The 115,343-nt window shown below is 40.9% G+C and carries 88 protein-coding genes, 9 tRNA genes and 7 rRNA genes (1 of these 104 running past the window's edge); 40 read left to right on the top strand and 64 right to left on the bottom strand.

Translation table 11 applies throughout. The annotated features are described in order from the left end of the window. From HWV02_RS00520 to HWV02_RS00505, 4 genes are all read right to left on the bottom strand, one after another. Positions 1–754, bottom strand: a 16S ribosomal RNA gene (locus tag HWV02_RS00520) (it extends 791 nt beyond the left edge of the window). A gap of 289 nt (positions 755–1,043) precedes the next feature. Further along, a 5S ribosomal RNA gene (gene rrf / locus HWV02_RS00515) occupies positions 1,044–1,159 on the bottom strand. Between the two features lie 141 nt (positions 1,160–1,300). Further along, positions 1,301–4,191: ribosomal RNA gene (locus tag HWV02_RS00510) — 23S ribosomal RNA — on the bottom strand. Between the two features lie 291 nt (positions 4,192–4,482). Further along, a 16S ribosomal RNA gene (locus tag HWV02_RS00505) occupies positions 4,483–6,027 on the bottom strand. Together the 16S, 23S and 5S rRNA genes form the textbook arrangement of a ribosomal RNA operon. A gap of 489 nt (positions 6,028–6,516) precedes the next feature. On the opposite strand from HWV02_RS00505, the gene HWV02_RS00500 reads away from it, so the two are divergent. Further along, complete coding sequence (locus HWV02_RS00500) at positions 6,517–7,059, top strand: gamma carbonic anhydrase family protein (RefSeq protein ID WP_211678042.1); 543 nt, start codon at positions 6,517–6,519, stop codon at positions 7,057–7,059. 79 nt (positions 7,060–7,138) lie between these two features. Here the strand turns inward: HWV02_RS00500 and aroE are convergent, their stop codons facing one another. From aroE to HWV02_RS00465, 7 genes are all read right to left on the bottom strand, one after another. Next, on the bottom strand, positions 7,139–7,951 hold the full coding sequence (gene aroE, locus HWV02_RS00495) for a shikimate dehydrogenase (RefSeq protein WP_211689449.1): 813 nt from the start codon (positions 7,949–7,951) through the stop codon (positions 7,139–7,141). A 98-nt stretch (positions 7,952–8,049) separates the two neighbouring features. Continuing rightward, entirely contained in the window at positions 8,050–8,637 is a 588-nt protein-coding gene (locus tag HWV02_RS00490; protein WP_211689447.1) for an L-threonylcarbamoyladenylate synthase, read from the bottom strand. 77 nt (positions 8,638–8,714) lie between these two features. Continuing rightward, positions 8,715–9,224 (bottom strand): 5-(carboxyamino)imidazole ribonucleotide mutase, encoded by a 510-nt coding sequence (gene purE, locus HWV02_RS00485; protein WP_211673616.1) that lies wholly within the window; start codon positions 9,222–9,224, stop codon positions 8,715–8,717. Between the two features lie 60 nt (positions 9,225–9,284). Continuing rightward, positions 9,285–9,854 (bottom strand): type I DNA topoisomerase, encoded by a 570-nt coding sequence (locus tag HWV02_RS00480; protein WP_211678039.1) that lies wholly within the window; start codon positions 9,852–9,854, stop codon positions 9,285–9,287. Between the two features lie 106 nt (positions 9,855–9,960). Further along, complete coding sequence (locus HWV02_RS00475) at positions 9,961–10,437, bottom strand: DUF494 family protein (RefSeq protein ID WP_211678038.1); 477 nt, start codon at positions 10,435–10,437, stop codon at positions 9,961–9,963. After that, complete coding sequence (gene dprA, locus HWV02_RS00470) at positions 10,437–11,543, bottom strand: DNA-processing protein DprA (RefSeq protein WP_211689445.1); 1,107 nt, start codon at positions 11,541–11,543, stop codon at positions 10,437–10,439. The genes HWV02_RS00475 and dprA overlap by 1 nt, the downstream gene beginning before the upstream one ends. 8 nt (positions 11,544–11,551) lie before the next feature. Then, positions 11,552–12,643 (bottom strand): LysM peptidoglycan-binding domain-containing protein, encoded by a 1,092-nt coding sequence (locus HWV02_RS00465; protein WP_211678036.1) that lies wholly within the window; start codon positions 12,641–12,643, stop codon positions 11,552–11,554. A 105-nt stretch (positions 12,644–12,748) separates the two neighbouring features. Here HWV02_RS00465 and def point away from each other — a divergent pair, with 105 nt between their 5' ends. The 5 genes from def (at position 12,749) to HWV02_RS00440 (ending at position 18,556) form a co-directional block, all read left to right on the top strand. Then, positions 12,749–13,252, top strand: coding sequence for a peptide deformylase (def, locus tag HWV02_RS00460; protein WP_211689444.1), 504 nt, complete (start codon positions 12,749–12,751; stop codon positions 13,250–13,252). A gap of 22 nt (positions 13,253–13,274) precedes the next feature. Next, positions 13,275–14,228, top strand: a complete 954-nt coding sequence (fmt, locus tag HWV02_RS00455; protein ID WP_211689442.1) for a methionyl-tRNA formyltransferase — start codon at positions 13,275–13,277, stop codon at positions 14,226–14,228. 51 nt (positions 14,229–14,279) lie between these two features. After that, positions 14,280–15,575: a 16S rRNA (cytosine(967)-C(5))-methyltransferase RsmB gene (gene rsmB / locus HWV02_RS00450; protein ID WP_211689439.1), complete on the top strand. Its 1,296-nt coding sequence runs from the start codon at positions 14,280–14,282 to the stop codon at positions 15,573–15,575. Positions 15,576–15,713: 138 nt separating this feature from the next. Next, positions 15,714–17,090 carry a Trk system potassium transporter TrkA gene (gene trkA, locus HWV02_RS00445; protein ID WP_211673608.1) on the top strand — a complete coding sequence of 459 codons (1,377 nt, stop codon included), beginning with the start codon at positions 15,714–15,716 and terminating at the stop codon, positions 17,088–17,090. A gap of 20 nt (positions 17,091–17,110) precedes the next feature. After that, positions 17,111–18,556 (top strand): TrkH family potassium uptake protein, encoded by a 1,446-nt coding sequence (locus tag HWV02_RS00440; protein WP_211673607.1) that lies wholly within the window; start codon positions 17,111–17,113, stop codon positions 18,554–18,556. Positions 18,557–18,576: 20 nt separating this feature from the next. Here HWV02_RS00440 and rmuC read toward each other — a convergent pair whose 3' ends face one another. Together rmuC and HWV02_RS00430 are read right to left on the bottom strand one after the other, a co-directional pair. Beyond that, entirely contained in the window at positions 18,577–19,935 is a 1,359-nt protein-coding gene (gene rmuC / locus HWV02_RS00435; RefSeq protein ID WP_211678031.1) for a DNA recombination protein RmuC, read from the bottom strand. A gap of 8 nt (positions 19,936–19,943) precedes the next feature. Beyond that, positions 19,944–20,180, bottom strand: coding sequence for a hypothetical protein (locus HWV02_RS00430; protein ID WP_211673605.1), 237 nt, complete (start codon positions 20,178–20,180; stop codon positions 19,944–19,946). 287 nt (positions 20,181–20,467) lie between these two features. Between HWV02_RS00430 and HWV02_RS00425 the strand changes: the two genes are divergently transcribed. Then, on the top strand, positions 20,468–20,848 hold the full coding sequence (locus HWV02_RS00425) for a TraR/DksA C4-type zinc finger protein (protein WP_211678030.1): 381 nt from the start codon (positions 20,468–20,470) through the stop codon (positions 20,846–20,848). Between the two features lie 152 nt (positions 20,849–21,000). Continuing rightward, complete coding sequence (locus tag HWV02_RS00420; RefSeq protein ID WP_211678029.1) at positions 21,001–21,498, top strand: CreA family protein; 498 nt, start codon at positions 21,001–21,003, stop codon at positions 21,496–21,498. A gap of 70 nt (positions 21,499–21,568) precedes the next feature. On the opposite strand, the gene HWV02_RS00415 is transcribed toward HWV02_RS00420, so the two are convergent. After that, on the bottom strand, positions 21,569–22,288 hold the full coding sequence (locus HWV02_RS00415; protein ID WP_211689437.1) for a hypothetical protein: 720 nt from the start codon (positions 22,286–22,288) through the stop codon (positions 21,569–21,571). A 163-nt stretch (positions 22,289–22,451) separates the two neighbouring features. Continuing rightward, positions 22,452–22,691 (bottom strand): hypothetical protein, encoded by a 240-nt coding sequence (locus HWV02_RS00410; RefSeq protein WP_211678027.1) that lies wholly within the window; start codon positions 22,689–22,691, stop codon positions 22,452–22,454. A 315-nt stretch (positions 22,692–23,006) separates the two neighbouring features. Here HWV02_RS00410 and HWV02_RS00405 point away from each other — a divergent pair, with 315 nt between their 5' ends. Continuing rightward, complete coding sequence (locus HWV02_RS00405; RefSeq protein ID WP_211689435.1) at positions 23,007–23,366, top strand: HDOD domain-containing protein; 360 nt, start codon at positions 23,007–23,009, stop codon at positions 23,364–23,366. Between the two features lie 49 nt (positions 23,367–23,415). Here the strand turns inward: HWV02_RS00405 and HWV02_RS00400 are convergent. From HWV02_RS00400 to HWV02_RS00375, 6 genes are all read right to left on the bottom strand, one after another. Continuing rightward, positions 23,416–23,492: transfer RNA gene (locus HWV02_RS00400), tRNA-Pro, on the bottom strand. A 4-nt stretch (positions 23,493–23,496) separates the two neighbouring features. Further along, positions 23,497–23,581: transfer RNA gene (locus HWV02_RS00395), tRNA-Leu, on the bottom strand. Positions 23,582–23,660: 79 nt separating this feature from the next. Then, a tRNA-His gene (locus tag HWV02_RS00390) sits at positions 23,661–23,736 on the bottom strand. A 5-nt stretch (positions 23,737–23,741) separates the two neighbouring features. Further along, a tRNA-Pro gene (locus HWV02_RS00385) sits at positions 23,742–23,818 on the bottom strand. A 211-nt stretch (positions 23,819–24,029) separates the two neighbouring features. Then, positions 24,030–24,105: transfer RNA gene (locus tag HWV02_RS00380), tRNA-His, on the bottom strand. Between the two features lie 40 nt (positions 24,106–24,145). Further along, positions 24,146–24,222: transfer RNA gene (locus tag HWV02_RS00375), tRNA-Arg, on the bottom strand. 261 nt (positions 24,223–24,483) lie between these two features. Here HWV02_RS00375 and HWV02_RS00370 point away from each other — a divergent pair. Both HWV02_RS00370 and HWV02_RS00365 read left to right on the top strand, forming a co-directional pair. Further along, a complete protein-coding gene (locus HWV02_RS00370; RefSeq protein WP_211689433.1) occupies positions 24,484–24,903 on the top strand; it encodes a cytochrome c5 family protein in 420 nt (139 codons plus the stop codon). A gap of 174 nt (positions 24,904–25,077) precedes the next feature. Beyond that, the gene (locus HWV02_RS00365) at positions 25,078–26,412 is read left to right on the top strand and encodes a GGDEF domain-containing phosphodiesterase (RefSeq protein ID WP_211689432.1); all 1,335 of its coding nucleotides are present in this window, start codon (positions 25,078–25,080) and stop codon (positions 26,410–26,412) included. A 29-nt stretch (positions 26,413–26,441) separates the two neighbouring features. On the opposite strand, the gene rep is transcribed toward HWV02_RS00365, so the two are convergent. From rep to rpmB, 3 genes are all read right to left on the bottom strand, one after another. Then, the gene (gene rep, locus HWV02_RS00360; RefSeq protein WP_211678023.1) at positions 26,442–28,457 is read right to left on the bottom strand and encodes a DNA helicase Rep; all 2,016 of its coding nucleotides are present in this window, start codon (positions 28,455–28,457) and stop codon (positions 26,442–26,444) included. Positions 28,458–28,581: 124 nt separating this feature from the next. Next, positions 28,582–28,737 carry a 50S ribosomal protein L33 gene (gene rpmG, locus HWV02_RS00355; RefSeq protein WP_045108636.1) on the bottom strand — a complete coding sequence of 52 codons (156 nt, stop codon included), beginning with the start codon at positions 28,735–28,737 and terminating at the stop codon, positions 28,582–28,584. An 11-nt stretch (positions 28,738–28,748) separates the two neighbouring features. Further along, positions 28,749–28,985 carry a 50S ribosomal protein L28 gene (rpmB, locus tag HWV02_RS00350; RefSeq protein WP_006030956.1) on the bottom strand — a complete coding sequence of 79 codons (237 nt, stop codon included), beginning with the start codon at positions 28,983–28,985 and terminating at the stop codon, positions 28,749–28,751. A 348-nt stretch (positions 28,986–29,333) separates the two neighbouring features. On the opposite strand from rpmB, the gene HWV02_RS00345 reads away from it, so the two are divergent. Further along, entirely contained in the window at positions 29,334–30,554 is a 1,221-nt protein-coding gene (locus HWV02_RS00345) for a cysteine desulfurase (RefSeq protein WP_211689430.1), read from the top strand. 68 nt (positions 30,555–30,622) lie between these two features. Next, entirely contained in the window at positions 30,623–31,048 is a 426-nt protein-coding gene (gene csdE, locus HWV02_RS00340; RefSeq protein ID WP_211689428.1) for a cysteine desulfurase sulfur acceptor subunit CsdE, read from the top strand. A 59-nt stretch (positions 31,049–31,107) separates the two neighbouring features. Here csdE and HWV02_RS00335 read toward each other — a convergent pair whose 3' ends face one another. Continuing rightward, positions 31,108–32,319, bottom strand: coding sequence for an acetyl-CoA C-acetyltransferase (locus HWV02_RS00335; RefSeq protein WP_211678020.1), 1,212 nt, complete (start codon positions 32,317–32,319; stop codon positions 31,108–31,110). A 287-nt stretch (positions 32,320–32,606) separates the two neighbouring features. Further along, complete coding sequence (tcdA, locus tag HWV02_RS00330; RefSeq protein WP_211689426.1) at positions 32,607–33,395, bottom strand: tRNA cyclic N6-threonylcarbamoyladenosine(37) synthase TcdA; 789 nt, start codon at positions 33,393–33,395, stop codon at positions 32,607–32,609. Positions 33,396–34,013: 618 nt separating this feature from the next. Between tcdA and HWV02_RS00325 the strand changes: the two genes are divergently transcribed. From HWV02_RS00325 to HWV02_RS00285, 9 genes are all read left to right on the top strand, one after another. Continuing rightward, positions 34,014–35,459, top strand: coding sequence for a YfcC family protein (locus tag HWV02_RS00325; RefSeq protein WP_211689424.1), 1,446 nt, complete (start codon positions 34,014–34,016; stop codon positions 35,457–35,459). A gap of 780 nt (positions 35,460–36,239) precedes the next feature. Then, complete coding sequence (arcA, locus tag HWV02_RS00320) at positions 36,240–37,460, top strand: arginine deiminase (RefSeq protein WP_211689422.1); 1,221 nt, start codon at positions 36,240–36,242, stop codon at positions 37,458–37,460. 27 nt (positions 37,461–37,487) lie between these two features. After that, entirely contained in the window at positions 37,488–38,399 is a 912-nt protein-coding gene (arcC, locus tag HWV02_RS00315; RefSeq protein ID WP_211689420.1) for a carbamate kinase, read from the top strand. An 80-nt stretch (positions 38,400–38,479) separates the two neighbouring features. After that, complete coding sequence (gene argF, locus HWV02_RS00310) at positions 38,480–39,484, top strand: ornithine carbamoyltransferase (RefSeq protein ID WP_211689417.1); 1,005 nt, start codon at positions 38,480–38,482, stop codon at positions 39,482–39,484. A 307-nt stretch (positions 39,485–39,791) separates the two neighbouring features. Next, positions 39,792–40,721, top strand: a complete 930-nt coding sequence (gene pyrB / locus HWV02_RS00305; RefSeq protein WP_211689415.1) for an aspartate carbamoyltransferase — start codon at positions 39,792–39,794, stop codon at positions 40,719–40,721. A 15-nt stretch (positions 40,722–40,736) separates the two neighbouring features. Then, positions 40,737–41,201, top strand: a complete 465-nt coding sequence (pyrI, locus tag HWV02_RS00300; RefSeq protein ID WP_211689414.1) for an aspartate carbamoyltransferase regulatory subunit — start codon at positions 40,737–40,739, stop codon at positions 41,199–41,201. A gap of 153 nt (positions 41,202–41,354) precedes the next feature. Further along, a complete protein-coding gene (locus HWV02_RS00295) occupies positions 41,355–41,834 on the top strand; it encodes an arginine repressor (protein WP_211689412.1) in 480 nt (159 codons plus the stop codon). 99 nt (positions 41,835–41,933) lie between these two features. Continuing rightward, on the top strand, positions 41,934–42,683 hold the full coding sequence (locus HWV02_RS00290) for a glutathione S-transferase N-terminal domain-containing protein (RefSeq protein ID WP_211673585.1): 750 nt from the start codon (positions 41,934–41,936) through the stop codon (positions 42,681–42,683). Positions 42,684–43,322: 639 nt separating this feature from the next. After that, positions 43,323–44,561: a RidA family protein gene (locus HWV02_RS00285; RefSeq protein WP_211689410.1), complete on the top strand. Its 1,239-nt coding sequence runs from the start codon at positions 43,323–43,325 to the stop codon at positions 44,559–44,561. A 267-nt stretch (positions 44,562–44,828) separates the two neighbouring features. Here the strand turns inward: HWV02_RS00285 and ilvC are convergent, their stop codons facing one another. Beyond that, on the bottom strand, positions 44,829–46,304 hold the full coding sequence (gene ilvC / locus HWV02_RS00280; protein ID WP_211678017.1) for a ketol-acid reductoisomerase: 1,476 nt from the start codon (positions 46,302–46,304) through the stop codon (positions 44,829–44,831). A gap of 352 nt (positions 46,305–46,656) precedes the next feature. Between ilvC and ilvY the strand changes: the two genes are divergently transcribed. The 3 genes from ilvY to HWV02_RS00265 all read left to right on the top strand — a co-directional run bounded on the left by ilvY (position 46,657) and on the right by HWV02_RS00265 (position 48,557). Further along, on the top strand, positions 46,657–47,535 hold the full coding sequence (gene ilvY / locus HWV02_RS00275) for an HTH-type transcriptional activator IlvY (RefSeq protein ID WP_211678016.1): 879 nt from the start codon (positions 46,657–46,659) through the stop codon (positions 47,533–47,535). 89 nt (positions 47,536–47,624) lie between these two features. Continuing rightward, the gene (locus HWV02_RS00270) at positions 47,625–48,236 is read left to right on the top strand and encodes a VC2662 family protein (RefSeq protein WP_211689408.1); all 612 of its coding nucleotides are present in this window, start codon (positions 47,625–47,627) and stop codon (positions 48,234–48,236) included. A gap of 84 nt (positions 48,237–48,320) precedes the next feature. After that, entirely contained in the window at positions 48,321–48,557 is a 237-nt protein-coding gene (locus HWV02_RS00265; RefSeq protein ID WP_067050897.1) for an accessory factor UbiK family protein, read from the top strand. 96 nt (positions 48,558–48,653) lie between these two features. Here the strand turns inward: HWV02_RS00265 and HWV02_RS00260 are convergent, their stop codons facing one another. From HWV02_RS00260 to ilvG, 11 genes are all read right to left on the bottom strand, one after another. Beyond that, on the bottom strand, positions 48,654–49,730 hold the full coding sequence (locus HWV02_RS00260) for a potassium channel family protein (protein ID WP_211678014.1): 1,077 nt from the start codon (positions 49,728–49,730) through the stop codon (positions 48,654–48,656). Positions 49,731–49,736: 6 nt separating this feature from the next. After that, positions 49,737–50,603: an alpha/beta fold hydrolase gene (locus HWV02_RS00255; protein ID WP_211678013.1), complete on the bottom strand. Its 867-nt coding sequence runs from the start codon at positions 50,601–50,603 to the stop codon at positions 49,737–49,739. A 151-nt stretch (positions 50,604–50,754) separates the two neighbouring features. Continuing rightward, entirely contained in the window at positions 50,755–51,597 is an 843-nt protein-coding gene (locus HWV02_RS00250; protein WP_211673578.1) for a 23S rRNA (adenine(2030)-N(6))-methyltransferase RlmJ, read from the bottom strand. Between the two features lie 333 nt (positions 51,598–51,930). Next, a complete protein-coding gene (gene ilvA, locus HWV02_RS00245) occupies positions 51,931–53,496 on the bottom strand; it encodes a threonine ammonia-lyase, biosynthetic (protein ID WP_211678012.1) in 1,566 nt (521 codons plus the stop codon). Positions 53,497–53,659: 163 nt separating this feature from the next. Beyond that, complete coding sequence (locus HWV02_RS00240; RefSeq protein ID WP_211678011.1) at positions 53,660–54,943, bottom strand: dicarboxylate/amino acid:cation symporter; 1,284 nt, start codon at positions 54,941–54,943, stop codon at positions 53,660–53,662. Between the two features lie 497 nt (positions 54,944–55,440). Next, positions 55,441–56,439 (bottom strand): glucosaminidase domain-containing protein, encoded by a 999-nt coding sequence (locus tag HWV02_RS00235; RefSeq protein ID WP_211689406.1) that lies wholly within the window; start codon positions 56,437–56,439, stop codon positions 55,441–55,443. Positions 56,440–56,501: 62 nt separating this feature from the next. Next, positions 56,502–57,617 carry an alanine dehydrogenase gene (gene ald, locus HWV02_RS00230; protein WP_211689404.1) on the bottom strand — a complete coding sequence of 372 codons (1,116 nt, stop codon included), beginning with the start codon at positions 57,615–57,617 and terminating at the stop codon, positions 56,502–56,504. A gap of 281 nt (positions 57,618–57,898) precedes the next feature. Next, a complete protein-coding gene (ilvD, locus tag HWV02_RS00225; protein WP_211689403.1) occupies positions 57,899–59,746 on the bottom strand; it encodes a dihydroxy-acid dehydratase in 1,848 nt (615 codons plus the stop codon). A 142-nt stretch (positions 59,747–59,888) separates the two neighbouring features. Next, complete coding sequence (locus HWV02_RS00220; RefSeq protein ID WP_211678007.1) at positions 59,889–60,818, bottom strand: branched-chain amino acid transaminase; 930 nt, start codon at positions 60,816–60,818, stop codon at positions 59,889–59,891. 130 nt (positions 60,819–60,948) lie between these two features. Continuing rightward, positions 60,949–61,206: an acetolactate synthase 2 small subunit gene (gene ilvM / locus HWV02_RS00215; RefSeq protein ID WP_304610879.1), complete on the bottom strand. Its 258-nt coding sequence runs from the start codon at positions 61,204–61,206 to the stop codon at positions 60,949–60,951. Beyond that, the gene (ilvG, locus tag HWV02_RS00210; RefSeq protein ID WP_211678006.1) at positions 61,193–62,851 is read right to left on the bottom strand and encodes an acetolactate synthase 2 catalytic subunit; all 1,659 of its coding nucleotides are present in this window, start codon (positions 62,849–62,851) and stop codon (positions 61,193–61,195) included. The genes ilvM and ilvG overlap by 14 nt, the downstream gene beginning before the upstream one ends. Positions 62,852–63,349: 498 nt before the next feature. Between ilvG and HWV02_RS00205 the strand changes: the two genes are divergently transcribed. The 3 genes from HWV02_RS00205 (at position 63,350) to HWV02_RS00195 (ending at position 67,976) form a co-directional block, all read left to right on the top strand. Further along, positions 63,350–64,867: a YifB family Mg chelatase-like AAA ATPase gene (locus HWV02_RS00205; protein ID WP_211678005.1), complete on the top strand. Its 1,518-nt coding sequence runs from the start codon at positions 63,350–63,352 to the stop codon at positions 64,865–64,867. 73 nt (positions 64,868–64,940) lie between these two features. After that, entirely contained in the window at positions 64,941–65,843 is a 903-nt protein-coding gene (locus HWV02_RS00200) for an acyltransferase (RefSeq protein ID WP_211678004.1), read from the top strand. A 471-nt stretch (positions 65,844–66,314) separates the two neighbouring features. Next, positions 66,315–67,976, top strand: coding sequence for an AMP-binding protein (locus tag HWV02_RS00195; RefSeq protein ID WP_211689401.1), 1,662 nt, complete (start codon positions 66,315–66,317; stop codon positions 67,974–67,976). Between the two features lie 71 nt (positions 67,977–68,047). On the opposite strand, the gene HWV02_RS00190 is transcribed toward HWV02_RS00195, so the two are convergent. The 16 genes from HWV02_RS00190 to HWV02_RS00115 all read right to left on the bottom strand — a co-directional run bounded on the left by HWV02_RS00190 (position 68,048) and on the right by HWV02_RS00115 (position 86,568). Continuing rightward, a complete protein-coding gene (locus HWV02_RS00190; RefSeq protein ID WP_211678002.1) occupies positions 68,048–68,671 on the bottom strand; it encodes a thiol:disulfide interchange protein DsbA/DsbL in 624 nt (207 codons plus the stop codon). Between the two features lie 57 nt (positions 68,672–68,728). Further along, positions 68,729–69,718, bottom strand: a complete 990-nt coding sequence (locus HWV02_RS00185; RefSeq protein WP_211689399.1) for a serine/threonine protein kinase — start codon at positions 69,716–69,718, stop codon at positions 68,729–68,731. Between the two features lie 159 nt (positions 69,719–69,877). Continuing rightward, positions 69,878–71,284 carry a cytochrome c oxidase accessory protein CcoG gene (gene ccoG / locus HWV02_RS00180; RefSeq protein WP_211689397.1) on the bottom strand — a complete coding sequence of 469 codons (1,407 nt, stop codon included), beginning with the start codon at positions 71,282–71,284 and terminating at the stop codon, positions 69,878–69,880. A gap of 299 nt (positions 71,285–71,583) precedes the next feature. Further along, the gene (locus HWV02_RS00175) at positions 71,584–73,011 is read right to left on the bottom strand and encodes a PLP-dependent aminotransferase family protein (protein WP_211689395.1); all 1,428 of its coding nucleotides are present in this window, start codon (positions 73,009–73,011) and stop codon (positions 71,584–71,586) included. A 158-nt stretch (positions 73,012–73,169) separates the two neighbouring features. Further along, positions 73,170–75,323, bottom strand: a complete 2,154-nt coding sequence (locus HWV02_RS00170) for an FAD-dependent oxidoreductase (protein WP_211689394.1) — start codon at positions 75,321–75,323, stop codon at positions 73,170–73,172. Between the two features lie 182 nt (positions 75,324–75,505). Continuing rightward, positions 75,506–76,219, bottom strand: coding sequence for a metallophosphoesterase (locus HWV02_RS00165; protein ID WP_211689392.1), 714 nt, complete (start codon positions 76,217–76,219; stop codon positions 75,506–75,508). Positions 76,220–76,774: 555 nt separating this feature from the next. Further along, positions 76,775–77,374: a Yip1 family protein gene (locus tag HWV02_RS00160; RefSeq protein ID WP_211689390.1), complete on the bottom strand. Its 600-nt coding sequence runs from the start codon at positions 77,372–77,374 to the stop codon at positions 76,775–76,777. Between the two features lie 790 nt (positions 77,375–78,164). Continuing rightward, positions 78,165–78,241: transfer RNA gene (locus HWV02_RS00155), tRNA-Asp, on the bottom strand. A 40-nt stretch (positions 78,242–78,281) separates the two neighbouring features. Further along, a 5S ribosomal RNA gene (gene rrf / locus HWV02_RS00150) occupies positions 78,282–78,397 on the bottom strand. 140 nt (positions 78,398–78,537) lie between these two features. Beyond that, positions 78,538–81,428: ribosomal RNA gene (locus HWV02_RS00145) — 23S ribosomal RNA — on the bottom strand. Positions 81,429–81,648: 220 nt separating this feature from the next. Beyond that, positions 81,649–81,724 (bottom strand) — tRNA-Ala (locus HWV02_RS00140). A 24-nt stretch (positions 81,725–81,748) separates the two neighbouring features. Next, positions 81,749–81,825: transfer RNA gene (locus HWV02_RS00135), tRNA-Ile, on the bottom strand. A 77-nt stretch (positions 81,826–81,902) separates the two neighbouring features. Continuing rightward, positions 81,903–83,447: ribosomal RNA gene (locus HWV02_RS00130) — 16S ribosomal RNA — on the bottom strand. Between the two features lie 491 nt (positions 83,448–83,938). Beyond that, the gene (gene hemG / locus HWV02_RS00125; RefSeq protein WP_211677995.1) at positions 83,939–84,454 is read right to left on the bottom strand and encodes a menaquinone-dependent protoporphyrinogen IX dehydrogenase; all 516 of its coding nucleotides are present in this window, start codon (positions 84,452–84,454) and stop codon (positions 83,939–83,941) included. 14 nt (positions 84,455–84,468) lie between these two features. Then, positions 84,469–85,926 (bottom strand): TrkH family potassium uptake protein, encoded by a 1,458-nt coding sequence (locus HWV02_RS00120; RefSeq protein ID WP_211677994.1) that lies wholly within the window; start codon positions 85,924–85,926, stop codon positions 84,469–84,471. 21 nt (positions 85,927–85,947) lie between these two features. Then, the gene (locus HWV02_RS00115) at positions 85,948–86,568 is read right to left on the bottom strand and encodes a YigZ family protein (protein WP_211689388.1); all 621 of its coding nucleotides are present in this window, start codon (positions 86,566–86,568) and stop codon (positions 85,948–85,950) included. A gap of 495 nt (positions 86,569–87,063) precedes the next feature. Between HWV02_RS00115 and fadB the strand changes: the two genes are divergently transcribed. The 6 genes from fadB (at position 87,064) to yccS (ending at position 96,212) form a co-directional block, all read left to right on the top strand. Further along, positions 87,064–89,208, top strand: a complete 2,145-nt coding sequence (fadB, locus tag HWV02_RS00110; RefSeq protein WP_211689387.1) for a fatty acid oxidation complex subunit alpha FadB — start codon at positions 87,064–87,066, stop codon at positions 89,206–89,208. Between the two features lie 21 nt (positions 89,209–89,229). Next, on the top strand, positions 89,230–90,399 hold the full coding sequence (gene fadA / locus HWV02_RS00105) for an acetyl-CoA C-acyltransferase FadA (RefSeq protein ID WP_211677992.1): 1,170 nt from the start codon (positions 89,230–89,232) through the stop codon (positions 90,397–90,399). A gap of 152 nt (positions 90,400–90,551) precedes the next feature. Beyond that, positions 90,552–91,265, top strand: a complete 714-nt coding sequence (locus HWV02_RS00100; protein ID WP_211677991.1) for a response regulator — start codon at positions 90,552–90,554, stop codon at positions 91,263–91,265. Continuing rightward, complete coding sequence (locus HWV02_RS00095; protein WP_211689385.1) at positions 91,255–92,718, top strand: ATP-binding protein; 1,464 nt, start codon at positions 91,255–91,257, stop codon at positions 92,716–92,718. The genes HWV02_RS00100 and HWV02_RS00095 overlap by 11 nt, the downstream gene beginning before the upstream one ends. Positions 92,719–92,720: 2 nt before the next feature. Next, the gene (locus HWV02_RS00090; protein WP_211677989.1) at positions 92,721–93,989 is read left to right on the top strand and encodes an ABC transporter substrate-binding protein; all 1,269 of its coding nucleotides are present in this window, start codon (positions 92,721–92,723) and stop codon (positions 93,987–93,989) included. A gap of 45 nt (positions 93,990–94,034) precedes the next feature. After that, positions 94,035–96,212, top strand: coding sequence for a YccS family putative transporter (gene yccS, locus HWV02_RS00085; protein WP_211689383.1), 2,178 nt, complete (start codon positions 94,035–94,037; stop codon positions 96,210–96,212). A 5-nt stretch (positions 96,213–96,217) separates the two neighbouring features. On the opposite strand, the gene HWV02_RS00080 is transcribed toward yccS, so the two are convergent. Continuing rightward, positions 96,218–98,068, bottom strand: a complete 1,851-nt coding sequence (locus HWV02_RS00080; RefSeq protein WP_211677987.1) for a beta-ketoacyl synthase — start codon at positions 98,066–98,068, stop codon at positions 96,218–96,220. 191 nt (positions 98,069–98,259) lie between these two features. On the opposite strand from HWV02_RS00080, the gene HWV02_RS00075 reads away from it, so the two are divergent. Both HWV02_RS00075 and HWV02_RS00070 read left to right on the top strand, forming a co-directional pair. After that, a complete protein-coding gene (locus tag HWV02_RS00075) occupies positions 98,260–99,237 on the top strand; it encodes a GlxA family transcriptional regulator (RefSeq protein WP_211677986.1) in 978 nt (325 codons plus the stop codon). 64 nt (positions 99,238–99,301) lie between these two features. Further along, on the top strand, positions 99,302–99,496 hold the full coding sequence (locus tag HWV02_RS00070; RefSeq protein ID WP_211677985.1) for a (2Fe-2S)-binding protein: 195 nt from the start codon (positions 99,302–99,304) through the stop codon (positions 99,494–99,496). On the opposite strand, the gene bfr (HWV02_RS00065) is transcribed toward HWV02_RS00070, so the two are convergent. The 3 genes from bfr (HWV02_RS00065) to HWV02_RS00055 all read right to left on the bottom strand — a co-directional run bounded on the left by bfr (HWV02_RS00065) (position 99,493) and on the right by HWV02_RS00055 (position 100,797). Next, a complete protein-coding gene (gene bfr / locus HWV02_RS00065) occupies positions 99,493–99,960 on the bottom strand; it encodes a bacterioferritin (protein WP_045112324.1) in 468 nt (155 codons plus the stop codon). The genes HWV02_RS00070 and bfr (HWV02_RS00065) overlap by 4 nt on opposite strands. Positions 99,961–100,000: 40 nt before the next feature. Next, positions 100,001–100,474, bottom strand: a complete 474-nt coding sequence (gene bfr, locus HWV02_RS00060) for a bacterioferritin (RefSeq protein ID WP_211679924.1) — start codon at positions 100,472–100,474, stop codon at positions 100,001–100,003. Between the two features lie 119 nt (positions 100,475–100,593). After that, positions 100,594–100,797: a hypothetical protein gene (locus tag HWV02_RS00055; protein ID WP_211673541.1), complete on the bottom strand. Its 204-nt coding sequence runs from the start codon at positions 100,795–100,797 to the stop codon at positions 100,594–100,596. A gap of 153 nt (positions 100,798–100,950) precedes the next feature. Between HWV02_RS00055 and tusA the strand changes: the two genes are divergently transcribed. The 3 genes from tusA to glyS all read left to right on the top strand — a co-directional run bounded on the left by tusA (position 100,951) and on the right by glyS (position 104,396). Continuing rightward, positions 100,951–101,199 (top strand): sulfurtransferase TusA, encoded by a 249-nt coding sequence (tusA, locus tag HWV02_RS00050; protein ID WP_211673540.1) that lies wholly within the window; start codon positions 100,951–100,953, stop codon positions 101,197–101,199. A gap of 204 nt (positions 101,200–101,403) precedes the next feature. Next, entirely contained in the window at positions 101,404–102,315 is a 912-nt protein-coding gene (gene glyQ, locus HWV02_RS00045) for a glycine--tRNA ligase subunit alpha (protein ID WP_045112710.1), read from the top strand. Between the two features lie 8 nt (positions 102,316–102,323). Beyond that, a complete protein-coding gene (gene glyS / locus HWV02_RS00040) occupies positions 102,324–104,396 on the top strand; it encodes a glycine--tRNA ligase subunit beta (RefSeq protein ID WP_211677984.1) in 2,073 nt (690 codons plus the stop codon). Between the two features lie 148 nt (positions 104,397–104,544). Here glyS and HWV02_RS00035 read toward each other — a convergent pair whose 3' ends face one another. Beyond that, a complete protein-coding gene (locus HWV02_RS00035) occupies positions 104,545–105,954 on the bottom strand; it encodes a hypothetical protein (RefSeq protein ID WP_211677983.1) in 1,410 nt (469 codons plus the stop codon). 5 nt (positions 105,955–105,959) lie between these two features. Then, positions 105,960–107,579 carry an AAA family ATPase gene (locus HWV02_RS00030; RefSeq protein ID WP_211689381.1) on the bottom strand — a complete coding sequence of 540 codons (1,620 nt, stop codon included), beginning with the start codon at positions 107,577–107,579 and terminating at the stop codon, positions 105,960–105,962. A gap of 334 nt (positions 107,580–107,913) precedes the next feature. Here HWV02_RS00030 and HWV02_RS00025 point away from each other — a divergent pair, with 334 nt between their 5' ends. Then, complete coding sequence (locus HWV02_RS00025; RefSeq protein ID WP_211689380.1) at positions 107,914–109,191, top strand: valine--pyruvate transaminase; 1,278 nt, start codon at positions 107,914–107,916, stop codon at positions 109,189–109,191. Between the two features lie 120 nt (positions 109,192–109,311). Here HWV02_RS00025 and gyrB read toward each other — a convergent pair whose 3' ends face one another. The 4 genes from gyrB to dnaA are packed head-to-tail and all read right to left on the bottom strand — an operon-like array spanning position 109,312 to position 115,343. Then, entirely contained in the window at positions 109,312–111,729 is a 2,418-nt protein-coding gene (gene gyrB, locus HWV02_RS00020; RefSeq protein WP_211677980.1) for a DNA topoisomerase (ATP-hydrolyzing) subunit B, read from the bottom strand. Between the two features lie 23 nt (positions 111,730–111,752). Next, positions 111,753–112,838 (bottom strand): DNA replication/repair protein RecF, encoded by a 1,086-nt coding sequence (recF, locus tag HWV02_RS00015; RefSeq protein WP_211689378.1) that lies wholly within the window; start codon positions 112,836–112,838, stop codon positions 111,753–111,755. A gap of 6 nt (positions 112,839–112,844) precedes the next feature. Next, positions 112,845–113,945, bottom strand: coding sequence for a DNA polymerase III subunit beta (gene dnaN / locus HWV02_RS00010; protein WP_211677978.1), 1,101 nt, complete (start codon positions 113,943–113,945; stop codon positions 112,845–112,847). A gap of 15 nt (positions 113,946–113,960) precedes the next feature. Further along, complete coding sequence (gene dnaA / locus HWV02_RS00005; RefSeq protein ID WP_045112335.1) at positions 113,961–115,343, bottom strand: chromosomal replication initiator protein DnaA; 1,383 nt, start codon at positions 115,341–115,343, stop codon at positions 113,961–113,963.

Below are 115,343 nucleotides of genomic sequence, written 5' to 3'. Positions count from 1 at the left end.
CAGTTACTTGCCAGGTGGCCGCCTTCGCCACTGGTATTCCTTCAGATCTCTACGCATTTCACCGCTACACCTGAAATTCTACCACCCTCTCAAGAACTCTAGTTTGCCAGTTCGAAATGCAGTTCCCAGGTTGAGCCCGGGGCTTTCACATCTCGCTTAACAAACCGCCTGCATGCGCTTTACGCCCAGTAATTCCGATTAACGCTTGCACCCTCCGTATTACCGCGGCTGCTGGCACGGAGTTAGCCGGTGCTTCTTCTGCGAGTAACGTCACAGCAGTAGAGTATTAATCTACTGCCTTTCCTCCTCGCTGAAAGTACTTTACAACCCTAAGGCCTTCTTCATACACGCGGTATGGCTGCATCAGGGTTTCCCCCATTGTGCAATATTCCCCACTGCTGCCTCCCGTAGGAGTCTGGACCGTGTCTCAGTTCCAGTGTGGCTGATCATCCTCTCAGACCAGCTAGGGATCGTCGCCTTGGTGAGCTCTTACCTCACCAACAAGCTAATCCCACTTGGGCTCATCTAGTCGCGAGAGCTTTCAAGAAGAGGCCCCCTTTCACCCGTAGGTCGTATGCGGTATTAGCAGTCGTTTCCAACTGTTGTCCCCCTCGACTAGGCAGATTCCCAAGCATTACTCACCCGTCCGCCGCTCGACGCCAGAATAGCAAGCTATTCTTCGTTTCCGCTCGACTTGCATGTGTTAAGCCTACCGCCAGCGTTCAATCTGAGCCATGATCAAACTCTTCAATTAAAAGTTTTTTGACTAATCAACGATGTTGATTAAGTCGGCTCAATGAATTCTGTACTTCAACAACAAACCGAGGTTTGTTGTTTATAAAACCAAATCTTTCGATTTAATTTAATGTTCACAATTACATTGATATAATTTTTGGTCATTATATCTCTGCAAGTGCTCACACAGATTGCTTGAATAAATTGTTAAAGAGCATTGGCGTGTTAAACACGGCAATTTTCAAATATCACTCAAGGAGTGTTATCTGAAAATTGCTGTAACTATCGTTACAACAATTTAATTTGGCGCTTGGCGATGCCCTACTCTCACATGGGGAAGCCCCACACTACCATCGGCGTTATTACGTTTCACTACTGAGTTCGGAATGGGATCAGGTGGTACCGCAACACTATGGTCACCAAGCAAATTTGGTTTGCTTTCAAGTTGTATCTTTAAAATCTGAAAAGCTATAAATAAAGAAGTCTTTAAAACCTATCTTTCGATAAATAGTAGTGTTCAATCAATTCTTAAGTCGATATTTCAATTAATCATACTTTAATTTGTATGGTTAAGCCTCACGGGTAATTAGTACAAGTTAGCTCAATGCCTCACAGCACTTACACACCTTGCCTATCAACGTTGTAGTCTCCAACGGCCCTTCAGGGGACTTAAAGTCCCAGTGAGAACTCATCTCGAGGCCTGCTTCCCGCTTAGATGCTTTCAGCGGTTATCAGTTCCGAACTTAGCTACCGGGCAATGCTATTGGCATAACAACCCGAACACCAGTGGTTCGTCCACTCCGGTCCTCTCGTACTAGGAGCAGCTCCTCTCAATTCTCAAACGCCCACGGCAGATAGGGACCGAACTGTCTCACGACGTTCTAAACCCAGCTCGCGTACCACTTTAAATGGCGAACAGCCATACCCTTGGGACCAACTTCAGCCCCAGGATGTGATGAGCCGACATCGAGGTGCCAAACACCGCCGTCGATATGAACTCTTGGGCGGTATCAGCCTGTTATCCCCGGAGTACCTTTTATCCGTTGAGCGATGGCCCTTCCATTCAGAACCACCGGATCACTAAGACCTACTTTCGTACCTGCTCGACGTGTCTGTCTCGCAGTTAAGCTGGCTTATGCCTTTGCACTAACCACATGATGTCCAACCATGTTTAGCCAACCTTCGTGCTCCTCCGTTACTCTTTGGGAGGAGACCGCCCCAGTCAAACTACCCACCAGACACTGTCCGCAACCCCGATAAGGGGCCTACGTTAGAACATCAAACGTACAAGGGTGGTATTTCAAGGTTGACTCCACATCATCTAGCGACAATGCTTCAACGTCTCCCACCTATCCTACACATGTAGGTTCAATGTTCAGTGCCAAGCTATAGTAAAGGTTCACGGGGTCTTTCCGTCTAGCCGCGGGTACACTGCATCTTAACAGCGATTTCAATTTCACTGAGTCTCGGGTGGAGACAGCGTGGCCATCATTACGCCATTCGTGCAGGTCGGAACTTACCCGACAAGGAATTTCGCTACCTTAGGACCGTTATAGTTACGGCCGCCGTTTACCGGGGCTTCGATCATGAGCTTCGACCTAAGTCTAACCCAATCAATTAACCTTCCGGCACCGGGCAGGCGTCACACCGTATACGTCATCTTTCGATTTTGCACAGTGCTGTGTTTTTAATAAACAGTTGCAGCCACCATTTCTCTGCGACCGACAATAGCTTACGGAGCAAGTCCTTCACCATCATCGGCGTACCTTCTCCCGAAGTTACGGTACCATTTTGCCTAGTTCCTTCACCCGAGTTCTCTCAAGCGCCTTAGTATTCTCTACCTAACCACCTGTGTCGGTTTGGGGTACGATTCTCTTATATCTGAAGCTTAGAGGTTTTTCCTGGAAGCCGGGTATCAACTACTTCATCTCCGTAGAGACTCGTCATCAGCTCTCAGCCTAATGTGCGCCCGGATTTACCTAAGCACACAGCCTACAACCTTAAACATGGACAACCATCGCCATGCTAGCCTAACCTTCTCCGTCACCCCATCGCAATATAAGTGAGTACAGGAATATTAACCTGTTTCCCATCGACTACGCCTTTCGGCCTCGCCTTAGGGGTCGACTCACCCTGCCCCGATTAACGTTGGACAGGAACCCTTGGTCTTTCGGCGTGGAGGTTTTTCACCCCCATTATCGTTACTCATGTCAACATTCGCACTTCTGATACCTCCAGCAAGCTTCTCAACTCACCTTCGACGGCTTACAGAACGCTCCTCTACCATGCAAGAACAAGTCTTGCATCCGTAGCTTCGGTGGTATGTTTAGCCCCGTTAAATCTTCCGCGCAGACCGACTCGACCAGTGAGCTATTACGCTTTCTTTAAAAGATGGCTGCTTCTAAGCCAACTTCCTGGCTGTCTGAGCCTTTCCACATCGTTTCCCACTTAACATACACTTTGGGACCTTAGCTGACGGTCTGGGTTGTTTCCCTTTCCACGACGGACGTTAGCACCCGCCGTGTGTCTCCCGCGATTGAACTTATTGGTATTCGGAGTTTGCAAAGGGTTGGTAAGTCGGGATGACCCCCTAGCCTTAACAGTGCTCTACCCCCAATAGTTAGACGCGAGGCGCTACCTAAATAGCTTTCGAGGAGAACCAGCTATCTCCCGGTTTGATTGGCCTTTCACCCCCAGCCACAAGTCATCCGCTAATTTTTCAACATTAGTCGGTTCGGTCCTCCAGTTGATGTTACTCAACCTTCAACCTGCCCATGGCTAGATCACCGGGTTTCGGGTCTAATCCCAGCAACTATTCGCGCAGTTAACACTCGGTTTCCCTACGGCTCCGCTATTCGCTTAACCTTGCTACTGAAATTAAGTCGTTGACCCATTATACAAAAGGTACGCAGTCACAGAACAAGTCTGCTCCCACTGCTTGTACGTATACGGTTTCAGGTTCTATTTCACTCCCCTCACAGGGGTTCTTTTCGCCTTTCCCTCACGGTACTGGTTCACTATCGGTCAGTCAGTAGTATTTAGCCTTGGAAGATGGTCCTCCCATATTCAAACAGCATATCACGTGTGCCGTCCTACTCGATTTCACAGTAAGGTCGTTTTCATGTACGGGACTATCACCCTGTATCGTGAAACTTTCCAGAATCTTCCACTAACTTCCAAACTGCTTAAGGGCTAGACCCCGTTCGCTCGCCGCTACTAAGGGTATCTCTATTGATTTCTTTTCCTCGGGGTACTTAGATGTTTCAGTTCTCCCGGTTCGCTTCGTAACGCTATGTATTCACGTTACGATACTCTACAAAGTAGAGTGGGTTCCCCCATTCGGAAATCTGTGGATTAACGCTTTTTATCAACTCCCCACAGCTTAACGCAGATTAACACGTCCTTCATCGCCTCTGACTGCCTAGGCATCCACCGTATACGCTTAGTCACTTAACCATACAATCTAAAGTCGACCGTACAATTGAAATAACTAGGTATTATCTAGTTTTTTTCGCCTCAAGAATACTCAAGAACACTATATTGTTATTACCGAAGTAATAACGTGTTTTAAGAACTTCTTTATTTATTCAGCTTTCCAAATTTTTAAAGAGCAATTTGCTAAAAAGCAAAGATAAACAAGCGATTGCTTATCTTTGCTTACTAGCGTCTTACTATTAGTAAGACATACTATTCAACTTTCTATTCAAGCAATTTGTGTGGGCACTTACAAAAATTAACAACTTTACGTAAGGAGGTGATCCAGCCCCAGGTTCCCCTAGGGCTACCTTGTTACGACTTCACCCCAGTCATGAACCACACCGTGGTCATCGCCCTCCCGAAGGTTAAGCTAATGACTTCTGGTGCAGCCCACTCCCATGGTGTGACGGGCGGTGTGTACAAGGCCCGGGAACGTATTCACCGTGACATTCTGATTCACGATTACTAGCGATTCCGACTTCATGGGGTCGAGTTGCAGACCCCAATCCGGACTACGACGCACTTTATGGGATTCGCTTACCATTGCTGGTTTGCAGCCCTTTGTATGCGCCATTGTAGCACGTGTGTAGCCCTACTCGTAAGGGCCATGATGACTTGACGTCGTCCCCACCTTCCTCCGGTTTATCACCGGCAGTCTCCTTAGAGTTCCCACCATTACGTGCTGGCAAATAAGGATAAGGGTTGCGCTCGTTGCGGGACTTAACCCAACATTTCACAACACGAGCTGACGACAGCCATGCAGCACCTGTCTCATAGTTCCCGAAGGCACCAATTCATCTCTGAAAAGTTCTATGGATGTCAAGAGTAGGTAAGGTTCTTCGCGTTGCATCGAATTAAACCACATGCTCCACCGCTTGTGCGGGCCCCCGTCAATTCATTTGAGTTTTAACCTTGCGGCCGTACTCCCCAGGCGGTCTACTTAATGCGTTAGCTTAAGAGCCCAGTTCTCAAGGAACCAAACTCCGAGTAGACATCGTTTACGGCGTGGACTACCGGGGTATCTAATCCCGTTTGCTACCCACGCTTTCGCATCTGAGCGTCAGTTACTTGCCAGGTGGCCGCCTTCGCCACTGGTATTCCTTCAGATCTCTACGCATTTCACCGCTACACCTGAAATTCTACCACCCTCTCAAGAACTCTAGTTTGCCAGTTCGAAATGCAGTTCCCAGGTTGAGCCCGGGGCTTTCACATCTCGCTTAACAAACCGCCTGCATGCGCTTTACGCCCAGTAATTCCGATTAACGCTTGCACCCTCCGTATTACCGCGGCTGCTGGCACGGAGTTAGCCGGTGCTTCTTCTGCGAGTAACGTCACAGCAGTAGAGTATTAATCTACTGCCTTTCCTCCTCGCTGAAAGTACTTTACAACCCTAAGGCCTTCTTCATACACGCGGTATGGCTGCATCAGGGTTTCCCCCATTGTGCAATATTCCCCACTGCTGCCTCCCGTAGGAGTCTGGACCGTGTCTCAGTTCCAGTGTGGCTGATCATCCTCTCAGACCAGCTAGGGATCGTCGCCTTGGTGAGCTCTTACCTCACCAACAAGCTAATCCCACTTGGGCTCATCTAGTCGCGAGAGCTTTCAAGAAGAGGCCCCCTTTCACCCGTAGGTCGTATGCGGTATTAGCAGTCGTTTCCAACTGTTGTCCCCCTCGACTAGGCAGATTCCCAAGCATTACTCACCCGTCCGCCGCTCGACGCCAGAATAGCAAGCTATTCTTCGTTTCCGCTCGACTTGCATGTGTTAAGCCTACCGCCAGCGTTCAATCTGAGCCATGATCAAACTCTTCAATTAAAAGTTTTTGACTAATCAACGATGTTGATTAAGTCGGCTCAATGAATTCTGTACTTCAACAACAAACCGAGGTTTGTTGTTTATAAAACCAAATCTTTCGATTTAATTTAATGTTCACAATTACATTGATATAATTTTTGGTCATTATATCTCTGCAAGTGCTCACACAGATTGCTTGAATAAATTGTTAAAGAGCATTGACCTTGACGCCTTGCGTCGTAGTCAGGCTGCGTATTCTACGCAAACCAGATTTGAAGTCAAGCACATATTTATGCTTTATTCAGGACGTTTAAAAAGTAATCAAAGTTAATTTATAAACACCTTACTGAACGACTGTTGCCGTGTCAGTGAGGCGCTATTATAGGGATTTAACGTTTACAGGCAAGTGATTTCTAAAAATAATATAGCGCTATCTAGCTTGGTTGTTTACTATGCTATTTGAGTATTTGACTAACATTAATAACTATAAATGACTATATAGGGACAACAATGAGCACTTCACTTCGAGAGTACCAAGGAATATCACCACAATTAGCAGGCTCTGTGTATATAGATAAGTCAGCAGTCTTAATCGGAGATATAAAGATTGGTGAACACGCAAGCATATGGCCACTTGTTGCAGCACGCGGTGACGTAAACAAAATATCTATTGGCGCCCGTACCAATGTACAAGATGGTTGCATATTACATGTTACTCGGAAAAGTCTAGTAAACCCAGATGGTATCCCACTGCTTATTGGTGAAGATGTTACCGTCGGTCATAAAGCACTATTACACGCTTGCACCATTGGTGATCGTGTATTAATCGGAATGGGTGCTATAGTCCTTGATGGCGCTATAATTGAAGATGACGTCATGATTGGTGCAGGAACTTTAGTTCCACCAAGAAAAACATTAGCAAGTGGTTATCTTTATATCGGCAGTCCAGCGAAACAGGCAAGAAAATTAACGGATGATGAGATCGCGTTCTTGAAACTATCCGCTGATAACTACGTACTGCTAAAAAATGAGTATATAGAAGATAGCCAGTAATCAGATTCGAAAAACAGCCCAAATTTATAAAGTACTACTTATACCCTCTAACTTAACCTAGAGGGTAACAGAATTAATTTTATTTAATCGTTTTTCTTAAGACTTCAAGTACTGGCGACATAGATGGGGTGATGCCTCGCCAAACTTTAAAGCTTTCAGCCGCTTGTCCAACCAACATTCCTAGCCCATCAATAGCAAGTTCAGCGCCTTGTTCCATCGCCCATAAATTGAATGCCGTAGCCTCCACTTTATACATCATGTCATAACAAATAGTTTTTTTATCAACTAAAGCTGGCGAAATTGCAGGAACTAAACCCGACAAACTTGCCGAAGTCGAGTTAATAATAAGATCAAAGCGACCACTTAATGCAGTATAACTACATGCTCTAATATCGCCCTTATCATTAAATAATGTTGCTAACTGTTGCGCTTTGATATCTGTGCGATTAGCAATAACCAGTTCTTGTATGCCTTGTTCTAATAATGGACCAATTACGCCACGCGCAGCACCACCGGCACCCAATAATAAAACCCGCTTATTAGCTAGTATCGTATATTGCAATAAATCGTGTACCAGACCAAATCCATCCGTATTATCACCAATTACCCGACCATCGTCAGTAAGTACCAAGGTGTTCACTGCACCAGCAAGTTGCGCTCGTGGTGTTAATTCCTGAGCAAATGAAAATGCCTCTTCTTTAAAAGGGACGGTGATATTACAACCCTTTCCTCCCTGAGAAAAAAAATCATTCATCGCCATGACAAAACCATTAATAGGGGCTTCAATAGCTTGATACCTTAGATCTTGTCCAGTTTGCTGAGCAAATAAGCTGTGGATCATAGGTGATTTACTGTGGTTTATTGGATTACCAAATACGGCATAACGGTCCATACTGCACAACTCCTGTGATGAGGTAGATAAAGGAAAAAACCTAGTAAACAACGATTTGAGTATATCAGTCAATAGAAGTTGTCAGAATAGAATATTGATTAACGGTAGGTTTTACCCGTAACCGCATCTCTGATCGTTGTTGGTTGTGCAAGTTCGCCAACCGCTTCGTCAACAATCGCGCCAAGTAATGGCCCAAGTTGGCAAGTAACTTCAGCAGCAGTCACGCAAGGCGTAAGTCCCGTTAAGTTAGCACTTGTTGAGGTAATTGGGCTGCCAAAAGCAAGGCATAATGCCTGTACAGTCGGATGGGCAGAAACACGTACTGCAATACTATCAAACTGTCCTGTTAACCATTTAGGTACTTGTGCTTTAGCTGGCATAACCCAAGTCACAGGACCTGGCCAGGTTTGATTTATGAGATTTATTTGCACTGTAGACAATGCTGTAAAATCAACATAATCATTTAATTGCGCTAAATTTGCTGCAATTAAGATTAAACCTTTTTCAACAGGGCGTTGTTTGATGGATAGTAAGCATTGAACCGCTTTTTCACTCATTGGATCACAACCTAAGCCAAAAACAGCTTCTGTTGGATAAGCAATAACTTGCTGATTGTGTAACGCAGTAACCGCGTTGCTAATGGCTGTTGAATTATTCACAGTAATATATCTATTATTAATAGTCATAAATAAAAATGGTAGCTTACGCTACCATTTCTTACTCTATAACGACAGTGATAAGCTTAGTTTCTTACTAATTACAGCTATAGTGCTTTTAATTTAGCTTGTAATGCTTCGTCTTTAGCAATGATGCTTGCAGCATTAGCTTGACGCTCAGCTTTAACTTTAGCCGCCATTTCAGGGTTACCAATTGCAAGCATTTGCGCAGCAAGATAACCCGCATTTTTAGCACCCGCACTACCGATTGCTACAGAAGCAACAGGTACACCGCCAGGCATTTGCACTGTTGATAATAATGCATCCATACCTTGTAACGGGCCCGCATCAATTGGCACACCAATAACAGGGTGTGTAGTGATACCAGCAACCGCACCCGCTAAATGCGCAGCTAGACCTGCAGCACAAATAAATACAGCACAACCACGGCTTTCAGCATCGGTCACATATTGATGTGTCGCTGCTGGCGTACGGTGAGCAGAAGTTACTTTCACTTCGTACTGAATTTCAAATGATTTTAGTACATTCAGTGTCGCCTGCATGACAGGTAAGTCTGAATCTGAGCCCATTAATACTGCAACAAATGGTGTAGACATAATTATTCCCTTTCCGTATGAGTTATTTTTAATCGTTTAAATTAATCGATAGTGTTGTCACTATTCTAATAAAGCACGCTTATAGCCACAGCTTTTCTGCGGACAAATAAGTTGTTTTCCATTACTGGTTTTTTTTTCAACTAAAATTGCCCAATGACACTCGGGGCAAGTTTCTGAAATTGGTTTGAAATTAATAATGTATTTACACTTAGGATATTTATTACAAGAATAAAATATTTTTCCGAAACGTGATTTTTTCTGCATCAAATCACCCGACTTACACTGCGGACAACATATACCAGTTTCGTCTGGCGTTTCTGTTTTAGACATGTAACTGCAAGTGGGAAATTGGGTACAACCAATAAAAAAGCCATAACGGCCACGTTTCAATACGAGTTCATGCTGACACTCAGGGCATTCGGAACCAACCAACACTTTGTCATCTTCGAAATGTGATTGATTTGATAGCGGGCGTGAATACTCACAAGTAGGATAATTATTGCAACCTAAAAATGGCCCTGATTTGGCATTTTTAATACTTAACTCAGCACCACATTGCGGGCACGTCTCGTACTCTTTTTCCAAGGCATGTTCATGAACTGTAAATAGTTTGTCGTCATTTTTAGACATTTGAACAATTTTTAAGTAAATAATTGATGGGCGGATTTTATCAAAATTGACATTTTATGCCAGTAATTAATATAATTTAAATCACCCAGTCACTGATTATCGAGTTTTAATGCAGGTAATTATGCGCTTTAGCCTGTACTAATTCTTCCATCTGTAAATATGCTGCTTCACCGTTTGGCACATTAAATAATACCATTAAGATAACCCATTTAATGTCCTCAAGATCCAAATTGGTATTCTCAAGTTCAATTAAACGTGCGATGGCCATTTCTCTAGTTTCAATATTAAGCACGTCAATATGCTCTAAAAATAATAAGAAACCACGGCACTCGGTGTTTATATAAAGTTGCTCGGCCTCTGTATAAATCCGCATTGAACTCACACTCGAAACTTGCAGATGAGTTTGAACCCCACCATTTCGTAATTCGACTAAGTTTTCAATCCATGTAATTGCTTTATGAATTTCAGCTTCAGCAAAACCAACCTTAATTAACTCACCGAGTAAGTCATCTCGATCAACTAAGAACTCAGATTCATTTTGTTCATAAAAGTTTTCGAAAAGATAAATAAGTATATCTAGCATTAGCCCCTCCGTTGCGATCTCACATAACCACCGGGCACAACACACACCCAATTATCAAGTTCCAGTTCAATTAAACTCGTTAATACTTGGCTAACAGGTTGTTGGCTGTGCTCAGCAATAATATCTGCTGTCGTTACTTCATAACCGACACTATCTAAGATAATTTGATTTGGCAATGAAACAGTCTCAGGAACGGCACTGAATAGGTCTGTTTGCTCAGAATTCGTACTTACATTTATATATGTGAGTTCATCGGTAATATCACTAATTTGAGTAATTAGTTTTGCCCCTTGTTGGATCAAATAATGACAACCTGCAGCCATCGGATTATCAATCGCGCCAGGCAAGGCAAAGACTTCACGGCCTTGCTCTACGGCATAACGAGCCGAAATTAATGATCCGCTGTTTAATACAGCCTCAATGACCACAACACCAAGTGAGAGGCCACTAACAATGCGATTACGGCGGGGAAAGTGTTCCGGTCTCGCTTGAGTAAAAGGGCTAAACTCAGAAACTAACGCCCCCTGTTCCCTAATCTGTTGTGCTAATTGCTGATGACGCTTAGGATAAATATTGGCTAACCCAGAGCCTAAAACGGCAATAGTATGCCCTTTCGCTGCTAATACACTACGATGACATTCACTATCAACACCAATCGCAAGACCACTCGTAACCACTAATCCTTCTTGCACTAATTCGACTGAAAAACTGTGTGCATGCCGCTTGCCATAATAACTTGGATCTCGAGTACCAACCATGGCGATTTGTGGTTTCGATAATAACTCAACATTACCTTCTACATACAAAAGTAAGGGTGGAGAACCAATATTTTTTAATGTCAGTGGATAATCACTTGAGGTAATAGGGATAAGATAACGCTCAGGTTGATCCGCAAGCCAATTTAAGGTGCTCTCAATAGCCTGCCAATCGGGGTTTAGAATGCTCTGTTGCTGCGCTGTATCCAAACCAAGTGATTGTAGATACAGAGCAGAACCAGTAAATAATCTAGTTAACGATGTTTTTTTCAATAACCTTAGCGCCCTACTACCGCCAATTTTGGGGACGTCGTATAGTGCTAACCAATATTTATCTTGCTCATTAACCATTATTTATCTCATAAGTTGCTTACCTTATCATTCAGTTTAATCACTTGTGAGCTATGTGTAATAAGTGCAAGGCTGACTTTGTCGTAAACTTTGAACACCATCATTTCTCCGATCCGTTCATCTGGGAGCTGTAACTCATTTTTGTCAGAAAAAAGTTTATCATATTGATTAACTTGATCGTCATAATTAAAGTCAAGGTCTTGTTCACGACGAATTATAGTCTTACCGCGTTTTAATACCGCAAAAACATCACCAGCACCGACACTATCACGCCAACCTCGATTAATGATCACCACATCGTTTTTACCAATAGTACTGTATTTTTCATCCGCAGCGACAATGACACCATCACTCGCTAATTGAAAATTACGCGGTTGAAAATATACAGGTAAGCGATCTTGCTCAGGCATAGGGAGTAATCGGTCACCTTTACGTGCCTCTTTCGCGCTTTTTAAAATTGATAATTTCGCTGGAATCGTTTCCGTTCCAGTATTCACAACGCGAGCAATGGCTATAAACTCCACTTCATTACCCAATTTTTCATTCGTAACAGGGTCGATATAAATACGACCTCGACGATAAACACCATATTGACCCGGTTTTAAAGAACTGGATGCAAAAATACTATGACCAACAATGAATGTCGTATTCCCGTCATTATTACCTAAGATCACAGGGGCATGTTTTAATCTTTCATCCGCTGCGACATAATCACGACTTAAAAAAGAATTGATCAATTTTAACGGTATAGTCGGTATTGCTCGACTGCCTTTTAATTCAGGTCGCGCTTTAGGAGAAACTTTTAAGATACGCTTGCGCATATGATTACGCACTAAACGAGGTTCGCCATCAACAAAGATTAATTGTAGTTTATCGCCGGGATAGATAAGATGCGGATCATCTAAAGCAGGATTAGCATCCCATAATTGTGGCCACCGCCACGGGCTTTGCAAATATTTGCTCGAAATATCCCAAAGCGTATCACCTTCTTTGACGATGTATTCAGTGGGGTATTGGTTTTTTAAGTTTAAGCTATCAGCATGCGCTAAAAAGGGTAAAATAGCAGCTAAAGCAAAGATCAAACGACGTTTTATGGACATATCCTTTCCTAATTGTTGTTTGAACGCTTATATTTATAGTGATTATTGTAACGTTTTACGTCAAAATTAAGCGTTATTTGAATCCATTCAAAATAAGAAAGTACCATGGCTATATTAGAAGTTTTACATTTTCCTGATGATCGATTAAAAAAAATTGCTCAACCTGTGCAGGAAATCACATCAGCGACACAAATCATCATCGATGACATGCTCGAAACCATGTATGCCGAAGAAGGTATTGGTTTAGCCGCTGTACAAGTTAATATTTTACAACGTATTGTCGTTATCGATGTGTCAGGAACACGCGATGAGCCTCTAATCCTTATCAATCCAGTCCTCACCAACAAATTCGGTGAGACAGGTATTGAAGAAGGCTGCCTATCGGTACCAGAATCACGCGCTTTTGTGCCACGCGCAGAAAGTGTAACAGTGACAGCATTAGACCGTGATGGTGATGAGCTTACACTAGAAGCCCATGATTTATTAGCCATTTGTTTACAGCACGAAGTGGATCACCTAAACGGTAAACTCTTTATTGACTACCTATCACCGCTAAAACAGCAAAGAATTCGGAAAAAGCTCGAAAAGCTAGCTCGTAAAGATAAATAAGAATACAAAATAGGAATTAACCTTGACCAAACCATTACGCATTATTTTTGCCGGCACCCCTGATTTTGCCGCAAAACACCTCTCTGCATTACTAAATTCAGAGCATGAAGTGATCGCGGTATATAGCCAGCCAGATCGCCCCGCAGGTCGCGGAAAAAAATTAAAACCAAGTGACGTAAAACAACTCGCAGTTAGCCATGATATTCCTGTTTATCAGCCTGTTAGTTTACGAAATGAAGAAGCACAACAAGAATTGGCAGCCTTAAACGCCGATTTGATGGTCGTGGTTGCTTACGGTTTGATCCTGCCACAAGTCGCGTTAGATACACCGCGCTTAGGCTGTATCAATGTGCATGGTTCACTATTACCAAGATGGCGTGGAGCGGCACCAATCCAACGTGCAATCTGGGCCGGAGATGCTGAGACGGGCGTCACTATCATGCAAATGGATATCGGTTTAGATACGGGTGCCATGCTACACAAAGTAACTTGCCCAATCACGGATGATGAAACCAGTGCCAGCTTATATGACAAACTTGCCGAGCTTGGCCCACAAGGTCTATTGGAAACATTAACGCAGATAAGTAACAATATCGCGGTAGCTGAAGTCCAAGATGATGAACAAGCAAACTATGCAGCTAAACTTAGCAAAGAAGAAGCAAACATCGACTGGACACAATCAGCTGTTGCTATCGAACGTCAAATCCGCGCATTTAATCCTTGGCCTGTGAGTTACACACAAATTGCCGAGCAAAATGTGAAAGTTTGGCAAGCAAATGCGAGTGAAGATGTGACGGACGCACAGCCTGGCACGGTTCTAACCGCAACAAAACAAGGCATTCAAGTGGCAACAGGGAATGGCATATTAACATTATTAAACCTTCAACTTGCAGGCAAAAAAGCCATGCCAGTTCAAGATATACTAAATGCTCGTAAAGAGTGGTTTACTGTTGGTCAATTACTAAATTCTATTTAATACCTATGACCGCTTAATAGTATTAAGCGGTTTTACCTCGGATACATATATATGAAAACCAGAGCTAGCGCTGCAAAAGTACTTTACCAAGTTGTTGATAGAGGTCAGTCATTGACGACAGCCTTACCAATTGCTCAGCAATTATTACCAGCCAAGGATCGTGCTTTACTACAGGAGATCTGTTACGGCGTATTGCGCTGGTTACCACGTCTTGAATTTATTAGTCGCCAACTAATGAGCAAACCATTAACGGGTAAACAAAGACCCGTGCATTTCTTAATTCTGGTTGGCTTATATCAATTAAAATTCATGCGTATTCCAGCACATGCTGCAGTAGCTGAAACCGTAAACGCAATTAAGGTATTAAAATCACATAAACTCAGTGGTCTGGTGAACGCTATTTTACGTAATTACCAACGCCAACAAGATGATCTAGAAAGCCAAGCTGACGGTAATGACGCGTGTAAATTCGGTCACCCAGGCTGGTTAATAAAACGCATTAAAGCCGCTTATCCAGAGCAATGGCAAGATGTATTAATGGCCAACAATGAACGTCCGCCAATGTGGATACGAGTTAATCAGCAACATCATAATCAAGCTGATTATCAAACATTGTTAGCAGCAGACGACATCACCGCAGATATCGTAGATAGTGCGGATTCAGCATTACGTTTAGAGAAGCCGACTGATGTTTACAAACTAGCTGGTTTTGCAGAAGGTCATAGCTCTGTTCAAGATGGCGCAGCGCAATTTGCGGCGCAATTCTTAGACGCACAACCAGGCGAATTAATTCTTGATGCTTGTGCTGCGCCAGGTGGTAAAACAGCACACATTTTAGAACGTCAACCAGCCCTAAAGCACCTTGTCGCTGTCGATTTTGATGCAACACGCTTAGCTAGAGTTCAAGAAAACTTAACTCGTATGCAATTAGAAGCAGAGCTTATCCATGGCGATGCAAGCAAACCTGAGGATTGGTGGCAGGGTGATAAGTTTGATCGCATTTTATTAGATGCACCTTGTAGTGCAACGGGCGTCATTCGTCGTCATCCCGATATCAAATGGTTACGTCGTGATAGCGACATTGCACCATTAGCCCAATTACAGTCTGAAATTTTAGATGCCATGTGGCAGCAACTTAAACCTGGCGGCACATTATTATATGCAACCTGCTCTATTCTACCGGCAGAAAACAGCGAACAAATCAGTTCATTTGTTGATCGAACTCCGGATGCAACGCTGATCCCATTAACAGCCGACAGCGACAATCAAGCATCAAGCTGGCAGATCCTACCCAATACCCAAGGCATGGATGGCTTTTTCTACGCGAAGTTACAAAAAAAAGCATAGCTGAATAGTCTCTATAGCCAACTGATTAATTAGTATCACTTGGCTATAAACCATTGGCGTTATTCAACTTTAGCTTAAACAAGCGTAGAATAGCATTATCAAAACAGATCACGACAATTTTATTTGGTGCGAGGTTAAATGAAAATTATCATTATCGGTGCAGGCCAGGTCGGCGGCACGCTGGCTGAAAACTTAGTAGGTGAGAATAATGACATTACTATTATCGACCGCGATGGCGACAGCTTAAGAAACTTACAAGATAAATTTGACCTGCGCGTTGTTGAAGGCCACGGCGCCAATCCAGACGTACTACGTGAAGCTGGCGCACAAGATGCAGATATGTTGGTGGCAGTGACCAACAATGATGAAACCAATATGATCGCTTGTCAGATTGCTTACACCATGTTCAATACCCCAAATAAAATAGCTCGGATCAGAAATGAATCCTATCTTAATAACAAAGAGACCCTGTTTAATAATGGCGCGATTGCAGTGGACCATTTGATCGCACCAGAGCAGCTAGTGACCGACTATATTAAACGCCTCATCGATTATCCGGGGGCATTACAGGTCGTTAACTTTGCCAATAACAAAGTGGGTCTCGTGGCAGTAAAAGCCTACTATGGCGGTCCATTAGTCGGTAATGCGTTAGCGGCATTACGTGAACATATGCCCAATGTGGAAGCCCGCGTTGCTGCTATCTTCCGCCAAGGCAAACCGATCCGCCCACTGGGAACAACGATTATTGAAGCCGATGACGAAGTATTTTTTGTTTCTGCAAGTAATAATATTCGCGCCGTGATGAGTGAATTGCAAAAACTGGAGAAACCGTATCGCCGTATTATTATTGCCGGTGGTGGTAATATTGGCGCTGCATTAGCGGGTCGTTTAGAGCGTGATTACTCAGTCAAATTGATTGAGCGTAATATCACCCGTGCCGAAAAACTATCAGAAATGCTTAATAATACCATCGTATTCTGCGGTGATGCCTCCGATCAGGAACTGCTCAGTGAAGAACACATTGACCAAACAGACGTATTTATCGCGGTCACCAATGATGACGAAGCCAATATCATGTCTGCCATGTTAGCCAAACGGATGGGTGCGAAAAAAGCCATGGTGCTGATCCAGCGCGGTGCTTATGTGGACCTAGTGCAGGGCGGCACTATCGATATTGCCATTTCACCACAACAGGCCACTATCTCTGCGTTATTAACTCATGTTCGTCGTGCTGATATCGCCAATGTCTACTCATTGCGCCGTGGTGCCGCAGAGGCGATTGAAGCTATAGCCCATGGTGATAAATTAACATCGCGCGTTGTCGGTCGAACTGTAGGGAGTTTAAAACTACCAACAGGTACCACCATTGGTGCAATTGTACGTAATGACGCAGTCCTAATTGCTCATGATAACACCGTGATTGAACAAGATGATCACGTAGTGATGTTCCTAGTTGATAAAAAGTTCATCCCTGATGTAGAGAAACTTTTTCAACCCAGTCCATTCTTCTTATAACATGCAAAGAAACTTGTTTAATGGTTAACTTCAAACCCGTATTGTTCATGGCAAGTGTGGTGTTACGCGCGCTTGCTTTATTTATGATTGCACCTTTGGTACTGGCTTTGTCTACCGATGGCCATGGCGCGCCTGAATTTTTCAAATCTATTATTATCACCACCATAGCATCCGGTTTATTCTGGCATAAAGGCCGCTCAAACGTTTTCCGTCTTGGTATACGTGAAATGTTTTTACTGACCACGTGTGTGTGGATAATAGCCTCCGCATTTGCCGCCCTGCCGCTCATGTTGATCCAACATATTAGCTATACCGATGCCTATTTCGAAACCATGTCAGGTATTACCACCACAGGTTCAACCGTACTCTCAAATTTAGATACAACGGCACACAGTGTGTTGCTATGGCGCTCGATTCTACAGTGGTTAGGTGGCGTAGGTTTCGTGGTTATGGGGGTAGCAGTCCTACCTTACTTAAACGTCGGTGGTATGCGCCTATTCCAAACAGAGTCATCTGACTGGTCTGATAAAAACACCACCAAAACCCAGCATACAGCGGCTTACGTTATGTATGTCTATTTAAGCTTAACCATACTTTGTTATTTTGGTTACTTAGCTGCTGACATGACGAGTTTTGAAGCCCTCAATCATGCAATGACAACCCTATCGACAGGCGGCTACTCGACCTCAGATCAATCAATGGCACACTTCTCGAACGCAGCGCAATGGAATGGTACCTTCTTTATGTTTTTAGGGGGGTTACCATTTTTACTCTTGATCAGTGCAATTCATCGTCGCGATATCAAAGTACTTATCAATGATGCGCAGATTATCGGTTTTGGAAAGCTAATACTCGTAATGACAATAATGATGTCGTTATACCTGTGGCAAAAAGATGTTTTTGATCTGACCGACGCGATCAGAATTAGTATGTTTAACATAGTATCAATAGTAACATCGACTGGTTTTGGTTTAACAGATTTCGGCACATGGGGTGAATTTACAACTGTCTTGTTTGCAGGTTTGATGTTTACTGGTGCTTGTTCTGGCTCAACATCTGGTGGGATAAAAATATTTCGATTTCAAATCGCCTTCACCTTATTCCGTAAGCAGATGTCACAATTAGTCCACCCATCAGGGGTATTTAGACAGCACTACAATGGACGTAATGTAAATGATGTTATTGTACGATCTGTGGTTGCTTTTGGTAGTGCATTTATTGCTACAGTTTCGATACTGGCAGCCATACTCAGCATAATAGGTTTAGACCCGATCACCAGTATTACCGGTGCAATCACCGCTGTGGCTAATGTGGGTCCAGGATTGGGCCCTGTCATTGGCCCATCAGGTAACTTTGCTAGTTTACCTGATACCGCAAAATGGGCGCTTAGCTTAGGCATGTTGATGGGGCGATTAGAGATTATGACAGTATTAGTGCTCGTAACCCCTGCATTTTGGAAAAGTTAAAGTATAAGAGTGCTAACTGATTATTCTAATAAGTTAGCACTGCTTTTCTCAATTAACTCAACAGGTAATGGTTTTTTAACTTCGACGCCCAGCTCTACAAACTGCTGCGCTTGTTTAATTAAATTGCCCTTACCTGAACTTAAACGTTTCATCGCTGAATCATAACTATCTTGTGCTTTATCTAACGCTGTTCCCATGTCTTGCATATCGTGACTAAATAAACGCAGTTTTTCATAGATCCTACCAGCACGCTCTGCGATTAATTGTGCATTCTGGTTCTGACGTTCGTAACGCCATAAATTATCAATGGTACGTAATGCAACTAACAAATTGGTTGGACTCACTAACATGATATTATTATCCAGTGCATACTTCATTAAACTTGGGTCAGCTTCTAATGCCGCTATAAATGCCGGTTCTACCGCCACAAACATCAGTACATAATCTAACGTTTTTAAGCCTTGTAACAAGTGGTAATCTTTACGCCCAAGTTCACGAATATGCCCACGAATAGAGGTTACATGCTCCTGTAACGCTTGTTTACGTGTCACTTCATCGTCAGCATTAAAGTAACGCTCGTAAGCCGTTAATGACACCTTAGAATCAACCACAACATCTTTATCTTGTGGTAAATGAACAATCACATCAGGTTGAAAGCGTTTGCCATGCTCATTATTCAAGCTTACCTGAACATCATATTCATGCCCTTCCCGTAAGCCAGATTCAGATAAGATCCGCGCTAAGATAACTTCGCCCCAATTACCTTGCTGTTTGTTGTCCCCTTTCAGGGCTTTAGTTAAATTAGCCGTTTCGCTAGACATCAATTGATAAACTTGCTGCAAACGAGCAACCTCAGATTGTAAGCTGTGGCGCTCTTTCGCTTCGTTAGAGTAAACATCTTGCACTTGCTGTTTAAATCCTTCGAGCTGCGTTTTTAATGGCGCTAAAAGCAATTCCACACTAGACTTGTTTAGTTCTTTGAAATTGTCGGTTTTACTATCAAAAATTTTATTTGCGAGGTTTTCGAACTGCTGTTGTAAGCGTTGTTCAGATTGTGCTTGCAGTGCCAGTTTTTCTTCGCTAGCCTGGCGTTCAGCCTGTAAACGAATGTCACTTTCACGTAATCGTGACATTAATTTAATTAACTGGTTGTTTTGCGATTCTAATTTTAATTTATTAGCATCATGCTCTTTCTGCAATTGGTCATTAGCATAATTAACGTTATCTAATTGTTGTTCTAATAACTCAACTTCATGATTTAAAGTTTGCATCGATAAGTTGGCTTGCTGAGTTTTACGAATTGCAACTAAGCCAAAAATAATCGCGATACAGCTAACGACAATATACGGAAATATGGATAACAGAGAATCAAAAGTCATAAGATACATTAACTACGAAAAAAAGAGCTGTGTGACAAGGCGCGATCAAAATAAAACCATACTGCAAGGCAGCCAAGGTAAATAAAGAAAATGATCCATTTATGATAATTAACACCGCTGTCAATGGTGGTAAATGGTACATCACCAATCACACTGTATAACCAAAGAGTCAGCGGAAATAATGCGAAAACCAAAAGTTTCCACATGATCTTTAACGTCGGACGGTGTACAGTTATCGCTTTCATTAACATAGTCCTAAATATCAGCGTAAATAATACTGAAAAGAGATGATGATGTTAGCCTAACCTGCTCAAGATTAAAACTAATCCATTAAGGTTAATCATAATCAGTGCACATTTCATCAAAATAATACGGATTAATTCATTATCCCCCTTGAAACGAGAAAAAATACCCCAACTTGTAATTTTCAGTTATTTTTTGTCAAAATAGGGTTAATAACTCTATATCACGGACAATTAAAATGTCTATTATGCTAATTAATTATAATCCGAATACGAAATAGGTAATATATATGAGCGATTTTATGAATGAAGGCCAAGTTGCCTATTTCAAAGAAAAACTAGAAACAGAGAAACAAGAGATTTTATCTCGAATTGAAAACCAATCAACTAACGTCGTCATCTCTGATAGTAATGAAATGGCTGATGAGATTGATCGTGCGGCAATGGAAGAAGCACATCGCCTCGAATTAAACCGGATTGACCACGATAAATTACACATAAAGATAATAATTAAGGCTCTACGTCTTATCGACAGTGGCGATTATGGTTATTGTAGTAACTGTGGTGATGAAATATCGATTAGACGCTTACAAGCACGTCCTGAATCACAGCTATGCTTAGAGTGTCAGTCAACGAAAGAATTTACTGATCACAACTTATACCGTCGTTAATCCTAAACCCAATCGAATAATCAACTCTGGTCGTTATCAATAAAATGATCACAGATGGAAAGCAATAATAAACCAATGTTATTGCTTTCCTCATTTATCGTTCCGTATTAATCTGTAATCTCTTTCACCCAAACCGCCATAGGAATACAGCGATGTTAAAGCTATTGCCAGTCAATTTTAAAAGAATCAGTTTATTGTCACTACTTGTCACCAGTGTTGCATTAAGCGGTTGTAGTGATGATGAATCAGGTAAAATCAGTCTGGGTTTATTCACAACTAAAGATATTAAAATCAACACATTTGTAGATCCAAAGATACCAGGCGTCACTTGTCATGTTAGCCATATTGAAGCTAATTTGGATTTTTCTGATCCGTCAGATATGGGAATCGCATGTCGCCAAACAGGTGAAATTACAGCGGCAATGCTAGCAACCATTGATATCTCAAAAAGCGGCGAAGTGATCTTTAAGCAATCAAAGAGTATCTTATTTAAATCACTCAAGATCCGTCGTATTTATGATGCTGATAGCCAAAGTCTATTGTATGTCTCGTACTCAACAAAAGAGATTAATGGTAGCTACAAGCATTCATTATCCACCGTACCACTGTGGGCAACCAAAGCGTGGCAACAGCCAACGACTCTTAAATAACAACCAAATTAAAAACAATAAAGCCACTGTTGTCAGTGGCTTTATTCGTCAGTAGGATAATGCGCAAGAGCTAAAATGCAGTTATAACGCCCATCCCGATCACTTCAGAAAATAGCAACAATACCGTTGTCAGCGACACTAAATTAGGTGTGTACTCCTGTTTTGTATAGAGCGGAATAGTCCAAATAGCTAACGCCAATAATAAAATAACAGCTCGGTAAATGACGAACTCTTGGATCACCGTCATCTGACTTGAATCGGCATTAAGCCCTGCAACGATCAATAACCCAAGCATCAGTAGTACACTACTCGCGATACCAACAACGGGTAAAATAACATTAAATGCTTGTAATCGATGTTTTGCACGTAATAAGATCACATGCGCAAATACAGCACCAAGTAACACGGCTTCTAACAGTAATAACGGCTGCTGCTGTTGCCACAGTACTAATAACCCAGTAATGACAGCAAGTGCAATTGGTAATCGTAACCAAGTACTTGGAATTGCACGTTTACCTTCTAAGCGAGACTGAATTAAATTTTGTATAATACCGATAAATACCGCAATGCCACCAACAACCAAAGTCGGCGCTGTCGCATACTCTTCAATGCCTGTCATTAACCCAAGCGCTAATACAGCCCAAATTGAGATCATATTTTCAGTAATACGCTTACGCTGGCCAGGACACACTTCACCTTTTACTAATACTAATGCTAGGAAACAAGCTGCCGCTATTGGCATCATTACAATGATTGGATAAATTTGTTGGTAGAAACTGATTTCAGTCACGCGAAAACCCTTAGTCAATACTAAATTCAAGTAAGTTAGGTGCGAGAGTATATCAGTGTCACCTCAAGGTGGTAATCAATAATTAAATGAAAATGCTATTTTGCGAAGGTAATAAAAAACAAAAAAAAGCCCATCACTAAAGAATGGGCTTCACCTGCTTATTTTAGAATTTTTTACCATGTTCTTGCTCTGAAATTAATGGTTCAACACCTAATATACGAGAGAGCAGATCGACTTCATTCAAACTCTCATCACTAAGTTGTACATTCACTAGCAGTGATTCAAATCGACTCTGCTGTAATACTTCCGAAATTCCCGTCATACCACCGGCTGTTTTCAATAACGATGAAATAACCGTATTCGCCCCAGTTTCCCTTTTTTCTATATCTAGTTTCCCATCCATAACTCCCCCTCATAGCTCCCTAACTATCCCTGATTTCTATCCCTTAGAAATATCTTCCAGTCATATAAAACCACATTCACTTACTCAGGGAAATAACCAAATAGTGAGTTTGAGAGGTAAAACGGATAAATGACCAAGTGTCCTATCAGGGCTGAAAATAAATCTGAACTCTGCGCTAATAATATATATTATATTAATTCTTTAGTATTAACTTGATTCTAATCATCGCTATATATCCAAAATCACAATGACAGGGAGTCACAGTGTGAACGTCGAATATTTATTTTCGAAACTGAAACAGCCAGCAGAATCGCAATGGATCCAGTTATCACAGCAAGAGTATTAAAGATGGCAAACTCTGCCACTTACTCCCGTGGTCAGCATGTCGAATCAATAGAACAAGCAGCGATCAAACTCGGTCTCAATAAGTTAGGTTCATTAGTCATCGCTAGCAAAATCCACTTGGATCAAGAAATCGTTTTTACGTGCAGTTTAATGCATAACATTGGGGAGTTGCTGATCCAAAGTGCATTACCAGAAGAAGCAGGTCTAACCGATCTCAGTCAAGCACAGATGATCATACACCGCTTTCCAGAAATGTTACTAACGCAACTCCAAGCGGTACAGCAGCAAGGTAACGAATTGACAGAATTATTAATGCAGGACGTAGCGTAGAGTTTCAGAAACGAAAAAAGCCTGCTCATTGAGCAGGCTTTTCGAATAGTGGTCGGTGATAGAGGATTCGAACCTCTGACCCCCTGGTCCCAAACCAGGTGCGCTACCAAGCTGCGCTAATCACCGAACATGGTGCGGAAGGAGAGACTTGAACTCTCACACCTTGCGATACTAGAACCTAAATCTAGCGCGTCTACCAATTCCGCCACTTCCGCACAATTTTTCTACTTGCTAGCAGGTAACTCTAACAAGGGTGATAACTCAATTCTAAAAGAATATCTATGTTATCGAATATGGGGCGACTGAAGGGATTTGAACCCTCGACAACCGGAATCACAATCCGGGGCTCTACCAACTGAGCTACAACCGCCATAGTGGTCGGTGATAGAGGATTCGAACCTCTGACCCCCTGGTCCCAAACCAGGTGCGCTACCAAGCTGCGCTAATCACCGAACATGCTCATTAGAATGCATCATTCTTAACAAGTGTGCGCATTATAGATATTGTGTGTAAGTCTGCAAGTCTTTTTAACCAAAAAACGATTTTTTTATCATTTTCAATTAAATCGGAATAAAAACAAACAGCGCCAGTGCAAAAAACAATCAGAACAAATTAATTAACTTACTGAACTGTATTTACCTGTGCATGTTCAATTAAATGCAATGGGGCGACTGATGGGATTTGAACCCACGACAACCGGAATCACAATCCGGGGCTCTACCAACTGAGCTACAACCGCCATTAACCATTTAATTGCACAACCACTATAATAACTATAATGGTGCGTCCGAGAGGAGTCGAACCTCTGACCTCACCCTCCGGAGGGGCGCGCTCTATCCAACTGAGCTACGGACGCATGAGCAATATACTACGTCCAACGGCGAACCTCGTCTAGGCAAATCAGTTAATTCAACATGAATATGTTGCATAATTACAACGCCTGTATCTTTTATAACCAACTAAAAGCCCTATCGAACTGAGGAAAATGCAACAAACACTGTTACAACTATTTAACCTAAGGCTTGGTAAGGATATAATGATTCGCAGTAGTAGGGATTTATTATAACAAAAGTCAACCATAGACTGACAATACCATTATTAGGGAGCTAAAAAGAGCATGTATAAATTACGAAATATTCTAATCACTTTATCAGCATCATTGCTATTTGCATTTACCGTAAGCGCAAGTCACAACTCTGCGGAATCAGTTGCAGAAAGAATTGCCCCTGTAGGTCAAGTATACTTACCAGGTGAACTGGCCCCAGTCGTTGCGAAAAGCACTACACCTGCAGAGCCACGCTCAGGTGAACAAATTTATACAACTACTTGTAGCATGTGTCACGGCAGTGGCCTTGCTGGTGCTCCGATTAAAGGTAATGCGGATCAATGGGGACCTCGAATTGCAAAAGGTAAAGACACGCTTTATCGCCATGCAGTCGAAGGCTTAAATGGCGTAATGCCTCCACGTGGTACTTGTGCAACGTGTTCTGATGACGAATTACAAGCTGCCGTTGATTACATGATCCAAGGCCTGTAACACAAAAGATAAATAACGTTATAACAACAGGATGACCTTAAGTCTCCGATTATAACCAAGTCGCTCTTCGATAAAGCCACTCATTTTTTAGTGGCTTTTTTTTGACCCTCAGTTATCCACTGCTAGACTTTATCACTATAAGACTTAGTTTTTTCGTTATTAAAGACCATTAGGATGCCGACTGTGAACAAGGATCGTCTATCAAACCAGCACCAGCCAAGCAGCGCCAAACTTATCGATCTCGCACTATCACGTTCATTACGGACACAGCGAGCCTTATTTTTAACACAGCTAAAATCAGCCTCACAACAACTGCAACAAACCCAACAAAATTTTGTATTATTACTGATTAAAATTGATAACATCGCCGATGTAGAGCAAAATTTTGGTAGTGAACTCAGTAATAAACTCATTACAATCATTCGTCACCACTTACAATTATTAACCTCCAGTAACGACTGCTTGGTTAACTTACAAGGCGATGAGTTTGCCTTGTTAAAAACGGATATAGTCGATGCGGATAGCGCTATCAGTCTCGCTAAAAAGATCCAATCACAGTTCCGCTTTAGCTTTCAGGTAAGTAACTATAAAATTCTCTGCAGCTGCAGTATTGGAATTAGTTTACAGCAGGCCACCCACTCTGTGAGTCAGGTATTGAAAGACGCGGATATCGCTCTGAAAATGGCTCAGCAGCAAGGTCTAGGTCAATACCATCTATCGAAAGCCTTACCCGTACCAGCTGAAAATACCTTGGCTATATTGCAACAAGAAAAGCTCACTCGCGCTATTATTAACAATGATATTCTGCCGTATTACCAACCTATTATTCAGCTTAACAGTAATCAATTAGTCGGCTTTGAAGTCATTGCCCATTGGCATGAAGAACATCACGACAACAGTTTTATTTCTTTCGCCGAACGTACCGATATTATTATCACCCTTGATTTACACATTATGTATCAAGCCTGCTTACAATTAAAAAAGTGGCATGATTCGAATCCTAATAATCAACAAATCATGTTGGCGATGAACTTATCCGTCAAACATCTCATTCTTGAAGGCGCTGTTGAACATTTAATTTTTATTATTCAACAACAACAGATCCCGCCACATCGTTTAGTATTTGAATTCAGAGAACATGAGTTTATGGCTCACAATGAATTTGCCATACGTGCGTTAGAAAAATTACGCCAAATAGGGGTGCAAGTAGGATTGGATAACTTTTGTACAGGCTTTAGTTCTTTGAATGAATTTTTCAAATATCCGATCGACTTTGTAAAAATAGACAGCAGTTTTACCAATCGTATGCTGATGTCTAAAAAAGATCTGTCGTTGATTCGCGTAATTAGAGATATTAGCCACGATATGGGCTTTAAAGTCATTGTTGAAGGAATTAGCAATCCTCAGCAGCATGCTAAATTAATCGAGCTTGGCTGTGAGTTTGGTCAAGGCAGTTATATTGCTCAGCCAATGGACTATACGCAGGTCGAACGCTTATTAGAACTCTAATAAGCGTTATTTTATTTATACTTTGTCAGCTACTTGTTAAAAAGGGCTCTTAAGTTTGCAACACCACGTTTGCCTTTCTCTTGCTTTTCAACGGGAGAGTCAGGTTTTTTACGTAGGTCCCATTCCAGATCATCTTGTGGCAATTCAAGCAAGAAGCGACTTGGCTCGGGTTTTACTACTTCACCAAATTGACGACGCTCTTTGCATAACATCATGAACAATACTTTTTGTGCTCGAGTGATCCCCACATAGGCTAAACGACGTTCTTCTTCAACATTTGGATCGTCATCAATGGAACTTTGATGCGGTAAAATCCCCTCTTCCATGCCGACCATGAATACATAAGGATACTCCAGCCCTTTCGAAGCATGGTAAGTCATTAGCTGTACTTGATCGGAGTCATCTTCTTCTTCATTGCGCTCGAGCATGTCACGTAACGTTAAGCGGGTAACCACTTGTGCCAACGTCATCTCTTCATCGAGATCATCCCCTTTGAGCATTTCTGTAACCCAACGATATAACTCTGACACGTTCTTCATTCGCATTTCAGCGGCTTTAGCGCTAGGACTGGTCTCATACAACCAGTCTTCATAATGTATATCACGCACCATATCACGCACAGCATCGATACTATCACTACGCTGTTCTTGATCCGCTAACTCAACTAGCCAACGGGTAAAGCCACGAACGGCAAGTAAACCACGTCCAGTGAGGGTTTGTTCTAAGCCCATTTCAAAGCTGGCAGCAAACAAACTGATATTACGCATGTTGGCATAATTACCTAACTTTTCTAATGTTGTCGGACCAATCTCACGACGTGGTACATTCACCACACGTAAAAACGCATTATCATCATCAGGGTTCACTAACAAACGCAGATAAGCCATCATGTCTTTGATTTCAGCACGTGAGAAAAATGATGTACCGCCGCTGATTTTATACGGTATACGGTTGGTCATTAAGGCTTTTTCAAATAACCGTGATTGATGGTTACCACGGTATAATATCGCATAATCTTTATATTCACTGCGTGCCATAAATTTATGTGCTAATAGTTCTGATACGACTTTTTCCGCTTCATGCTCTTCATTTTTGGTCGTGAACACTTTAATCGGATCGCCATACCCAAGTTCACTGAATAAGCGCTTATTAAACTCATGCGGATTGTTATCAATTAAAATATTTGCGGCTTTAAGAATACGTTGCGTCGAGCGATAGTTTTGCTCTAGCTTTACCACTTTCAAACCAGGAAAATCTTTTTGCAATAACGTGAGGTTTTCAGGACGCGCACCACGCCACGAATAGATAGACTGATCATCGTCACCTACAACGGTGAATTTAGCACGCTGGCCTACAATTAGTTTCACCAACTCATATTGACTGGTATTGGTATCTTGATACTCATCCACTAATAAATAGCGGATCTTATTTTGCCAGCGTTCGCGTACTTCGTCGTTTAGTCGTAACAACAAGGTTGGCATCATGATTAGGTCATCAAAATCCAAGGCGTTATACGCTTTCATATGGCGCATATAATCGTCATAGCACTGGGCAAATAATTTATCTTGGGGCATTTGCGCACGGGCAGTTGCTTGTGGCGGTAATACCAACTCATTTTTCCAATTCGAAATAGCGCTACGTAATTGGTCGATAAGCTCTTTATCTTCTTCGAGCGTCTCTTGAGTAAGCTCTTTTAGTAAGGCGAGCTGGTCTTGATCATCAAACAGTGTGAATGCTTGTTTAATACCTAAACTTTTATATTCTTTACGAATAATATTTAAACCTAAGGTATGGAACGTCGATACCATTAAGCCTTTTGCTTCTTTTTTACCCAATGTTTGAGCAATACGCTCTTTCATCTCACGCGCCGCTTTGTTGGTAAAAGTTACCGCAGCAATATTCTTGGCCTGATAACTGCAATTTTGCACTAGGTGAGCAATTTTGGTGGTAATAACACGTGTTTTACCACTGCCTGCACCAGCGAGTACTAGGCAAGGGCCGGAAATATATTTAACAGCTTCATCCTGACGGGGATTCATTTTCATAGCGACAACACCAGACTAAAACATTAAGAAAAGAAGTAGAGATTAGATTGTAGCAAAATTAACATAAAAAAATGCCAGTTATAAATAACTGGCATTTTTTATACATTGAATACGCAATCAAGAATTACTTGATTTTGCCTTCTTTGTACATAACGTGCTTACGAATAACTGGATCAAATTTTTTGATTTCCATTTTTTCAGGCATGTTTTTTTTGTTTTTATCAGTGGTATAGAAGTGACCAGTACCAGCTGATGAATTCAGACGAATTTTATCGCGCATAATATAGCTCCTTAAACCTTCTCACCACGGGCACGCATTTCAGCAAGAACTGAATCGATACCCTTTTTATCAATAATACGCATACCTTTACAAGTAAGACGTAATTTTACAAAGCGGTTTTCGCTCTCAACCCAAAAACGGTGTGTATGTAGGTTTGGCAAGAAACGGCGACGAGTGCGGTTTTTTGCGTGAGAAACGTTGTTACCAACAGCTGGTTTTTTACCAGTAACTTGGCATACTTTTGACATAGTGTGCTCCAATAACTTCAAATATAAGTGTCTACATAGTCGCATTTGAAGCTACTAGGTATACTTTTAATGCTCGGTTTATACAGTAAACTCAGACATAAATCAATAATAGTGCAAAATATCACCACCTTTAAACACACAAAGGCAGTGCTAAAAACAAGCGCTAACGGTTACTTTTCGAGCTCAAATGGAGTAAAACAGTTTAAAACACAAAAAATAGGCCAAAAAAAAGCAATAAAAATTAAATTATAATAATTGCAAAAAGTATTTCAATTCGCCTAAATGTACAAATGCGAAACCCTTTTTTTCAGGTTATAATCTCCACTCCTTGATAGTGAGTTTACACCAATGCTTAACGATATAGAATTAACCGATCTTAGACAACAGTTTCCCGTATTATCCCAACAAGTTAATGATCACCCATTAATTTACTTAGATAATGCAGCGACAAGTCAAAAGCCCTTGTGTGTTCTCGAGGCGATTAATACCTATTATCGAGACATTAACGCAAATGTACATCGCGCTTCACATGCACTCAGCGCGCAAGCAACATCCGCGTATGAAAATGCCCGTGATATATGCGCACAATTTATTAATGCAAATAGCAGTAAAGAAATCATTTGGACCCGTGGCACTACAGAATCGATCAACTTAATCGCGAGCTGCTTAACAACAGAATTTCAAGCTGGGGATGAGATTATCATTTCAACCCTAGAGCACCACGCTAATATTGTGCCTTGGCAGATGCTAGCACAGCGTACAGGGGCGATTCTTAAAGTCATTCCTCTATTGCCGTCAACAGATATCGATATGCAGGCTTATAAGTTGTTATTAAGCGATAAAACCAAACTTGTTGCCGTTAGCCATGTATCTAATGCGATTGGCACAGTTAATCCTATTGAAGAGATCATTGCTTTAGCCAAACAAACTAACGCAAAGGTATTAATCGATGGTGCCCAAGCTATTTCACATTGGGAGGTAGACGTACAAGCTCTCGGTTGTGATTTTTATGTATTCTCTGGGCATAAAATGTATGGCCCCACCGGTATCGGCGTGCTCTGGGGTAAAGAAACTTTGCTTAATCAGCTGCCGCCTTGGCAAGGCGGTGGTGAAATGATTAAAGCCGTCAGCTTTGAACATACAACTTATAACGAATTGCCGTTTAAGTTTGAAGCGGGTACACCGAATATTGCCGGAACAATCAGCCTTGCGCGCGCCATGATTTTTCTAAAGAGTTACGATCGACAAACGCTGGCAGATCACGAAGCTGAACTACTAGCCTACACCACGGCGCAGCTCGAAAAAATGCCACGCATTAAGATTATCGGTTCACCTCAACATCGTGCAGGTGGCATCAGCTTCACTATGAGAGACGCCCATAATGGTGATGTGGGTATGCTGTTAGATTTACAAGGCATAGCAGTGCGTACCGGTCATCACTGTGCACAACCTTTAATGCAGAGCCTTAACTTATCCGGTACCATTCGTGTGTCACTCGCCATTTATAACACAAAAGCAGAAATAGACTTCTTCATTACAGCATTAAATGAATTGCAAGATTTACTCTAATATCAATAAATAAAAAATTAACTTTATCCCGCGAGACTTTATGTCTGGTTGGTAATACAGGAATGATCATGACCGATTTCTCGTCGAGCCCATTTGGTAACGAAATTACCAGTAGCGATGTAATGACTTTATTAACCGCGAAAAATGGCTGGCAAAATAAATACCGCCAATTAATTTTGCTCGGTAATAAAATCCCAGCGTTGACTGATGACTATAAAGTAACAAAAAATCAAATTAAAGGCTGTGAAAGTCAGGCTTGGTTAGCGTTTAGTTGTGACAATGATGAACGACTATGGTTTGGTCTGGATTCAGATGCGCGTATTGTTAAAGGTTTAATGGCGGCATTATTAGCAGCCGTTAATGGTAAAACGCGCGTTGAAATCGCAGCATTTAATATTGATGACTATTTTGCTCAGCTTGGTTTTATGCAACAACTTAGCCCTTCTCGTGGCAATGGTTTAAAAGCGGTGATCGCAGCGATCCAAGCCGCCTAATAAACGAGAATATAAGTGGTGTATTGATTAACGCCACTTATATATCAACTGATGTCCTACTATTTCTGCAGGTTTTTAACAATCAACGCAGTTCCCATGCCCCCACCAATACACAGTGATGCCAAACCGTAATCTACCCCACGTTTTTTCATCTCATGTAATAACGTCACAGTAATACGACTACCGGAAGCCCCCAGAGGATGACCTAAAGCAATCGCGCCACCATTCACATTGGTTTTATCAGCAAACCAGTCCATATCAACATTATGCTCTTGAGTCAGATTAGTCATTACCCCTAATGCTTGTGCAGCAAAGGCTTCGTTTAACTCTAATAATTCTATCTGCTCTAATGACATATCAGCACGTTTTAGCGCTTGCTCAATCGCAGGAACCGGGCCTAGCCCCATAACTTGTGGATCAATACCACCTTGACCATAAGCGATTAACTCTGCCATTGGCTCTAAATCGTATTTTTCTACCGCCGCTTCAGAGGCTAAAATAATAGCTGCAGCACCATCATTAATACCAGATGCATTAGCCGCCGTCACCGAGCCATCCGCTTTAAATGCAGGACGTAGTTTAGCTAAACCTTCGACACTGGTATTCTCTTTTGGATACTCATCAGTTGCAAAACTTTGCGTTTGACGGCGCACTTTTACTTCAACTGGTACAATTTCGTCAGCGAAACGTTCTGCTGTAATTGCAGCGATTGCTTTATGTTGACTGCCGACTGCAAACGTATCTTGTTGTTCACGGGTTAAACCAAATTGGTCAACTATATTTTCTGCCGTCATACCCATATGGTAATTGTTAAATACATCAGTCAAACCATCATTAATCATTGCATCAACCATGGTCATGTTACCCATTTTAGAGCCAAAACGTGTTTTCGATGGCATCAAATAAGGAATGTTAGACATACTTTCCATCCCAGCAGCAACCACGATGTCCGCATCTCCGGCTTTAATATGTGCCGCGCCGTCCATAATCGTTTTCATGCCACTACCACAGATCATGTTTAACGTATAAGCAGGTACAGTTGCAGGAATACCCGCTTGCATTGCCGCTTGACGACCAGGGCCCATGCCTTGTCCAGCACTAATCACATTACCAACAATGACTTCATCAACGCGCTCAGGATCCACCTTTGCTGCTGCTAATGCGCCTTTGATCGCCGTTGCGCCTAATGTAGCGGCATCAACACTCGCTAAGCTGCCGCCGAAACTACCAAGGGCTGTACGTTTTGCTGCAACGATAAATACTTTACTCATACCTTGTTTCCTTACTTGATGTGATCAGTTTAATTTTTCAAACATATGTTTGAATACTATCACAAGTTATTAACATAACCGAATTTAGCGCAGATCAAATCAAAGTAGATGGATGACAATAAAGGGGATTATCGGAAGCTGTAGAATTGAATATGAAAATGAGAAAAAGAGCGTGCTGATTTTAATAAGCAAAACCAGTTAACACTATCTGTATTAACTGGTTTAAGTCACCTTAAGCTCATAATTCAACGCATAATAGCGTTAATAAAATAAACTAAATGAGCGTGTTAGACGTTCGCTTTCTCTGCTAATTTTTTCAATACACGTGAAGCGGCAACCAAACCAAAGCTTGCAGTCACAGCTGTTGAAGCACCAAAACCACTTGAACAATCCATGCCCGTTACGCCATCTGCAAAATTCTTAGTCATGCATACTTCCCCATCAGAACTGGGGTAAATGAGTTGCTCCGTAGAAAACACACATTCAATACCAAATTTACGTTTGGTATTTTTAGTGAAGTTATGTAAACGACGCAAGTCAGAACGTACTTTTGCAGCTAATGGATCTTGATACGTTTTAGCTAAGTCAGTCACTTGGATTTGCGTTGGATCGATTTGCCCACCTGCCGCACCAATAGTTATACATTTGATTTTGTTTCGTTTGCAATACGCTAAGAGCGCCGATTTTGAACGTACGCTATCAATCGCGTCAATCACATAATCATAGTCTGTACTCAGGTGTTCACCAATATTATCGGTACTAACAAAATCATCGATAAGATTAACCATACAATCCGGATTGATGGCATGAATACGCGCCGCCATCACATCAATCTTTTGCTGGCCGATAGTGTCTTTTAATGCATGAATTTGACGGTTAGTATTGGTTACGCAAATGTCGTCCATATCAATCAGCGTGATCTTACCGATACCCGAACGCGCTAACGCTTCTGCCGCCCAAGAACCCACACCACCAATACCAATCACACACACATGTGCTTGATTAAAAAACTGCAGTGCTTTTAGTCCATATAAACGTGCAATACCACCAAAACGATTGTCATATTCGGCCGACATACCCTACCCCAAATCAAGCAAAAAACGCATTATACCGATAACAACAGTTAACTACAAAAGGGATAAAACGTTTGATGTAAATCAACTTACATTGAGATTAGTCATTATTAGCGGATGCATATTTAATTGCATAAAATGAGCAAGTAAATGCCAATTAATACACTGACAGTGAATGCTTAGCTAAAAAAAGCGCATAATAAAACCACAGCTAATAAAGGGGGGGATTCTCAAGCCTTTTCGTTACAGGCTTAACTCATTATAAAATAAAACTTCGCCTCCCCCCGCTGCATTTTTCACCCATGACATAATTTTTCAATAATTGAATGAAAATATTCAAAAGAAAAACAACACAATTAAAACCAATGGCTTATGCAATATCCACGACCTTTAAAATGTGATCCCTGAGTAATTATGCAAACCCAAACTGCATTATTATTTTAGCTAAATTATCGGCCTTAAATTTGGATTAATAATAATGAACATATCATATTTGATTTATAGATACCGTCTATCTCCCACATCCTTATTCCACTTTCTATGATATAAAAATTCCAATTTTAATTGCTAAAAATTTAATGTTGTACCCAATATTGGTATAACAAATAGCGAGGATAAAAGATGACAACATCAGCTTTAGATAAAGAAAAAAAAGGCTTTTTTGCTAATTTAACATTCCCATCTGCTTATACGATTCTATTTGTACTTATTGCTTTTGTAGCCCTAATGACTTGGATTGTGCCTGCAGGCCAATACGATCGAGTCATGAATGATGACATAGGTAAAGAAGTACCAATAACAGGTACATACCATACTGTTGATAATAATCCACAAGGATTTATAGACGTCGTTCTTGCACCTATCGATGGTTTTTACGATCACAACACCTATGCTGCTGCGGCAATTGATGTCTCTCTTTTCATTCTTATTATTGGTGGTTTTCTTGGGCTTGTAACAAAAACAGGCGCAATAGATGCCGGTATTGAGCGGGTAACTACACGCTTAAATGGTCGTGAAGAATTGATGATCCCGATTCTAATGGCGCTGTTTGCTGCTGGCGGAACGATTTACGGTATGGCAGAAGAGTCATTACCATTTTACTCACTGATCGTCCCCGTCATGCTTGCAGCTCGGTTTGATTCGGTGGTAGGCGCCGCAACCGTACTACTAGGCGCAGGTATTGGTGTAATCGGTTCGACCATTAATCCATTTGCAACAGTGATCGCATCTAATACTGCCGGTATTCCGTTTACTGATGGCATATTTTTACGTATCGCTACCTTAGCTATCGGTTGGATAATCTGCGTAATCTACGTCATGCGTTATGCTAAGAAGATCAAAGCAGATCCATCAAAATCGATTATGTTCGATAAGCATCAGGAGCATATGGTCCATTTTTTAGGAAATAAATCAGATGAGAAATTAGAATTTACCACAACGCGTAAACTCATTCTAACTATCTTCGTCGCTTCTTTTGCAATCATGATTTATGGTGTTGCAGTGGCGGGTTGGTGGATGGCTGAAATTTCAGGTCTATTCTTAGTCGCAGCCATTATCACAGGTCTCGTCGCTAGAATGAGTGAAGAAGAACTCACATCAAGTTTCATTGATGGGGCTCGCGATCTACTTGGTGTAGCACTCATTGTTGGTATTGCTCGTGGGATCGTAGTGATCATGGACCGAGGTATGATCACTGATACTATTCTCAATTCAGCTGAAATGGCGATCTCTGGTTTATCTGGTATTGTCTTTATCAATGTCATGTATTGGATTGAAGTATTACTTTCATTCTTAGTACCATCGACATCTGGATTAGCTGTTTTAACTATGCCTATTATGTCTCCATTAGCTGATTTTGCTTCTGTTAGTCGAGATCTAGTTGTAACAGCGTTCCAATCAGCCGCAGGTATTGTAAACTTAATTACCCCGACCTCTGCAGTTGTTATGGGTGGTCTTGCGATCGCCAAAGTACCTTATATTCGTTGGTTAAAATGGGTAGCACCGCTCATCGCTATACTCACTATTTTAGTAATGACTATGCTCAGCGTAGGCGTCATCCTATCTTAATTTAAAGTTAAATTTGCATCATTAATGATTAAAATACCTTTCCTATCTCAAGGAAGGGTATTTTTTTACCTATATCCCCGTGAGCTATAGCGCCCCTTAATACTTTGTAATTCAGTTATCACGGCACCTGCCCTTGCCGTTAATAGCCTCATATCTTATATTTTAATTTCACAAATCCACTATAGATTTAAAAGCCAATATTGGCTGCATTAAGCTTAAGCAATCCCACAAATATTCATGTTGAACATACAAAATAAGACTCACTTTACACTTCAAATTACACGCAATGATCGACCTTAATAGCGCAAAGCAGCAGAGAATATAGCGTTATTATAAAAACGATGAAAACAGCAAGATCTAAAGCAATAATAACCCCAAATAAAAACATGATCTGACTAGCAAATTAACAACGAAAAACCGCCTACCCATTTAGATATATAATCACTACGACTGCATAAATTTTAACGATTAAAATAGCCCTTTAAAATCCCCCAAAAACAAGAATGAGTAAATACTTTAAAATCAAAAACTTAATACACAAAGTCGACAAAAAAACTGCTTAGCATAATAACAGCAGGATCCTACATGCATAACAAAACACTTTTAAATCAATTGGTTACATATGATTAACAACTTAAGAACGTGACCAAGATCGAAGATTGACAGAACCTATATCGTATACTGCACACATCAACTTAAAGCATTAAATAGCAACAATAAAAATTTTAACTTTCACATAATGAATAGTATTTCATAAACGCTTTAGCGAAGGATAAGATTATGAGTAAATTATATGTAGGTTCTGAAATCGGTCAATTACGTCGCGTTCTAGTTCACCGTCCAAGACGCTCACTAAGCCACTTAACACCATCTAACTGCCACGACTTATTATTTGATGATGTGCTAGCTGTAGAGCGTGCAGGTAAAGAGCATGATGCGTTTACAAAAACATTGCGTGAACAAGGGGTAGAAGTTTTACTTCTAACTGACCTTCTTGCTGATACATTAGCAATTCCAGAAGCTAAAGAGTGGCTATTAACGAGTCAAGTATCTGATCACCGCTTAGGGGCGACATTTGCTAATGACGTACGCTGCTACCTAGGTGACTTACCAAACATCGACCTTGCTAAAATCTTAACTGGTGGTTTGTCTTACGCTGAAATGCCAATGAAATCATCTTCTATGATGCAAGGCATACACGCTCCAACAGACTTCATCATTGAACCACTACCAAATCACTTATTTACTCGTGATACGTCTTGCTGGGTATATGGTGGCGTTTCTATTAACCCAATGGCTAAAGCAGCTCGTCAACGTGAAACTAACCACGTTCGGGCAATCTACCGCTGGCACCCAATCTTCGCTGGTGCAGATTTCGTTAAGTACTACGGCCATGAAGAAAAAATGTACGACAACTCTACAATCGAAGGCGGCGACGTACTCGTTATTGGTAAAGGCTCGGTACTTATTGGTATGTCTGAGCGTACAACCCCACAAGGTGTTGAACAGCTAGCATCAGGCCTATTTAAGCATGGTCAAGCAAAACAAGTTATTGCTATGCAGCTCCCTAAGCACCGTTCTTGTATGCACTTAGATACAGTAATGACACACCTGCGTGAAGATACTTTCTCTGTTTATCCTGAAGTTATAAGTAAAGACGTACAGTGCTGGAGCCTAACAGGTGATGAGTCTGGCGCAGTTAACGTGAAAGAAGAAGGTTACTTCGTTACAGCAATCGAAAAAGCACTAGGTGTAAGCAAGCTAAACCTAATCACAACTGGCGGTGACAGTTTCACTGCAGAACGTGAACAATGGAATGATGCCAACAACGTGCTAACCGTGAAACCTGGTGTCGTCATTGGTTACGAAGGTAACTCTCACACTAACGAAAAATACGACAAAGCAGGTATTACAGTTCTACCGATTCCAGGTGATGAACTCGGCCGTGGTCGCGGTGGTGCTCGCTGCATGAGTTGCCCAATTGAACGTGACGGTATCTAACAATTTAATTCATTGAGATAAATCATTATGACTAAAAAAACTGTTGTTGTGGCATTAGGTGGGAACGCTTTATTACGTCGTGGCGAGCCATTAGAAGCTAAGATTCAACGTCAAAACATAGCAACGGCTGCCAAAGCCATTGCTGAAATAGCCAAAGAATATAATGTTGTACTCGTACATGGTAACGGCCCTCAAGTTGGTTTACTGGCACTACAAGGGTTGGAATATAAAGCTGTAAACCCTTATCCACTTGATGTTTTAGGCTCTGAAACTCAAGGTATGATTGGCTACATTTTAATGCAGGAACTTAAAAATATACTGCCTGAACAGAATGTATCTTGCTTACTCACACAGATGAGCGTTGATCCCAATGATCCAGCATTTGAAGATCCAACAAAGCCGATTGGTCCAGTTTATGCCGAAAAAGAAGCGCGTGAATTAGCTGAAAAACATAACTGGATTATCAAGCCAGACGGAGAATATTTCCGCCGCGTAGTACCAAGCCCACAGCCGGCAGGCATTATTGAAAATGATGCAATTACGGCTTTAATTCAACAACAACATTTGGTCATCTGTACTGGCGGCGGAGGTATTCCAGTAAGAAATGAAAATGGTAAATTGATCGGTGTAGAAGCCGTTATCGATAAAGATATGTCAGCAGCTTATCTCGCCAGACAACTCAAAGCAGACGCGTTGTTGATTCTAACGGATGCGGATGCTGTATTTATTGATTGGGGCAAACCAACCCAAACAGCGCTACGTTCAACAACCCCCTTTGAACTAGCACAACATAGCTTTGATGCTGGCTCTATGGGACCAAAAATTGAGGCCTCTTGTGAGTTCATTAAACAAGGTGGCAAGTTTGTCGGAATCGGTGCTTTAGATGCGGGCTTACGCATCTTGAAAGGCGACGCTGGTACCAACATAACGGCAGATTAATTCGTTTCAATATATCAAGAAATTCGCGGCTACATAACCTACGCAGTAGCCGTCAACCTAATTATCAAAAGGATAACATTATGTCTTTCAATCTACGTAACCGTAACTTCTTAAAATTACTTGATTTCACGCCACGCGAAATCCAGCACATGCTTGAATTATCTGCAGAATTGAAAAAAGCGAAATATAACGGCTATGAGCAACCGCGCTTAACAGGGAAAAACATTGCACTTATTTTCGAAAAAAGCTCAACCCGTACACGCTGTGCTTTCGAAGTTGCCGCACACGATCAAGGCGCTCAAGTAACTTACCTCGGTCCTTCAGGTTCACAAATCGGCCATAAAGAATCAATGAAAGATACAGCGCGTGTTTTAGGCCGCATGTACGATGGCATTGAATACCGTGGTTTTGGTCAAGAAATCGTTGAAGAACTTGGTGCTCACGCTGGCGTACCAGTATGGAATGGCTTAACAACTGAATTCCATCCGACCCAAATTCTAGCTGACTTCTTAACAATGCAAGAGCACGCTCTAGGCAAGCAGTTACATGAAGTTGCTTTCGCTTATCTGGGTGATGCGCAAAATAACATGGGTAATTCATTATTAGTGGGCGCCGCTAAAATGGGTATGGATATTCGTCTTGTGGCACCAGAAGCATTTTGGCCTAATGCAGAACTTGTCGCTAAATGCCGCGAAATAGCAGCAGAAACAGGCGGTAAAATCACTTTAACTGAAGATGTTCAAGAAGGTGTGCAAGGTTGTGATTTCCTTTATACCGATGTTTGGGTATCTATGGGTGAATCAAAAGACGCTTGGGATGAACGTGTAAAAATGATGACTCCTTATCAAATCAACATGGACATGATCAAAAAAACCGGCAACCCGCATGTGAAATTTATGCATTGCTTACCAGCCTTCCACAATGATGAAACAACTGTCGGTGCCGAAGTAGCTGAGAAATACAATATGAAAGGACTTGAAGTTACTGAAGAAGTTTTTGAATCAAAACATTCTATTGTTTTTGATGAAGCAGAAAACCGTATGCATACAATCAAAGCTGTAATGGTTGCAACGCTAGGTCAATAATTAAATTATTAATCATTTAAATTATTAACCATTAAAATCAAAAGTATGTATGCAATAGCATACATGCTTTAACACTACATAATTATATCTGCTAATTCGTAATACAGATGTACTGAATATTTTAGGAAGCAAAATATGACATCATTATTTAGTATAAATTTATCCCTCAATAAGCATCACTCACGATTAATTTTATTATGTAATGATTAAAAAAAGTCTTCTTTTATAGAGGACTTTTTTTTACTTGTTTTTTACAACAATAGGTACTTACTTTTATAGTAAGTATCGATATAAGGACGGAGATACCATGAACAATACCTTGTTTAGAAAACATATCATTTCTATACCAGAACTAAATAGATATGATCTAGAACTAATTGTGGATACTGCAAAAAAGCTAAAAATAGACCCCAATCCAACATTACTAAAGAATAAAGTAGTTGCGAGTTGCTTCTTTGAACCATCAACACGAACGCGTTTGTCATTTGAAACAGCCGTGCAGCGATTAGGCGGCACGATCGTTGGTTTTGACAATGCTGGCAATACCTCATTAGCGAAGAAAGGCGAAACATTGGCTGACTCAGTACAGGTTATCGCATCCTATGTAGACGCTTTTATCATGCGCCACCCACAAGAAGGTGCAGCACGCTTAGCATCTGAGTTTTCTAATAACGCGCCAGTGATTAATGGTGGTGACGGGTCTAACCAGCATCCAACCCAAACCTTGCTCGACTTATTCAGTATCTATGAAACACAAGGCACCCTAGATAACCTAAATATAGCCTTTGTTGGTGATCTAAAATACGGCAGAACCGTGCATTCACTTACTCAAGCGCTGGCGAAATTTAATAACACCAAACTGTTCTTTATCTCACCCGATATTTTAGCCATGCCTGATTATCTGTTACAAGAATTACGCGATGCTGGTATCGAGTACAGCTTACATAGCGACATTGAAGATGTGGTAGATGATCTTGATGTGCTGTATATGACTCGAGTGCAAAAAGAACGCTTTGACGAATCAGAATATGCGCACATGAAAGCAGCCTTCATCCTTACTGCCGATATGTTAAAAAATGCACGAGATAACCTTAAAGTGCTGCATCCTTTACCGCGTATTGACGAGATCACAGTCGACGTAGACAAAACCAAACACGCTTACTACTTTCAGCAAGCTGAAAATGGTGTTTATGCCCGCGAGGCGCTACTTGCTCTTGTCCTTAACGAACAGTTTTAATTGGGAGATAACCAGATGATTAAAGAACACCAGTTACAAGTTGAAGCGATTAAAAATGGCTCTGTCATTGACCATATCCCTGCTAATTTAGGTATTAAAATATTAAAACTATTTAACCTAAAAGATACAAATCAAAGGGTTACCATCGGTCTAAATTTACCATCATCAGCACTTGGTCATAAAGATTTAATTAAAATAGAAAATGTATTTCTCAATGAGGATCAAGCCAACCAGTTAGCATTATATGCCCCCCATGCGACAGTAAACCAAATCGAAAACTATGAAGTTTCAAAAAAATTGAAGCTAGCTTTACCTCATGAAATCGCTGCTGTGTTTGCTTGTCCAAATAGTAATTGTATTACCCATAATGAACCCGTAGATAGCCACTTTGCTGTTGTGGAAACTCAAGAGACTGTACGATTAAAATGTAAGTATTGTGAGAAAGTATTTTCACGTAAAATTATGACTGAATGTAATTAAAAGCATCTCGATTATAATCCTGTAAAAGAAGATTTATACGGGATTATTTACTGAACAAATACTATATATCCCACATAACACTAAGAACTTAATAGACTTAACACAAAAAAGAGTATCTAATTGTGGGTATAAAATAAATCCATCGAGGTATGAATGAATAATACTGAACAATCTACCGCCTGTCATTGTGACATAACCGATGCATGTAAAAACCTACTTAAAATAGAACGATTTCATACTCAAGATAATATTCGCCAACGACTAATTAGACTTGGTTATCAACATATTAATCAATCGACAGTATCAAGAATGTTATCGCGATTAAATGTAATAAAAGTGACTGATGCTTATGGTAAAAAAATATACCGCTTACCCTCGGAAGGAAAATCTCAACATACTGATGTATCGGTCTCAACCAAGATTGAATTTATCACACATAACCAATTGGTTGTCGTTATAAAAACACCTCCAGGTTGTGCTCAACTCATTGCTCGTGTACTTGACCTGAATCCACACCCAGAAATATTAGGCTCGGTAGCCGGTAACGATATGGTCATGGTAGCACCTAAAAGTATCCACAGAATCGAAAACTGTGAGAACGTTGTTAAACTACTCCTTGACCAACCAAACTAATTATCTTTATTTATTAGATTATTAACTCCTGTGATTAATCTAATAGATCTTTCTAAAAATAGTACCTAAACTGATTATTTAGCTGAACGGATTTACGCTATGTTTGATCTACTGACTTCTACTCTGGCTTCACAAACCCGCTTATGGGCGGGTACCAAAGCGGCAAAAACCACGATTAATGAACAAGATCCGTTAATCATGTATGACAACGAAGCCGACCCACTTTGTCGCTTAGTACGTGAAGCTATTTCAGAATTAAATCTTGATGTACTTATTATTCCCTGCCCCAAAGGCGGAGAGCGTCACAAGCAACAGCTACAAGAAATGTACAGCACAGATAAAATTCCATTCTTGATTGATAAGAACACCCAGATCATCTTAAACTCTGCGTCTGAGATCATCAGTTATTTATACAAGCATTATGCGAATAGCAGCGCACCGATTAGGTTACGCGCGAATATTTTTAATTATGCCAGCTCAACCAGTGCATCGCTGATCCGTTGCAACGCAGGTAATACTAAAAAGCCAGCATTGGAACCAATCGATCCATTGGTATTATACAGTTTTGAAAGTAGCCCTTATTCACGTCCTGTTCGTGAGACGTTATGTGAATTAGAACTGCCGTATTTATTGGTTAATTTAGGTAAACAACAATTTGGCGAACTCGGCCCTGCAACAAGACGCTTAAACCTAGGTGAATACAGCCCGTTACCAGAAACTAAGCGCAGTGCATTTTTTGCCGAACACGGCACAGTACAGGTCCCTTTCTTAAAAGATCCCAATACCGATGTGGATATGTTTGAGTCAAAAGCAATTGTGAAATACCTCATGAAGACTTACGCCATTTAGGCAGTTCTAAACCACGCGTTAGCATGTATCGTAATTGATATACATGCTAACGACCCACAACAGCAGATCAAACACAGATAATTCCCCCGCTTTAAGCCCAACATGTCACATCTCATTTTCAATATTAAAGTTCATCTTCAGTTATGTGCTCTTTCTGAATAAGTAAATAAGTGAATACCAGTCATTTATCCATTTCTTCATACCGTGAAAGATAAGCACTCGATCTTAGTATTAACTGGCGAATTTATCGCTTTCCAGCGCCCCCGCAGACAAATAACTTCGCGCCTAAAAATATGATCAAGTTAGCAAATTATCAAAAATAACAACCCACTACTTTATGTATAGGTAAGCAATTAACCTGCATAATATTTAGCAAGTTAAATCATCTACCTAACAACAACAATTTTTTATAAAATCAAATTTAATAGAATCAATTATTTACAAAAAATCACTATTTTAAAATTGTTAGAAACCCATAACAAAAATAGAACCATGCATAACAAAACACTTTTAAATCAACCAGATACAAGAATCAAAATAATTCACTTTGTGATTAAGTTCAAAGATTGTTCATCCCTATTACGTATACTCGAGCCAACAACATCAAACCATACTCGTATCAAATAGGATAAATATCATATGAATAACATCATCATAAAAGCGTCACGAAACACTGAAACGGCACCACAAAATACACTATCAACACAGACTGTCGCTTTTTCGCATTACAATAATATTTCAGCGCAATTACCACTAGATCCTAACACCGGTGAAATTGTCGTGGGTAATATAAAAGATCAGATAAAGCAGTGCTTAACGAATATTAAAGCAATCATAGAAAGTACTGACCATGTGATGGATGATGTAATTAAGCTCACGATCTTCCTGAAAAACATCTCAGATATGGACGCTGTAGACGAAGTTTATGCAACATTCTTCCAAAGCTACCTTCCGACACGGACGACGGTAGCCGTTGCGGCTTTACCGATGAATGATGCTTTAGTACAAATTGAAGCGCTGATTTCCAACGGTGAAGGTACTGCGCCACAAGCTCCTTGCGATCTTATAAAACTAGCAAGAAATACTGAAAATGCGCCAATAAGTGCGACCTCTACACAAACTGTCGCTTTTTCTCATTACAACAATATTTCATCTCAGTTACCTATCGATGTAAAGACCGGTGAATTGGTAGCAGGTGGTATAAAAGAGCAGGCATCACAGTGCTTAAACAACATCAAAGCCATTTTAGAAAGCATTAACCATGATATGAGAGATATAGTTAAAACCACTATATTCCTTAAAAACATCGCAGATGTTGAAGCTGTAAACGAAGTTTGTGCCAAGTTTTTCCCAAGCTATGTTCCTGCACGAACAGTCGTTAACGCTTCCGCTTTACCTATGGACGCTTTGATACAAATTGATACATCAGTATCACACGGAGATGGTACCCCACCACAACGTCCTGAAGACACTCGTTTGCTAGTTATAGAAGCAAGCAACACAGAAAATGCACCTAAAATGCCATTTTCACACACAGTCGCGTTTTCTCATTACAATCATGTTGCAGGTCAATTGCCTTTAGATCCAAAAACCAATTCAATGGTAACTGAAGATGTGAAAGCGCAGGCTGCGCAATGCTTAAACAACATTAAAGCAATTCTAGAAAGTATTGACCACGTTATGGACGATGTCGTTAAAGTTAATATCCAACTTAAAAATATCGCAGACATTGATGCTGTAAATGAAATTTACACAGTATTCTTTAACAACCATCTTCCAGCAAGAACAGTAATTGGCGTTACAGCTATCCCTATGGATGCTTTGGTACAAATTGATGCCGTTGTTTCTAACGCTGAAAGTACACCACCACAAGCATAGCAGGCATTAATTATCGCTGAATAATTCTTCAATTACGATAAATTGAATTCAGCTTACAAAGATAGAGTCAGTTTTTATTATTGGCTTAAGGTGAGAGTCAGGAAAGGATTCTAGATTCATCTTTTATCTCAAGTTAATGTATCACCAAGTCTACGTAGTGAATATCAAGCCCCTGTAATCATCTAAAATTTAACCACAAAAAAGCCCGGTAAACATAATCATGCTTACTGGGCTATATCAACTAAACCTTGATACTTATATCAGGTATTAGCCAACAATTTTCTTCATGTCTGACATGTAACCACGCAATTTCTTACCGATAGCTTCTACAGGGTGATTACGAATTTCGTCGTTAACTTCGATTAAACGCGCATTATCGACGCCATTTGATTCAGCAGAAAATGCAGAACCCATTAGTTCAGTTGGTAATGAATTTACGTACTCACGTAGTTGTGGTCCAGCTTCGTGAGCAAACAGGTAACAACCATATTCAGCTGTATCTGAAATAACAACGTTCATTTCATATAAACGCTTACGGGCAATTGTGTTCGCAATTAGCGGCGTTTCATGTAGTGATTCATAGTATGCAGACTCATCAACGATACCTGATGCGACCATGCTTTCAAACGCAAGTTCAACACCCGTTTTAATCATAGCAACGAATAATGTACCGTTGTCGAAGAACTCTTGCTCGTCAATCACGATGTCTGATTCAGGGTAATTCTCAAAGGCAGTTTCGCCAGTCTCTTTACGCCATTTAAGTAGGTTCACATCATCGTTTTTCCAGTCAGTCATCATCGTTGATGAGAAGTGACCCGTAATGATGTCATCCATGTGCTTTTCGAATAATGGGCGAAGTGTTGTTTTCATTTCTTCAGCCATATCGAATGCTTTAAGTTTTGCAGGGTTCGATAGGCGATCCATCATGTTAGTGATACCGCCATACTTAAGTGCTTCAGTGATGGTTTCCCAACCGAACTGAATTAGTTTACCTGCGTATGCTGGTGATTTACCGTCAGCAACCATTTTGTCAAACGCAAGAATTGCCCCAGTTTGTAACATACCACATAGGATAGTTTGCTCACCCATCAGGTCAGATTTAACTTCAGCAACAAACGAAGACTCAAGTACTCCCGCGCGATCGCCACCCGTTGCAGAAGCGTATGCTTTTGCAATTGCTAGGCCATTGCCTTTAGGATCATTTTCAGGGTGAACAGCGATCAGTGTCGGTACACCGAAACCACGTTTGTATTCTTCACGAACTTCAGAACCAGGGCACTTAGGCGCAACCATTACTACAGTAATGTCTTCACGTACTTGCATACCTTCTTCAACGATATTGAAACCGTGAGAATAAGACAGCGTTGAACCTTGCTTCATTAGCGGCATGATAGTTTCAACTACATTTGAATGCTGCTTATCAGGTGTAAGGTTAAGAACTAGGTCTGCTTGTGGAATTAAATTCTCATAAGTATCAACAACGAAACCATTTTCTGATGCATTTAAGAATGACTGACGTTTTTCTGTAATCGCCGCAGCACGTAATGCATAAGAAATGTTAAGACCCGAGTCACGCATGTTTAGACCTTGGTTTAGGCCTTGTGCACCACAACCCACAATAACAATTGACCAGTCTTTAATGAAGTTACAACCGTCAGCAAACTCACTGCGATCCATAAAACGACATTTACCAAGTTGCTCTAACTGCTGGCGTAAGTTTAAAGTGTTAAAATAGTTAGCCATGTTGCTCTCCATGAGAATTTTGTAATTTGAATGCGCTATCACCACTCCAGTGATGCTCTACCACTCACTATATGCTAAGTTACACATTGCTGGAAATGATATATTTACAATATAGTGTTGCAATAAACGCAACATTCGCATTTATATACAAGATCGCCGTTCGAACGCGGTGTTAAAACAAAGAAAATACCAAACCAGTAAAATTTAAACCCGACTATAAATATAAATACAGAGTTTTAGACTAAATCATTCCATTATAATTAATTACAATGTCTTACACTTAAACTCATTATTATCATTAATGATTACACACAGAAAGTAACAATTAAGCCCACTAAGAATAAGGTGAAATATGGATATTCGTTCACTACAACTTTTTTTACATTTAGCGGCCACTTTACACTTCGGGAAAACGGCAGAAGCGATGCATGTCAGTACATCAACACTGACCCGCACCATGCAGCGTTTAGAAGAAGCGGTTGGCAGCCAAATATTCGCCCGAGATAATCGCTCAGTTGCATTAACCGAAAGTGGGAAACGACTACAAAGCTTCGCCCAACAAACCCTCGAAAACTGGACTCAACTGAAAGCAGACCTGAATAATCACAGCGGCGAACTTGATGGTGAGCTTACAATTTTCTGCTCAGTGACCGCAGCCTATAGTCATTTACCACCAATTCTCGATAAATTCCGCTTATTGCACCCCAATGTTGAACTAAAACTGATTACCGGAGATGCTGCGATGGGCATGCAGCTGGTTGATGAAGAAAAAATTGATATTGCCATTGCTGCACATCCAGACCAAATATCGAATCGATTAAAATTTGTCGAGATTGCAAAAGTACCCCTTTCAATCATTACCCCGGTGATTTCCTGCCAAGTTCAACAGCAAATTATGCAAGATAATATTAATTGGAATGCCGTGCCTTTTATCTTACCTGAGCACGGCCCTGCACGTAAACGAATTGATAAATGGTTTAAACAAATGAAAATTAAGCCGAGTATTTATGCCACGGTTGCGGGTCATGAAGCCATTGTTAGTATGGTCGCATTAGGACTTGGGGTCGGTATTGCCCCCGCAGTTGTGGTTGATAACAGTCCCGTCAGAGACCGTGTATTAACCTTTGAAAACAGTAATACAATCGATCCATTCGATCTCGGTTTATGCTGCCAGCGAAAACGCTTTGACGAACCTTCGATTGAAGCCTTTTTTAGTATGATTAATCATTGATTTGTCATAAATTATTATTAAGAATAACAATAGCGTTCCGTTATAATAGGAATCTACTCTTCTCTCATCATTGTTACTATGGAGTTTTCATGGGTTTCAAAAAAATAGGCATGGCAATACTAGTCGCTTTAAGTCTAAGCCAAACAGCGGTCGCCAATGAGGTGCCAGCACAATTTTCCACGGTCGGCCTCAATGCACCAAAGAGTCAGGATGTTAATGGTTTCCGTTTTTCATTATTCCATGGTCAAACAGAAAAAGTACAAGGCTTTGATATGGCTGTATTAGGTTTATCTGAAGTCGATAAACTCGAGGGCATAAGTTTTAATTTATTGCTTGGCGCAAGTAAAGTAAACGAGGAATTTTCAGGAGCATCATTTGGTTTATTTAACTGGCATCTAGGTCAAGATACCGGTTTTAACATGGCACTTGTGAATAATACCAGCCATGTGAAAGGCGTCAATTTAGCCATGGTTAATTTATCAAAAACAGTGGCAGGCGCCAATATAGGCTTAATTAACTATAGCGACCGGTTATCTCTTGTTGATTTTGGTGTGATGAATTATGCGAAAACGACTAAGTTTCAATTTGGTCTGTTCAACGTAACAGAAAACTTACAAGGTTTACAGATTGGTTTATTAAACTATGCTGAAAATGGGGTGGTAAAAATATTACCCCTGATCAATTTTAAGCGATCATTTTAGGTCGATTAATCGATAATTAAAATGCTAGACTACCATCAAACGAAATTAACGAATAGTTAAACTCACTCCGTAATTAGGTGCCGTATGATCAAGCCACAAAAATTAGAAGAAATAGCGAAACAAATACATGACTCACTACCAACGGGTGTAAAATCGTTAGGTACCGAAGTAGAAAAGAAGATCCATCAAGTATTGCAATCACAACTAAACAAGCTTGATCTAGTTAACCGTGAAGAGTTTGAAGTACAAACCAAAGTACTATTGCGTACGCGTGAAAAATTAGCAGCACTAGAAGCTCGTTTAACAGAACTAGAAAAATAGTACTTAGGCCTGATACTGTTAACTATGATCATTGTTAACAGTATCAGGCACGAACTAAAATTCCGTTATAGCTCACTTTTAGTTCTCCATACCTGCCTACTTATCTATTTTCAGCAATAATACATCGACCCAATTTATCTCGTGCTTACGGATCCGTTCATTGGCGATATAATGTAATACCTGTCCACACCGAAGCTGTGTATCCATGGCCGGATTTAATTTAAACCCAGTGCCTTTTTCATCGTCAGCAATTGCCATCAACGTCATACTATATTTCTCTCGCAGAGGCTGAAAGACATCACCGACCGTCATTTCCGGCGCATCCTCTAATGTTAAGCAATATAATGTTGCTTCATCAAGCGTAGAAAACAATTGTTCATGGACAATACTGGCACCGGGCGATTGCATCGTTCGTACTAAAATTTCGGCATGGCGTGAACTTGCACATTCGACATTGGGACAATGTGCACGCAGCAGATCAGCTTTACTTTCCTCATGAAAATAAGCACTGATATGCGCCTGTTTTGAGGCATGTGATGAAGCACTTAATGCCATCGATAGCGTCATTTCATCATTTTCACCATCAACAATAATAGAACTCGCCTGTGCGATCGCAATACGCACTAATTCATCATGATCGGTGAAAGATTCTAGTTTGGCAAACTCCACATCCAGCAGTTGTGGAAACGGATGGTTCATATCACGCTCTACACACAAAATTATCTTGCGTTTATACCGCTTTTTATCGGCAAGAATCAGATCTAAAATCCGTTTAGTGCGATGCGCACGCCAGCCTAAAATTAAAATATGGTCGCTATAAGTACTAAAATCTTTTTTTCCGTTCATACCTTTCCTTGCTAGTGTCACTATTGCTTGCGTGGTTTTACCAATCGCGGCACCAAAAATTAATAACCCAAAAGGGATCTGTACCAAAGCGACAACAAGTTGGCCATGTGCAGTCGTCGGTGATAAATCACCAAAACCAACAGTGCTAATCACCACGACGGTGTAATAGAAAAATGTCAGCGGTTCAATTAACGTGCTTTCATCCGCTAACCATAACAATCCCCATACAACAGCTAAATAACTACAAAAAATAAAAAATAGATTCGCCCAACGCAGTTCAGCAGTGAGCTTGCGTAACGCTAGGCTAATTAATCTAGATATATACATATTGACCTAATGCTTATTAATGGCTAAGTGCTGGCGAATAAGCTCAGCCGTTTTCAACGGTTGCTCTAACGGGAACAAATGCCCACCGTCCATTTCAACCAGTTTAATATGTGGCTGCTTACGCAATAATCGAGCGACGGTTTCTGTCGATAACGTATCAGAATCACGTCCCCTAATCACCACGGTATCGGTCGTTAAATGTTTAATGCTCGACCAAACCCAAGGTACTGTCTGATAAATAGAGGCTTCCCACTCACGACTATAGCTCAGTTTAAACCCGTCGTCGGTTTCGTACAAACCTTCGGCCATGTAATCAGCTAATACACTGTCAGAAATATCTTTAAAACCACGCACTTTACGGTGAAAATCGAAACCTTCCTGAATATTAACAAACGTATTCGGTCGTCTTAATGTTTTTTCGACCAGTGGTAATCTTTTACGTAAGCAGTAAGGTAAATGACGCATAACCCAAATCATGTGGGGTGCAAGAATAACCGGGTCAAGGAGAATCAGTTGTTTGACTTTTTCAGGTTCGCGTACCGCACAAATGATACTAATCAAACCACCCATCGAATGGCCGACTAAGGTAATAGGCTCAGGTTGCGCAGCAACAAAACGGCAAGCGTCATCGATCATTAATCGCCAATTATCAAAATCATCCGGAATCGGTAATGGCCATAACGGGCGCTGGTAAACGGCGCTGACTTTATATTCACCGGTAAGTGGTTGTAACATTTGTTGATACATAGCGGGCGGAAAACCATTGGCATGAAAAAATACCAAATGCTCTCCTTCCCCACCTATATATTTAGAAGGTAATCCTTCAGCGACAAAGCCCTGTGCTGATAATTTTTCTGCGATCCATTGCTTCATAATCTACCTATTGTACATGTGAGACTAATTCTTTGTATTTATTTTATAACCCTTTAAATTTCAAACTAGATGAATAAACACTGTCTAAGTAATTCTTACGTCAGTTAGAATTACGATATCCTTCGATACCGTAATTCTATATTACATTTACTTATTCTGGAACTAACCATTCAAGGCGGAAAAATGCGTTTTTATCTTGCGCTAATTCTTCCGTTAGCCAAGGCAGTAACTCTTCCATTTGAGCAACCAATTTCCACGGTGGATTAATGACAACCATACCTGTACCAGTCATACCACGTTCTTCAGTATCACCTTTTACGCATAATTCGATCACTAAAATCTTTTTAATGCCAGTGCCAACAAAGTCTCGCATAAGCCGATCAATAGTGCGACGTTCAATAACTGGATACCAAAGTGCATAAGTGCCTGTTGCAAAACGGCGGTAAGTCTGTGCGATCTCCTGCACTACCTGGCGGTACTCGGTTTTGATTTCATAAGATGGATCAAGCAGTACTAAACCACGTTTATTGCGTCCAGGTAGCAAGGATTTCAGCCCTTCATAAGCATCTTTCTTGTACACGCGCGCTTGACGATCACCAGCAAACTCTTGCTCTAATAATTTTACATCCGCAGGGTGTAATTCCGTCATTTGCATACGATCTTGTTCACGTAATAATAAACGCGCAACTAATGGTGATCCCGGATAATGCTTCAGGGTAGACGTGTTATTTAACTGCTTAATCATATTTAAATAAGGGATTAATGGCGCAGGTACTTCACCTTGTTGCCAAATTCTAGCGATACCATCAACGTACTCAGCTGTTTTTTCTGAATGTGCACTCGATAAGCTATAACGACCCGCGGCAGAATGGGTATCGTGATAAATAAAAGGCGTATCCTTTTGTTTTAACGCTTCTAAAATCAATACTTCAACCGTGTGTTTAAGTACATCAGCAAAGTTGCCAGCGTGAAAGCTGTGGCGATAGCTCAGCATAATATTTCCAATATAAAAATGATAAATTAATTGCGGTAAAGGGTAGCACTGTTTACTTAAAACTAGGCTATTTATTCTATCTTTCAAGTGCCCAATAGTCTGCTTTATTCATACTTTCGTTAAGTTTTCAGTTGTTATAGTGATTAGCTAAGTTCAGCGGTATACATACTGTTTCATGAATCTGACCAAAGGACACGGCCATGCAGCAAGGAGAGGAATTAGGCGCAAACATGACTCGCGTAATTTTTACAGCGATGCAGACCGAGAAACACCACTGAGAATTGATTCATTCTCAGTGGTGGACGATGAGTCAGTTTGAGCCACCGAGATTATCTAGTGCGCAAGAAAAAACTTATACGCAGGATTGTTAGTTTCTTCTTTATATTGATAACCCAACTTAACTAAATAAGCTGAAAAAGCTTTCATCTCACCATCTGGTAGCTCAAAACCCGTTAATACACGACCATAAGCAGCACCATGGTTACGATAATGAAATAAGGTAATATTCCAATTCATACCTAGCGTTAATAGAAATTTTTGTAATGCTCCCGGATGTTCAGGGAATTCAAAGCTAAACAAACGTTCTTGCAAGTCTTCAGCAGGACGGCCTCCAACCATATAACGTACATGCTGTTTGGCCATTTCATCTTCAGATAAATCAACCACTGGATATTTTGCATCTTCCAGCTGTTTAATGACGGTAGCTAACTCTGCAGTACCTTGAGGTGTACGTAAGCCGACAAAAATATTTGCCGCGGCACGATTAGAATAACGGTAGTTAAATTCAGTCACGGCGCGATTGCCTATTAATTCACAGAACTTCAAGAATGCACCAGGACGTTCAGGGATAGTCACCGCAAGCACCGCTTCCTTCTTCTCTCCATATTCACTACGCTCTGATACATAACGTAATGAGTGGAAGTTAACATTCGCACCACTTAAGATCGACGCCATGTTCTTATCACGTAAACCGTTTAATTCAGTATATTTTTTTAATCCCGCCAGCGCTAATGCGCCCGATGGTTCTGCAATTGCACGGGTATCTTCAAAAATATCTTTTAACGCCGCACAGATCTCATCACTGCTCACCGTGATCACATCATCGATAAATTCATTACAAAGGCGGAATGTTTCAGTACCAATCCGCTTTACCGCCACACCATCGGCGAAAATACCTACACGGTCAAGCGTAACGGGTTCACCCGCATCTAATGCCGCGCGTAAACAGGCTGAGTCTCGCGGCTCAACACCGATCACTTTAATTGATGGTTTTAATTGTTTGATATACACAGCAATACCCGCAGCAAGACCACCGCCGCCAACAGGTACAAAGATATAATCTAAATGGGAATTTTGTTCTAGCAATTCACGCGCAATAGTTCCTTGCCCCGCGATCACATCCGGATCATCAAACGGTGGGATCAAGGTATAACCTTCTTCTGCTGAAAGTTTCTTAGCATGATTTGATGCTTCATCAAAACTATCACCATATAAACAAACGTCGGCACCAAAACCACGCACCGCACTCACTTTAATATCAGGGGTAATAACAGGCATTACAATGATGGCTTTAATACCCAGTTTCTTCGCAGACAGCGCAACACCTTGGGCATGATTGCCTGCAGAAGCAGCAACGACACCGCGTAATTTTTGTTCTTCAGATAATTGCACCAATTTATTAAATGCACCGCGTAATTTAAACGAGTGCACGGGTTGACGATCTTCACGTTTAAGAAGAATACTATTACCCAAACGTTCAGATAATTTTGTTAATGGTTGTAACGGGGTGACCACTGCAGCTTCATAAACCGGTGATAACAGGATCTTACATAAGTATTCACTTGCTGTAAGTTGTGATTGGGGTTGTTGGGGCTCGTTATTTGTCACTCGATCATCCATTGAAATATAACTGACAAGTTAACGCATTGACATGCAATCGTTAACGCTATGATTTAGTTATAACAACAATCGAAACAGATAAAAAGGTTTAACTCAGGATAACTTTTCACCGGAAATAAAAAAGGGAGCATTTCGCTCCCTTTTAACTATTTATATTAATTGATTACGCTGTTTTAGCTACTGCATTTGTTTCTTCAGATGCATGTGCTATTTCAAGGTTTAGTTCACCTTCACTCTTAGCAACAATCGTATTAACCGCTGTATCACCGATTACGTTAGCAGAAGTACAGAACATATCATTGATACGGTCAACCGCAGCAATAATAGCGAGTGCTTCAACAGGTAGACCAAGTTGTGTAAGTAACACACCAATCATCACGATACCGCCACCAGGTACACCACCTGCGCCAACAGATAGTAGTAGGATAGTTAGCCCCATAGTGAACATATCAGTAACTTGCAGTGGTGTGCCGTATGCGTTGGCAGCAAATACTGTCGCAATTGAGATGTAGATAGATACACCAGACATGTTCATCGTAGCGCCCAATGGAACACCAAAACCAGCAACTGTTTTCGATACACCAATCTTATCCGTAAGGGTGCGCATAGTTACTGGGATTGTTGCGTTTGAGCTTGCTGTCGATAGTGAAAATAGGAACTGTTCACGAACTTGGCGACGGAATGTAGCTGGACGGATACCCGTTGTTGCCCATACCGCTAGTGGGTATACAATTAAGATCCATACTAAAAGCAATGCTACAACCAGACCCACGTAACTCGCTACTGAAGCGAGCGTTGCGCCATCAAGCGTCGCACCTAATTGAATCATTAACGCGAATACACCAAACGGGGCAAAGCTCATGATTAGGCTAACAAGTTTCATCATGATGTCATTCGCGATTTGGAATGCATTAACCGCTGGACCACCTTTTTTGTCTAGTGCTTGAATTGCCAGACCAGTGATGATTGCCATGAAGATGATTTGTAACATGTCACCAGAAGCAAATGCTTGTATCGGGTTACTTGGTACGATGTTAACAATCATTTGACCAATATCAGGTGTTTCTGTTGATGTTAGATGTACCGCAGTACCACCTAATTCAGCAAGGTTAGCACCAACACCTGGTTGAACAATCATTGCCACAATAAGTGCAACTGTGATTGCGATTGCTGTATTTGCGAGGTAAAGGAAGAACGTTTTACCACCTAAGCGACCAAAACTTTTAATGTCTTTCAGTTCACATACACCACATACAATAGAGATGAAAACTAATGGCACAACCATTAATTTAATCAGTGATACAAACATAGTACCGACTGCAGTAGCTGCACCGACAAAATATGTATCAAGGAACGATCCTGCACCAAAGCCATACTGAACGATAGTACCCAGTAACAAGCCCACAAACAGGGATATAAATATTTTCGAACTTAGTGATTTATCCATAACAAACTCAGCCTTTCAATTATCATAGTAGTGTGTGTTTTTTTGCTTATTATATTATTTTTATATTTTTACAATTCTTTGCACTTCAAGATTTGATGATTGGAGAGTATTACAACTCTATTGACGAAGGGAAGCAGTTCAATCATCTAGCAACAGGAAAGTCGAGGTGGGTCACATATCCAAGTACTTTTGTACATTTTACGACTACGTAACATCTACACAATCATCAAAAAAATCCACTTTAAATTAAGAAACGTCAATTTTAGCGTCTTAAAACCGACAAAAACCCTCAACTACTCAAAAATAGGCATTGTATCGATAATGGACAAAATAGAAAAAACCAACATGTTTTAACAAAGATAGTGATTTATATCGTAAATTTAACTTAACCACACACTTATGAGCCAACAGTGTTAAAAATGAAAGTATATTAAATAGATTGGTGATGAAAAAAGGCACTCAGAAAGGCTTTGAGCACCCCAAAATATATTAGCTGATTATTCTGCCAAAGATTGTTTTATTGGTTCTTCTGGCGTAACGGTGACATTTTTAGCATTATCCGTAGCCTTGTTAGGTTCAACTATTGCTGAATCACTATTTTTCGTTTCAACAATAGTTAAGTCCGGCGTTAAAGTAATTGTTTCCGGTAACTCAACCTCTTCTTCTGCAACCATTTCTGTCACCACAGGTTTCGGTGCTGCACATAACTGATAATCCGTATTTTCATTATTTCGCCAGAATTGGCGGTTGTGACGGATCATTGCCCGAACTTCTGTAATGTACGCCTCTTTTCTTTCCGAGTAATTAATCAACCCAGCCGCGAGTGCACAGGCATTAATGACATCGCCATTTTTACGTAATTCAGAACGAATCTCACGTAGCAGCAAATAACTTTGGTTTCTATTAATATTGCGGAAGTACGAACGAACAGACTCCTCGATCGAGTCAAAGCTCGCCACTTCATGCGCAGCCCCTTGCTCGCGTTGATTTGGTACAATCCCACAGCCTTTGCTAAAGCACCACTGGCCAAAAAAGTTATGCCCAAGTTTAGCAAAGCGTGATGTGCCCCAAGCCGTCTCATTAGCCGACTGACTAAATACCAGTTCTTCAGGGATAACATCAACGTGTAACAATAACGTATTAATCAAGGCATGATCATTATTAGCGGTCACTTTATACATACTCGCCATATCTTGTAGTTGTGCTTGATCTTGCGCTGTTAATGCTACTTTAGCCTGCCATTGAGTTAATAGCGCACGCTCTGCTAATACTTCAGCAGTAACGGTATCAAATGCGGGTTGTAGATAATTAAAGAATGCGGTTTTCTTGGCGGTGGCATCATTAAACGCAGCAAAGTCTGGCACATCTGACCTTTCGACTTCAATAGCATCACCTGACCTTTCGACTTCAATAACATCATCTGATGTAAGGACGGTATAGAGACCGAACAAAGCCAGCCCAGTAAGAAGGAGTAAAATAGTTATTTTCTTTTGCATATAAAAAAAGCACCATTAATAAATAATGGTGCTAATTTAACACGTTATTGCAATAAGCTAGATTATAAAATCATGCTCTTTGGTGCAATGAACGGTAAGTTATGTGCTTCAGCAACATCTTGAACAGTGACTTGACCAGCGATAACGTTTAAGCCGTTTAGTAGGTGCTCATCTTGTAGCAATGCTTCTTTCCAACCTAGATTAGCAAGCTTGATAATGTACGGCAGTGTTGCATTGTTTAATGCAAACGTAGATGTTTTCGCAACAGCACCAGGCATGTTAGCAACACAGTAGTGTACAACGTCATCAATGATGTAAGTTGGGTCTTGGTGTGTCGTCGCGTGTGAAGTTTCGAAACAACCACCTTGGTCAATCGCAACGTCAACAACAGCAGCACCAGGCTTCATGCGTGAAATTAGGTCTTTAGTTACCAGTTTCGGTGCTGCTGCACCAGGAACTAATACCGCACCAATCACTAGATCAGCTTCTAATACATATTTTTCAATTGCATCGTGTGTAGAATAAACTACTTTCAAACGGCCATCGAATTGATTGTCGAGATTAGCGAGTACAGTAAGGTTACGGTCTAACATAGTTACGCTAGCGCCCATACCCACAGCCATTTTCGCTGCATTCATACCAACAACACCGCCGCCGATAACAACAACGTTTGCAGGAGCAACACCCGGTACGCCACCCATAAGAAGACCACAACCACCTTGTGATTTTTCTAATGCTTGTGCGCCAGCTTGAATCGACATACGACCAGCAACAGCAGACATAGGTGCAAGTAGCGGTAAGCCACCGTTTGCATCAGTTACTGTTTCGTAAGCGATACAAACTGCATTACTCTTAATTAGGTCTTCTGTTTGTGCTAGATCAGGTGCAAGGTGTAAGTAAGTGAATAACACTTGGCCATCACGTAGCATTGCACGTTCAACAGCTTGTGGCTCTTTTACTTTCACAATCATGTCTGCAGTTGCGAAAACTTCAGCTGCAGTTGTTAATATTTTTGCACCAACAGTTTCATAATCGCTGTCGCTAAAACCAATACCAGCACCAGCAAATGTTTCAACATAAACTGTATGGCCATGTGTAATAAGCTCTCGTGCACTTGCAGGAGTCATACCTACGCGATACTCATGGTTTTTAATTTCTTTAGGTACGCCGATAATCATATGCTATTTACTCCGATATATGGTTTATTTAACTGGCTGAGAAAAGCTTCTCGATATATAGGTGCAGTATAGACGCAGAAGTGCAGAATTAATCACTAAAGATCTATCTAATTTTAAGAAAATTTTATATAAGATTTGTTAAATTGATGTTGAACAGAAGATAATTTTTTCTGTGAGCAAGATCGCCCTCAAAAAAAGGGCCCAGCAGTAATCATAGTCGATTATCACTGAGCCTTTGATATAGACCATGGTGAATTGCTAGATAATACTAACGAGGTAGGTTAAATCAGATTTCTATCGCGTACAGCACCTTTATCTGCACTTGTCGCGAAGTGACCATAGATACGTAATGCTTGTGTTACTTTTCGTGCTCGTATCTCAACAGGTTTCCACGCTAATTCACCGCGGCTTTCCATTTCAGTGCGACGCGCAGCAAGTACATCATTAGCAACCATAAGATTCATCGAGCGTTCTGGAATATTAATATCAATAATATCGCCATCTTCAACCAGACCGATCAAGCCGCCACTTGCAGCTTCTGGTGAAGCATGACCAATAGACAAGCCCGACGTACCACCCGAAAAACGACCATCAGTAATAAGCGCACACGCTTTACCAAGTCCCATCGATTTCAGATAACTGGTTGGATATAGCATTTCTTGCATACCTGGACCACCTTTCGGTCCTTCATAACGAATAACAACCACGTCACCGGCTTTGATTTCACTGGCTAAAATAGCACTTACCGCAGAATCTTGGCTTTCAAATACCCGTGCAGTACCACGGAACAATAAATTATCATCCGCAACACCCGCAGTTTTAACTACTGCGCCATCAATGGCAATGTTACCCGTTAATATCGCAAGACCACCTTCTTGACTGTAGGCATTTTCGATGGAACGGATACAACCATTAGCACGATCATTATCGAGTGAATCCCAACGGCAATCTTGGCTGAAGGCTTTCGTGGTACGGATACCAGCCGGGCCTGCCGAATACATTTTCTTCACCGCATCAGATTGGGTAGTGATAATATCAAACTCAGCTAACTGCTCAGCCATGGTCATACCCATTACGGTCATATTATCAGTATGCAATAAACCGGCACGATTCAACTCGGCCAAGATAGCCATTACGCCACCGGCACGATGCACATCTTCCATATGATAGAGCGGCGTTGACGGAGCTACTTTACATAACTGCGGTACTTTACGTGATAACGCATCCATATCCGCTAAGCTATAATCGACTTCGCCTTCAATGGCAGCGGCGATTAAATGCAATACTGTATTCGTTGACCCACCCATGGCGATATCTAGCGTCATGGCATTTTCAAAGGCGTCACGATTAGCAATATTACGCGGTAATACTGATTCATCATTTTGCTGATAATAACGTTTACACAGGTCAACAATACGACGGCCTGCATTTAAAAACAATTCTTCACGATCTGCGTGGGTTGCAACTAATGAACCATTACCCGGTTGTGATAGCCCTAATGCTTCAGTTAAGCAGTTCATTGAGTTAGCAGTAAACATACCCGAACATGAACCACACGTTGGACATGCGCTACGCTCTACTTTTTCAACATCTTCATCTGACACATTTTTATCTGCGCCCATCACCATGGCATCCACTAAGTCTAACTTAATGATCTGATCTGATAATTTAGTTTTACCGGCTTCCATCGGACCACCGGAAATGAAGATAACCGGAATATTAAGACGCAATGCAGCCATTAACATACCGGGGGTGATCTTGTCGCAGTTAGAAATACACACAAGTGCATCCGCACAATGAGCATTAACCATATATTCAACAGAATCTGCAATCAGATCACGTGAAGGCAAGCTATACAGCATGCCGTCGTGACCCATAGCAATACCATCATCAATCGCAATGGTATTAAATTCTTTCGCGATACCGCCAGCTTTCAAAATTTCGCCTGCGACTAATTGCCCCATGTCTTTTAAATGGACGTGCCCAGGAACAAACTGGGTAAATGAATTAGCAATAGCAATAATTGGTTTGCCGAAATCTTCTTCTCGGGTACCGGTTGCACGCCACAAGGCGCGAGCACCAGCCATATTACGGCCTTCGGTAGATGTTGCAGAACGCAGTTTAGGCATCGGTTCTCTCCATGAAACAAAAATAAACAGTAAATATAAAGGAGGCAAATCTGCGCCTCACCTTAATAATCAAATCGACTCATCGTCGTAAGTAGGTGTTAACAACACCTACTTATATATAGCAGTAATATAAATAGAACGGTTAGCTTGGATCCGCCACATAATCCAACCAGCCCCACTTATCTTCACTCTGACCTTTAATCAAAGCAAAATAAGCTGTCTGTAGTCGCTCTGTAATTGGACCACGTTTACCCGTGCCAATGTCAATACGATCAACGGAACGCACAGGAACCACTTCAGCAGCCGTTCCGCACATGAACATTTCATCTGCTAAGTACATGGCTTCACGAGCAATCGGTTCTTCACGCACTTCATAACCAAAGTCGCGCGCCAGTACCATCAGGGTATTACGGGTTAAACCCGGTAAGATACATGCCGTTGTCGGCGGAGTATGGATCACACCATTTTTCACGAAGAACAAGTTTTCACCCGCACCTTCAGAAATAGTACCGTTCACATCCAATGCTATACCTTCTGCGTAACCATGACGTTTCGCTTCAGATGAGATCAGTTGTGATGATAAATAGTTACCACCGGCCTTTGCGCCAGTTGGGATGGTATTAGGTGCTAAACGATTCCAAGAGGTAACACAAACATCAACGCCTTGCTCTAAGCTTTCGTCGCCCAAGTAAGCGCCCCAGTTCATTGCTGCAACAAGCGCATCACAAACGGTTGATTTTGGTGTTAAACCCAGTCCAACATTACCAATATAAGCCAGTGGACGTAAATAAGCATTGGTAAGGCCATTGGCTAATACCGCATCTTTACAGGCTTGTTCTATTTCTTGCTTTGAATAAGGAATGCTCCAGCCGTAAATTTTGGCTGAATCAAATAGACGTTGAACGTGTTCTTTCAAACGGAAAATAGCGGGACCTTTCGGCGTATCATATGCTCGAATACCTTCAAATACCGATGAGCCATAATGCAATGCATGCGTAAATATACTCACTTTGGCCTGAGATTCCGGTACCATCTTTCCATTAAACCAAACTTGCTGTTCAGTATTCGCCATAATCGCTTCTTCCCTTATGCTGTAATTTTGTATTATTTTAAATAACGCCTGTTCTTGCATCCTGTAATTCAATGCAAACCTGCGCTGTCAATAAAGTGTTATATTGCAGTGCTGTTATATTTCAGTACGGCTATATTGTGGTCATGTGCTGAACGCTTACTTTACTCACATCAAACAATTTTTCTAACTGTTTATAAAGTAGATCAATGCCGCGCTCACCAGATACTGTAACCGTAATCTTTATGCTATTGCAATCATTCATTTGTACCGAATTCATGCTACTAATGCGAAAACCTCGATGACGAATAACACGTAATATTCGCTCTAAAATTTCGAGTGTGTTGGTGGCTTCAATCACCACTTCATGTACTTGTTTAGCACTCATCATATTGCTCCAACATATCACCGTTATTAACCCCAGGTGGCACTAATGGCCAGACATTTTCTTGCTCTGATATTTGTACATGCAAGAAATACGCACCATCACTGGCCAACATACGCTCCATCGCTGGTTGCACTTGTTCTTTAACCACCACCGTTTCGCCTGGAATACCACATGCCGCCGCTAACGCCACAAAATCAGGATTATCATCTAGAATAGTCTGCGATAAACGGCCATCAAAAAACAGAGTTTGCCATTGACGCACCATACCGAGACGTTGATTATCGATTAATACAATTTTTACTGGTAATTTAGCCCGGTTGATCGTCGCTAACTCTTGGATGTTCATCATAATAGAACCATCACCGGTGACCACAACCGGCATCGCATCAGGACGCGCGAGTGCCGCACCAACGGCCGCCGGTAACCCAAAGCCCATGGTGCCAAAACCAGCACTGGATAATAAATTTTCAGGTTGCGTAAATGTCATATGTTGCGCAGTCCACATCTGGTGCTGACCAACATCGCACGCCACAAGATGGTCTTCAGGTAAGCTGGCAGACAATTGTTTCAATAACAAAGGGGCATAGATAGCAATGCCGGGGTGATCATAACGAAAAGCAGTGTCGACTTTCATTTCTAAGGTATGTAATCGCCAAGGTGCAATATCCAAGGTCATTTTTAACGCCGGTAAAATGAGCTTTAAATCAGTTGTGATGGCAACGTTTGCTACCCGTAATTTATTGTGTTCACATGCATCAATATCAAGGTGGATAACTTTGGCATTTGGGGCAAACTCATCAAGTTTACCAGTCACTCGATCATCAAAACGTGCTCCGACCGCAATCAACAGATCACTTTCTTGTACCGCTAAGTTAGCCGCTTTTAGGCCATGCATCCCTAACATACCCAAATAATAAGGGTGTTCAGGATCAGCGCTGCCTATACCTTTTAATGTACTGACCATCGGAATATCTAATGCTGCCGCTAATTCACGTAATTCAGGTACGGCATTCGCCATGCCGACACCACCACCGACATACAATACTGGTTTTTTAGCCGCATGTAATAATGCACGAGCCGCAGTCACCTCTTCATCAACCAAGCCATCTAACGGCGGTAACACAGGTAATTCAGATACCGTCTCACACGCCATTTCTGCCAGCTGAATATCTTTAGGAATATCAATTAATACTGGTCCAGGACGGCCAGTTGTCGCAATCGTAAATGCTTCAGCAATAATTCGATCTAAGTCATTTTGATCTTCAACCAAAAAACTGTGTTTGGTACATGATAACGTCATACCAAGAATATCCACTTCTTGGAACGTATCAACGCCAATCAAGGCACTCGGCACTTGCCCAGTGAACGCAACAACAGGGATCGAATCAGCCATTGCTTCCGCTAAGCCTGTCACTAAGTTAGTAGCACCTGGACCTGAAGTCGCAATACAGACTCCGACTCTAGCACCAGCACGCGCATAACCCAACGCAGCCATAATTGCACCTTGTTCATGTCGTGCTAATAAATGCGCTACACCACCATCATATAACGCATCATACAATGGCATGATCGCGCCGCCAGGATAACCAAATACTTGGTTTACCCCCTGTTTACGTAAAGCATTTACAATAAATTCAGTTGCTTTCATTAATCCACATCCCTTTAAACATCATTCTTGTAAACCGTTAAACGTCAAACAAAAAAAAACCCCGGTTATCTACCGAGGTTTTCTTATTGCTGGATTAAGCTTATTTTCGCTTAGCAGTAAGTCCCCGGCTTGGTAATTTAATAATTACCACCAGAATGCTGACCACAATAATAAGACGCGAAATAAACCCAAACATATAACTAATCCAACAACTCTATAAAATTTTGATGATTCATTATTAGCATGGTGAATTTATTTAAGCAAGCCTTTAACCGCGCACAAAATAACTCAAACAACCAAATAAATGCACGCGAACAATTCAAAATATTGGAAAACAAACAAATTACAGTTTAAAAATTCACGTATGACAGACATCACAAAATAGACTGTGGCAAATAGGCCTTGCTTAAGGTTTTAAAATAATCCACCTAATTCAAGCATGCTTATTGTTAATTACACTAGGGTATAAATACAATCATAAATAGCCAAGGATGATGAATGAATTTAGCCGTGATCTATAGCCGTGCGATTTTAGGTATCAACGCGCCTTTAATTACCATCGAAGTACACATCAGCGAAGGACTACCAGGCTTTACCATTGTCGGCCTACCAGAAACATCAGTGAAAGAAGCCAAAGATCGCGTGCGAAGCGCATTAATGAACTCTAATTTTATGATGCCAGCCAAACGGATCACCGTCAATTTGGGACCCGCCGATCTACCAAAAGAAGGCAGCCGTTATGACTTACCGATTGCTATCGCGATTTTAATCGCATCACAGCAAATCACGACCAATCGACACCAGCAATTAGAATTTATTGGTGAACTTTCATTATCCGGTAAGTTACGTACTTGCCGTGGCACAATCCCGAGTATCATCGCGGGTAAAAAAGCCCAACGCAGTACTATTATTCCATTCGATAATGGTCATGAAGCAGCACTTATCGACAATGCGACCTGTTTCACCGCTCTGGATTTACAACAAGTATGTACCCATTTAACGGATCAGCAAACATTACCATCGGCACAACGAGCCACAGCCGAAACGATAACATCCGCCAGTCAACACGATATGCAAGACATTATCGGACAGCAAAGTGCCAAACGTGCCTTAGAGATCTGTGCAGCAGGTAATCATAATTTATTACTGTTTGGTCCTCCTGGAACAGGTAAAACCATGTTAGCCAGTCGCTTAACCAGTATTCAGCCTGATATGACAGAACAAGAAGCACTCGAGTGTGCGGCGATAAAATCGATTAGTGGCGGCGAATTTGTCGCCCAAGATTGGTGCCGCCGCCCTTTTCGAACCCCGCACCATACCTCCTCAGCCGTCGCGCTAGTCGGTGGCGGTCGAAACCCAAGACCGGGAGAAATAACTCTCGCGCATAATGGCGTACTATTTTTAGACGAACTACCAGAATACCAGCGTAAAGCACTCGACTCTTTACGCGAACCTCTAGAAGCAGGACAGATCACAATCTCCCGGGCCAACCAACAGGTCGACTTCCCCGCTAATTTCCAATTAATAGGCGCACTAAACCCATCGCCTTCAGGCTATTACGACAATAATAAATTTGGTAGCAACAATAGCCAAGTGGCAAAATATTTAAGCAAGTTATCAGGTCCCTTCTTAGACCGCTTTGATCTGACAATTGAAGTCCCCGCATTGCCAAAGGGCAGTTTAACGGAGCAAGGGCAGCGCGGTGAAAACAGTGAACAAATTAAACAAAGGGTAAGTGCAGCACAAATAACTCAACGTCAACGCAGCAACAAATTAAACGACGCTTTGACCAGTAAAGAAATTGAACATTATTGCCCACTACAACATCAAGATGCGATATTTTTAGAACTGGCCATTGATAAAATGGGTCTATCTACGCGAGCATTTCATAAGATAATCAAGGTCGCTCGTACCATTGCAGATTTAAACAATTGTATAGATATCAATAAATCCCACCTACTTGAAGCACTCTCTTATCGAGCGATGGACCGCTTATTACAACAAATAAATGTTTAAAATTTCAGTTTTTGTTTGGCATAACGTGATGATAGTTTTATCATTTCATCTCACATCACACCAAGGCCATATTATGTTATCGACATTCACGCAAAAGGTGGCAGGCGCCATTGCATTTATCTGTTACCTGTTAAATACCCTATTTTGGTTGATCCCTATTGTTATTTTTTCGCTGTTAAAAAGTATTATTCCGTTTAAAACTGCACAAAAAATACTGAATCATTTACTTGATGGCTGTGCTTCAAACTGGGTATCTGTGAACGGGATAACCCAACAACTAATTGGTAACCCAAATATCCAAGTAAATGGTGCAGAAGGACTGTCATTAAATAAGTGGTACATGGTCATTTCAAACCATCAATCTTGGGTTGATATTCTAGTTTTGCAGCGAGTACTGAATGGTAAGATCCCGTTTCTAAAATTCTTCTTAAAGAAAGAACTTATCTGGGTACCTTTTTTAGGTCTGGCTTGGTGGGCACTCGACTTTCCATTCATGAAACGCTACAGCAAAAAGTTTTTGGCAAAGAACCCACACATGCGTGGTAAAGACATTGAAACAACTAAAAAAGCCTGTGCAAAGTTCAAACATAAACCCGTCAGTGTCATGAATTTTGTTGAAGGGACTCGCTTTACTCAGCATAAACACAGCCAACAAGCATCAACATTCAGTCATTTATTAAAACCTAAAGCAGGGGGTATCGCCTTTGCTCTCGATGCGATGAATGGCCAGCTTGATACCCTTGTCAACGTGACGATTTACTACCCGCAAGGTATTCCAACTTTTTGGGAATTTATTAGCTGTCAGGTACAACAGATCCAAGTACAAATTACCACTCAAGAAATTAACGCAAGTTATATGGGTGATTATCTCAATGACAAAACCTTTCAGACTAATTTCCAGCAATGGATAAATGAATTATGGATAAATAAAGATCAGGAATTAGAAAAACTTAATCAGGCACAGCTTAATGATTAATTTTCTGCCCTCGTTCGTATTAATGGTAATCAGTACTGTATTAGTTGCTATTCGCGTTGACGCTATTTAGATGACACACAAACTACAAGGTGGCGTGAAAATCACCGTAAATTTAAGCTACCATTTCATAATGGGCAACCAATGACGGAAGCTTAACCCTTACGCAGAACAAACAAACGAAACAACACCACAACACAGACACAACACAGATACAACACAGGCGCAACAGTGGTAACAGTTAAGCCTACAATATTATAATCATGATTTTGTGGGCTACTTCATTGTTATTTTAAAACACCCCAACAAAATAACGCTTTAGGGGTAATAAAAGATATAAAAACTGCCAAAAATAGAGCTTTAGTTCTAAAATGATATTGAGATCTCACTTTTGCTTTAATCTTAAACGGAACAAGGTGTAACATGCTATAACTGTTAAGGCATTGTTGCATTAATCTTTTTTTGGGACCACATATGAGCACATTAGCACTAAACTTAAACACACCTCTCGATGCCTTATTGCACTGGGAAAAGCATCGTGCCAATGAGGTATATTTACGCCAACCTATTAATGGGACATTTCACGAGTTCACATGGTCTCAAGTTGCTGACCAAACAAAACGTATTGCTCAAGCACTGCAATCACTTGGATTAGCACCAGGTGACAAAATAGCAATTCTGGCAAAAAATAGCGCCGAATGGTTTATTAACGATTTAGCAATCATGTACGCGGGTTACATTAGCGTGCCAATTTATTCAACAGCAAATGCAAAAACAATCAACTATGTATTAGATCACAGTGAAGCAAAAGTACTGTTTATTGGTAAGTTAGATAACTACCAAAGCCTAGAAGGGAAACTACCTGCAGACGTAATTACCATTAGTTATCCTTATGAAACACTTGCTTGTCAATATAAATGGAATGATCTGCTAGAGCAACACCAGCCATTAGCAACACCAGCACACATCAACCTTGAAGACTTAATGTCAATTATTTATACCTCAGGTAGTACTGGTAATCCGAAAGGCGTAATGATCACGTTTGCTGCATTCAAATCAGCATCACAAAATATTGTCTCTAGCTTAGGCATTATTCCAGGCGACAGATTACTGTCTTATTTACCACTAGCACACATTACTGAACGTGTTTATATTGAAGGTAGTAGTATTTATGCCGGTGAAGGTGTGGTTTCCTTTGTTGAGTCACTTGATACCTTCGTCAGTAATATTCAGTCTGTAGAGCCAACGTTGTTCATTTCTGTACCACGTCTATGGACTCGTTTCCAAATGGGCGTATTACAAAAAATGCCTGCACATAAACTTAACTTCCTACTAAAAATCCCATTTGTTAATGGTTTAGTAAGAGCTAAAATTAAACGTGGTCTAGGTTTACAGCATGCTCGTATGCTTGGCTGTGGTTCAGCTGCAGTATCACCATCATTATTAAAATGGTACGAACGCCTTGGTTTAAATATTACCGAAGCATGGGGCATGACAGAAAACCTCGCTTACGGCACATTTAACCACCCGTTTAACCCACAAAAAATAGGCACTATTGGTAAACCAGGCCCGGGGGTTGATCTAAAAATCTCTGAGATTGGCGAAATTTTAGTGAAAGGTGATGGTCTCATGACTGGTTATTACAAAGATGAAGCGCAGACCAAAGAATCATTCGATGAAGAAGGTTACTTCAAAACTGGTGATAAAGGTGAAATTGATAGCAATGGTTATGTGAAAATAACCGGGCGCGTAAAAGACATCTTCAAGACTTCAAAAGGTAAATACGTAACACCAGTGCCGATAGAATGTAAGTTTGGTGAGAATCCGAATATTGAGCAGATCTGTATTACCGGTACAGCCTTAACACAACCAGTTGCATTGGTGGTGCTATCACCAGAAGCGCGTGAACTAGGTCAAGAAGCCATGACAACTAACCTTGAAGAAACACGCCAGCATATTAATAAATCATTAGAATCACACTCACGCATTGGGCATATCATTGTTTTAAAAGATGAATGGACTGTGGATAATGGTTTATTAACACCAACACTTAAATTTAAGCGTCATGAACTAGAAAGTCGTTTTAAACCTTTCTACGAAGAAAACCACCAAGATAAAATTGTTTGGGAAAAGTAAGCTAAAATATTAATTCTAATAAAAAAGGACGCAATCGCGTCCTTTTAAAATACCTAAAATCGAGACATAAATTAATTCGTTTTTGCTGCTAGGTATTTAATCAGTTCGGTTAGCTTAACGTTGAACTCTTCACCACGCGCTTGAATACTACCCATATTAATTTGGTATTTACCATTAACGATTAATGCTGGTACACCACGAATATTCTTCTTAGCCGTATTTTTATCCATGCGTGCTACTTTACCATTCACAGCAAAACTATCCACTGCGGCATCAAATTTCTTGCCATCGATACCTGCGTCAGTAAATACTGTACGGATATCATCACGGCCAGAGAAACGACGCTTTTGATCATGAATCGCAGTAAAGATAGCAGGTGACATTTGACCTTCAACATTCAACAACTCTGCAGTCGCAAATGCTTTTTGCATTTCAATACCCATTTCACGGCCAATAAAAGCAACGTGATTTTTTTCTACTTTAATATCGGTACCAGCAAGACGTTTTGTCACATCTGTCATGATAGGTTCGAACTTAAAACAGTGTGGGCAATAATACGAAAAGTATTCAGCAATTTGCGGTTTTGATGTTGCCTGCTCAGCGATCACATCGTAATGCACACCTTCTTTAAACTGTGCAGCATTCGCAAATGGTAAAAATAACATTGCAGTGATCAATATAAATAATTTTTTCATTATTTTCCTTCCTGAAAATTTAAATTAGACGTTATTAACTGTACAAAAAATTAGTAATTAGTAATTAGGAATGAGAGATAACGGCGACTTTTGCATATTATCAATCTGTTCATGTAAAAATATGACCTGCTGTTTCCAATACAGTTCATCTGTAAACCAAGAAAAATGACGACTAAAAGCAGGGTCATCCCAACGTTTAGCAATCCATCCCATGTAGTTCATCATACGCATCGCACGTAGTGGTTCAATTAGCTTCAGCTGTTTTGGGTCAAAAGAACAGAATTCTTCATAACCTTCTAACATCACTTCCAATTGTAATAATTGTTCATGGCGATCACCGTGTAACATCATCCATATATCTTGTATCGCAGGTCCTTGACGACAATCATCAAAATCCAATATTGTGACCTTATCACGCCACAATATATTGCCCGCATGTAAATCACCATGTAAGCGAATTAGCTGATGAGAATCAGGCTTATATTGCAACGTAATTTCTTTTTCCAACGCATCATAAACATCAAAAAATGATGTTTCTAATTGCTTAGGTACAAAATTATTCTGTTGCAATATCAGCTTTGGGGTTTGCACAAACTCGGCGATCGATAATGTTGGTCGATGCAAGAATGGTTGCTTGTTCGCTAATTGATGAACGCGACCCAAGTTACGTCCAACCGACTCCAGTGCATCTAAATTATCCACTTCAATAGGACGACCACCTGTACTTGGAAAAATAGCAAAGCGGTATCCATGATAAATAAATAGACTACAACCATCAAATTGTAACGGTGCAACAACATCGATATCAGCTGACTTTAACTGTAGAGAAAAATCGTGTTCTTCTTGGATCTGTTCATCACTCCAACGAACAGGGCGATAAAACTTAACCACAAAGCGTTTACGATCTTCATCTAGAAATTGAAACACACGATTTTCATAGCTGTTTAATTCCAACAACCCCGAATCAACACGGATACCGGTAGATTCTATCGCATCCAACATAAGGTCAGGGGAAAGCAAACTGTAATCAACAGGTAGGTCTGTCATTTTTATTTCCTAAAATACGAGTACCTATATCCAAATAACTATCATAGACGTACAACAGATCTTAGATTGGATACAATAATAGCAAGCCCAGTATAACTGGGCTTGCTACTTACTTTAACTTACATTGATTATAAAGCTATTTATACTTTATTGCAGGCACTATAATTTGCTGATAAAACGACTTTGTTGAGTAAAAACATAATGCTCATTACCCTGTTCAGTAATCACAAAGTTTATTTTAATCACAGGTTGTTTCAGATCATATGGGTCAATGGCTAAACTCACTGGCTGCACGAATAATTCACCCGGCAATACTTCAATTTCACGGGGTCCAAACCACTCATGATCAGGCACGTCGATAACAGATAAACTGTATTTTTGGGTGAATGATGTCTTATTGATAATCTTAAGTGTATAAGTATTTTCAATATTGCCGTCGGAATTTTCACGATATAATGCATTTCGGTCACGAATAATATCCATTTGAACTGGCGAAATACTCATTACACTCGTAGCAAACATTACCGTCATGAGTGTCATTACGATACCGTAACCCACTAACTTGAATCGACTTTTCTGATGAGGTTTATTATTTAGGTCATTCTCAGAGGTATAACGAATCAATCCTTTCGGGTAATTCATTCGCTCCATCGTTTGATCGCACGCATCGATACAAGCACCACAGTTAATGCATTCATACTGTAGACCGTCACGAATATCAATACCTGCAGGACATACTTGAACACATAAATTACAGTCGATACAATCACCTAAACCTTTCGCTTTATGATCGACCTTACGTGAACGCGGACCACGTGATTCACCACGATTAAAATCATAACCAACAATAAATGTATCGGTATCAAACATCGCAGATTGGAAGCGCGCGTATGGACACATATGAGTACACATAATACTGCGCATCCAGCCAGCGTTACCATAAGTACAGAATGCAAAAAATAGCACCCAGAAATACACAATACCACTAGCCTGAAGAGTAAAAAATTCAGTGTAAAGGTCAACAATAGGCACAAAATAAGCCATAAATGCGAGCCCAGTAAACAGTGAAAAACTTAACCATGCGGTATGCTTAAGCACTTTCTTCTTTACTTTATCTGCCGTTGTAGGGCCTTGATTCAACTTCAAACGTTTATTTGCTGAACCTTCAATTTTCTCTTCAAACCAAATGAAAATAAATGTCCAAATAGTTTGTGGGCACATAAAACCACACCATACTCGGCCGAGGTAAGCGGTAACAAAAAATAATGCGAATGCGCCAACAATCAGAAGCAAGGCTAATAACATGAGATCTTGAGGGAAAATCGTTAAACCAAAAATATGAATGCGTTGTTCAACGATATTTAATAGGATCGCCTGATGCCCATCCCACTGGAACAAAGGTAATGCTAAAAACAGCACCATAAAAAACCAGCCCACGTATTTTCTCAATCGCTGAAATACACCACTCATGTTCCTTACATAAATATGATTATCAGGACCGACATTGGTATATTTAGGTTTAACTTTAGGGGTTATATCTTTTATATTTATGCGTTCTTCAGACATTAAATGCTCCTTATTTTTATATCTTCAATTATATCAAAGAAGCTAAATAAGTCGCTATAATCCTCTGACTTATCTCACGCTTATTAATTTAATCAAACACTTATCACAATAGAAAAACTTACAGACTGGTTTGAAAATAAGTTTACATCGCGCCAATTAATTTATCTCTTAATGGATATGATTTTTTATAAACTAGCGGAGGTATTGAAACACAAATAAGGCCTGTAAGCATAGTACAGATCAGTACTAAACTACCCTATAACAGATGCTTTCGTTATAAATACTAGAACAGTTTTTATTTACATTGGGTATGAAGTGATGCACCTAGCTAAGGTAATAAGCGCTTGGCGTATTTGTTCAGTAAGTAAATAGGAACAATTAATCCTCATGCAGTTTTTGTATTTACCATCACTCGCAAACAAGGTTCCAGGTGCAATACTGATATTATGATTATCCAATAGGATTTTAAGTAACTCACCAGTATTTATATCATCAGGTAAAACAACCCATAAAAAATAACCGCCTCTAGGTCGCGTGATCTTCGTTTCCGCAGGGAAGTATTGCTCAATGGCATGTTGCATTTGCTGTTGCCGAGATTCGAGCTGTCGCCTTAACCTACGCAGATGAATATCATAACGACCATGTAAAACAAATTCAGCAAGCGCTAACTGATTCGGCACAGCGGCAGAAAGTGTTGTCATCAATTGTAGTTGCTCGATTTGTTTCGCATAGCGACCAGCTACTACCCAGCCGACTCTAAAACCAGGGGCTAAACATTTTGAAAATGATGAACAATGTAATACTAATCCTTGCTCATCATACGCTTTAATTGGTTTCGGTTTACGTTCTGAAAAATATAGTTCACTGTAAACATCATCCTCAAGTAAAGGAATCTGATTTTCCGCCAGCACATTACGAATGGCTAATTTATTTGCTTCAGGCATCGATGCGCCAAGCGGGTTTTGATATTTACTCATTAACCAACACGCTTTAATATCATGCCGATTTACAGCTGTTGTTAGTGCGTCTACTGATATACCCAACTGTGGGTCAGTCGCAATTTCAACGGCCTTAAGTTGAAGCCGTTCTACCGTTTGCAAAACACCATAAAAAGCCGGAGATTCAATCGCAACAGTATCGCCGGGTTTAGTCACAGCCATAAGACTCAAACCCAACGACTCCATCGCCCCGGAGGTTATCACTATGTCATCAATTGACACGTCAATGCCATCACGGATATAACGCTTGGCAATTGCGCGGCGTAATGCCACGCTACCAGGCGGAAGCTCAGTCACCGCACTGTGTGCAGGCATAGTTTTAATGGTTTTTGCGAGTGCTTGACCTAACTGTTTCAGTGGAAATAAAGCAGGATCAGGGAAAGCAGAACCCAAAGGAACGATATCAGGACGTTTACAAGCGGTTAGCACTTCAAAGACATGCTCATTAATTTTTATCGAACGGTTGATCATCTGAGGGATAAGTGGCTGCGGTATTGCAAGACGGTTAAGATGTGCAGCAACAAAATAACCAGAGCGAATCTTGGCATAAATCCAGCCTTCCGACTCTAATAGCTCATACGCTTTTAAAACAGTCATCGGACTAATGTCGTGAGTTTTACTCATCTTACGAATCGAAGGAATACGATCACCTGGTAACCATATTCGTTGTTCAATTTGCAATTGAATTTCAGCAGCTACCGCATGATAGCGACTTTTTTGTAAGAGCATGAATTATTATCTACCTGAATCTATCGACCTGAAAACATAGCAAACAACCCGTAGTACACTAAAGTCGATTAAGTACGAGTTATTATATACGATCTTTTTATAACTATACTATCTTCTCAGTCCAGACTCCCCACCTTAACAACGATCCATTACAGATATTAGTTTTTACGCATATAACGATGAAACTTCTCAACCCAGGCGAGTAGCTTTTCGGGACTGTTATTACGCTTCCAATTACCCGCAACATATTTATTTGCTTCGCTCATGGTTGGATACGGATGGATCGTACCCAGTACTTTATTCAGCCCCAATTTATATTTCATTGCTAGCGTATACTCCGCCAGCAATTCACCAGCGTGAGTAGCAACGATAGTCACACCAAGAATTTTATCGCTATTTTCTGCGGTGATCACTTTAACAAAACCCTTAGTTTCACCATCAGTAATCGCACGGTCGAGATCATCAATCCCATACTTTGTCACCTGATAGAGTAAGCCTGCTTGCTTGGCTTCATTTTCATTCATACCAACGCGAGCCAATTCAGGGTAGGTATACGTAACCGCAGGAATAACACGGTAATCCGTGGCGAATTTCTTCACAGAGCCAAATAAGGCATTAACCGCAGCATACCAAGCTTGATGTGCCGCTACATGGGTTAGCTGATACGGCCCAGAAACATCACCAACCGCATATATATTAGGGATTGATGTTTGTTGGTATTCATTGATCTCGATTAGACCGCGATCAGTGATGGCTAAATCTAATGCCTCTAAGCCAAAACCACGCGTATTAGCCTGACGCCCCAGCGCTAAGAATACCTGATCAAACGCAACGAAATCGCCATTCGATAATACCGCACTATATTGATCATTTTCATTCACAAAATGCTCAACTTTATTACCTAACAATATAATGACACCATCCGCTTGCAACTCGGCTTGCACAACAGTAACAGCATCGGTATCTTCACGCCCAAGTAATTGTCCCGCCATTTCAACTTGTGTAACGCTTGACCCCAAACGAGCAAAACTTTGTGCTATCTCACAGCCGATAGGCCCACCGCCTAATACTAATAAACGACTTGGTTGTTCAGTTAACTGCCAAAGTGTATCCGACGTTAAATAGGGTACATCTACTAATCCTGGAATTGACGGTACAATAGGACGCGCCCCAGTTGCTACAACGATACTTTTTGTTGTTAATATCTGTCCACCAACCTGCACACGCCAAGGGTCAATAATACTAGCTTCAGCCGTAATGCATTCGACCCCCATCGCCGAATAACGCGCAATAGAATCATGCGGTTCAATAGCCTTAATCACATTCTGAATACGCCCCATCACATTCTCAAAATTGATATTTTTAATTTCAGCATCGATACCAAACTCATTCGCACGACCAATTTCAGCGACTGCATGTGCACTACGGATCAATGCTTTAGAAGGTACACATCCCGTATTTAAACAGTCACCACCCATTCGGTGCTTTTCAACTAAGGTTACTTTTGATTTAACCGCTGCAGCAATATAAGCGCTAACCAAGCCACCGGCTCCAGCACCTATAATGATCATATTACGATCATATGATTTTGGTTTATCCCAACGCGCATAGCGCTTTCGCTGAGTAAATATAGCTAATCCACGTTTGGCAATCCAAGGAAAAATAGCTAAGAGTACCAGTGCACTTAATAACGACGGTGAAGCGATACCAGATAAACTATTGAGTTCACTTAGTTGCGTACCAGCCCATACATAAACTGCCGTACCAACTAACATACCCACTTGGCTAACAAGGTAGAAATTACGAGTACTAATTTTAGTTAATCCCATTAAAATATTGATTAAAAAAAATGGAAATACTGGGATCAAACGCAATGAGAATAAATAAAAGTTACCTTCTTTTTCCATACCTTTATTAATCGCATCTAAACGGGCGCCAAACTTCTTTTGCACGTAATCGCGTAGTAGATAACGGCTAACCAAAAAAGCCAGCGTAGCACCAATAGAACTAGCAAAAGAGATCAGTAACAAGCCATAACCAAAACCGAATAACCCACCGCCAAGTAACGTCAGTAACACTGCACCAGGTAATGAGAACCCCGTGATCACCACATAACTAATAAAAAAGACTAACATAGCGAATACTTGATGCTGGTTAATATACTCACCAGAGGTTTGCTGCAACGCTTTGATTTGTTCCAGAGAAGCATATTGGTTTAAATCAAGTCCATACCACAATGAAAACACAGTAATAATCACTGCAATTATAATTTTTTTACTATGCGATTTTTGTTCACTATCATTAATAGCCATGTGGCATCATCCTTGCTCTAATTGGTTATTCAATCTTATCGTAAGTTTAATCTTGAATAATCACAAAAGTCTCACGACTACCTGTTATTTCTATATACACCCTTACTCAGTAAATGTCTCTTAGAGTATCTAGACACTATCAACACCTTGTGTTTACTTTGCTACAGAGTCCTATTTCCATTTCAATACGTTTTAACATATTGAAATGTACTTTTCTGATTTTTGTATTCTAGAATCAGCGCTCCAGTTCTATTTGTTCGCATGAATTCATCTAGAGTTAAATCAAATCCATAAGCAGTTGATGGTGACATCGTTTGCTGAAAGGTACTGTGTTTATTATGGTTAAAATCATGACCATGTCCGCATATTATATTCACACAGTTTTTATTTAGCTTATTAATAACATCATCAACATTTTCAATACCAATTTCATTAAACCATTTAGAGTTACTTACTTTTAGTATTGGATGGTGTATTAATATTGTTATTTCTTTCTTTCTTGACTCTTTTTTAATTTTAGACAAGTCTTTATTTGATACTCTACCAGACCCAAGCATCATTAATCTGTTTATGGGCTTGTGGCTAGAGTCAATAAATAAATACGTCATCCCATCGATTCTAACCTTTTCTTTTATAAGAATATTACTACCATAAAAAGATTTTCTCATCAAATTTATATCGTCATGATTTCCTGCTATTGCGTACACTTTAGCATTTGGTATATATACATTTAAAATATTCTTAAAATTATTATATTTTTTTATGGATGGAGAGGTGTATATATCACCCATGACAAATAGAAACTTACAATCATCACCAATTTTTATTAATGCTTTAATTAAGTGCGTTTCATTTTCCGTATTACCCAAGTGGCAATCACTTATAATGTGAATCATTTAGACCTTTTTTTTAAATTAAAACCATTGTTACAGGAAGTAGCAAAGCTTGAAGTAGACTTTTAATTATGCAGTAGTTACGAATAATCTTTGATGAGTGGGAAGAATGGATTATGTTGTCCTGAAAATTGATTGTCATAATTTCCTTAGAATATCGAAACATTATCAAGACATTGGTTTACTTACTCAATTTTGCCACACACTCCCCAAAAAGCCAAAAAAACAAGGCTTAACTCACACCGAAGATACAGTTTAATAAATCCATGACAACAAAAATAACCAGCTCGCAGCGCTGAAAAATGGTGCAGCTATATTAAACGAAGAAAAAATTGAGCAAGTTATTGAGGTATTGTTTGATCAACAGTGAAAATATTCGGTGAATATTAAACGCGTGGCGCGGGGGCCAGTCAATTTAGCGTTTATAATTTTAACGACCTGAATGATAGCCGTAATCAAGTGATAGTATTTGAGCATAGTACATCAAATAAACACGATAAAAATAACAGCGATGCATGTTCATCCCCTCATCGCTGTTATGAAAAACTGTTTATCCAATTAAATAATAAATTGTGGACCTAATCCAAAGCTCCACATGACAACAGTAATCCCCATTGAAGCCACAAACAATACAAGCCCAACCGTTAATAAAGATGACGCATAAATAAAGCCACGTTCTTCAGTAATATGCATAATAATCGGCACCCCGGTATATAGAGCCCGTACCGAAAATGCGACCCCAACTAATAGCGCTAACATGATCACCCAAGCAACAGGGATCAAAGCTGCGATACCAGTAATAAAAATAGGGGCTGCAGTATATGTAGTTAGCTCTAGCGCTTGAGTAAAGCTGGATGATGATCCAAAGTTACCCGCCATCCACTGCACAAACAGCGAAAACGTTGCCACAATAGCAATACTCACAATAACCATACCGACAGCCATTATCCCTGCGCTGGAGGAAGATAAATAGGTTGTATCTCCAAAGCCAAGTTTCCAACCAGTCACTGACGCGGTATACCATGCTGATGTAGCTGGTATTAACGCAAAGAAAAACAGGCTCACGACTACCGATAACAAAGACTCATGGTGTGTATCAATATCAATCCATTCGTCCTTGGGTTGTACGTATAAACCCCATAAGTGTTTTACTAACATCAGCTAATTCCTTAATGTAAGAGTTTCATTAAATTAAGTATTAGCGAATATATTGAGATTGCCATGTGAATGAAGAACTATTACACATAATAGTGATCCGGAGTACGAACTTGGTCTTAAGGTATTGAAACGTTATTGGTGTAGTTAGAATATAAATAACGCAATTCCGGTATTTATGTTTAATTTCAGACTTTCGTTGTTTGTTGGCAAAGAGAAAGCTGACGGCTTTCTATAAACCACAACCCGCGCCCCCGGCGTGATATACCGCTTATGTTTTTATAAAGAGTCTCACCAACTGAATGCAACTCATACGAACAAGCGCTCCGCGCAATTTACTCGATACTTATCACTGAATTTCAGGCACAAAAAAAGCCTCTATTTCTAACAAAAAGTTTTCGATTCAGGCTTTCGTTGTTGTTGGCAAAGAAAAAGTGGACGGCTTTCTACAAACACAACCCGCGAGCCCCGGCGTGACAGGCCGCTTATGGTTTTATAAAGAGTCTAACCAACTAAACTACCACTCCGAACAATCTGTATTTTTTGTATCCTGAATTTCAGGCACAAAAAAAGCCTCTATTTCTAACAAAAAAGTTTTCGATTCAGGCTTTCGTTGTTGTTGGCGGAGTGCCGGGACTCGAACCCGCGAAGCTTTCGGCAGCGTGACAGGCCGCCTTTTTTAGGTAAACAGTCTAACCAACTGAACGACCACTCCGAACAATCTGAATTTTTGTATCCTGAATTTCAGGCACAAAAAAAGCCTGAATCTTTCGATTCAGGCTTTCGTTGTTGTTGGCGGAGTGGACGGGACTCGAACCCGCGACCCCCGGCGTGACAGGCCGGTATTCTAACCAACTGAACTACCACTCCGCACAATCTGTGCTAATGTTTCCATCAGTCTTAATTTGGCGCTTGGCGATGCCCTACTCTCACATGGGGAAGCCCCACACTACCATCGGCGTTATTACGTTTCACTACTGAGTTCGGAATGGGATCAGGTGGTACCGCAACACTATGGTCACCAAGCAAATTTGGTTTGCTTTCAAGTTGTATCTTTAAAATCTGAAAAGCTATAAATAAAGAAGTCTTTAAAACCTATCTTTCGATAAATAGTAGTGTTCAATCAATTCTTAAGTCGTATTTCAATTAATCATACTTTAATTTGTATGGTTAAGCCTCACGGGTAATTAGTACAAGTTAGCTCAATGCCTCACAGCACTTACACACCTTGCCTATCAACGTTGTAGTCTCCAACGGCCCTTCAGGGGACTTAAAGTCCCAGTGAGAACTCATCTCGAGGCCTGCTTCCCGCTTAGATGCTTTCAGCGGTTATCAGTTCCGAACTTAGCTACCGGGCAATGCTATTGGCATAACAACCCGAACACCAGTGGTTCGTCCACTCCGGTCCTCTCGTACTAGGAGCAGCTCCTCTCAATTCTCAAACGCCCACGGCAGATAGGGACCGAACTGTCTCACGACGTTCTAAACCCAGCTCGCGTACCACTTTAAATGGCGAACAGCCATACCCTTGGGACCAACTTCAGCCCCAGGATGTGATGAGCCGACATCGAGGTGCCAAACACCGCCGTCGATATGAACTCTTGGGCGGTATCAGCCTGTTATCCCCGGAGTACCTTTTATCCGTTGAGCGATGGCCCTTCCATTCAGAACCACCGGATCACTAAGACCTACTTTCGTACCTGCTCGACGTGTCTGTCTCGCAGTTAAGCTGGCTTATGCCTTTGCACTAACCACATGATGTCCAACCATGTTTAGCCAACCTTCGTGCTCCTCCGTTACTCTTTGGGAGGAGACCGCCCCAGTCAAACTACCCACCAGACACTGTCCGCAACCCCGATAAGGGGCCTACGTTAGAACATCAAACGTACAAGGGTGGTATTTCAAGGTTGACTCCACATCATCTAGCGACAATGCTTCAACGTCTCCCACCTATCCTACACATGTAGGTTCAATGTTCAGTGCCAAGCTATAGTAAAGGTTCACGGGGTCTTTCCGTCTAGCCGCGGGTACACTGCATCTTAACAGCGATTTCAATTTCACTGAGTCTCGGGTGGAGACAGCGTGGCCATCATTACGCCATTCGTGCAGGTCGGAACTTACCCGACAAGGAATTTCGCTACCTTAGGACCGTTATAGTTACGGCCGCCGTTTACCGGGGCTTCGATCATGAGCTTCGACCTAAGTCTAACCCAATCAATTAACCTTCCGGCACCGGGCAGGCGTCACACCGTATACGTCATCTTTCGATTTTGCACAGTGCTGTGTTTTTAATAAACAGTTGCAGCCACCATTTCTCTGCGACCGACAATAGCTTACGGAGCAAGTCCTTCACCATCATCGGCGTACCTTCTCCCGAAGTTACGGTACCATTTTGCCTAGTTCCTTCACCCGAGTTCTCTCAAGCGCCTTAGTATTCTCTACCTAACCACCTGTGTCGGTTTGGGGTACGATTCTCTTATATCTGAAGCTTAGAGGTTTTTCCTGGAAGCCGGGTATCAACTACTTCATCTCCGTAGAGACTCGTCATCAGCTCTCAGCCTAATGTGCGCCCGGATTTACCTAAGCACACAGCCTACAACCTTAAACATGGACAACCATCGCCATGCTAGCCTAACCTTCTCCGTCACCCCATCGCAATATAAGTGAGTACAGGAATATTAACCTGTTTCCCATCGACTACGCCTTTCGGCCTCGCCTTAGGGGTCGACTCACCCTGCCCCGATTAACGTTGGACAGGAACCCTTGGTCTTTCGGCGTGGAGGTTTTTCACCCCCATTATCGTTACTCATGTCAACATTCGCACTTCTGATACCTCCAGCAAGCTTCTCAACTCACCTTCGACGGCTTACAGAACGCTCCTCTACCATGCAAGAACAAGTCTTGCATCCGTAGCTTCGGTGGTATGTTTAGCCCCGTTAAATCTTCCGCGCAGACCGACTCGACCAGTGAGCTATTACGCTTTCTTTAAAAGATGGCTGCTTCTAAGCCAACTTCCTGGCTGTCTGAGCCTTTCCACATCGTTTCCCACTTAACATACACTTTGGGACCTTAGCTGACGGTCTGGGTTGTTTCCCTTTCCACGACGGACGTTAGCACCCGCCGTGTGTCTCCCGCGATTGAACTTATTGGTATTCGGAGTTTGCAAAGGGTTGGTAAGTCGGGATGACCCCCTAGCCTTAACAGTGCTCTACCCCCAATAGTTAGACGCGAGGCGCTACCTAAATAGCTTTCGAGGAGAACCAGCTATCTCCCGGTTTGATTGGCCTTTCACCCCCAGCCACAAGTCATCCGCTAATTTTTCAACATTAGTCGGTTCGGTCCTCCAGTTGATGTTACTCAACCTTCAACCTGCCCATGGCTAGATCACCGGGTTTCGGGTCTAATCCCAGCAACTATTCGCGCAGTTAACACTCGGTTTCCCTACGGCTCCGCTATTCGCTTAACCTTGCTACTGAAATTAAGTCGTTGACCCATTATACAAAAGGTACGCAGTCACAGAACAAGTCTGCTCCCACTGCTTGTACGTATACGGTTTCAGGTTCTATTTCACTCCCCTCACAGGGGTTCTTTTCGCCTTTCCCTCACGGTACTGGTTCACTATCGGTCAGTCAGTAGTATTTAGCCTTGGAAGATGGTCCTCCCATATTCAAACAGCATATCACGTGTGCCGTCCTACTCGATTTCACAGTAAGGTCGTTTTCATGTACGGGACTATCACCCTGTATCGTGAAACTTTCCAGAATCTTCCACTAACTTCCAAACTGCTTAAGGGCTAGACCCCGTTCGCTCGCCGCTACTAAGGGTATCTCTATTGATTTCTTTTCCTCGGGGTACTTAGATGTTTCAGTTCTCCCGGTTCGCTTCGTAACGCTATGTATTCACGTTACGATACTCTACAAAGTAGAGTGGGTTCCCCCATTCGGAAATCTGTGGATTAACGCTTTTTATCAACTCCCCACAGCTTAACGCAGATTAACACGTCCTTCATCGCCTCTGACTGCCTAGGCATCCACCGTATACGCTTAGTCACTTAACCATACAATCTAAAGTCGACCGTACAATTGAAATAACTAGGTATTATCTAGTTTTTTTCGCCTCAAGAATACTCAAGAACACTATATTGTTATTGCCGAAGCAATAACGTGTTTTAAGAACTTCTTTATTTATTCAGCTTTCCAAATTTTTAAAGAGCAATTTGCTAAAAAGCAAAGATAAGCATTAAGCTTGCTTAGCTTTGTATTTTAACAACTATGATGTGGTGGAGCTATGCGGGATCGAACCGCAGACCTCCTGCGTGCAAGGCAGGCGCTCTCCCAGCTGAGCTATAGCCCCACATCATAGAGTTCGTAAGAAGATTGGTAGGACTGAGTAGATTTGAACTACCGACCTCACCCTTATCAGGGGCGCGCTCTAACCAACTGAGCTACAGTCCTATCGCATTTCTTACATGCTTTTCAACTTTCTATTCAAGCAATTTGTGTGGGCACTTACAAAAACTAACAACTTTACGTAAGGAGGTGATCCAGCCCCAGGTTCCCCTAGGGCTACCTTGTTACGACTTCACCCCAGTCATGAACCACACCGTGGTCATCGCCCTCCCGAAGGTTAAGCTAATGACTTCTGGTGCAGCCCACTCCCATGGTGTGACGGGCGGTGTGTACAAGGCCCGGGAACGTATTCACCGTGACATTCTGATTCACGATTACTAGCGATTCCGACTTCATGGGGTCGAGTTGCAGACCCCAATCCGGACTACGACGCACTTTATGGGATTCGCTTACCATTGCTGGTTTGCAGCCCTTTGTATGCGCCATTGTAGCACGTGTGTAGCCCTACTCGTAAGGGCCATGATGACTTGACGTCGTCCCCACCTTCCTCCGGTTTATCACCGGCAGTCTCCTTAGAGTTCCCACCATTACGTGCTGGCAAATAAGGATAAGGGTTGCGCTCGTTGCGGGACTTAACCCAACATTTCACAACACGAGCTGACGACAGCCATGCAGCACCTGTCTCATAGTTCCCGAAGGCACCAATTCATCTCTGAAAAGTTCTATGGATGTCAAGAGTAGGTAAGGTTCTTCGCGTTGCATCGAATTAAACCACATGCTCCACCGCTTGTGCGGGCCCCCGTCAATTCATTTGAGTTTTAACCTTGCGGCCGTACTCCCCAGGCGGTCTACTTAATGCGTTAGCTTAAGAGCCCAGTTCTCAAGGAACCAAACTCCGAGTAGACATCGTTTACGGCGTGGACTACCGGGGTATCTAATCCCGTTTGCTACCCACGCTTTCGCATCTGAGCGTCAGTTACTTGCCAGGTGGCCGCCTTCGCCACTGGTATTCCTTCAGATCTCTACGCATTTCACCGCTACACCTGAAATTCTACCACCCTCTCAAGAACTCTAGTTTGCCAGTTCGAAATGCAGTTCCCAGGTTGAGCCCGGGGCTTTCACATCTCGCTTAACAAACCGCCTGCATGCGCTTTACGCCCAGTAATTCCGATTAACGCTTGCACCCTCCGTATTACCGCGGCTGCTGGCACGGAGTTAGCCGGTGCTTCTTCTGCGAGTAACGTCACAGCAGTAGAGTATTAATCTACTGCCTTTCCTCCTCGCTGAAAGTACTTTACAACCCTAAGGCCTTCTTCATACACGCGGTATGGCTGCATCAGGGTTTCCCCCATTGTGCAATATTCCCCACTGCTGCCTCCCGTAGGAGTCTGGACCGTGTCTCAGTTCCAGTGTGGCTGATCATCCTCTCAGACCAGCTAGGGATCGTCGCCTTGGTGAGCTCTTACCTCACCAACAAGCTAATCCCACTTGGGCTCATCTAGTCGCGAGAGCTTTCAAGAAGAGGCCCCCTTTCACCCGTAGGTCGTATGCGGTATTAGCAGTCGTTTCCAACTGTTGTCCCCCTCGACTAGGCAGATTCCCAAGCATTACTCACCCGTCCGCCGCTCGACGCCAGAATAGCAAGCTATTCTTCGTTTCCGCTCGACTTGCATGTGTTAAGCCTACCGCCAGCGTTCAATCTGAGCCATGATCAAACTCTTCAATTAAAAGTTTTTGACTAATCAACGATGTTGATTAAGTCGGCTCAATGAATTCTGTACTTCAACAACAAACCGAGGTTTGTTGTTTATAAAACCAAATCTTTCGATTTAATTTAATGTTCACAATTACATTGATATAATTTTTGGTCATTATATCTCTGCAAGTGCTCACACAGATTGCTTGAATAAATTGTTAAAGAGCATTGACCTTGACGTCTTTCGTCGTAGTCAGGCTGCGTATTCTACGCAAACCGAATTTGAAGTCAAGCATATATTCATGCTTTGTTCAGGACGCTTAAAAAGTAACCAAAGTCGTTTTTTAAACACCTTACTGAGGACGTTTCCGTGTCAGTGGGCGCCATTATAGATAAAACGATTTGATAGGCAAGCATTTCAGCGTCAGGAATTACAAATACTATAACATGAGCAATTAACCAACGACCACTGATTAAATTTAACGCTAAACGTTAATGTACCGCTATAGTAAGCAAACTAGTCTACAAGGTTTTCGCAAACAATTTCACTTTAGCCCAATCAGTAAACTCAATATCTTTCGTCTTATCAGTACTACCACCGGTTATTTTCATAATCAACTGGATAATAAGTGTTTGCCACCAATTATATTTTGAATATAACAATGCGCCTGCGAATACAGCTTGCTGCTTGGGTACCCAATTCGACTTTTCTAAAAATGCCTGCATATATGCATTCGTTTCAGGAGTATTCTTCTCAGCTTTTCTTGCGGTTAAGTTTACACAGAAAAAACTATTCTCTTTTGCTTCAAGTTCTGCTTTATGTGCAGCAACAAATTGATAGAGTTTTTTATTCAAATGACCATAACGCACAGAGGCACCGATAACGACTTTATCAAAAATAGCCATATCAAGATGCTGGCATTCTTCAAGGCTCATAACTTCACAATGATACTTATCGGTAATAGACTCCTCGATAGCTTTAATTATCTTTAAGGTTTGACCATCAACGGTAGAATACAGTACTAACATTTTTTTCATTTATATGATTCCACTTAACTACGCCAGAAAGCTGGGGTAAATAAAATTAATAAGGTAAAGACTTCTAAACGACCAAACAACATAGCGACAACTAATATCCATTTAGCACTGTCATTAACGTCACCAAAATGTACCGCGACTTGTCCAAGTCCCGGCCCTAAGTTATTTAATGTTGCAACCACAGCTGAAAAGGCCGATATCTCATCCATACCCGTCGTGATCAATGCCAGCATACAAATAATAAATACCAAGGCATAAGCAGAGAAAAAACCCCAAACCGCATCGATAACACGATCGGGTAATACTTTTTTTCCTAATTTAATCTTATATACGGCACGAGGATGCACTAAACGTTTCATTTCACGCATACCTTGTAAATAAAGTAATAGGATACGCACCACCTTCATACCACCACCAGTAGAGCCGGCACAACCACCAATAAAACTCGAAAACACAAGCAGCACAGGTAAGAACAATGGCCAGTTTTGGAAACTGGTCGTCGTAAACCCAGCAGTTGTTGAAATTGAAACGGCCTGAAAAACCGCTTTGTCTAACGCCATTTCAGGGGACTCATAAACACCTTTAGACAAGAGAATAAAAAAGCAAATAGCCACAAGTGTAAGTTGTACAAATAAGAATGTACGTAATTCCGGATCATGTAAGTAAGCGCCAGGTTTAAAACCTTTAATTGAGAATGCGGCAAAATGCAGTGAAAAATTCATCCCCGCAATAATTAAGAACACCACAGTGATCATATTGATAACCGAACTATCAAAATGACCCATACTACTATCATGTGTAGAGAATCCACCGATTGCAATAGTCGAAAAGCTATGCGCAATAGCATCGAAAATAGTCATTCCAGCCAGCCAAAACGCCATTGCGCAAATAACTGTAAGGCATAAATAAATATACCAAAGTGCTTTTGCAGTTTCAGCAATACGGGGGGTCATCTTAGAGTCTTTGACTGGGCCGGGAGTTTCTGCACGATAAAGCTGCATACCACCGATACCTAAAACAGGTAATACGGCAACAGCAAGTACAATAATCCCCATACCACCTAGCCATTGTAAAAACTGGCGATAAAACAGCAATGCTTTAGGTAATTCATCAAGTCCAACAATAACGGTTGCACCTGTTGTCGTTAAACCAGAGAAAGATTCAAAGAATGCACCAGCGACACTGAGATCTGGTTGCTCAGAAAGAATAAAGGGTAACGCACCAACACTCCCCAGAACCGTCCAAAACAAAACTACAATCAGGAAACCATCTTTGGCTTTTAATTCTTTTTTATAATTGCGGTTTTGGTACCATACGATACTGCCTAACGTGACACAAAAAGCAAACGAATTAATGAAGACGAGACCACCACCATCCTTATATATTGCGGCGATCAGTGCAGGGAATATCATGGTCACACTAAAGATGGTAACTAATATCCCAACAATTCTTAAAATTGCCCTGAATTGCATTGTTATTTTTATCCCTAAATATTAATCGACCACTTTGACATTAACTTGGCCATTCGTTTTGTTTTTAACCGCAATAATAAACGCTTGCGCATGCCTTGCATCAACATCAAGCTGCATCATTACTTGTTCACCATATTCGGCATGTTTTAATTTACCATTATATACTGAAAATAAGCGCTCTATTGCGGCTATTTGAGCATAATCACAAGTTAAATTAAGTTCTGTATATATAAAACATTCAATAGGATCAATCAATTTTAATACTTCTTGTACACCGCCTGCATATGCACGCGCTAACCCCCCTGTACCTAATTTAATTCCACCATAATAACGTACAACAACTGCGGTCATCTCCCCTACGTCACTGCCCATTAAGCAATGAAGAATAGGCTTACCAGCGGTACCTGAAGGTTCACCGTCATCACTAAAACCATATTGTTGCCCGTCACTGGGACGTCCAGCAACAAATGCCCAACAATGATGACGCGCATCAGGGTGTTGCGCTTTAATTGTCCGAACAAATTGCTCGGCTATTTGGCGTCCTTTAGTTGGTGCTAGATAAGTAATAAAACGGCTTTTTTTTATTTCTTCAGTATATTCATAAGCCTGTTCTAAAACAAAATAAGGGCTATTCGCTATCATTTAAATCCTGTGTATTTGGTGCGGGTGAGATATTCATCGCTATTCTACTGTTATATGTCTGTTGATAATAGCAGGTTCAGGATCACAAACTTTAAAAGTTAAGTGTTGATGATTTTTTTTTATTAAACATTCATCAACAAACATCTAACAATTAAAAACAGTTGTAAGCCGAACCGTTTAAAGCAGATCAAGCCACAAAACAAGCCACAAACAGAGTTAACAACTAAATACAAACTTAAACTAAGTACCTAGCGCTAACTTGAAAGACAAATAACTTATTTTACTAGTATTGCCCCCCATCAATCCTTACCAGCAACTATACTACTTATTGAATATATTAGCGTAACCACCTCGACAAAAATTTAAACAGTCGTTTAAAATAAGTGTTGAAATATTGTTAGATTATCGACAGAATGAGATCAACCAGTGCCCTACATAGCTGGTAAATAGCAAACGGAGCAGATGATCACCATCGCTTTAGCAAGGAGAAACGTAATGATTTACCAAGCCGAACAACTCTCGGTCACTCTATTAGAAGATGGCATCGCAGAATTAAAATATGACGCGAAAGGCCCTGTTAATAAATTTGATCAAGCAACATTACAAGCATTAACTGAAGCTGTAAAAGTATTACAGACTAATTCAGACATTAAAGGACTAATTCAAACATCAGGTAAAGGTGCATTCATCGTTGGCGCCGATATCACTGAATTCCTTGAACTCTTTAAACTACCTGACGCTGAATTATTAGGTTGGTTGGAACAAGCAAATGCAGTATTCAATGCAATTGAAGACCTGCCATATCCAACAATCTCTGCAGTAAATGGGCATGCACTTGGTGGTGGTTGTGAAGCAATTCTTGCAACAGACTTCCGTGTAGCAGACACAACAGCACGTATCGGTTTACCTGAAACTAAATTAGGTATCATGCCTGGTTTCGGTGGTACAGTACGTTTACCACGTCTGATCGGTGCTGATAATGCCGTTGAATGGATCACAACAGGTAAAGATTATAAAGCACCTGCAGCCCTTAAATTTGGCACTGTAGATGCGGTTGTAGCACCAGAAAAATTACGTGATGCTGCACTCTCTATGATTAAAGATGCGATTGCAGGAAAACTTGACTGGCAATCACGTCGAGCGCAAAAACAAGCACCATTAGGTTTAAATAAAATTGAAGCAACAATGAGCTTCTCTACTGCACTTGGTATGGTGTACGCGAAAGCGGGTAAACATTATCCAGCTCCGACAGCTGCAGTTAAAACAGTTGAAGCAGCAGCAAGAATGGACCGTACTGGTGCACTTGGTGTTGAAGCTGCAACATTCATTAAACTTGCTAAAACAGATGCAGCACAAGCATTAGTTGGCTTATTCTTAAGTGACCAAGCATTAAAAACTGGCGCGAAGAAAGCAGCAAAAGCAGGCAAAGCAACAAATAAAGCCGCAGTACTTGGCGCTGGTATTATGGGTGGCGGTATCGCTTACCAATCAGCAGTAAAAGGTACGCCAGTTATCATGAAAGACATCAATGATGCTGCACTTGATCTTGGTATGTCTACGGCATCAGGTCTATTAACAACGCAACTTAAGCGTGGCCGTATTGACGGTACTAAACTGGCTAAAGTTATTTCTTCAATCACACCAACGCTAAGCTATAACTCAGTTGATGAAGCTGACATTATCGTTGAAGCTGTTGTTGAGAACCCGAAAATTAAAGCTGCTGTACTGGCTGAATTAGAAGACAACGTAAGTGCAGACACAGTCATCACTTCAAATACGTCTACGATTCCAATTAATGTACTAGCGAAGAGCTTAAAACGCCCAGAACAATTCTGTGGTATGCACTTCTTCAACCCTGTGCATAAAATGCCATTAGTCGAAATCATCCGTGGTGATAAATCATCTGATGAAACAATTGCGACAACAGTTGCATACGCCGCGAAAATGGGCAAAACGCCTATCGTTGTAAATGACTGCCCTGGTTTCTTCGTTAACCGCGTATTATTCCCATACTTCTTTGGCTTCTCAAAACTAATCGCTGATGGCGCAGATTTTGTAGCAGTAGATAAAGTTATGGAAAAAGAATTCGGTTGGCCAATGGGTCCAGCATACTTGCTAGACGTTGTTGGTATTGATACAGGCCACCATGCAGCAGCTGTGATGGCTGACGGTTTTCCTGAACGTATGGCTAAAACAGGCAAAGATTCTATCGATGTTATGTTTGAAGCAACGCGTTATGGTCAGAAAAATGGTGTTGGTTTCTACTCTTACGCTAAAGACCGTCGTGGTCGCATACAAAAAACACCGGATGCAAAAAGCTATGAGCTGCTTGCTGAAGTTGCAAGCGAAAAAGCTGATTTCTCGAAAGATGACATTATCGCTCGCTGTATGATCCCAATGATTAACGAAGTTGTTCGTTGTCTTGAAGAAGGTATTGTTGCTACTCCAGGTGATGCTGATATGGCACTTATCTATGGTATTGGCTTCCCTCCATTCCGTGGTGGTGTATTCCGTTACTTAGATACTATGGGTCTAGATAAATACATCGAATTAGCAGATTCATTTGCTGATTTAGGACCACTTTACCAAGTAACTGATGGCTTGCGTCAACGCGCAGCTGACGGCAAAACTTTTTACTAAGACACGAACGAGGATAATAAAATGAGAGATGTAGTTGTAGTCGATTGTCTACGTACACCTATGGGTCGTTCTAAAGCCGGTGCATTCCGTCACGTTCGTGCTGAAGATCTATCTGCAAAATTAATGAAAGGCTTGCTTGACCGTAACCCTGAAGTTGATCCAAATGACATCGAAGATGTTTATTGGGGTTGTGTTCAGCAAACGCTAGAGCAAGGTTTCAATATTGCCCGTAATGCTTCATTACTTGCTGGTATCCCTATCACAGCAGGCGCAACAACCGTTAACCGTCTATGTGGCTCATCGATGCAAGCTATCCATGATGCTACACGTGCTATCGCAATGGGCGACGGCGACGTGATGATCATTGGTGGTGTTGAGCATATGGGTCATGTACCAATGAACCACGGTGTTGATTTCCATGTTGGTCTTGCTAAATCTACTGCGAAAGCAGCGGGTATGATGGGGCTAACAGCTGAAATGCTAGGTAAATTACACGGCATTACACGTGAGCAACAAGATGCATTCGCAGTACGCTCACACAAATTAGCACAAGCAGCAACTGTTTCAGGTCGTTTCAAACGTGAGATTCTACCAATTGAAGGTCACGATGCTGATGGCATTTTAAAGTTGTATGATTTTGATGAAGTGATTCGTCCAGAAACATCAATGGAAAGCCTAGGTAATTTACGTCCTGTATTTGATCCTGTAAACGGTACAGTAACAGCGGGTACGTCATCTGCATTATCAGATGGTGCTTCTGCAATGTTACTTATGTCTGCGGACAAAGCCAAAGAACTAGGTCTTAAGCCTCGTGCTCGCGTTGTATCTATGGCTGTTGCAGGTTGTGATCCATCAATAATGGGTTACGGTCCAGTACCAGCAACGAAGAAAGCACTTAAGCGTGCTGGTTTAACTATTGACGATATCGATGTATTCGAATTAAACGAAGCATTCGCAGCGCAATCTTTACCTTGTGTTAAAGATCTTGGCTTAGAAGATGTTGTTGAAACAAAGATTAACCTTAACGGTGGCGCAATCTCATTAGGTCACCCTCTAGGTTGCTCTGGTTCACGTATCTCGACTACGCTTGTTAACGAACTTGAAGTTCAAGGCGGTAGATATGGTCTCGCGACTATGTGCATCGGTCTTGGTCAAGGTATCGCGACTATCTTTGAGCGTATCGAAGACTAATAACAACAGTATAAATAATACGGTTAGTTAATCTATATCAAGCCAACTATGACGATAGTTGGCTTTTTTATGTTCTTCTTAAAATGTTCTTCTTGAAATTTCCCCCTCCAAGCGGTTCAATACACATTCGCAATGTAAATAATGGACTGGGCATGAGCACCAAAAAGCAAATATTAGTAGTTGACGATGACGTTGAGATCAAAGAGTTACTCAGTGAATACCTCGATCAAGCTGGATTTTCAGTGCTGACAGCCGGTGAAGGCAAAGAAATGCAACGCGTCTTAGCCACCAATACGCCCGATCTGATTGTCTTAGATGTAATGATGCCAGGTGATGATGGTTTTACCTTGTGCCAAAAAATCCGCCGAACATCACAAGTACCGATCATCATGTTAACGGCTAATTCAGATGAAGCTGATCGCATTGTCGGCTTAGAAATTGGCGCAGATGATTACATGGCGAAACCTTTTAGTCCTCGAGAATTACTAGCGAGAATCAAAGCCTTATTGCGCCGTTCAAGTTACACCAAGCCAACCCAAGGCCGCTATTTTATGTTTGCTCATTGGAAGCTTGATACATTAACACGCCAATTAATTAATCAACGTAATAGCAGTACAACAGAACTGTCTGGCAGTGAATTCAATATGCTAAAACTGTTTGTGACGAACCCAAATCAAGTACTAAGTCGTGATGCCCTTTCGGATGCGACTCGTGGTCGAGAAGCACTGCCCCTTGAGCGAGGCATCGATATACAACTGAGTCGATTACGTCAAAAACTAGGGGATAATAGTAAAAGTCCAACCTTAATTAAAACCATCCGTGGACGTGGTTATGTATTGATCACCGAAGTCTCTTATGACGATTAAAGAGTATATTTACCGCCAGCTACCCAGCTCTTTAGTCTCTAGAATGTTATTACTGACACTGTTATCAATCGCCACCGCGCAGTTAATTTCAACCAGTATTTGGTATAATTTTAGTAAAGATAAAGAACTCGAAGGATTAAAAAATACCGCGGAAAGCATGGCTCAAAATATAGCCTCAACCGCGACCTTCTTCAATTCCTTACCCTTACAATATCGTCATATCGTATTAGAACAGTTACGCGATTTTGGTGGCAGCCGCTATTTTGTATCATTAAATGAAGTCGAAATTAATATCGACCCCGTAGCCGACAGTGAAATGAAACGTGTGGTACTCGATGAATTTCAGCGTGTGCTAGGAGATAAACTAGGTAATAATATCGTCATTAAAACAGAGTTTTCTCACCCCAAAAATTTACACGTATTAAACAACAATACTCTGTTATCCGAATTGCCCCGATCTTGGGCACACTACTCACTCACGCTAGAGCCGTTAAACCCCCCCGTGTTAGTGATACAAATGATGTTTGCACCTGATGAGTGGCTATATATCGCCGCATTGCTACCAGCACCTTATGTATCCCTAAATGATAAATTAGTAAGTAATGATCAATTGTTTTTCATCTTTCTTATTACCGCTAATTTAATGTGGATGATCTACATATTAGTGCGCTGGCAAACCAAACCACTTAAAAAACTGGCGGCCGCAGCAGCGACATTAAGCCAAGATTTAGACCAACCTCTGCTTGAAGAAAAAGGCGCATCGGAATTAGTGATTGCCACTAAAGCATTTAACCGTATGCACTTGCGAATAAAGCGCTATATTGACGATCGAGAACGTTTATTTCGTTCTATCTCTCACGATTTAAAAACCCCTATCACGCGATTGCGCTTACGGGCAGAGTTACTCAATGACGATGCAAAAACAGCGAAATTCAATAATGATCTGGACCAATTAGAAATGATGGTTAAAGGCGCACTACAATGTGTGAAAGATACCGATATTCACGAAAACAGTGCACCCATTGATATCCAAGAATTACTGTATGAGATCACGGAACATCATAATAGCAGCACAGAAAAAGTTACTTTCGCATTTCCAAAGGTGAGCGCTCGCTATTATGGAAAACCCCTTGCTATAAAACGCTGCTTAACTAACCTGGTTGAAAATGGAATAAAATATGGCGCGTTCTTACACCTTATCGTCGAACAACAGCAAGAGCACATCGTCATTTGTCTGATTGATTCAGGCCCAGGTATTCCTGAAGATATGTTAGAAGATATTTTTACACCTTATACACGTATAGCTCAAGATAGCGATGGCTCAGGGTTAGGTTTAAGTATTGCTCGCAGTATAGCGAGTGCCCATGGCGGTACACTCACCTTACACAATCGAGAAAATTCAGGATTAAAAGTGATCTTACGACTCCCGCATAAACCATCATCACGGATATAATAATGAGCACCATCATCAGTAATCGCATCCAACGACTCTTTATACTACTGAGTGTTTTATTCACTTCCCCTGTAACAGCAAGCCAAGTAGAAGTATTACATTGGTGGACATCTGGTGGTGAACTAGATGCGCTCAGTGAGCTGCAAAGTAAAGTCGAAGAAACCGATAATACCTGGCTCGACTTTGCCATTAAAGGTGGCGGTGGTAATACAGCCTTAACGGTATTACGTTCGCGAGCTGTATCAGGTAATCCACCGACAGCGGCGTTAATTAAAGGCCATAATATTCAAGAATGGGCAAAACTTGGGTTTCTAACCTCATTAGACGACATTGCTAAACAAGAACAATGGGATGCCAAGCTCCCAGAGTTTATTAAGCCAGTGATGAAATACCAAGGGCATTACGTAGCAGTACCGATTAATATTCATCGTATTAATTGGTTATGGTTCAATGAAACAATTTTTAACAAAGCAAATATTGCAATTCCTCGTGATCTCGCGGAACTGATCACTACATTACCACAGCTTGAAGCCGCAGGTTACTTACCGATAGCTCATACATCTGAACCTTGGGCTGATGCAATTTTATTTGAGTCGATCAGTTTATCCATTTTAGGAGCAGAGCAATATAAAAAGGCTTTTGTCGAACTTAATCCACAAGTATTAGCATCACCGAAAATGATCCGAGCCTTTGCTAAATTACGTACTATATCGCTATTCATCGACGTAAATGCCAAAAATAGAACTTGGGAACAATCCACTAAACTCTTAATTGAAGACCAAGCAGCAATACAAATCATGGGTGATTGGGTAGCAGGTAAATTACTCCAAGAAAAGCAGAAATTAAATACCAAGATCCGCTGTATTCCCTTCCCTGGCACTGAAGGTATCTTTAGCTATAACATTGATAGTTTTGCTTTTTTTAAATTAAAAAGTGTATCATCAGAAGTAAAACAAGCGCAAAATACCCTAGCAAGTATCATATTAACACCGGAATTACAGCGTGACTTTAACGCCAAAAAAGGTTCACTACCGATTATTGATACCACTGATAAGGGTAGTTTTAATGCTTGTACGCAGCAGTCATACCAAGACTATCAACAAGCAACCCGAGACAACACCTTAGTGCCGACCTTTTCTCAGGCAATGGCAACGACAACCTATGTACAGTCAGCAATAACAAGGGTAATCAGTAGTTTTATTTATGATAAAAGTATTACTAATGAAGTGGCAGTAGTACAACTCGCCAATGCCATTAAAGCAGCACAGTAAAACACGAACAACGTAAACGCTATTTTTATAAGGGACTAATCACGCATGCAACAGCAATGGCGAAAGCTGACTTATTTAACAGCCAACAGTAATTTTTTTATTGCGCTAAAAGCATTTTTAGCATCAATAACCTTATTGATCCCAGGCTATTTTCTCGAATTATCGGCCTTTTCAGTCACTGCCGTACTCGGCATTGTGGCAGCGGTAATTTCAGAAGGTGATGACAGTATTAAGCAGCGTATTATTAATAGTTTACTGGCGTTACTTTGCTTTGCAGTCTCTTCATTATTAGTCAGCCTTCTATTCCCTTATCCTTTATTTTTTTTAATTGGCAGTTGTTTATTTAGTTTTGCGATCATCATTCTTGGTTCCTTAGGTAAACGCTATGTCACCATCAGTTTTGCGACTTTGATGATTGCAGTTTATACCATGCTAGGACTAAGCCATGATGCTGAATCCGCAGCGGTACTCACTAGTGAATTCGCATTTAATCCTTATTCTTTACTTCTTATTGCCGGTGCGGCTTGGTATTTTATTATCTCGACAGTACTGCTTAAGGTAACTTTATATAACCCGATCAGAGAGCAATTAGCTGACATTTATTTTTCACTGGGTTTATACCAACAAGAAAAAGCCAAATTTTTCTCACAAAAAAAACATGATCATAAAACCATTCGCCATACTTTATCGACGTTGAATATTAATATCGTCAATGCAATGTCGGCATGTCGCACCAACATTGACTATCATATGGATAGAAGTCTATCTCATGAACTTCAGCACTTGATACACCTTTATCAAGAAGCGCAAGAACTCCATGAAAAAATGACATCTAGCCATTTTCATTATGATTCACTAAAGCGTAATTTAAATAACAATTTGATTATCAGCGGGTTTGAGCAGGTGTTAAAACAACTGGCCAGTGCTTGTAAAGAAAGAGCTAATGCAACGCTATACAAGCAAGCTTATGATCATGATAATGGCCTGACTTGGTCATTAGCTATTTTAAAACAAGAATTGCTGACATTAGAAAATTCTGTGGAATGGCCACTCTTTGGTCCGCTAAAATTATTATTTCGTAATTTGCGCAAGGCTGATGAGCTATTAATTAATAGCGAGCCCACAAGTCAGCATGAATTCTTAGTCATGGCGCCACGTGAGCTATTATCAATAAAGCAACGACTCACTAACGCATTACACTTATCCAGCCCAGTGTTCCGCCATGCCATTCGCTTAACTATAGGTATCGCATTAGGGATAGGGATTATTTTTGCTTCTGAGCTACATGGCTATTGGGTGGTGTTGACGACATTATTTGTACTTCAGCCCAGTTACAGTGCAACTCGACTTAAATTAAAACAGCGTATCTCAGGTACGTTGATGGGTATCATCATCGGTGCTATTTTACTCTACCTATTCCCGACAGAACGTAGTCAGTTGTTATTATTGGCAATATCGGCATTTTTGTTCTTTTATTATTTACGTAAAAATTACAGTCGCGCGGTTACCTATATAACATTACTGGTATTACTGGCCTTTAACGTACTTTACCAACAGGGTTATATCGTTACGATTCCGCGTATAATAGATACCTTAACGGGTTGTAGTATTGCCTACATACTGGCTAAGTTAGTACTGCCAAACTGGCAATATAAGCAATTCCCTAAGTACTTGGTCGAAGCGTTCACCGCTAATCAGGCTTACTTTCACGAGATAATTAATCAATATGTCTCAGGGAAAAACAATGAATTACCGTATCGCGTTTCGCGCCGTAAAGCCTATGTAGCAGATAGCCACTTGACCGCCTCTTGGAAAGACATGCAAGTTGAGCCTAACGATAAACGGCATAAACTGAATCATGTTTACGATATATCTCGTCGTAACCATGCCATGTTATCGGAATTATCTGCATTAGGCGTACACAGAAATAAGATTATTGATGTGAGATTACAGCAAGACCTACGCTTAGTGGAGCAAATGATTACCCGGGCTTTAGCACAAACGAAAAACACTATTTTGTCGCCAATCAATGACGATAATATTTATATTAGTGAGCTTGAGACATTACTCAAACGCTATAAAAATGATGATAATAAACATACGCTATTATTAATTCAGAAGCTGAAACAAATAGCAAAAATTACTGAAGAGTTGCAAATAATGGCTAATGAGATGAATCACGTTTCAGATACTCCTGCACGCAGTAACGTGCAAGAGTCATGAATGTATTAGCTATAATCGTGGTACGGATTAATTTGAGCTAACTTGATGGCGTTTACAAAGCCTTGTAAACGCACTTCTTCAGTAGTTATATTAACACCGCTTTCGTCAATCACCGCATTGCCAAATTCATAACGGATATTTTCATCGCCAAAGCAAGCCTTGTTATCATTAGTTTGAGCCGTTTTTTGGATCTTATTATTTTTTTCATGATAAGCGCTTACTACCGACTTACCGTATTTAGCTTCGAGCATGGTTAATGTTTGCTGAGGTGATAACACCAAACCACTGGCATTGTTACCACCAAAGCCTTTAGCATTCAGGATCACCGCTTTCATTTCTTGACCTTTATCACCAACAAACTTGTGGTCAGTTAAGATATTTAAATTGGCCTGATGTACGTCACCGGCAATATGATCAATGGTTTTAATCCCAGGGATCCAGCCATGCTGCCATACACCGAGTGAAGCGACTAATTGATCACCTGCAGCCGCGCCCATAGAATGACCGACATAAGATTTAATTGCCGTCACAGGCCAGCTTTTAATATTAAAACTGGTCGCGACTTCACTCAAAATATGGCTTTCAGTCACGCGGTTTTGTGGTGTTCCGGTACCATGCGCCTGTACAAAAGTATGTTGTAAACCAGCTTCGCCTAAAATTGCTTTCGCTAATGCGGTGGCTTTTGCGACAGTCACATAGTTACCAATTCCTGGCGCTGAAATGGATTTCTTATTGGCATCAGCATTAATAAACACATCGGCAACAGAACCATAAATAGATACACCTAACTCTAATGCAAGTTCATCATCCATCAACACCACAAATTGTGCCGATTCAGCCATCGTAAACCCAGCGTTGGATGAAAATGGACGACAAGCACGGCGATTATCAACAAAATCACTGTTATCCAATGCTTTTAACTGATCATCTTCAGCTAACGCGCCCATCACACGGAAACCTTCCATAACCCCTGTTTCAACAGGTGCTTCAGCGTTACCCACTATCGCAACTTTTGATTTACCTGACTGAATGTCTAACATACCTTGACGCAAGTTATATAAGAAACTCGCACAAGCCCCCATGTTGGTGCCAGTAGTACCAGCACTGTTGATCACATAACTATTAATGAAATCTGCAGGCATTTCAGCTAGTGCCATAGCCATCATTTTGGTACTAACACGACCGCCTTTAAAATAAGCTGAAAGCATACCACCAAATGAATTTTCATCGACTTGACCGAGTGCACTTCCCGCATAGACAGATACTTCATCAGGATTAATTAATTTGAGAATTTCATCCCAATCAACACCTAATGAATTAAGCGCATCAGAGGCTCCATAAACCGTTAGTTTTAAACCGCGAGGATGCGAACGTGAATTGTATAATTTATCTAAATCAAAGCCCGTTGGAATATTACCGGCACTTGATACTGGGTAAGTAATGGTGTCATGAATTAACGCCTCAAAGTCACCTTCTATAGTCACTTCAACTGTTTTATTATCAACGTCGGTAAGTGACCAATTAGCTGGAATGGTCTGTGGTAATTTAGACTTTTTCAATTGAAATGTGATTGGCGCTGCACTTGGCGCTAATTTAGCTTTACGCTGAAAAGGCACTGCTTCAGGAACAAATGTAGTGGTACGGCGCACTAACGTACCCGCTTTAATCTGGGCAATAATGTCAGTATTAATATCGTGAGTATCTAATCCCATACGCTGCGCGAGGTCTTGCCAAGTACTGCCCATGACATCTTCTTTCAGGACATCACACACTAGACGCTTATAACTGTGGAAACCAGAACTACGTCCAGCTGCATTCATTCCACCTAAACCAACAATTAACGGTAACTTTGCCATTTTATTACATCTCAATTCGAATCTCAGCTATTGCTAGATAGTCTAGCAAGTTATACTAACAATACACTTTCATCCGTGCCATTAACCCTGACGAATGTGCCACTACAGACTATTTACCTATAAAGATCGGACACAGTGTAATAAATAAATAGATATACTAAGTTTAGATTGCTACAGAATTGGAGTTTGATATGAAAATTGGGTTTGTACTTTATGATAAAGCGTTAGTTACTGGTATTTCCTTAGCAGCAGAAATGTTATCAGGCGCATCACGCTTGCGCGATAGAAAAACCCAACATCAAGACCCACTAGAAATAAAATTAATTTCTAGTAGTTTAACCGCTAAACCTCTGACAGCGGGACTTCGTTTACAACCCGACTTGACCTTTTCCTGTGAGCAAGAGTTTGATTTAGTCATATTTCCACCTATGTGGGGAAATCCATTAGTTTCAATCATTAAACACCCAGAAATATTACCTTGGTTACATCAGCAATATAATAGCGGTGCAAAGATACTCTCTACTGGCACAGGTGTTTGTTGGTTGGCTGAAGCGGGATTACTTGATGGATTACCAGCCACAACACACTGGTATTTTTACGATCAATTTAGTCAACAGTACCCACAAGTAAAACTCAATCGTCAAGCCTCCATAACTGCCGCGAATGGCTTATATTGTGCTGGTAGTATTAACTCACAATCGGAAATGATGCTGTTTTTAATTAACGACATGTTTGGAAAAAAGATCGCGAGTGTGATTGAAAATCATTTTTCCCATGAAATATCACGTACTCAACAACAGCCTTTCTACCAAGTTGGTGGCCAAGTACAATTTGATGAATCGGTTGCCCTCGCACAAGATTGGATGCAACGTAACATGGCAAATAGCATTACCAATCAAATGATCGCCGATGTTTGTCAGTTACCGCTACGCACCTTCAATCGCCGCTTCAAAGAACAAGTAGGACAAACCCCAAATCAGTTTCTGTTAACTCTGAGATTAGAGACCGCACAAGTGCTATTACGGGATTTTGGCTTAACGATCTGCGATGTAGCAGAACAAGTTGGTTTTCGTGATGCATATTATTTCAAAAAAAAATTCCAGCAACACTTTGATATGGCTCCAAAACAATACCGAGACATGGTGAAAGCCAAAGTTTTCGCCGTTTGACGGCTTGATAATCATTCTCATTCATATTAACATCGTCATAAATTCAAGCCCAAACTGGTTATTTATGTACGTATGTATTTGTCGCGGTATTACCGATAAACAGCTGATAAAAAGCATTGATGAAGGTGCAACAACAATGAAAGAATTAAGTACTGAGCTTGGTATTGGTAATCAATGTGGCAAGTGCTGTCAATGTGCCAAGAAGGTATTAAACCAAACTAGACTCAAGCAAGCACAACAACAGCCACAGGTAGCCTAACTACATTGAGATTGTAAATAGTTGTCTAAGCCCTCATGGCCGATCAGATATTGCTGACTCTCGATCCAGTCAATTTGTTCTTCAACTTCTTCTAAGATCTCAGTAGCTATATCACGACTGACAAAATCATTGCTTTTTTCACACTCTTCAATCAAGGTTTGTAGTACCACGCGAATACTCAACTCTAGCTCAATATTCAATTGAATCATTTCAGCAGCCTCTTCACCGATAGCTAAACGCCCTAAGTCCTGTAAATTAGGTAACCCCTGCAAAAATAAAATACGATTAATAAGTTTATCAGCCTGCTTCATTTTTAAAATAGACTGTTTGTAGTCCGCTTTATCCAAGCCCTCTAGCCCCCAATTTTTATACATTCTGGCATGTAAAAAATATTGATTGATCGCAACCAGCTTACAACCTAATGCCTTATTTAATAACATGATGATATTTGTATTTCCTTGCATAATCGCCTCCTGAACGATGAATGTGGTAATACGATAAGAATTAAGAGCCCATGTGCGACTGGATATAATTAGATAAACTGATTTTTTTAATCAAACCTAACTGCTGCTCTAACCAGTAAACATGATCTTCTTCAGTATCAGCCAGTAATGGCAACAATACTTCTCGGGTTTGATAATCACCTTCCTCCTCGCACACTTTAATGCCAGCACGTAATCCGCCAACAACCTCCAGTTCCAGAACCAGATCATTAGTCAGCATACTAGTAACATCATTGCCAATTAATAGATCCCGGCGATCTTTTAAATTCGGTCGACCTTCAAGAAATAGAATACGTTTAATGAGCGCATCAGCATGCGTAATTTCTTCTTCCATTTCATGGCTGATCCGTTCATATAATTTTTCTAATCCCCAATCCTGATACATTCGAGAGTGAGTGAAATATTGATCAATTGCTGCTAATTCATTGTGTAATAACCCATTAAGGGTCGCGATAACCTTACTGTTGCCTTTCATCATAAACTCCAATAAACAGGTAGTAGAGTTAAGCTTAGATAACAATCACAGTTTTACCATTACAAGGTGGGAAATTACGAGTTAGATAACAAGACAGAGGGCGATCGCCCTCTGTGAATTTATTCTTTATCATCGTCGTGTTTGGCTTTATCTTCTTCAACAAAATAATCACTTAATTCCACCCAAACTGCTATCCCAACAATACTCAGCACCCCTAGCCACGTACCGGTATCAGCAATAGGAACTTCCATAAGCATGATTAATAAAGCAAAAAAAGCGATTGAAGAATATACTTTTAGTCTGCCACTGGCTTGTAGTAACATACACACTCCTTGTTGATGGTTACTTAAGAGCGCAAAATGATGTCTCGCGTTCATTAACAATTTAACAACATATTGGTGATTTACCAATATGTAATTACGATCACTCACTAATATTAGTCTATTAACGTATATTGACCACATAGAGAAAGCCTGATGAACCCATTATTTTCCGATCCAGAACATGAACTAGATGCCCTCGGTTTACGCTGTCCAGAACCTGTAATGATGGTAAGAAAAACAGTGAGAAAACTAGAGGATGGTCAAACGTTATTGATACTTGCAGACGACCCCGCGACAGTACGTGATATCCCAAGTTTCTGCCAGTTTATGGATCACACCCTAGTGGCTAGCCAGACAGAGCACCTACCGTATCAATACCTGATCAAAAAAGGTGTAAATTAGTCACTCAATATACGCGAATATCAACACTGCATATTCGCGAGCCCTCTATCCCTAGCCAGATTTTCTACCGAACCCTTGCTAACCTAGCTCGAATACCTGAAAAAACCACACTAACAATACGAAATATTGTAATTTATCCTATATTCATATCTGCGCAGCAGGTATACTTTAATGATTATTTCTTTGCTTTATTGTGCAGATATCATGTCAAAATATAATGTTAAAACCTTTCAAGGGCTGATCCTAGCACTGCAGGATTACTGGGCTCGTCAAGGTTGTGCGATTGTACAACCATTCGATATGGAAGTAGGTGCCGGCACCTCTCACCCAATGACGTTTTTACGCTCATTAGGTCCAGAGCCAATGGCTTATGCTTACGTTCAACCATCGCGTCGTCCAACTGATGGCCGTTATGGTGAAAATCCAAACCGTTTACAACACTACTACCAGTTTCAAGTAGTGCTCAAACCATCACCAGCTAATATCCAAGAATTATACTTGGACTCGCTGAAAGAAGTTGGTCTTGATCCATTGGTTCACGACATCCGCTTCGTTGAAGACAACTGGGAAAACCCAACATTGGGTGCCTGGGGTCTAGGTTGGGAAATCTGGCTAAACGGTATGGAAGTATCGCAGTTTACATACTTCCAAGCAGTTGGTGGTCTTGAATGTAAACCAGTTACAGGCGAAATGACTTACGGTCTTGAACGTCTTGCTATGTACATCCAAGAAGTAGACAGCGTATATGACTTAGTGTGGACAGACGGTCCTCTAGGCACTGTTAAGTATGGTGATATTTTCCACCAAAATGAAGTTGAGCAGTCTACTTACAACTTCGAGCATGCAAATGTTGATTTCCTATTTACTCTCTTTGATGAAAGTGAAAAAGAAGCGCAAAAGCTATTGGATTTAGAAGTGCCACTACCGCTACCAGCATACGAACGTATTCTTGATGCTGGCCACGCATTTAATATGCTAGATGCACGTCATGCAATCTCTGTGACTGAGCGTCAACGCTATATTTTACGTATCCGTACCCTTTCTAAAGGTGTTGCTGAAGCGTATTACGCATCTCGTGAAGCGCTAGGCTTCCCGCTATGTAAAAAAGACAAATAGGAAGTAGCATGGCAACTGAAAATTTATTAATCGAGATTGGTACTGAAGAATTACCACCAAAATCGTTACGCACATTAGCAGAAGCATTTGCGGCAAACTTCCAAGCTGAGCTAGACAAATCAGGTTTAGAATTTGCTGACGTTAACTGGATGGCAGCACCACGTCGTTTAGCATTAACAGTAACAGCGCTTGCAGACTCTCAAGCTGACAAAGTAATTGAAAAACGCGGTCCTGCGATTTCTGTTGCATTTGATGCCGACGGAAATGCAACGAAAGCGGCTCAAGGTTGGGCACGCGGTAATGGTATTACTGTTGAGCAAGCTGGTCGAATTAAAACAGACAAAGGCGAATGGCTACTTCATAAATCAGAAGTCAAAGGCCAACCAACACAAGCTCTTGTAGCCGACATGGTTGCGACGTCTTTGGCTAAGCTACCTGTTAGCAAGCCGATGCGTTGGGGTTCTAGCCCAATTCAATTCATTCGTCCAGTACATACAATTACGATGTTATTTGGTGCAGAAGCCCTTGAAGGCGAAATCTTAGGTATTAAAGCGGCACGAACTATTCGTGGTCACCGTTTCCTAGGTAAAGGAGATTTCGAATTACCGCACGCTGACAACTATGTGGATCTACTTGAAGATCACGGCATGGTAATGGTTGATTACGAACGTCGTAAAGATGTTATCCGTAAACAAGTGATGGCTGTAGCAGAAGAACATGGCGGTGTTGCTGAAATCGAAGAGGACCTACTTGAAGAAGTAACATCACTAGTAGAATGGCCAGTAACATTAGTAGGTAACTTTGAAGAACGTTACCTAGACGTACCAGCGGAAGCTTTGATCTATACGATGAAAGACAACCAAAAGTACTTCCCAATGCTAAGTAAAGGTGGTGACCTTTTACCTAAGTTTATCTTTGTGTCAAACATCATCAGTAAAGATGTTAGACAAGTAATTGAAGGTAACGAAAAAGTTGTACGCCCTCGCCTAGCAGATGCAGAATTCTTCTTTAACACTGATAAGAAGCGTACTTTAGAAAGTCGTCTTGCTGATCTAGAAACTGTTTTATTCCAAAAACAACTGGGTACGTTAAAAGAGAAATCACAACGCATTGCAGATTTAGCAGCGGCTATTGCTGGTAAAATTTCTGCAAATACTGAGCACGCACAACGCGCAGGTCTATTGGCTAAAGCAGACTTAATGTCAGACATGGTTGTAGAATTCCCTGACGTACAAGGTGTTATGGGCATGCATTATGCCCGCAACGACGGTGAAGCAGAAGAAGTGGCAATAGCACTTAACGAGCAGTATATGCCTCGTTATGCCGGTGACCGTTTACCTGAATCGCTTGTTGCTTGTTCAGTAGCTCTTGCTGACAAACTAGATACATTAGTTGGTATCTTCGGTATTGGTCAAATCCCTAAAGGTGATAAAGATCCGTTCGCACTTCGTCGTGCTGCGATTGGTACACTACGTATCATTATCGAAAAAGACCTGTCTTTAGATCTTATTGATTTAGTTGATACTGCAAAAGCACTATTTGGTGACAAGCTATCAAACGAAAACGTATCAACAGATGTTGTTGCATTCGTACTTGGTCGTTTCCCTGCATGGTACAAAGATGCTGGTATCAGCGTTGATGTTATCCAAGCAGTACTTGCTCGTCGTCCAACGCAGCCAGCTGATTTTGATAAGCGTGTTAAAGCTGTGAATCACTTCCGTGGTTTAGATGCTTCTGCAACATTAGCAGCAGCGAACAAACGTGTTGGTAATATCCTAGCTAAGTTTGAAGGTGAACTAAACTCAGCGGTTGATACATCACTGCTTCAAGAAGATGCTGAAAAAGCATTGGCTTCTGCAGTTGATGCTAAAGTGGAATTACTTGCGCCATTATTTGCAGCCGGTGATTACCAACAAGCATTAACAGAGTTATCCGAACTACGTGAAGTTGTAGATACATTCTTCGACAACGTAATGGTAATGGCTGATGATGAAGCACTTAAAATTAACCGCCTAACATTACTAAATACACTGCGTAACCAATTTTTAAATGTAGCGGATATTTCTGTATTACAGAAGTAAACCTTAATTAGAATTTGTAATCGCAATAAAAAAAGCCAGTATCTATGATGCTGGCTTTTTTATTATCTCGATGACAAGATCAAAATAAATATTGTAACAGGTAACAAAATCACAAATAATATCGAACATGTTCCACGTGGAACATCGGCTATTTTACTTTCTTCAACCGCCCTGTTAAACCCGCTGAATAACGCCAAACGTGATCAAATATTTTCATCAACTCAGGATTACCTTGCGGTGATAATGAAATAGCATGATAACGATTTTTCTGTGCTTTAATTGCACGTACTTTATCTGCCAAATACGTTGGTAACTTCTGTGCTATAAAATCAGAAATAACTAAAGTATCCGCATTTTTATATTGTGCCGAACTCATCAATTCAAGTGACTTTTCGATTACAGGTTGCAGGTCTGTACCACCACGAAAGCTTGATGACAAGAAAGTTAGCATCGTCGATAAGCTGGTACTTTGCGTTACTGGAAAGGTGATCACTTCATTAGAAAACATCATCAAGTAACATTGACGTCGTTGCTCAAATGCAACTTGTAGCAAAGCATAACAAATCGATTTGGCAGTCAGTTCAGGAAAGCCTTGCATCGATGTTGAGCTATCAACACAGATAATAAAAGGCCCGCCTATTTGCTCATCAGCATCGGTAATATCACGATACTGGGTTATTTTTTTATACTGTTGCAGCGCGCCTTGATACTGATAAGTCAATAAGTGGCGCTCTACATAGCGTTTATAAAAGATGATCTCTAACTCAGGAAACGTTAAGTTAACCGCTTCGGTTTGCAGCATCCGTGAGATTTCATCACTGTAGGTAACGCCTTGCATATCATCTGGAACATTATCTTGATAGCTATTATCCAATACCCAGGTTTCATAACTGTTAGGTGTTTCTTCCGGATTAATGTGTGCAAGCGCCATACGTCCGAGCTCAGAGGCAATTTGTTTAACTTCTTTGTTCTTACGTAAATTAGCAGCATAACGTTGCAGCAACTTGGTATCTAAATGGGTCAACTTACCTTTAGCCAGATCCCATAGACGTTCACCATTGCACAATAAATCACTGTCGAGCACACCTTCTAATTGTTCAATAGTTTCTTCACGCTCGGCTAATTCGATCAATAACTGTTCCCGCTTTTCTTCGATTAAACGGTTTTGTTCTTGATACATCATTAACTCAATTACTTGCTGCCAGCTATCTAAAAAAACGGCAAAGAACACATCATCCTGCATATTTCTATTTTGCTGATAGATAGTTAATCCAGTTTGATAAAATGACGAGTCGGCTTTTATCTTACTCAGAATACCTTCAACTTTATTTCTAAAGTCACTCGGACTCAATAATCTTGCCGTCTCGCACAAATGGACCTCATTGCTCAAACCAGCAGGTAATGGCATATCCGCTAATAAGGCCGTGACCTGATGCTTCCAATCGCTGATGTAAGCCAGTTTAATCTCACTGGTTACCCGATTATTAGCAGTAATATCTAACAGAGCATCATCAACTAATTGTCGAATAGCTGGGTTTTGATTATAAGACTTAGCCATGCCTATTAGCCTTGTTCAAACAAACGTGCAATGGCATTCAAACGATCTAATAGCGACGCTTTATGCTGCACTAAATTATTCAGCTCTAATGATAATGAACCAAGACTGGTTGCAACATCATCCATAAAGTCATCACTGACAAAAATATTATGGTTCGTTAAGCTAAACTCTCGCTGGCTTTTCTTCAACTTATCCGCTATCAACGTGATCTCTTTATCTATCTCAGCTAGAGGTTGTAACCAGTTTTCATCAATATTAAGCTTAACATCCGAAACTATAACAGCAACCGGAATACTCTTATTGGCAAAGTTTTGGACTTGTAAATGCTGATTAGCATCGACAGAAAAGTTTAACCAAACATCGTTACGGTGATCATTCACATAGCCTTTTACTAAACAAGAGCCTGTTCTTATCTGTTTTTGGAAATCATCCAAACCAACATGTACCCACTTTGCGGTTTCTTGTGAGCCCTGCTCTAATACATCGTACTCACCCAATAATGCAATCTTACATAAACCCGGAATACCATTCAGACTCGACTTGCGCACAAATTCACGATCTAACTTATAGCGTAATTTGGTTAATAGCACATCAGAGATCAAACGAGTTGCAAAGCGATCAATAAACTCAGCATCAAGTTTAATCAATCGATTCTTGATACTCGCTAACGCAGAATTCACTTCATCTTGGTCACAGAAACGTTTACTGGCAAATTGGTGAGTGGCTTCGATAATGACATCTCGCGATTCCAGGTCATGCCAAATACAATCTTTAAGAATAAATAAATCGGTTTCTGTTACTTCATCACGACCATTAAAATAAGCACAGGCTTGTAACAGACGCATTGATTTTTTCCAACGACGATCAGAGACATAAACGGGTTCAACAATCATCTCACCACTGGTATTACGTTGCTCTAAAAATAACTTAAGCTCGTAAATTATCTCAAAACAATGCTCACTGAGACGTACTTGATTAATCTCGTTTTGCCAAAGTTCGAACTCATCATTACTCACTTTTACGATCTTATCGTTTGTTTGGCGTAATGGTTTCTGAATCAACATCGCTTTGAAATTACGCTTATCTTGAATAGGCTCTAAATATAGACGTAGTAACATACGATCATACAAGGCTTCCAAGCCTGAATCAGCACTCGGTAATTCATTTGATGCCGAAACAATAACCCGCATAGGTACTTTTTGATGTTCAATACCATTATGGAAGGTACGCTCATTAATTACGGTTAATAAGGTATTTAAGATCGCAGGTCCCGCTTTCCAAATTTCATCAAGAAACACCACTTCAGCTTCTGGTAAATAACCTTTAGTTAAACGTACATATTTACCTTCATCCTTCAGCGCCTTAATTGATAGTGGGCCAAAGATCTCTTCAGGTGTTGAAAATCGCGTCATTAAATATTCGAAGTAACTTTCATCTTCAAAAATTTCAATCATACGTTTCGCAATCAAACTTTTAGCAATACCCGGCGGCCCTAATAAAAACACACTTTCACCACTTAAGGCGGCTAATAAACATAATCTTATGGCATCTCTACGTTCATAAATACCATAAGAAAGATGATCTATTAGTGTTTCAATACGTTCTGATAACAAATTTCTTTGCATAGGAATAAGCTCTTCCTGCCTCTTTAAAGGCTATTATTTTAATCTTGGAGTTCAACCTTACCTTATCTGTCGCGGACAATAAATACATAATGAGTAGAGTGTTTTTTTTATTATTACAGCTTTGATATTCAGTACTTTTGGCTATAAGCACAGCCTTTTTTAAATGATGTTCCACGTGGAACATTGCCAATGTCGATTGTATTAAAACCCTTTTCTTTCACGTGAAACATTCCCAGTAAGAAAAATAAATTTGCATCTCTCGTACTATCGACAACCGTGTCAAGTTCAGCTATGTTGGTTGTTTACCCTTTAAATAATTACAAGAAGTGCTGATATGGAATTCTCATTGTTTGGTCAAAGATTTACTCAATTCTCGGGGATCACGCAGCTAATGCATGATCTAAATGAAGGTATTCGCAGCGGTGATGATGTCATCATGCTCGGAGGTGGTAACCCTGCTCAAATCCCTGAGATGCTGAGGCGCTTTAACAGTGAAGCACAACAATTATTAAGCAGTGGTGATCTAGTTGCAGCAATGTCTAACTACGATGGTCCACAAGGAAAGAACAGTTTCACCACAGCACTTGCTACATTATTAAATAAAACCTACGGCTGGGAATTAACCGATAAAAATATAGCCCTAACTAATGGCAGCCAAAATGCCTTCTTCTACCTATTCAACTTATTCGCAGGTGATTTTTCCGGTAATAAGAAAAAAAAGGTATTGTTTCCATTAGCTCCGGAATACATAGGTTATACAGACACAGCACTAAGCGATGACTTTTTTGAGACGGTGAAGCCTAAGATTGAATTACTCGATGGTGGTTTATTTAAATACCATGTTGATTTTGACAACCTCCATATTACCGATGATATTGGTTTAATCTGTGTATCGCGCCCAACTAATCCAACCGGTAATGTATTAACCGATGAAGAAATGCAACGTCTTGATGCACTGGCCAAACAGCATAATATCCCCCTACTGATAGATAACGCTTATGGTACACCGTTTCCAAATATTATATTTGAACCAGTAGAACCTATTTACAACGACAATACCATCTTATGTATGAGTCTTTCAAAACTCGGCTTACCCGGCACCCGTTGCGGTATCGTGATTGGTAATGAAGAAGTCATTTCCGCAATCTCGAACTTAAGCGGTATTATTAACTTAGCACCTGGTAGCTTAGGGCCAATGCTGGCACAAAACCTTGTAGAGTCTGGTGACATCATTAGCTTAAGTGAGAATGTGATCAAGCCTTACTATTATGCCAAAGCACAGCAAGCCGTGACTTGGTTACAAGACAGTATTACCGATGAACGATTCCGAATTCATAAACCGGAAGGCGCAATCTTCTTATGGTTATGGTTCAAAGACCTGCCTATCAGCAGCCAAGAACTGTATGAGCGCTTAAAAACACGTGGAGTTCTCATTGTATCGGGTCATCATTTCTTTCCTGGTCTCGATGAAGAATGGCGTCATACCGATGAATGTATCCGCATGAACTATTCGCAGCCAGATGAGGCAGTACAACGAGGGATCAAGATAATTGCCGAAGAAGTACAAAAAGCTTACGCTGAAATGGTAGTAATAAGTACAGCAACCGCTTAATCTTATAGAATAAGTTTGCAGTAAACGGTTACTGTACTTATCTGAATTATTAAATAAAAAATCAACAGATACAAAAAAGGAGCCACTAGGCTCCTTTTTAATACATTCAATATAGCGAGATTAGAAATCTAAGTTAGCTACTTTTAATGCATTTTCTTCGATAAATTCACGACGCGGTTCAACATGATCACCCATTAAGGTTGTGAATAATTGATCGGCTGCAACAGCATCTTCAATACGCACTTGCAACATACGACGCGTTTCAGGATCCATAGTTGTTTCCCATAACTGACTAGGATTCATTTCACCTAGACCTTTATAACGTTGGATGTAGCTACCACGTTTTGATTCAGCCATTAACCAGTTTAGCGCTTCAACAAAATCCGTTACTTCACGGCTCTTCTCTCCACGCTTAATATAAGCGCCTTCTTCAAGCAAATTCGCGATACCTAAACCAGTAATTGTTGCGTACTCTTTTGAGTTAAAGAAGCCGGGCGTAAAGTCATAATCAGTATCTAGACCATGCTGACGAACAGAAAACACAGGATAGAATAATTGGCTTTCTTCATCTTGTACAACACGTACAGAATATAAAGTACCAGTCACCTCTTTCGCTGTCAGTGTTGCCACCAATGCTTCAGCCCATACCGTTGTTGACGCTTCATCAGTTAACATCTCAGCTGTTAATACTGATTGATAGATCATTTCGTTAGTGAACACTTTTGGTAAGCTACGGTTTAATTTAGCCATCAAACGTTCAATTTTACGGTAGCCATTCACTAATTCTTCTAACGCTGCGCCTTGAATTGCAGGTGCATCAGAGTTAACAAATAGACCAGCACCGTCGAGTGCAATTGTCGTTAGGTATTGTGTTAAGTCTGCATCATCTTTGATATAGCGTTCTTGTTTACCTTTTTTCATTTTATAAAGCGGTGGTTGTGCAATATAAATGTAACCACGCTCAATAAGCTCTGGCATTTGACGGAAGAAAAAAGTCAGCAATAACGTACGGATATGTGAACCATCGACGTCGGCATCGGTCATGATAATGATTTGATGATAACGCGTTTTATCCGGGTTATATTCATCACGGCCAATACCACAACCCATTGCAGTAATTAATGTTGCAACTTCTTGTGATGATAACATTTTATCAAAACGTGCTTTTTCTACGTTTAAGATCTTACCTTTCAACGGTAGAATTGCTTGGTTTTTACGATTACGCCCCTGCTTGGCTGAACCGCCAGCAGAGTCACCTTCCACAATATAAAGTTCAGAAAGTGCAGGATCTTTTTCCTGACAATCCGCAAGTTTACCAGGCAGACCAGCTAAATCTAACGCACCTTTACGACGTGTCATTTCACGTGCTTTACGTGCAGCTTCACGCGCACGTGATGCATCGATAATTTTAGTCACAACCGTTGATGCTTCTTTCGGATTCTCTAGCAAGTATTCAGCTAGCTTTTCACCCATAGCTTGTTCTACAGCAGATTTAACTTCTGAAGACACTAATTTATCTTTAGTTTGTGAAGAGAACTTAGGATCAGGTACCTTCACAGAAATAACAGCAGTTAGACCTTCACGGGCATCATCACCAGTAGCAGTCGACGACTTGGCTTTTTTCAAGAAGCCTTCTTTTTCCATGTAGTTGTTTAACGTACGCGTTAATGCACCACGGAAACCTGCAAGGTGAGTACCACCATCGCGTTGTGGAATATTATTAGTAAAGCAATAAATACCTTCTTGGAAACCATCGTTCCACTGCATAGCAACTTCAACAGTAATTCCATCTTCACGTTCAACAGAGAAGTGAAATGCGTCTTTGTTGATTGGTGTTTTGTTAACGTTTAAGTAATCAACAAATGCCTTGATACCACCTTCATAAACGAAATGATCCGATTTTCCGTCTTCACGTTCATCAATTAATTTAATTGAAACACCTGAATTTAGGAAAGATAACTCACGTAAACGTTTTGCTAAAATATCATAATGAAATAATGTATTGGTGAAAGTCTCATGACTAGGCCAAAAGCGTAATTCAGTACCCGTTGTATCAATATCACCAATCACAGCGATCGGCGCTTGTGGTTCACCATGTCGATAAATTTGCTGATGGATATGACCGTGGCGATGAATGGTTAATTCTAATTTTTCTGATAATGCATTTACAACAGAAACACCTACACCGTGTAAACCACCAGATACTTTATATGAATTATCATCGAATTTACCACCGGCATGCAGTACCGTTAAAATAACTTCGGCAGCAGAAACACCCTCTTCTTCATGAATATCAACCGGAATACCACGACCGTCATCACTAACAGATACAGAACCATCTTCGTGTATCGTTACTACAACATCAGTACAATGACCCGCTAATGCTTCATCGATAGAGTTATCTACAACCTCAAATACCATGTGGTGCAAACCTGAACCATCATCAGTATCACCAATATACATACCGGGGCGCTTACGCACCGCGTCCAAGCCTTTCAGTACTTTAATACTTGAAGAGTCGTAATTATTTTCAGACATAGTTAGCTCTCGCGCCTTTATATTTAAAATTCAATTAATTTGCCATGTTCCACGTGAAACATTTTACAGCTTTCTGTTAAAAGAGCTGTTACCTGACTTTTCTCAATAGCCGTAACAAATACTTGAGCCTTACTCTCAATCAGATACTGCGCCAGCAACTTCCGTTTACTGTCATCAAGCTCTGAGGAAAAGTCATCGATTAAAAAAGTGCATCGCTTATTGCTATGCTGACTTAAAAAAAGTCCCTGACTTAATCGCATTGCGCACACAGCCAATTTAAGTTGACCTCTTGATAAAATATCGTGTGCCGGTACTCCGTTCGCTCTAATTCGGATATCCGCTTTTTGCGGACCTAAGCTAGTGTAACCTAACTGTTGATCACGCATAAAATTTTGTTTTAATAATTCAGCTAACTCGATACCACTATCCCATCCTTGATAATAGCGAATATCAAATTCATACTCGGGTAAGAAGTCTGCCAAGGCAGATTTAATTATCGGATTAAGCTGTTCAAGATAACGACTGCGCATCTGCGCAATAATAGTCCCTTGAACTGCAAACTCCTTATCCCAATATGCTAGCTCAGCATAACGCTTGCCCGATTTTAAAATAGCATTACGCTGTTTTAATAATCGCGTCAACTTTGCCCATGTCGCAAAAAATTCAGGTTCCACGTGGAACACGCCCCAATCAACAAATTGTCGACGTAATTTAGGACCACTTGAAAGTAAGGTAAAACTTTCAGGATGAATTAATTGTAATGGTAATATGCCGGGTAATTCAGCCAACCGTTCTGCTTTTTGTCCGGCAATTTTTAATTCTGTATCACTGTTTTTTGATTTCTTTAACCCGATAGTAGTGATCTGCTCATCGTTTAATCGCTGCTGACATTGCGAAAATAAAATGAAATCCTTCTCACCATGTTTTACAACGCGACTGGTTAAGTGAGTTCGAAAAGAACGCCCTAACCCCAAGTAATGAATCGCTTCAAGTACACTTGATTTACCACTGCCATTCTCGCCGAGAATAATATTAACACCCACACCCGGTTGCATGGATACTTGTTTAATATTTCTAAAATCGGTGATATTTAGCTTAACCAGTCCCATCTAAACTTATAACCGCATTGGCATAACAACATACAATGCTTGATCAGATTGTTCATCTTCAATCAAGGCACTGCTGTTAGCATCTAGTAATGACATTTTAACTTTGTCACATTTAAGCGTGTTTAATACGTCTAATACATAACTTACGTTGAAGCTAATCTCTAACTCATCGTAGCCAAACTCAACATCAAGTAACTCTTCAGCTTCTTCTTGCTCTGGGTTATTGGCCGTAATCTTAAGTAGACCTTGGTTCATATTCAGACGCACACCACGGAATTTTTCATTCGATAAAATAGCGGCACGTGAGAAGGCTTGTTTCAATTCTTCACGACCAGATATTAACATCTTATCGGCATTTTTTGGTAATACCCGACGGTAATCAGGAAAACGACCATCAACCAATTTACAAGTAAAAACAAAACCGCCGGTGATAGCACGAATGTTATTACTCCCTAACTGAATCTTAACCATGTCTTCTTCACTGTCTAACAAGCGCACTAATTCAAGTACACCTTTACGCGGTACGATAACTTGCTGCTGCGCGAGATTAGCATCATGCTGACAACTTGCGACAGCTAGGCGGTGGCCATCGGTGGCGACAGTTCGTAGCACATTACCTTCAGTTTCAAATAACATACCGTTAAGATAATAACGTACATCCTGACTTGCCATTGAGAACTGGGTATTATCAATCAATCGACGTAATGAACCTTGCAGCAGTTCAAATTCAATATCGTTATCCCAATCTTCAATATTTGGAAATTCTGTTGCAGGTAACGTTGATAAAGAAAAACGGCTACGTCCTGATTTCACCACAATACGATCATTCGCATAATTGACTTGAATTTGTGCACCATCAGGTAACCCTCGACATATATCGAGGAATTTTTTCGCAGGCACGGTAGTACGGCCTTCACTGAACTCACCTTCAAGACTAACTTGACCAATTAACTCGACTTCCAGATCAGTACCCGTTAACGATAATTTACCATCTTTGGCATCAAGTAATACATTACCTAAGATCGGTAAAGTTGGACGGTTACCCAAGGCACCCGATACCAACTGTAGCGGTCGTAATAATGCTTCGCGATTAATTGTAAACTGCATTTAATATAACCTTTTTTACGACGATAGTGTTCTGATCAAATTCGAATAATCTTCTTTAATATCGTGATTTTCTTCTTTCAGTTGCACTATTTTACGACAAGCATGTAATACAGTGGTATGGTCACGGCCACCAAACGCATCACCAATTTCCGGTAAGCTGTGATTGGTTAATTCTTTGGCTAATGCCATCGCGACTTGACGTGGTCTGGCAACAGAACGACTACGACGCTTCGACAACAAATCGGCGATTTTAATCTTATAATATTCTGCAACTGTCTTTTGAATATTATCAATGGTCACCAGTTTTTCTTGCAGTGCTAATAAATCACGTAATGCCTCTCGGACAAAGTCAATATTAATAGCACGACCCGTAAAGTTAGCATTCGCGATAACTCGATTCAATGCCCCTTCCAGCTCACGTACATTCGAACGTAAACGTTTGGCAATAAAGAACGCTACTTCATCGGGTAAATGAATGTTACTTTCAACCGCTTTACGCATTAAGATGGCAACACGAGTTTCCAATTCTGGTGGTTCAATGGCAATAGTTAAACCCCAACCAAAACGAGATTTCAATCTATCTTCAACACCATCAATCTCTTTTGGATAACGATCGGAAGTTAAAATAATCTGTTGGTTACCTTCAAGTAAGGCATTAAAAGTATGAAAAAATTCTTCTTGTGAACGTTCTTTCTTAGCAAAAAATTGAATGTCATCAATCAATAATGCATCAACACTGCGGTAATAATTTTTGAACGCTTCAATGGCATTGTTCTGTAATGCTTTAACCATGTCCTGAACAAAACGCTCAGAGTGCATATAGATCACTTTGGCATTAGGTTTTTGCGCTTTAATACCATTACCAACTGCGTGTAATAAATGCGTTTTACCTAAACCTGTGCCACCGTATAGAAATAACGGGTTATAAGCACCACCCGGATTACTCGCTACCTGCTGTGCAGCTGCACGTGCTAATTGGTTTGACTTACCTTCAACAAAGTTGTCGAACGTATACGTTAAATTCACATTGCTACGGTGATTAATTGTCGGCTGCTGTGGCGAGCTAGATTCCCACGGGTCCAGTGCTGGTCTTGAGATCACTTTTTGAGTAACTACACGATCAACCTTGGTAGTCGTTTGTGTTACCTTCGTCGCTTTACCACCAATATCAAAACGTAAGATAGGTGCATCGGCACCACAAAACTCATCGAATAATGCCGTAATTGAATTAAGGTATTTGTCTCGAACCCAATCAAGTACAAAACGATTCGGAGCATACAAGGTGAGAGTACTGTCGGTAAGTTCAGCTTTCAGTGGGCGTAACCACATACTGAATTCAGTAGAAGAAAGCTCATTTTGTAAGCGCGAAAGGCACTGCTGCCAAAGAGAAACGGACAC

This window comes from Moritella sp. 28 (genome assembly GCF_018219435.1).
Classification (GTDB): Bacteria; Pseudomonadota; Gammaproteobacteria; order Enterobacterales; family Moritellaceae; genus Moritella.
The sequence above is the reverse complement of the archived record's forward strand: the minus strand, read 5'-3'. Positions and strand labels throughout refer to the sequence as shown.

Excerpts from the sequence above, each read along its gene's own strand:
- csdE (WP_211689428.1), top strand. The coding sequence starts at position 30,623 with ATGACCGATTTCTCGTCGAGCCCATTTGGTAACGAAATTACCAGTAGC.
- HWV02_RS00295 (WP_211689412.1), top strand. The coding sequence starts at position 41,355 with ATGAATAATACTGAACAATCTACCGCCTGTCATTGTGACATAACCGAT.
- ilvG (WP_211678006.1), bottom strand. The coding sequence starts at position 62,851 with ATGAAAGCAACTGAATTTATTGTAAATGCTTTACGTAAACAGGGGGTA.
- glyQ (WP_045112710.1), top strand. The coding sequence starts at position 101,404 with ATGTCAAAATATAATGTTAAAACCTTTCAAGGGCTGATCCTAGCACTG.
- HWV02_RS00480 (WP_211678039.1), bottom strand. The coding sequence starts at position 9,854 with ATGTCTAAAAATGACGACAAACTATTTACAGTTCATGAACATGCCTTG.
- ilvC (WP_211678017.1), bottom strand. The coding sequence starts at position 46,304 with ATGGCTAACTATTTTAACACTTTAAACTTACGCCAGCAGTTAGAGCAA.
- bfr (WP_211679924.1), bottom strand. The coding sequence starts at position 100,474 with ATGAAAGGCAACAGTAAGGTTATCGCGACCCTTAATGGGTTATTACAC.
- HWV02_RS00420 (WP_211678029.1), top strand. The coding sequence starts at position 21,001 with ATGTTAAAGCTATTGCCAGTCAATTTTAAAAGAATCAGTTTATTGTCA.
- HWV02_RS00080 (WP_211677987.1), bottom strand. The coding sequence starts at position 98,068 with ATGGCAAAGTTACCGTTAATTGTTGGTTTAGGTGGAATGAATGCAGCT.
- rep (WP_211678023.1), bottom strand. The coding sequence starts at position 28,457 with ATGAAAATGAATCCCCGTCAGGATGAAGCTGTTAAATATATTTCCGGC.
- HWV02_RS00095 (WP_211689385.1), top strand. The coding sequence starts at position 91,255 with ATGACGATTAAAGAGTATATTTACCGCCAGCTACCCAGCTCTTTAGTC.
- HWV02_RS00170 (WP_211689394.1), bottom strand. The coding sequence starts at position 75,323 with ATGGCTATTAATGATAGTGAACAAAAATCGCATAGTAAAAAAATTATA.
- ilvD (WP_211689403.1), bottom strand. The coding sequence starts at position 59,746 with ATGCCTAAACTGCGTTCTGCAACATCTACCGAAGGCCGTAATATGGCT.
- def (WP_211689444.1), top strand. The coding sequence starts at position 12,749 with ATGGCTATATTAGAAGTTTTACATTTTCCTGATGATCGATTAAAAAAA.
- HWV02_RS00175 (WP_211689395.1), bottom strand. The coding sequence starts at position 73,011 with ATGCTCTTACAAAAAAGTCGCTATCATGCGGTAGCTGCTGAAATTCAA.
- glyS (WP_211677984.1), top strand. The coding sequence starts at position 102,324 with ATGGCAACTGAAAATTTATTAATCGAGATTGGTACTGAAGAATTACCA.
- HWV02_RS00285 (WP_211689410.1), top strand. The coding sequence starts at position 43,323 with ATGAATAACATCATCATAAAAGCGTCACGAAACACTGAAACGGCACCA.
- HWV02_RS00430 (WP_211673605.1), bottom strand. The coding sequence starts at position 20,180 with ATGAAAGCGATAACTGTACACCGTCCGACGTTAAAGATCATGTGGAAA.
- purE (WP_211673616.1), bottom strand. The coding sequence starts at position 9,224 with ATGTCTACACCATTTGTTGCAGTATTAATGGGCTCAGATTCAGACTTA.
- fadA (WP_211677992.1), top strand. The coding sequence starts at position 89,230 with ATGAGAGATGTAGTTGTAGTCGATTGTCTACGTACACCTATGGGTCGT.
- HWV02_RS00465 (WP_211678036.1), bottom strand. The coding sequence starts at position 12,643 with ATGTCCATAAAACGTCGTTTGATCTTTGCTTTAGCTGCTATTTTACCC.
- HWV02_RS00235 (WP_211689406.1), bottom strand. The coding sequence starts at position 56,439 with ATGCAAAAGAAAATAACTATTTTACTCCTTCTTACTGGGCTGGCTTTG.
- HWV02_RS00250 (WP_211673578.1), bottom strand. The coding sequence starts at position 51,597 with ATGCTGAGCTATCGCCACAGCTTTCACGCTGGCAACTTTGCTGATGTA.
- HWV02_RS00345 (WP_211689430.1), top strand. The coding sequence starts at position 29,334 with ATGCTTAACGATATAGAATTAACCGATCTTAGACAACAGTTTCCCGTA.
- HWV02_RS00025 (WP_211689380.1), top strand. The coding sequence starts at position 107,914 with ATGGAATTCTCATTGTTTGGTCAAAGATTTACTCAATTCTCGGGGATC.
- HWV02_RS00035 (WP_211677983.1), bottom strand. The coding sequence starts at position 105,954 with ATGGCTAAGTCTTATAATCAAAACCCAGCTATTCGACAATTAGTTGAT.
- HWV02_RS00475 (WP_211678038.1), bottom strand. The coding sequence starts at position 10,437 with ATGCTAGATATACTTATTTATCTTTTCGAAAACTTTTATGAACAAAAT.
- HWV02_RS00090 (WP_211677989.1), top strand. The coding sequence starts at position 92,721 with ATGAGCACCATCATCAGTAATCGCATCCAACGACTCTTTATACTACTG.
- argF (WP_211689417.1), top strand. The coding sequence starts at position 38,480 with ATGTCTTTCAATCTACGTAACCGTAACTTCTTAAAATTACTTGATTTC.
- HWV02_RS00440 (WP_211673607.1), top strand. The coding sequence starts at position 17,111 with ATGGTTAACTTCAAACCCGTATTGTTCATGGCAAGTGTGGTGTTACGC.
- HWV02_RS00115 (WP_211689388.1), bottom strand. The coding sequence starts at position 86,568 with ATGATAGCGAATAGCCCTTATTTTGTTTTAGAACAGGCTTATGAATAT.
- fadB (WP_211689387.1), top strand. The coding sequence starts at position 87,064 with ATGATTTACCAAGCCGAACAACTCTCGGTCACTCTATTAGAAGATGGC.
- rpmG (WP_045108636.1), bottom strand. The coding sequence starts at position 28,737 with ATGCGCGATAAAATTCGTCTGAATTCATCAGCTGGTACTGGTCACTTC.
- bfr (WP_045112324.1), bottom strand. The coding sequence starts at position 99,960 with ATGCAAGGAAATACAAATATCATCATGTTATTAAATAAGGCATTAGGT.
- HWV02_RS00055 (WP_211673541.1), bottom strand. The coding sequence starts at position 100,797 with ATGTTACTACAAGCCAGTGGCAGACTAAAAGTATATTCTTCAATCGCT.
- HWV02_RS00205 (WP_211678005.1), top strand. The coding sequence starts at position 63,350 with ATGAATTTAGCCGTGATCTATAGCCGTGCGATTTTAGGTATCAACGCG.
- HWV02_RS00290 (WP_211673585.1), top strand. The coding sequence starts at position 41,934 with ATGTTTGATCTACTGACTTCTACTCTGGCTTCACAAACCCGCTTATGG.
- HWV02_RS00255 (WP_211678013.1), bottom strand. The coding sequence starts at position 50,603 with ATGAAGCAATGGATCGCAGAAAAATTATCAGCACAGGGCTTTGTCGCT.
- gyrB (WP_211677980.1), bottom strand. The coding sequence starts at position 111,729 with ATGTCTGAAAATAATTACGACTCTTCAAGTATTAAAGTACTGAAAGGC.
- HWV02_RS00070 (WP_211677985.1), top strand. The coding sequence starts at position 99,302 with ATGTACGTATGTATTTGTCGCGGTATTACCGATAAACAGCTGATAAAA.
- dnaN (WP_211677978.1), bottom strand. The coding sequence starts at position 113,945 with ATGCAGTTTACAATTAATCGCGAAGCATTATTACGACCGCTACAGTTG.
- HWV02_RS00325 (WP_211689424.1), top strand. The coding sequence starts at position 34,014 with ATGACAACATCAGCTTTAGATAAAGAAAAAAAAGGCTTTTTTGCTAAT.
- HWV02_RS00165 (WP_211689392.1), bottom strand. The coding sequence starts at position 76,219 with ATGATTCACATTATAAGTGATTGCCACTTGGGTAATACGGAAAATGAA.
- HWV02_RS00030 (WP_211689381.1), bottom strand. The coding sequence starts at position 107,579 with ATGCAAAGAAATTTGTTATCAGAACGTATTGAAACACTAATAGATCAT.
- rmuC (WP_211678031.1), bottom strand. The coding sequence starts at position 19,935 with ATGACTTTTGATTCTCTGTTATCCATATTTCCGTATATTGTCGTTAGC.
- HWV02_RS00220 (WP_211678007.1), bottom strand. The coding sequence starts at position 60,818 with ATGGCGAATACTGAACAGCAAGTTTGGTTTAATGGAAAGATGGTACCG.
- arcC (WP_211689420.1), top strand. The coding sequence starts at position 37,488 with ATGACTAAAAAAACTGTTGTTGTGGCATTAGGTGGGAACGCTTTATTA.
- pyrI (WP_211689414.1), top strand. The coding sequence starts at position 40,737 with ATGATTAAAGAACACCAGTTACAAGTTGAAGCGATTAAAAATGGCTCT.
- HWV02_RS00410 (WP_211678027.1), bottom strand. The coding sequence starts at position 22,691 with ATGGATGGGAAACTAGATATAGAAAAAAGGGAAACTGGGGCGAATACG.
- pyrB (WP_211689415.1), top strand. The coding sequence starts at position 39,792 with ATGAACAATACCTTGTTTAGAAAACATATCATTTCTATACCAGAACTA.
- rsmB (WP_211689439.1), top strand. The coding sequence starts at position 14,280 with ATGAAAACCAGAGCTAGCGCTGCAAAAGTACTTTACCAAGTTGTTGAT.
- ilvY (WP_211678016.1), top strand. The coding sequence starts at position 46,657 with ATGGATATTCGTTCACTACAACTTTTTTTACATTTAGCGGCCACTTTA.
- recF (WP_211689378.1), bottom strand. The coding sequence starts at position 112,838 with ATGGGACTGGTTAAGCTAAATATCACCGATTTTAGAAATATTAAACAA.
- HWV02_RS00120 (WP_211677994.1), bottom strand. The coding sequence starts at position 85,926 with ATGCAATTCAGGGCAATTTTAAGAATTGTTGGGATATTAGTTACCATC.
- arcA (WP_211689422.1), top strand. The coding sequence starts at position 36,240 with ATGAGTAAATTATATGTAGGTTCTGAAATCGGTCAATTACGTCGCGTT.
- ilvA (WP_211678012.1), bottom strand. The coding sequence starts at position 53,496 with ATGGATGATCGAGTGACAAATAACGAGCCCCAACAACCCCAATCACAA.
- HWV02_RS00195 (WP_211689401.1), top strand. The coding sequence starts at position 66,315 with ATGAGCACATTAGCACTAAACTTAAACACACCTCTCGATGCCTTATTG.
- rpmB (WP_006030956.1), bottom strand. The coding sequence starts at position 28,985 with ATGTCAAAAGTATGCCAAGTTACTGGTAAAAAACCAGCTGTTGGTAAC.
- HWV02_RS00200 (WP_211678004.1), top strand. The coding sequence starts at position 64,941 with ATGTTATCGACATTCACGCAAAAGGTGGCAGGCGCCATTGCATTTATC.
- yccS (WP_211689383.1), top strand. The coding sequence starts at position 94,035 with ATGCAACAGCAATGGCGAAAGCTGACTTATTTAACAGCCAACAGTAAT.
- hemG (WP_211677995.1), bottom strand. The coding sequence starts at position 84,454 with ATGAAAAAAATGTTAGTACTGTATTCTACCGTTGATGGTCAAACCTTA.
- ald (WP_211689404.1), bottom strand. The coding sequence starts at position 57,617 with ATGATTATCGGCGTACCTAAAGAAATTAAAAACCATGAGTATCGCGTA.
- tusA (WP_211673540.1), top strand. The coding sequence starts at position 100,951 with ATGAACCCATTATTTTCCGATCCAGAACATGAACTAGATGCCCTCGGT.
- trkA (WP_211673608.1), top strand. The coding sequence starts at position 15,714 with ATGAAAATTATCATTATCGGTGCAGGCCAGGTCGGCGGCACGCTGGCT.
- tcdA (WP_211689426.1), bottom strand. The coding sequence starts at position 33,395 with ATGTCGGCCGAATATGACAATCGTTTTGGTGGTATTGCACGTTTATAT.
- HWV02_RS00500 (WP_211678042.1), top strand. The coding sequence starts at position 6,517 with ATGAGCACTTCACTTCGAGAGTACCAAGGAATATCACCACAATTAGCA.
- HWV02_RS00405 (WP_211689435.1), top strand. The coding sequence starts at position 23,007 with ATGGATCCAGTTATCACAGCAAGAGTATTAAAGATGGCAAACTCTGCC.
- HWV02_RS00260 (WP_211678014.1), bottom strand. The coding sequence starts at position 49,730 with ATGTATATATCTAGATTAATTAGCCTAGCGTTACGCAAGCTCACTGCT.
- HWV02_RS00265 (WP_067050897.1), top strand. The coding sequence starts at position 48,321 with ATGATCAAGCCACAAAAATTAGAAGAAATAGCGAAACAAATACATGAC.
- HWV02_RS00335 (WP_211678020.1), bottom strand. The coding sequence starts at position 32,319 with ATGAGTAAAGTATTTATCGTTGCAGCAAAACGTACAGCCCTTGGTAGT.
- ilvM (WP_304610879.1), bottom strand. The coding sequence starts at position 61,206 with ATGATGAGTGCTAAACAAGTACATGAAGTGGTGATTGAAGCCACCAAC.
- HWV02_RS00160 (WP_211689390.1), bottom strand. The coding sequence starts at position 77,374 with ATGTTAGTAAAACACTTATGGGGTTTATACGTACAACCCAAGGACGAA.
- ccoG (WP_211689397.1), bottom strand. The coding sequence starts at position 71,284 with ATGTCTGAAGAACGCATAAATATAAAAGATATAACCCCTAAAGTTAAA.
- HWV02_RS00240 (WP_211678011.1), bottom strand. The coding sequence starts at position 54,943 with ATGGATAAATCACTAAGTTCGAAAATATTTATATCCCTGTTTGTGGGC.
- dprA (WP_211689445.1), bottom strand. The coding sequence starts at position 11,543 with ATGGTTAATGAGCAAGATAAATATTGGTTAGCACTATACGACGTCCCC.
- HWV02_RS00190 (WP_211678002.1), bottom strand. The coding sequence starts at position 68,671 with ATGAAAAAATTATTTATATTGATCACTGCAATGTTATTTTTACCATTT.
- HWV02_RS00270 (WP_211689408.1), top strand. The coding sequence starts at position 47,625 with ATGGGTTTCAAAAAAATAGGCATGGCAATACTAGTCGCTTTAAGTCTA.
- HWV02_RS00075 (WP_211677986.1), top strand. The coding sequence starts at position 98,260 with ATGAAAATTGGGTTTGTACTTTATGATAAAGCGTTAGTTACTGGTATT.
- HWV02_RS00370 (WP_211689433.1), top strand. The coding sequence starts at position 24,484 with ATGTATAAATTACGAAATATTCTAATCACTTTATCAGCATCATTGCTA.
- HWV02_RS00425 (WP_211678030.1), top strand. The coding sequence starts at position 20,468 with ATGAGCGATTTTATGAATGAAGGCCAAGTTGCCTATTTCAAAGAAAAA.
- HWV02_RS00100 (WP_211677991.1), top strand. The coding sequence starts at position 90,552 with ATGAGCACCAAAAAGCAAATATTAGTAGTTGACGATGACGTTGAGATC.
- HWV02_RS00185 (WP_211689399.1), bottom strand. The coding sequence starts at position 69,718 with ATGACAGACCTACCTGTTGATTACAGTTTGCTTTCCCCTGACCTTATG.
- HWV02_RS00365 (WP_211689432.1), top strand. The coding sequence starts at position 25,078 with ATGCCGACTGTGAACAAGGATCGTCTATCAAACCAGCACCAGCCAAGC.
- HWV02_RS00490 (WP_211689447.1), bottom strand. The coding sequence starts at position 8,637 with ATGACTATTAATAATAGATATATTACTGTGAATAATTCAACAGCCATT.
- aroE (WP_211689449.1), bottom strand. The coding sequence starts at position 7,951 with ATGGACCGTTATGCCGTATTTGGTAATCCAATAAACCACAGTAAATCA.